The following is a 114,332-nucleotide window of genomic DNA, read 5'->3' as shown; positions in this document are numbered from 1 at the left end:
ATCCGCCAAATGCTGCGTCAGGTGGCAACCGAAGAAGGGGGCCCCCTCGGCCTTTGGCCTCACCCCCGGGATATTTTTGGTCAGATGAACGTGGGAGAGAGATCTAAGCGCCGTTTTCACAGTGGCGAAATCAGGGTCTCGCCGGTTGCCCGGTTCGAATTCACCTTTGGATCGACGCGGTAATATTCCAACACATCCTCGTCCGCGGCCTGCATCAGCCGTGCCGCGCCTTTGCCGTGTTCACCCAGCCACATTGCCCAATCTTCCGGTGGCAGGATCACCGGCATTCGGTGGTGGATTTTCTGCATTGCCACATTTGCGCCGGTTGTGACCACGGCGCAGCTGCGCAGATCCATCCCGTCCTGTGACCAATCCTGCCAGATCCCGGCCATGACCAGCGGCGCACCGTCGGCGCGGAAGATATACCACGGCAGGCGATTGCCGTCGGCATCCTTGGTCCATTCATAAAACCCGGTCGCGGGGATAAGACACCGGCGGGTGCGACAGGCGCTGCGAAAGGCGGGTTTTTCGGCAATCGTTTCCGCGCGGGCATTGATCAGCAAGGGCCCGTCATTGGGGGTCTTGTACCAATGCGGCAAGAACCCCCACCGCATCGGTTGCAACATGCGATGGCCTTCGCCCGCGCGGATCACAGCAATCCGGGTTGTCGGACAGACGTTATAGTTTACCGGGTCAGGCAGGTCATTGGCCTGCGTGGCCTCGAACAGCTGCGCCATGGCATCATGGGGGAGAGTGACCGCGAAACGTCCGCACATGGGATTTAACGTAAAAGACCGGAGTAAAGAAGCAAGCCCCAGCCGGACAGCTTGTCCGCGGCCCTGCCCCAGAGCGGCGCGAAGCGGATCGGGTCCAGCCCGGCCCCTTTGGCAATGTCCCCCAGCGTTTGTCGCCCGTTGACCTGCGCCAGCAATGGCGCGGCATCGCGCGGCAATTCCAGCGCGTTGCGCTCACCGCCCATGGTGACGGGGATTGGGCGACCTTCGGCCACGGCTTTGGCCAGGACACCGGGGGCCACGCCGATCAGATGCGGCACCAGCGTCGGCGCGCGCCCATCCGCGATGCGCCCCGCGCTGGCGTCGGCCGCGACCGCATAGGCGATATGCAACCGCATGGAGCCGCACAATTGTTCCGCCAGCGCCATGCGCGCCACCGGGTCCATGCCCGCAGGCACCGGGGCAAACCGCGTCGGATCATAATAGGATGGCGTGGTGAAGGAGCTGAGCGCCCAGCCCGTGCGCGCCAGCGTGGCCACCAGATCGGGCACGTCATAGGCCCGGTCCTGGCCATGCAGCAACAAATCGTAAAACCCCGCATCCGAGTCGCGGTGATCGCCAAGATGTGGATTGCGCTTGAACGGGTGGCCTTCTGGCAGTTTTGCAAATGCCGCCTTGGCCGCCTTCAGGCGCTTTTTCGGCGGCAGATCAGCGAACATTGCGCCAAATGCAGCCTGTAGCGGATAGACACCCGAACGCCCGAGCGGCGCATAAACCATGAAGCCCATGCCACCACCGGGCGCAAGTGCTGCGCGCAGGGCGCGAAACCCGGCATCCGGATCAGGCAGGTGATGCAGCACGCCGCAGCAATCAATATAGTCGAAGTCCCCGAAATCCGCCGCATCCAGCAGGCTGGCGGTGTGAAACGTGATATTCTCGGTCACCCCGCGCAGTCTGGCGCGTTCCTCGGCCACGGCGCGCGATGCGGTCGACAGGTCGACATAGGTGATCTGATGCGGGCGTTTCGCCAGTTTCAGAAAATGTGCCAGTTGGATCAGCCCGTCACCGGTGCCCCCCCCCACCAGAACCCGCAGCGGTTTTGACCAATCGCGCTGGCCCGCAAACAGATAATGATCAAGCTCAACCGGATGCGAGGGCGAGCCGGTGATCAGGCGCTTGCGCTTATCCTTGGGATTGCGTTCAGGATAGGGATAGGCCTCGTAGTGTTCCTTGACGCTGACCATATGTCCCCCGTTTTGCCGCCTGTGTCATCCTTTGGGCCTCGGTGTGCCCCAGCGGTGATGCGGGGCCAAGTGCGAATTTCGCGCGATGAAGGCGTTTCGCGAAACTTGATGCGTGTGAGGCGGGAATTCCCCGCACGGAAATTGCGGGTTTAATCCGGGAACGTTCCCCTACCGGTAGGCTTTGCGCGCCAGTTCGATACGTGCGTCCATCAACGACATTTCTTTCAGAATATCCTGACGCCGGGTGCGGTCGCCGGTGTCGCGCAATTCCGCGCGCAGGCGTTCCAATTCACGCGACAGGCTGACAAATTCGGGCACGCCGCCGCTTTCCTTGACAAGACGGTTCAGCATCGCGTTTTCCGGGTCGTCACAATGGGGCAAGGGTTTGCCCGCGCCGGGAAGATCGTCAAATGCGCCCTCGGCCTCGGCCTTTTGAATGCGTTGGTTGATAAGATCGATCAGCGGATGGTCCATGATGCAATATCACCGATCTGATGCGGCCCGGCAAGGGATGGGAAACACGCGGCGCCGGACCCCGGCGCCGCGCAAAGGCATATTTATTTCGCCGAAATACGGCCGTCGGTATAGGGCATGAACGGACCTTGCGCCGCCAGATATTCCGCCGTCACATCGGCCAGATCCGGGCCATAGTCATAGGCATTCATGGCATCGACGAACATCTTGTAGCCGTCACCGCCGTTGCGCACATAGTTGTTCGACACCACACCATAGACCGTTTCGGCCTCGATCGGGGAACCGCCAACCATCACGTCGGACACACGTTCGCCTGCGGGCATCGACGCGTCAAAGGCAAAGCTCATCCCCGCGACCTGCGGGAAACGACCGGCGCCCTCTTCGATCTGGCTGACGCCATTTTCCAGCGCCTCCAGCATGGTTGCGCCGGTCACCTGAAAGGTCGACAGCGTGTTCTGGAATGGCAGAACGGTCAGGACCTCGCCCATGGTCACTTCGCCCGCGTCAATCGAGGCACGGATGCCGCCGCTGTTGGCAATGGCGATCTGGATACCCTGATCGGCAACGCGATCCAGCATGGCGTCGGCAATCAGGTTGCCCATCGAACATTCCATCGCGCGACACACCGACCGGTCACCTTCGATCAGTTCCGCGGCTTCGGCCACGACCCGGTTGCGGATCTCTTCCAGCGGTTTGGCGGCTTCGGCAATGCGTGCGGCCACGGCTTCGTCCGCCAGAATCGCCGCGTCGACCAGCACAGGGTTGCCTGATGCTTCGGTCACGTTGCCTTCGTCGTCGAAGGTCACGTTCAATTCACCCAGATATTTGCCATAGGCATAGGCCTGCACGATCTGAACGCCATTGACGACAGTTGGATAAGGACCATCCGCATTGTCATCATTATTGGCCAGATAGGTGTTCGAGTGGCCACCGACAATCACATCAACCCCGGTGGTATTGGCAGCAACATCCTGGTCCACCGCATAGCCGGAATGCGACAGAACGATGATCTTGTTCACGCCCATTTCGCTCAGCTTGTCGACCTCGCCCTGAACCGCATCGGCGGGCGGGGTGAAGATGATGTTTTTGCCCGGGCTCGCCAGCTCGTCGGTGTTTTGTGGCGTCAGGCCGATAAAGCCGATCTTTTCACCGCCCTGCTCGATCACGGTCGATTTCATCAGCTCGCCGGCCAGCAATGGCTCGCCCGAGACATCGGCGTTCGACATCAGAATCGGGAAATCAATTGCATCCATGAAGCCGCGCAGAACCTCTGGGCCGTCATCGAATTCGTGGTTGCCCACGGTCATCGCGGTATAACCCATCTGGTTCATCATTTCGGCGGCCAGTTTGCCCTTGTAATAGGTATAGAACAGCGAGCCCTGGAATTGGTCACCGCCGTCCACAAGAACCCAGTTGTTGGACCGCGCCTTGGCTTCGTTGATTGCGGTCATCAAACGGGCAGAGCTGCCGAAACACTTGCCTTCGGCGTCATCTTCGGCGGAACAGGGGCCATCATATTTGCTGACCGATTCAAACCGCGCATGAAAGTCGTTGGTGTGCAGGACAGTCAGTGAATAGTCGGCACTGGCCACACCCGCCGTCAGGGCAAGGGCAGCAGCGCTGGTCATAAGACGCACAGACATGGGAAACCTCTCAGTTGAATTTATGTCGTGATGCTGCATCGGGATTGGTTGCTTGTCAAAGCAAACCCGGCGCAAACCGGCGCAGCCAGCCACCCCGAAGCAGCCTCTGACATGTGATGGCCAAAATTTGCGACATGCGCATGACCCTGATGCCCTCTTGACCCCGGAACAGCGGCACGGCAAGCAACGCATATGCTGATATACAAGATATTCCGCGCCCCGGAGTGGGCAGAGCTGAAGCAAAACGGGGAAACCACTGGTGCGCCGGTGGATGTCACCGATGGCTATGTGCATTTTTCCACCGCCAAACAGGTGCAGGAAACCGCAGCCAAGCATTTCGCTGGCGAGACCGGTCTCGTGCTGTTGGCCTGTGATACCGATGCCCTGGCCGATGACATAAAATGGGAGCCTTCGCGCGGCGGTGCCCTGTTTCCCCATCTGTACCGCAATCTGCGAATTGCCGATGTGCTGTGGCAGCGGGATCTGCCCTGGGGTGGTGATGGCCATGTCTTTCCCGAGGATCTGCAATGACATTTCTGGAACAACTGGGGCTGAAGGCGCTTTATCGGGTTGATCCCGAAACCGCCCATGGTTTGGCGATCAAGGCGTTGCAATGGGGGCTGGCCCCAGCAGCGGGGGTCGTGACATCACCACGATTGCAGACCGAAGTTGCCGGTTTGTCACTGGCCAATCCCGTCGGGCTTGCGGCCGGGTTCGACAAGAACGCCACCGCCCTGAACGGGCTGTCACGCGCCGGATTCGGCTTTGTCGAAGTGGGCGCCGCCACGCCCCTGCCACAGCCCGGCAACCCGCGCCCGCGATTGTTTCGCCTGACCGAGGATCGCGCCGCGATCAACCGTTTCGGGTTCAACAATGACGGTATGACCGCGATTGCCGCGCGGCTGGCACAACGTCCGAGCGATGCAGTGATCGGCCTGAACCTTGGCGCCAACAAGACCAGCGAAGACCGGTCCGCCGATTTCGCGCGGGTGTTGGCGGCCTGCGGGCCGCATCTTGACTTCGCAACTGTCAATGTCAGCTCGCCCAACACCGAACGCCTGCGTGACCTTCAAGGCCCCGAGGCGCTGCTGGCGCTGCTGGCCGGTGTGATGCAGGTGCGGGACGATCTGGACCGCAAGATCCCGGTGTTTCTGAAAATCGCGCCGGATCTGGATGCCCCGGCCCTGAGCGACATCGCGGGGGTGGCGCAAGAATCCGGGATCGACGGCATCATTGCCACCAATACGACCCTGGATCGTGAGGGGCTGGCATCTGACCATCGACAAGAAGCCGGCGGATTGTCCGGCGCGCCGTTGTTTGAGAAATCCACCCGCGTTCTGGCCCGGCTCTATGTGGAAACCGACGGCAAAATCCCCTTGATCGGGGTCGGCGGGATTTCCAGCGCCGAACAGGCCTATGCCAAGATCAAAGCAGGGGCATCTGCGGTGCAGCTCTATACCGCGTTGGTGTATGGCGGATTGTCCCTGGCGGGTGAGATCGCCCGCGGTTTGGACGAGCTTTTGCAGCGCGATGGGGTTTCATCGGTCAGCGACGCGGTGGGAACCGATCTGAAACGCTGGCTCTGACCGCTACGCGGGGGAAAATCGGGCATTGTGGGTAAATTGGCCAGAATGTCCGGTTTAGACAAGCACCGGCCAATTTATACCGATCTCGGTCAATTTTATGTTCGATATGGATAGCGCCGAGCGCCGATTTTAGGCGCATTTTGTCCTGGATGTGCCCTGCCCGCACCCCGGGTCGGCGATCGCCGAACCATCACCTTCAGGTATTGTGATTACCCTCTGACAGTGAACGATTTTTCCTGTTACTCACAGCCCCGTTCCGTATGGTTTCGCGGGGCTGCGTCATGGTGCCGGTCAGGAGGTCGTTCAGGACGGTCCGATCATGAAACAGGAGATATTGCGCGACTGTAACCGACGACAGGCCAGATCCGCAGTTTCACGCGTCAACCCCATGAAATTGGCGTCAAATCCATTCTTGCGTTTGGCCACTTTGCGCAATGCGCCGTCCAATGTCGACATTTCGGTCAGGGCGGTTTTCAACAACACCTTTTCCGCCGCAAAATGCGACCCGTAGCGCCCGACATTGATGCCCCAATGGCGACCGCCGGATGTGGAAACACGGGTGATGATTTCCTGCACTTGCTCACGCACAATGGGGTCCGGCGCGGCCGGTTTGATCGCCCCGGCGCTGGCCAGAACCACACCATTCGGGCGTGCGGCCGGACGAATGGTCGGGCGGATCTCCGGGGTCGTGGCGCTTGCGGCCGGTGCCACATCCGCCAACGAGGCCTGAGCAATCTTTTCGGCTGTGACCTCGGCCATGGCGTCGGCGATCCCCTCTTGCATCGCGGCAACAACAGCCGCTTCCGGCATTTTGGAGGTGGCGCCAGGACGCATTTTGGGACGTGGGCTTGTCAGCACCGCCAATTTGACCGCAATGGTCTTGCCCGCAGCAGGCTTACCGCCGCCGACCGGCGCGGTCGAGGCAATCGCCGTATCCCCGCCATTCGAAATCAAACCTTTATTGCCATAATAGCGCGGTTTTTTCGGGCGGGCCAAAGCGACATGGGTGGGCGCACGTTTGAACCCAAGGTCCAGCAGTTCAGCGACCCGTGCGTTGCGCGTCGTGGTGGAGCGGCCGCCAAACACCGTGGCAATCACCCGTTCACGCCCGCGTTCCGCCGATGCAACAAGGTTAAAACCGGCTGCACGCGTGTAGCCGGTCTTGATCCCGTCGGCCCCTTTATAGCTGCTCAACATGCGGCTGTTGGTATGGGACACACTGCGCACGCCGGCATCGACCGTTTTGCGCGAGAACAGGTTGTAATACATGGGGTAATCGTAAATCATGTGCCGCCCCAGAACGGTCATGTCCCGCGCGGTGCTCAGGTGACCCTCCTGGGTCAATCCATGCGCGTTCTTGAACGTCGTGCGCGTCATGCCCATGGCCTTTGCGGTGCGGTTCATCCGTTGGGCAAAAGCCGCCTCAGACCCGGAAATCGCTTCGGCGATGGCGGTGGCAAAATCATTTGCGGATTTGACCGCTGCCGCCCGCACCAGATACCGAAGCTTGATGCTTTGCCCGGCCCGCAACCCCAGTTTCGAGGGTGGTTCCGACGCCGCTTTGGACGAAATCTTGACCATCGTGTCCATCGAGATTTCGCCGTTCTGCACCGCTTCAAACGCGATATAGAGCGTCATCATCTTGGTCAGCGACGCAGGATGCAGCCGCGTGTTGGCATTTTCGGAATGTACAACCTTGCCCGATCGGGCATCCATGACCATCGCCGCATAGGGTGCCGCCGCCACACTGAGCGGAAGAACCACACACAGCCACAATAACGCAAGTACGACTACGCCCAAACGGGCCAAATCCACATTTCGGACCTTCACGATAAACTGCCTTCTGCCTCGTGCCGCCAGTATTCTGGTCAGCTTATTTTATTTTTGATTAAGGCTAGCCTACCATATGAGCTTAATTCTTTAAACCCTTAAGTTTACTGGAAATTCCAATAAAGTCCGGACTAAGGAAACCAGATATTGGGCACGACAAGCGCGCCACCGCTAAACCGGCGATTGTGGCAACAATGTGGCCAACCCAACTCACCCAGGGCGCGATCCGCGAAACAGAGATTCCACAGCGAATTGGTGAAATGCATGTCAGCCCCTCTTTTCTATGAGGCCAATCGCGTTATATACATGGCTCCCGACGGATGCGTACCTCAGCTGGAGCCGACCCACCCAAGATGACCAATGCCCCCCTCATCCTGGCAGATCCGATCCTGTCGCAAGGCGACAAGAAAGACGGCACCGATAGTGGCGTCGTGGTCGAAACGCGTCCCAAGACCAAGCGCCCGCCGCTTTACAAGGTCCTGTTGCTGAACGACGACTATACCCCGATGGAATTTGTGGTGCATGTGCTGGAGCGGTTTTTTGGTCTCAACCATGCCCAGGCCTTCGAAATCATGCTGACCGTCCACAAGAAGGGCGTCGCTGTCGTTGGCGTTTTCAGCCATGAGATTGCCGAAACCAAGGTGGCCCAGGTGATGGATTTCGCCCGCCGCCATCAACATCCGCTGCAATGCACGATGGAAAAGGAATAGGCGCCCGCGCCGCCCCCGATGGCCCAGTCCCGTCTGTCCCTTGCGCTGTCTCAGGCTGCGCTGCCCGATGAGGGCACAATTGCGGTTTTCGAACCCACGCCCGACAGCGACCTGTCGGCCCTGCCCGCACATCGTGTCCAGATCATCAGCCGCGATGCGGTGACCCATGGCGCGCGCCCCGGGTTTGACTGCCGGACCACGGCAGACGGCCCAATTGCCGCCGCCGTGATATTCATGCCCCGCGCCAAGGCCGCAGCACAGGCCATGCTGGCCGATGCGGTTGCCGCCTGCCCGGATGGCGTGATCCTGGTGGATGGCCAGAAGACCGACGGGATCGACACAATGTTCAAGGCCTGCCGCGCGCGGGTCGAGGTGACCGGACAGATGACCAAGGCGCATGGCCGTGCGTTCTGGTTCAACGCCGCACCGGCCTTTGCGGATTGGCAAGCCACGGTAAAACTGGTCGATGGCTTTACCACCCGCCCCGGCGTCTTTTCCGCCGATGGGATTGATCCGGCGTCGGATCTGCTGGCCCGCAACTTGCCTCCGAAACCCGGACGCCTTGTTGCCGATCTTGGCGCAGGCTGGGGGTTTCTGGCCGCACAGGCGTTGCAGGACGGCCTGATCGAAGAGCTGCACCTGGTGGAAAGTGACGCCGTCGCGCTGGACTGTGCGCGCATCAACGTTCCCGATCCGCGCGCGCGGTTCCACTGGGCCGATGTGACCCGATGGGCCCCGCCCGTCCAATTTGATACCGTCTTGATGAACCCGCCCTTTCATCAGGGACGCAAGGGCGCGCCGGAATTGGGACAGGCGTTCATCGCCACCGCCCGCCGCATCCTGCGCCCCTCTGGGCAATTGCGCCTTGTCGCCAACCGCCACCTGCCTTATGAGGCCGCGCTTCAGGCCGGATTTGGGCAGGTTGAGGAAATCGCAGGCAACAGCAAGTTCAAAATCCTGTCGGCGCAGCGGCCCTCTCGCCGCAAGGGGTAAGCCGCGCTAGGCTCCCTCTAGAGAATCAAGTCAAATGAATCAGGTCTAGGATTTCACGCCTAGAATATCAGGAGCGACAGATGGGTTTCTCGATCGAAGGCAAAACCGCGATTGTCACCGGGGCGGCCAACGGCATCGGCCTGGCCATTGGGCGGCATTTCATCAGCAAGGGCGCGAATGTCGTTTTTGCCGATATGGATGAAACCCGGCTGGCGGACGAACTGGACGGCACCGCCGAAGATGGGCCGGCACGATATTTCGCTGGTGACCTGCGGGAACGGCTGACACAGGCCAATCTGTTGTCGGCCGCACTCGATGCCTTTGATCGCGTGGACATCCTGATCAATGGCAGCCGCCAGATCCTGCCCTCTGATCCATTGGATATGGAGGACACATCGGTCGAGACCCTGTTGCAACAGAACCTGATGACGGCGCTGCGCCTGTCGCAACTGGTGGCAAAGCGCATGATCAAACAGGGCGAAAATCAGGAAAGCGGTCAGTTGGGCTCGATCATCAACATGTCGTCGATTGCTGCGCGCCGCACCCACCCGGATCTTTTGGCCTATTCGGTCTCTACCGCCGCATTGGATCAGATGACCCGGTCGCTTGCCGTGGCCTTTGCGCCGCACCGCATTCGGGTCAATGCGGTTTCTTTTGGCTCTGTCATGTCGGCCAGCCTGAAAGGCGCGTTGAAGGAACACAAGGAATTTCGCGCCGATATCGAAGGGCACACCCCCCTGGGCCGGATCGCCAGCCCCGGCGAGCTGGCCGAAGCCGCGCAATTCCTTGCCTCGGACGGCGCGGGATTTGTCACCGGCCAGATCATGACGGTGGATGGCGGGCGCACGCTGCTGGATCCCGTGACCTCGCCCGCGCATTAACCACAGACAAAAACGCAGATCAGAAACGCAGGTCAGGAACTCGGGCAAGCCGCCCGGAAAACCGGCGCGCGCAGATGGTTGCGCTTTGCCGCGCAGGCAGGCAAAGAACCCTTGCCGCGATACCCACAAAGGAGACGGGTCATATCCATGGATTTCACAACAGAAAAACAGACGGCCTCCTCCTGGTTCCGCGACCTGCGCGACAACATTGTTGCGGCCTTCGAAGCGCTGGAGGCCAGCCATGACACCGGCCCCTTCGCGGATATGGCCCCCGGTCAATTCGAGGTCAGTGAAACCAAACGCAGCTCTGATGATGGATCGGACGCCGGTGGCGGGTTGATGAGCGTCATGCGGGGCGGTCGGGTGTTCGAAAAGGTCGGGGTCAATATCTCGACCGTCTATGGCCAGCTTGGCGAAGCGGCGCAAAACGCAATGGCCGCGCGCAAGGGGCTGGCGGGCATGAAAGAAGACCCACGCTTCTGGGCTTCGGGCATCTCGTTGGTCGCCCATATGCGCAACCCGCATGTGCCGGCCGTGCACATGAACACCCGCATGTTCTGGACCCCGCATGGCTGGTGGTTCGGCGGCGGATCGGATCTGAACCCCTGTATCGAATATGACGCGGATACCGCGCATTTTCATGCGGTGCAAAAGGCCCATCTCGATCCGCATGGGATCGAAGAATATCCCCGGCTCAAGGCCTGGGCGGATGACTATTTCTATATCCCGCACCGCGGTCGGGCACGCGGGGTTGGCGGCATCTTCATGGATGACCGCAACACCGGCAACTGGGCGGCGGATTTCGCCCTGACCCAGGATATTGGCCGCGCCTTCCTGCCCGCCTTTCTGCCGCTGGTGGAAAAGCGCCGTGTGATGGCGTTCAACGATGGCGACAAGGACACCCAGCTGATCCATCGCGGGCTCTATGCCGAATACAACCTTGTCTATGATCGCGGCACCAAATTCGGCCTGACCACAGGGCATGACGCCAATGCGGTGCTGATGTCTCTGCCGCCCATGGCCAAGTGGGTCTAGGACCACATGCAAACCCTGGCCGTCCTTCAGGACCCGATCCTGCCGGTGTTTGCCATCATGGCGCTTGGCTTTGTCATGGGACGAATGGGCGTGGTCAGCGAAGACGACGCGCGATTGGTCAACCGCATCGCAATGTCGGTCTTTCTGCCGCTGATGCTGTTTGGCGTGATTGCCCGCGCCCCGATCCGCGATTTCGCGCCCGTGCCGACATTGATCTACCTCGCGGCGGAATTCGTGGTCTATGGGTTCGGGTTCTGGTTGGCCTACCGGGTGTTCAAACGCGGCGCACGTGAAATCGGTGCTGCTGGCGTTTTCCGGCATCTTCGCCAACAATGCCCTGTATGTCCTGCCGATTTCCGTGCTGCTCTATGGCCGCGAAAATGTCTTGCCGGTCACCACGCTGATCACGCTGGATGCCATCGTCACCTTTGCCGGGGCGATGATTGCACTGCAATTGATGGAATATGGCCGGGTGTCACCGGGCACGGTGTTTCGCACCGTGGCGCGCACGCCGATGTTGATCGCCATTCTGCTTGGCATTCCCTTTGGCCTCAGCGATTTCGCCATTCCGGGGCCAATAGAAACCTTCCTTGATTTCAATGGTGCGGCAGCCGCCCCCCTGGCCCTGTTTGCGCTTGGGGTGGTCCTGTCCAGCACACCATTCCGCGTTGACCGAACGGTGGCGAGCTTCACCCTGATCAAACTGGCGGTATTTCCAATCGCGGTCGGCGGCGGCCTCTGGCTGATCACCGGCAATGATCCGGCATATGCGCTGTTCCTGTTGGGGGCCGCAGGCCCGGCCGGGGCAATGGCGTTTTCGCTGGCGCTCCTCCATGGGGTGCGCACCGATGCAATTGCCCAGGTCGTGGTCTACACCAGCATTCTGACACTGTTTTCCATGGCCTGGCTCGCCTGACCTTCTTCTGTTTCCAAATATCCTGGGGGGTGCGGGGGGCAACGCCCCCCGCCCTGTCGGCGCGCCGTGGCGCGACGACACCAAAGATCAACCGTCGCGCCATTCCCCGGGGCGCAATCCCCCCAGATGCCATTCCCCGATCTGCGCCCGGATCAACCGCAACGTCGGATACCCCACATGCGCCGTCATGCGCCGCACCTGACGATTGCGACCTTCGGTGATTGTCATCTCCAACCAGCAATCAGGCACCGATTTGCGAAACCGCACCGGCGGGTCGCGCGGAAACAGCGGGCGGGGTTCGTCCATCCGCCGGATCTTGGCCGGTCTTGTGCGGCCATCTTTCAACGTCACGCCCTTGCGCAGCGCGTCCAAAGCAGGCTCATCCGGGATCCCCTCGACCTGCACCCAATAGGTTTTGGGCTGTTTGGCATTGGGATGGGCAATGCGATGCTGCAAACGCCCATCATCGGTCAACAGCAACAACCCCTCGCTGTCGCGATCGAGCCGCCCGGCGGCATAAACCTTGGGCACGTCGATATAGGCCGACAATGTCGGGCGGGTGGACCCTTCGGTGCCTTTGTCGGTGAATTGACTGAGCACCCCAAAGGGTTTGTGAAACAGAATCAATCGCGTCATCGCCGCCCCGCAAAGAATGATTTCAACAGCGCCTCTGCTGTATCCGCGCCGATGCCGTCATAGATCTCCGGCTGGTGATGCGCCTGCGCATGGCTAAACACCCGCGCGCCATGGGCCACACCCCCGGATTTCGGATCAGATGCCCCAAAATAAAGCCGCGCAATCCGCGCCGCCGCGATGGTGCCCGCACAGATCGCACAAGGCTCCAACGTGACATAAAGATCATGCCCGACCAGACGTTCAGACCCCAGTGCCGCACAGGCGGCCCGGATCGCCAGCACCTCGGCATGGGCGGTGGGATCAGACAATTCGCGGGTGCGATTGCCCGCCCGCGCCACGACCGCGCCGGTGGGCGCGACCACCACCGCGCCCACCGGCACTTCGCCGCGTTCCGCCGCTGCGCGTGCCTCGCTCAGGGCGGCCTCCATGTGAGATCGAAAAACCATGGCCTGTCATGCCCGCTTGCACGGCAATCTGCAACGCTCTAAGGCTGGCGGCATGGCTCAGAAAACTCCAGAAGGCGACCGTATCGCCAAAGTCCTTGCCCGCGCCGGTGTTGCCTCGCGGCGCGAAGCGGAACGCATGATCGAAGCCGGGCGCATCAGCGTCAATGGCAAGGTGATCGAACGCGCCGCATTGAATGTCACCGATGCCGACAAGATCGCGGTCGACGGCAAGCCACTGGATGCGCCGGAACCGGAACGGCTTTGGCTGTATCACAAGCCTGCCGGCGGTGACAACCCACAAGGACGAACAGGGCCGTGCGACCATCTTCGACGAACTGCCCGAAGAGATGCCACGCGTGATGAGCGTCGGGCGGCTTGACCTCAACTCCGAAGGTTTGTTGCTGCTGACCAATGACGGCGGCATCAAGCGCCGGATGGAACTGCCCTCGACCGGTTGGTTGCGCCGCTACCGCGTGCGGATCAAAGGCCTGGCCCAGCGACGCCATGCTGGAACCCCTGCGCAAGGGCACCCATGTGGATGGCACCGATTATCTGCCGATGATTGTCACGTTGGACCGCCAACAGGGCGCCAATGCCTGGCTGACCGTGGGGCTGCGTGAAGGCAAGAACCGCGAAATCCGCCGCGCGATGGAAAGCCTGGGCCTCAGCGTGAACCGCCTGATCCGAATCTCTTACGGTCCGTTCCAGTTGGGTCAGCTCAAACCCGGCGAGGTCGAAGAAGTGCGCCGCCGCGTGATGCGGGACCAATTGGGATTGGAAGGCGCGCAGCCAGATCGCCCAAAACCTCAGCGCACCCGCCGCAACCGCAATAGTTGAGGTCGCCACCGGCATTTTCCCCCTGCCTGTCGTTGTTTTTTCATGAACATCTGCGCTATGCAGAGGCAACGTTATTTTTAAGGGGATTTCAGGAACATGGCCGATCTTCTGACCATCGAAAACCTGGGCAATCTGGTAATGCTGTGCTTTTTGCAGGCGGTGCTGGGGTTCGACAACCTGCTCTATATCTCTATCGAGAGCCAACGCGCGCCCGTCGCGCACCAGAAAGCGGTGCGGTATTGGGGCATTATCATTGCGGTCGCCCTACGGGTGGTGCTGTTGTTCGTCATGATCCGGCTGATTGATGCGCTGTCGGAACCCTTCTGGATCGCCAATTGGGAAGGCGTGCTGACCGGCGGGATCAATTTTGCCACGCTGGTGTTCATCATCGGCGGCGTGTTCATCATCTATACCGCGGTCAAGGAAATCGGCCACATGCTGTCGATTGAGGATCTGCATACCGATGTTGAAGGCAAATCCGGCAAATCCGCCGCTCAGGTGATTGCGATGATTGTGTTGATGAACCTGATCTTTTCCTTTGATTCGGTGCTGTCGGCGATTGCGATCACGGATGTCTTTATCGTGCTGGCCACTGCGATCATCCTGTCCGGGCTGGCCATGCTGCTGCTGGCGGATGGGGTCACGCGGTTTCTTGAGAAAAACCGCATGTACGAGGTTCTCGGCCTGTTCATCCTGTTGATCGTCGGTGTTGTCCTGCTGGGCGAGGCCGGTCAGGCCGCCGCCCATGCCATGCATGACGATACGCTGGCGCTGAAGCTGTTTGGCTACGAAGTCATCCCGATGTCCAAGACCACATTCTATTTCTCGGTTGTGGTGCTGTTTGCGGTCGAAATCATTCAATCGGGCTACACCCGCAAATTGAATTCCGAACGCCGCACCACAGCTCGGCACTAGCGATGACAGGGCACATCACCTATCTTGAACGCGTAAGCGAGAGGGGGATCGCATGATCCGGTTTGTCATGCTGTTGGTGCTGGCTGCGGTTGTGGTCACGGTTGGGGCGATTGCGGTGGCGGTCTGGTCCACCGGCGACAACGCCCGTTCGGGCAAGCTGAACGGGGTTCAGAAAGTGGCCTATATCTGCCTGTTTGCGATGATGACCGGCGTGGCAACCGGCTGGCTGGGGGCAGAGTAATGGCGCAGAGATTTGGCGGCACCTTTAGCCCCGCTGGCAAGAATGACCGCGATTACGATGCCCGCCCGCTGAAGGTGACGGTGTCCCCCACCGGCGCGCGGTCGAACCTGTTGTTTGTGCCCGGTGTGATCCTGGCCTTCATGTCCTTCGGGTCCGGGCCGGAATCGCTGGCGCTTGGGCTTGCCGGGGCCGGGACTTGGACCTTGGCGGCCTGGTTGACCCGAGAGGGGTTAAAAGCCGAATCGGCCTATCATTCGCGCAAGGTGGCGCGCCGCCCTGCCCTGCCGCGCAAGATCATCGGATCGCTTCTGATCGGCGGCGGCACTGTTTTGGCGGGTTTGTCACAGGACACCGGCCTTGCGGCGGCGGCGCTTTATGGTGTGATCGGCGCGGCGCTGCATATGACCGCATTTGGCCCCGACCCGCTGCGCAACAAGTCACTGGAAGGTGTGGACGAGTTCCAACAGGATCGTGTGGCCCGCGTCATCGACGAGGCCGAGGCCCACCTGGACGCAATGAAATCCGCCATTCGCCGCGCCCAGGATCCACGGATGGAGGCCCGCGTCGAACGGTTTCAGCAATCGGTGCGCGAAATGTTGCGCACGGTCGAGGAAGATCCGCGTGATCTGACCGCCTCGCGCAAGTTCCTTGGCGTCTATTTGATGGGCGCGCGGGATGCGACAATCAAATTTGCCGACATCTATGCCCGCAACCGGGATAGCGCGGCAAAGTCAGATTACCTGATGCTGCTGACCGATCTGGAAGAGAATTACATCGCCAAGACCCGCAAATTGCTGGAAGACAGCAACAGTGATCTGACGGTGGAAATTGATGTGCTGCGCGATAGGTTGCAGCGCGAAGGTGTACGGCTCGACTGAGCCGGGTATGTCATAACGGGGAAGGATGACCCATGTCGCAGAACGTAAGAGAGAAGGCCCAGGAAGCCCTGGCACTGGTTGAAGAAGTAAGTGCCGTTGTCCTGCCCGAACCGGTAGATGCGACTGCGATCGTGTCCCTGGATCAGGCCGACGCCACTGTCAGCACCGAAATCCGCCAGCGGATGGAAGAGATCGACATGGAGGACACCAATTCCATCGTCGCTTTCGGCTCTGCCGCCCAGGCCGAGCTCCAGGAAATCTCTCAGGCGATGCTGGCTGATGTCCGCAACAAGGATGTCGGCCCGGCCTGCGATTTCCTGCGCAGCATTGTCACCACCATTCGCGGCTTTTCGGTCAACGAACTGGACGTGCGCCGCGAACGCAGCTGGTGGGAAAAGCTTCTGGGCCGCGCCGCGCCCTTTGCCAAATTCACCGCGCGCTTCGAAGAGGTGCAGGGCCAGATCGACCGGGTGACCGACAATCTGCTGGAGCATGAGCACAAACTGCTGAAAGACATCAAATCGCTCGATATGCTCTATGAAAAGACGCTCAACTTCTATGACGAACTGGCGCTTTATATCGCTGCCGGTGAAGAGAAGCTGAAAGAGCTGGATACCGTGGTCATTCCCGCCAAAGAGGCCGAGGTGAAGGCCGCGCCGGAAGACAAACAGGTGATGGAGGCACAGGAATTGCGCGACCTGCGTGCCGCACGCGATGACCTGGAACGCCGTGTTCATGACCTCAAACTCACCCGTCAGGTGACCATGCAATCGCTGCCCTCGATCCGATTGGTGCAGGAAAACGACAAATCGCTGGTGACCAAGATCAATTCGACCTTGGTCAACACCGTGCCGCTGTGGGAAACCCAATTGGCCCAGGCCGTGACGATCCAGCGCAGCGCCGAAGCGGCAGCGGCGGTGCGTGACGCCAATGATCTGACCAATGAATTGCTGACTGCCAATGCCAAGAACCTGCGCGACAGCAACAAGATGATCCGCGAAGAAATGGAACGTGGCGTGTTCGACATCGAGGCGGTGAAACAGGCAAACGCCGATCTGGTTGGCACCATCGAGGAAAGCCTGCAAATCGCGGACGAGGGCAAAGCCCGCCGTGCAGCCGCAGAGGCCGAACTGAAGAAGATGGAAAAGGAACTGCGCGACACGCTGGCCTCGGCCAAGGCACGCAAAACCGGGCTGGGCGACACCGCCGGCACCGCCGTTCCGGCGGCCTGAGCTATGGCGCGGGTGCGGATCATTGCCGGTCTGGTGGCCAGCGCCTTGGCGCTGTCCGCCTGTGTTGCTCCGGTGGATCCGGTGCCCGTGCCGCCCGACCGGCCTGGCGCCCGCACCTGTGGTCAAGCCGACCCCGAAACCACTCGGCCCCTCACCGCAAAGTTTGGCGCTTGCGGCCTATTACACCCAGGTCGAAAGCCAATCTGTGGCCCAGGGGCTGCTGCGCACCGATGGCGGCGGCCCGGACACCCAATTCAGCCGCAGAATGCTGATCGAGAATTTCGAACGCATCGCGTTTTATGATGAATACGCGCGCGGTGCCGGGCTTCAGGCCGCGCGCGGTGGCCAAAGCCGCCTGAAACGCTGGGAACAACCGATCCGCATGCAGGTGGAATTCGGCGACGCCGTGCCAATCGAACAACAGGCCACCGACCGGGGCGAGGTCACGCGCTATGCTGCGCGGCTGAACCGGATCACCGGCCATCCGATCACCATTTCCTCCAATGATCCGAATTACTTCGTGCTGTTCATGTCCGAAGACGACAGCGCCGCCCTGCCCGCGCGGATCAAGGAGATTGTGCCGAATATCAACCAAAACGCCCTCGACATCTTTCGCAGCCTGCCCAAGTCGATCCACTGTCTGGTGATTGCCTTTTCCAGCGAACCAGGCGGGCATGAATATGCCAAGGCGATCGCGCTGATCCGCTCGGAGCACCCCTCTCTGCTGCGGAAATCCTGTGTGCACGAGGAATTGGCGCAGGGACTTGGCCTTGCCAATGACAGCCCACGCGCGCGCCCGTCAATCTTTAACGACGACGACGAATTCGCCCTGCTGACCACACATGACGAGTTGCTGCTCAAGATGCTGTACGACCGCCGCCTGTCGGCTGGCATGTCCTGGCAAGAGGCACAGCCAACCGCCGAAATCATCGCCGACGAATTGCTTGGCGGGCCCAGTTAAGGGCGAAGACAACGAAGGGAGACCGCCCGATGGGTATTTTCGATTTCCTCACCGGTGAATTCATCGACGTCATTCATTGGGTCGACGACACGCGCGACACCATGGTCTGGCGCTTTGAACGCGAAGACCACGAGATCAAATATGGTGCCAAGCTGACGGTGCGCGAAGGTCAGGCTGCGGTGTTTGTCCACGAAGGCCAGCTGGCCGATGTCTTCACCCCCGGTCTCTATATGCTAGAGACCAACAACATGCCGATCATGACGACGTTGCAGCACTGGGATCACGGCTTTAAAAGCCCTTTCAAATCCGAGATCTATTACGTCAACACGACGCGGTTCACCGACCTGAAATGGGGCACCAAGAACCCGATCATGCTGCGCGACCCGGAATTCGGGCCGACCCGCATTCGCGCCTTTGGCACCTATACCGTGCGGGTCAAGGACCCGGCGCTGTTCATGACCGAAATCGTCGGTACGGACGGCGAATTCACCATGGACGAGATCAGCTATCAGGTCCGCAACATCATTGTGCAGGAATTCAGCCGCGTGATTGCCGGCTCTGGCATCCCGGTTCTGGACATGGCCGCCAACACCGCCGATCTGGGCAAGATGATTGCCGCAGAGATCAGCCAGATTGTTGCGGGCTACGGTCTGTCGATCCCCGAATTCTATATTGAAAACATCTCGCTACCGCCTGCGGTGGAAGAGGCGCTGGACAAGCGGACCTCGATGGGATTGGCGGGGGATCTGGGGAAATTCACCCAATATTCCGCCGCCGAAGCAATGACCAAGGCGGCCGCGAACCCCAATGGCGGCGGCGGCATGGGCGCGGGCCTTGGCATGGGGATGGGCATGGCGATGGCCAATCAAATGGCGGGAAACCAGGGCCCCTGGGGCGCACAGCCCACCGCCCAGCACGCCCCCGTCCAGCACGCCCCCGTCCAGCACGTCCCGGTCCAGCACGCCCCTGCCGCCGTACACGCCGCGCCGCCCCCGCCGCCGGTCGAACATGTCTGGCACATTGCCGAGGGTGGCGAAACCAAAGGTCCGTTTTCCAAAGCAAAACTGGGCCGTATGGCAACCAGCGGCGAGATCACCCGCGAAACCTATGTCTGGACCGCCGGTCAGGATGGCTGGCTCAGGGCCGAGGACGTGCAGGAGCTGGCGCAATTGTTCACCATCCTCCCGCCCCCGCCGCCGGGCATGTGACACGCCCCGTTTTTTCGGTCCGCAAACCGACGCAGTCCCGGACTTGATCCGGGACCTCCACCGCCGGTTTGAACAGAGGTCCCGGAGCAAGTCCGGGACCGCGCCTTTGCATTGGCAGATACCTCTGCCTCCGCCGATGTTGCAGTCTGGCGCGCACCCACCCTAAGGTAGATCATAGATTCCCCGGGATACCGTTTTATGGCCGACAACATTTCCCCTCCCCCACCACCCGACGCCCCTGAGGCTGAGCATCGTTTCCCCTGCGACGAATGCGGCGCGGATTTCCGGTTTGATCCCGGCACCGGCGGGCTGAAATGTGACCATTGCGGCAATACGGATGTGGTTCAATCTGGACCCTGGGCCGGTGCCGCCCTCAAGGAACTGGATTTCCAGGCCGCCATACGCCAGCAATTGCCCCAGGAAGACATCGAAGAAACCCGTGTTTCCAAATGCCCCAATTGCGCCGCGCAGGTGGAATTCAATGACGTGGATCACGCCCGCGAATGTCCGTTCTGTGCCACCCCCGTGGTCGTCGACACCGGCACGCACCGCCATATCAAACCCCGTGGCCTGCTGCCCTTTGCGCTAGAGGAACGCGCCGCCCACAAGGCGATGACCGATTGGCTCGGCAAGCTGTGGTTTGCCCCCAACGGGTTGCAGGAATACGCCCGCAAAGGCCGCAAGATGGACGGCATCTATGTCCCCTATTGGACCTTTGATGCCGATACCAAATCCGCCTATCGTGGCGAACGCGGCACCGTCTATTACGAAACCCGCACCGTGACCCGCAATGGCAAGACCGAAACACGCCGGGTCCAAAAGGTGCGCTGGCGCTCGGTTTCTGGCCGGGTGGCGCGGTTTTTTGACGATGTGCTGGTGTTGGCGTCCCGCTCGCTGCCCAAACGCTATACCGACAATCTGGAACCCTGGGATCTGACAGAGCTGGAGCCGTATCGCCCTGAATTCCTTGCTGGTTTTCGCGCCGAGGGCTATGCGGTCGAGCTTGACGAAGGCTTTGCCGAGGCCCGCAACCACATGGACCGGATGATCCAGCGCGACGTAAAATTCGACATTGGCGGCGATCGCCAGCGCATTCATGACATCAACACCGATATCAGCGCCATCACCTTTAAACATATTCTCTTGCCGGTCTGGCTGGCGGCCTACAAATATCGCGGCAAGACCTATCGCTTTGTGGTAAACGGACGCACGGGCCGGGTACAGGGCGAACGCCCTTGGTCGGCCATCAAGATCGCCATTGCCATGGTGATCGGATTGATTGTCGCGGGGGCGATTGGCTATGTCTGGGCCACGACACAACAATGATCACGCGTCATGGCGCGGCGCACCCTGTACATGTCGCCCCGCGACCCGACGCCACATCCGGGCCACATCCGGTCCAATCGCTTGCCACAGACGGCAAATTACGTCATGTTAGCGCAAACAAATGGGCGCAAAAAGTGGCGCACTCACATCTGACCCCGGCCTTCCGGGCCCGAACAGGAATATCCCATGATCCTTTGCTGCGGTGAATCACTGATCGACATGCTGCCCCGCGAAACCACGTTGGGTGAATTGGCCTTCGCCCCTCATACCGGCGGCGCGGTTTACAACACCGCCATCGCGCTGGGCCGACTGGGGGCGCCTGCGGGATATTTCGGCGGGCTCAGCCGCGATCTGTTTGGTCAATTGCTTGAGGCCGACCTGACCGCATCCCATGTCGACAGCAGCCTGGCACCACGCAGCGACAATCCGACGACCCTGGCCTTTGTCACGCTGAAAGACGGTCATGCGACCTATGCCTTTTACGACGAAAACACCGCCTGCCGGATGATGGATCCCGCGGATCTGCCCGCCCTGCCCGAGGCGCTGACAACGCTGTTCTTTGGCGGCATCAGCCTGGTCAGCGAACCCTGCGCCGACACCTATGCAGCCTTGGCCAGCCGGGAGGCCGCCAATCGCCTGATCATGATCGACCCCAATATCCGCCCCGGCTTCATCCGCGATGCCGCGCGCTATCGGGCCCGACTGGACGCGATGATTGCACTGGCTGACATCGTCAAGGTCTCTGACGAGGATCTGGAATGGCTGACCGGCGGCACCGATCCACAGGCCCTGATTGACCAGGGCGTCGGCGTTGTCCTGATGACCCGCGGCGCAGAGGAGTCCTGGCGCTCAGCGCCAAGGGCAGTCTGGACCTGCCAACCGAAAAGGCCAAAGTGGTCGATACCGTGGGCGCGGGCGATACGTTCAACGCCGGCATGTTGGCCGGATTGCACCAATCGGGACTTGCGGACAAAGCCGCCTTTGCCGCCGCAGATCTCGACGCTTTGAAACCTGCCATCGAACTCGGCATGCGCGCAGCCGCCATCACCGTCAGCCGCGCGGGCGCCAATCCGCCCTGGTCACACGAACTGGCATGAGAGCGGTCCTGCAACGGGTGTCAGAGGCCGCTGTCCGGGTCGATGGCCAGCGCATCGGCCAATGCGGCCCCGGCCTGATGATCCTGATCTGTGCCATGCAGGGCGACACCACAGCCGACGCGGAAAAATCGGCCAAAACCGCCCGCCTGCGGATTTTCCCGGATGAGACCGGCAAGATGAACCGTGCGCTGCGCGATATCAACGGGTCCGCCCTGGTGATCAGCCAATTCACCCTCGCTGCGGATTGTCGGCGCGGCAATCGGCCCGGGTTTTCCGCCGCTGCCCCGCCCGACATTGGGGAAACGCTGTACCTCGCCTTCGCCGAGGCGCTGCGCGGCGAAGGCATCACCGTCGAAACCGGCCAATTCGGCGCCAACATGCAGGTCAGCCTGATCAACGACGGCCCGGTGACAATCCCGCTGGATACCGACGGCTAGGGGGATCACCCCTGCCGTTTTACAAATTCGGTCAAGATCACAATGCGCTGGCCGTCGACCCGGCCCTCGATATGCCCGGCATTCTCAGCCACCAGCGAAATCCCCCGCACAGCAGTGCCGCGTTTTGCGGTGAACCCGGCGCCCTTGACCGGCAGATCCTTGATCAACACAACCGTATCACCCGCCGCAAGGACCACACCATTGGTGTCGCGATGCAAGACCTGCGGCACCGCGCCGCCCTCGGCTTCTGCCAGAACCGCTTCGGGCAAGGCCCCCATGGCCAGAACCTCCTGCGCCCAAGGAGCCTCCAGCTTCACCAGGATCCGTGCCGCCGCCAATTGCACCTCTGGCCGCTCGGCCCAAACCGCGCCGTGCAAACATTGCCAATGTGGATCGTCGCTGACATCCCCCGCCAAACCGGCCGCACATGTCGTACAGAGCTGCACCTCGCCAACGGCAACCGCCTCTGGTGCATCACATAATTCACAAACCATCTGGTCCCAATCTTCTTCTCTTGAAAAATACGCATGCCGCCGCCGCCAAAAGCGCGGACAGTCGAACCCCGGGGCTCATGTCGCCACAAACACCAAGATACTGCGCCTCCGCAAGGAGGCACATTGAAATCAATCAGGGTTCGCGCAAAGCCTCGCGGCTCTTGTAGAGCGGTTTCAAGAGATATTGCAGCACGGTCTTTTCGCCGGTGTGCAATTCTACCTGGGCCTGCATGCCGGGGCGGATCTCGATCTGCGCCTGGCGGTCGGTCAGGCTCGACATATCAACGCGCAGGGTCACCTTGTAATGCGGGTCCTGCTCGGCTTCGCGCACGCGATCATCCTTGAAGGTATCCGCAGAAATGAAATCCACCTGCCCCTTCAACGTACCATAGATCGTGTAATCATAGGCGGACAGCTTGACCGTGGCTGCCTGCCCCCGGCGGATATTGGCGATGTCTTCGGGGCGCACCTGGGCCTCGACAAACAATTCCTCGTCCAGCGGAATGATTTGCAGGATTTCTTCGCCGGGGCGGACAACGCCGCCAATCGTGGTGACCGACAGATTGTTGACCATACCATGCATCGGCGAACGCAACGTGGTGCGGTTCAATTGATCCAGGCTGGATTTCAGGGTCTGTTTCAGCGTCGCCAACTCTTTCAGAGTATCGGAATAGCCCTGTGCGCGCTCAAGCTCGGTTTGGGTGATCACCTCGTTATAGCGCACTTTCGCATCCGCATGTGCCTTGCGGGCGCGGGTCACTTCGATCAGGGCAACCACCTCTTTCGCCAGCATGTTCTCCATCAGCTGCAATTCGCTGGCAGCTTGTTCCAACACCAGCTCGGCACCGTCCCGGCGGCTGACATAGTCCCCCTGCCGGGCCGCCAACAGCACGCGTTCCGACGCCACCATTTCGGGCAGCCGGACAATCAGATCGGCTGGCACCTCGAATTCCTTGGCACCGTCCATTTCGGCCTCAAGCCGGATGCGGCGAATTTCCAGTGCTGCGATCTGATCCTGAAGATCATCAACCGAAGATTGGAACTGGGTGGCATGCAGACGGGCGAGCATATCGCCCTGCATCACGACATCGCCCTCTTTCACCATCAGTTCGGCCAGAATCCCGCCTTCGAGGTTCTGAATGATCTGGGGCCGCGACGACGAAATGATCTCGCCATCGGCCCGCACGATCTCGTCAATCCAGGCAAAGGCCGCCCAAAGGACAAACACCAGAACCGTGACCCCGCAAAGCCAGATCGTCAACGAGGGCCCCCGCAGCTGACGACCGGCAAAGCCCGAAATATTGGTCGCAGACGCAGCCATCACGATGCCCCCCGCGTGTTGGTCAGATGTTCCAGAACCTTGTCGCGCGGCCCATCCACAGCCATGCGGCCGTTTTGCAGCACCATGGTGCGCGTGGCCAGCGACAGGATGGGCACCCGGTGGGTGGCAATCAGCGCGGTGCGCCCCTCAAGCCAGGTTTCCAGCCGGGAAATCAACGTCTTTTCCAACGTTTGATCCAGCGCCGCCGTGGGTTCATCCAGAAGACAGACCACCGGATCCTGCAACCACAACCGTGCCCAGCCAATCGACTGGCGCTGCCCGATGGACAGGCCCGATCCGCCGTCGCGGATCTCCAGATCCAGCCCCTTGGGGTGGCTTTTCACGAATTGTCCAAGCCCGGCGAAATCCAAAGCCTCGAACAGCCGCCCGTCGTCCTGTTCCAGCATGTTCAGGTTCAGGTTGTCGCGCAGCGTGCCGGAAAACAGCCGCACATCCTGACCCAGATACCCAACCGAGCGGCGAATGTCGCGCGGCGCGATCTGGCCCATATCCGTGCCATCCAGCAGGATACGGCCACTGGTCGGCGCATAAAGCCCGCTCATCAATTTCAGCAATGTGGATTTGCCGGACCCATTGGCCCCCAACACCGCAATTTTCTGGCCGGGCGTGATGCCAATGCCGGGAATGTCCAACACCGCCGGTGCATCTTCTTCATAGCGATAGGTGACTTCGCGGATTTCAAACCCGCCGTCCAGCCGGTCACGGCGCAGATAGCTGCGGGCGGGATCCTGATCCTGCGGCGCCAGCGCCACCCCGTCCAACCCTTCCAACGCCGCGCGCACATTGCCCCAACGCGCCATGGTCGACGCAAGTTGCGTCAACGGGGCCAGCGTGCGCCCGGTCAGAATGCCGGTGGCAATGATCGAACCCACGGTGAACTGCCCCTGAAACACCAGATATGTGCCGGCAATCACCGCGCAGACATATGTGGCCTGCTGCACGCCCTGGCTCCAGAATGTCAGCGCAGAAGCCAGCCGCCGCTGATCCGAAGACTTCAGCGATTGCAACGTCGTCAGTTCCAGCCAAAGACGGCGAAACCGGTCTTCGCCGCGCTGTGTCTTGATCGTGTCCAGTTCCGACACGGCCTCATGCAACAGCCGCGATGCCTTGGTCGAGGCGCCCTGCATTTCCTGCGTCAGTCGGATCATGCGTTTTTGCAGGAACACCGACGGCAACACCATCAGCACACCGCCAAGGATCAACACCCAGACCACATTGCCCGCGATCGACGCCACAAGCAGCAGGAAGATGAACACAAACGGAATATCCGCCACCGCACCAACGCTGGAGGCGGTAAAGAACTCTCGTACCGAGGAAAATTCGCGCATCGACGCAAAAAGCGACGACGGGGACCGCCCCGGCATATCCGACCGCATCCCCAGAATCCGGTTCATCAACAGGGTCTGCACGTTCAATTCGATCTGCCGCCCGGCGCCGTCAATCAACCGCGCCCGCGCCAGTTTCAACGCCGCCTCCAGCAGCAAGGCAAAGCCGGCCCCCGCCGCCAGCACCCAGAGTGTGGCTTCGCTCTGATGCGGGATCACCCGGTCATAGACCTGAAGCGAAAACAGCGCGACAGCAACGGCCAGAAGGTTCGCCACCAAAGACCCAAGTGCAACCTCGCCAAAATAACGCGAGAATTTGGGAAACTGTCCCCAGAACCAATGGCCCTTGGATTGGCCACTATGGGCGCCGGCGGATTGACCCGGGGTCTGGTTGGGATCACGCGCGGGGCCATCGCCCTGCTCAGCTGTGGTCCGCGCGGGCACCGCAGAGGCCGCATCGGCCCGCACCAGACGTCCGGCAAAATAGGGCGTGAATTCCGCCAGCGGCACCGGCGCGCGGTTGTCGGGAAAGCTTGTGTCGAACAGATGGACCACATCGCCGTCCTGCCCCAGCACCAGCACCCATTGCCCGGAGGTCATCCATGCCAGCGCCAGCCAGATGTCAACGGAAAGTGTCGGCTCGGGGTCCACCTTGGCCGCAACCCCGTTGGCCCCAAGCGCCGCAGCCATCAGGGCGGCATCAATGTCACCCTCTGGCCCAAGCTTTGCCTGCAACGCCTGTTCCAGATCCTGAACCACCACATCACAGCCCAAGAGCCCGGCATAGGTCCGCATCAGCAACGCGCGCGATTTGACCCGCTGTTCCTGTGCCGCCCGATCATGCTTCACCTGTTTTGCCGGTACCGTGTCCGCGGTTTTTGATCTTGTCTCGTTTTTTGGTGCGGTCATCACCGGATCAGACGCCACCGCACGCAAGGGCGTGGGGCTGGCTTTGCGCCCACCCACGGATTTCAACCAGCGGCTCATATCTCGGACCCGTTGGCCAGCAACCCATAGGCCCGCGCCAGTGAAATCTGCACTCGCGCCAGATCATATTTCAGCGTGATCGCCGCCCCGCTTTGCCGCGCCCATGTTTCATAGACACCAACCACATCCATCACCTGTCGCGCCCCGGCCTCATACTGGGCCTGAAAGAGATCAAGGTTATGTTTGGCCTGCCGCGCCAAGGTGTTTGCATCGGTCAATTGCCGGGCCAGCGCCACCTCGCGTTGGCGCAAGGCAGAGATTTTGCGCCGGGCGTCTTCATCGGCTTGGGTGACCTTGCGGCCTGCGGCCTCCTTGGCGGCCTCAATCGCCTTGAGGCTGGCACCGGTGCCCAGACCCAGAAGTTGATCCGCCGCCAGCGAGAGACCAAAATCGGAATTGTCGCCGGACACGGTTCCCCCGGCCTTGAGCCCCGGAAGATGACCGGCACGGGCGATCTTGGCTTCTGCGATGCTGCGATCCCGATCGGCCTTCGCCTTGAGGACCGTCAGCGGCTCTGTGCCTTCTGCTTCGACCCGAAGCGCCGGAACGCCGCGCAGCTCCTCCAACGGATGCCCGGCCATGGCCGCCAGTTCCGCCAGCGCCGCGCGGGAATCGCCCAGCGCGGTATCGCGTTGCGACCGGATTTCGGCCAGCTTCTGGCGAATGATGTTCAGATCGGACCGGTCAGAAACACCGCCCTGCACGCGTTCGTTCATCACCCATTCAAAATGGCCCATATCCTCCAGCGATCTGTCGGCCACGGTGATCTTTTCCCGGCCTTCTTCTGCGGCCAGATACAGCCCCAGCGCGTCATGCACCCGGGTGTTGCTGTCTTGTGACAGGGTCACGGCGGCAAATTCCACGTCATGGGCGGCCAAATCACGTTCGGCCTTTTTGCGGCCGTTGTCATAGATCACCTGTTCGATGAACAGCGATGTGACGAATTCCCCCATCGAATTCAGAGAGATGTTGGGACCAATCGACGGCAGCCAATTCTTGGAGGCCGCCTGCGCCCGCAGGCGCGCTGCGCGCAGCTCTGCTTCTGCGGTGCGCGCAGAAGAGGCCATGACCGCGCCCGCCACCGCGCCATAAGGCGATGCCGGATCAAGGATGCTGCGCCGCTCCTGCAAGGTGGCAATGATCGGTGACGCCACCCCCCGTTTTTCCGCCGCAGCAGCAGTGTCGGCTTCGCCGCCCTGCTCTGCTGACCCGTTCAACATCGGTTTGGATTGCAAAAACCGCGTCACGGAATTACCCGCGCCGTCGCCATCGGACATACAGCCCGCCAATACCAACAGACACGGCAGAAGCCCTGCCGCCCGATTTGCCCTGTAGATGTCCCGCCTCATCCGCGCACTGCCTTTCGCGCTTGTTTTTATGGTCGGTCTTGTCCGAAGCACGGGCCGCGGCATCGCCGCGGCCCTACTAATGTTGGTGTCAGATGACAACGTTGGTGATGTCTTCGTCGATCAATACCGTCGCATCGCCCAATTGATATTCAGCAAAGCTCTGGCCATCGCCATTGGTTACGCGGCCCAGATGGGTCGCCCCGGTCAGGGTCACCTGATCGTCGCCATCGCCATAAACGGTCAGCGTATCGCTGGCACCGGACAGCGCCACAACATCTGCCTCGCTCAGGGTCAAATGCGCCTCTTCGGCAAATTCCAGATCAACCGCTTCGACATTATGCGCGCCCAATCCGGGATTGCCGAGGCTGACCTCGGTGCCGACAACCTCGTCGTCAAGCACCAGATAGTTCGACCGACTGTTGCCCGCATCATCCGTTGTGCTGACAATCAGATCCGACCCATCCGGCACGTTTTGTGCAAAGATGAAGTTGGTCTCGTTGATTGCCGGAATGTCGACGGCGGTCATGTTCACATCACTGACCACCCCGGTTTCAGACACTTGCAGAACATCCTGCGTGTCATCGCTGAGCTGGGTGGAAATGCCACGAATGCCGGTGACACCCTGGGTGATGCTTTCGATGATTGCCCCATCAGGGGCTTCGGTGTCGATTTGCAGCGTTTCGGTGATGGTATCGGTGTTGCCCGCCGCATCGGTGGCCGACACCGCGAAAGAGGCTTCATATTCGCCCAGCGGCACATTTGCTGCCGGGATATCCACCGTCCAGGCACCGCTCGCGGCCACCGTTGCCACATAATCCTGACCGTTGAAGGCGACAGACACCACCGACCCCGGCTCCACCTGCCCTGCAAGTTGCAGCGCATCGCCGGATTGCAGTTCTTCGGTGTTCACCACCCCATCGCTGCCCGCAGAAGAGGACGTCAGCGCCAGCGTGTTGACAAAGGTGTCGATCCGCACAGGTTCGCTGATTTCGGCGACGTTGCCGACAGCATCGGTGCTTGTGACGCTTACGGTCGTGTCATATTCGCCGGCGGTGATCGATCCATCTTCGAACATGGCCGACCAATTGCCATTGGCATCCACAACCCCGGGGCGGCTCTCGCCTTCGATCGTGACCATGACGCTTGCGCCCGGCTCGGTGGTGCCGGTGATGGTCACCCCCTGGCTGGCTTCTGCGGCGTTGATCACATCGTCGGTTCCGGCCGAAACGTCGAGATTGGCAAAATTCACCACCTCGGTGTCGACCTGAACACTGTCGCTGACCTGCAATGTGTTGCCCGCCGCATCGGTGGTTTCAGCCGTGATGTCGGCCTGATAGGTGCCGGGTGCGATCTCGTTCGCGCCATAGGTCGTGGTCCAATTGCCCGCCGCATCGGTCAGCGCGGTATGGGTCACCCCCGCCAATGTCACAGTGACAGTCGCGCCGGGATTGGACGTGCCGTGGATCACCACGCCGTCCGAAGCTTCGACCATATTGATGACATCGTCACCTTCGATCGCCTCAGACGACAACGTCAGCGTCCCCGCATCGGTGTCAAAGCTCGCCATCTGGGTTTCGGTCCGGGTGTTGCCGGCCTGATCCGTCGCAGTCAGATCAAGAGTGACTGATTGCTCGCCAGACGGCAGATCGGACGCCGGGAAGGCCACGCTCCATGTGCCATCCGCCGCCACGGTCGCGGCATGGCTGACACCATCAAGGGTGACAGTCAGGCTGCTGCCGGGTTCAACAACGCCCGTCAGGGTCAGACCCTGAAGCGCCTCTTCGGCATTCACAACCGCATCGCTGCCGCCGGGCAGCGCATCCAGCTGTAATGGCGTGACCAAGCTGTCGACCTGCACGGAACCGCTGGTCGTGGTCACATTGCCGTTGCTGTCGGTGGCAGTCACATTGATCGGTACCGAAACCTCGCCCGTGGGAACATCCGCGGCCGAATAGGACACAGACCATTGGCCATCGGCCCCGGCCAGCGTGGTCAGCGTCGCGGTGCCCATGGTCACCTCGACCGTTGCGCCGGCCTCGGCTGTGCCGGTCACCTGGACCCCATCGGCCCGCTCTTCCGCATTGATGACACCATCGGTTTCGATGCTGGCATCGTTCAGCGTGACCGAAACCTCGGTATCAATCTGTACCGTGCTGGCGGTGCCGCTGGTATTGCCTGCGGCATCGGTCGATGTTGCGGTGATCGGCGCATCATAGACGCCCGCCGCAAAGCTGCCACCCGGCAGGGTAAAGCCCCAATTGCCGGATGCATCCGTGGTCACCGATTGGGTCACACCCGCAACGGTCACATCCACCACAGCGCCCGGCGTCGCCGTGCCGGTGATCGCCAGATCACCCGCCGCTTCGCCAGCATTCACCACGCCGTCGCCACCAATGATTGCGGTGTTGATGGTGATGTCATTGGGCACAGTGTCGATCGTGACCTGCCCCGACACAGAAGACGTATTGCCCGCCGCATCGGTCGAAGTTGCGGTGATGGTGGCATCATATTCACCAGGCTCAAAGCTGCCGCCGGCCAGGGTGAAACCCCAATTGCCGGATGCATCCGTGGTCACCGATTGGGTCACGCCCGCAACGGTCACGTCCACAACGGCGCCCGGCGTCGCTGTGCCGGTGATTGCCAGATCGCCGGTCGCTTCATCGGCGTTCACCACACCGTCGCCACCAATGATCGCGGTGTTGATGGTGATGTCGTTCGGGATGGTATCCACCGCAAAGCTGCCCGATACCGACGATGCGTTTCCGGCGCCATCGGTCGACGTCACGGTGATCGGCGCATCATATTCACCTGCGGCCAGGGTGCCGCTGGGCAATGTCGTGGTCCAATTGCCATCCGCGTCAGCCGTCACAGATTGGGTCAGGCCAGCCACCGCAACCTCAAGCGCTGCGCCGGGTGTTGCCGTGCCGGTGATCACAACCTCGCCGGCGGCCTCATCCGCGTTCACCACGCCTTCGGCGCCGATGACGGCGGTATTGATCGTGATGTCATTCGGGATCGTGTCGACCACAACCGTTTCGGTCAATGTGGTGGTGTTGCCAAAGCTGTCTTCCGACACCACGGTCACGTCGGTGGTATATTCCCCACCGGCAATTTCATCCTGGGTGAAATCGACGGACCAGCCACCGGTTTCGTCCACGGTGGTTTCATGCGTGACGTCGTCGATGGTCACGGTGACCCCGGCGCCAACTTCGCCCGTGCCGGTAACCGTCAGCCCATTGGGATGCGCTTCGAGGTTGATCAGATCGCCCGCCTCTGCGGTGCCCCCGGTGACGGCCGTTGCCGGACCGGTCAGGTCAATCACCACTTCGGGACCGGTCAGCTCGGTCACGTCATCTTCGCCGTCGCCGGAGACTGTTACCTCAACAGGATAGGTGCCGTCGTCGGGGAAATTCTCACCCTCAAAGACAACTTCCCATTCGCCATTGTCATCAACAACGGTATTCACGGTTTCGCCGCCAATGACCACTTCGACTTCGTCGCCAGGCTCGCCCGTGCCGGTGACCGTCACGGTTTCATCGGCGCCATCGCCGCCCACGACAACAGATGTGTCGTCCACGGTCGGCGCAACCGGGCCCGCCCCGTTGCCTCCGCCGCCACTGCTGCCGCCACCAAGGGCCGCAAGACCAAGCGCCGCCGCACCCGCCGCACCAGCCGCCCCCAAGAGCGATCCACCGCCCAAAAGGCCCGCGGCCAGCATCGACACTTCGTTGTCTTCTGCGCCATACACCTCGGCTGTCACCACCTCGGGACGGCCAGAGTGGATCAGCGCGTCGTTCGGCGACCACTTGCCCCATTCGGCGCTTTGACCATATTCGGCGAACAGAACGCCATTGTTGCCTTCGGCAAAGAATACTTCGTGCAGGACACCGTCGCTGCTGATGAACAACCGCGGCTCGTCCGCGACATCGGCAAAATAGCCTTGCAGCGTGATGACCCGGCCATCGGCCAATTCAATATGCAGATTTTCGCCGCTGCGGGTATATCCGCGCATGTCCGACTGCATCAAATTCAGTGAGACTTCCGCCCCAGGCGCCACTGCGATAACCGCGTTTTGGTCACCCGACTGTAATACGTCACGTTGAATTGCGCCCGCAGATGTGCGGACGACATAATCTATCGCATTCATAACTTTCACCGCTCTACCTCGCGTGACCTCTTTACACAGTGGGTCACGTCGTTTCATTACTTCGACATTACCTGATCCCCACGCCCCAAAAAAGACTTTTTTCGTTGTCGGGTCTAATTTTTGCGGGGAATCCAGAGACATCGGCATCACATGTGATGTGGATAAGTTCCGGGGCTTCAATGATTTCGGGGAATTTGTGCCGTTTTTCGGGGGGCTGCCGGGCCGATTTGCAACCGATTTCAACTGCGCCCGCCGTGAAACAGGTCTGTCTGAAAAATCGTCGAACCCTGCCCTGGGGCCTGGATGTTTGTTGCATGACGGCAACGCATTGACCATCCGCGGCCGCCACCGCCAGTCCCGATGCCGAAAAAGCAGGCAATCGCGCAAAGCTTTTATATTGCCGGGCCGTTGAAGGAAGCAGAGCTTTACATTGACTTACCCGAACAGGCATCAACTATGTCGGGGACCAAATGTAGGCGGACAATATGACTATTACGGCAAGCATCAGACATCTGACCCATTACAAATACGACCGCCCGGTCACATTGGGGCCGCAAATCATTCGCCTTCGACCGGCCCCGCATTCGCGAACGCGGGTCATCTCGCACTCGCTGAAGGTGACGCCGGAAGATCACTTTGTGAACCACCAGCAAGACCCCTATGGCAACTGGCAGTCCCGGTTTGTTTTCCACGAACCGGTGCGGGAATTCCGCATCGAGGTCGATCTGGTGGCCGATATGACGGTCTATAACCCGTTTGATTTCTTTGTTGATGAAACCGCAGAGAAGTTCCCGTTCAAATACCCGGATGAATTCGGCGATGATCTGGTGATTTATCGCAAACCGGAAAAAACCGGGCCGCGTCTGGCGAAATATCTGTCGAAGCTGCCAAAGAAGGCAAAAAATACTGTCGATTTTCTGGTTGCGCTGAACGCACAGCTTGAAAAAGACATCGGTTATGTCATCCGCATGGAACCCGGCGTTCAGACACCCGAGGTGACACTGAAAAAGAAAAAGGGCTCCTGCCGGGACACATCCTGGTTGTTGGTGCAGATCCTGCGCAACCTGGGATTTGCGGCGCGCTTTACCTCTGGATATCTGATCCAGTTGAAGCCCGATCTTGTGTCGCTGGACGGCCCCGCCGGCACCGAAGTGGATTTCACCGATCTACATGCCTGGTGCGAGGTGTTTCTGCCCGGCGCTGGCTGGATCGGGCTTGATCCGACCTCTGGCCTCTTGACCGGCGAGAGCCACATTCCCCTGTGTTCGACACCGCATTACCGCAACGCCGCGCCGATCACCGGCGGGTTCACCGCCGACGGCCAGCCCGAGGTCGAATTTGATTTCGACATGACGGTCAATCGCGTCGCCGAACACCCCCGGATCACCAAACCGTTTTCCGAAGACTCCTGGAAGGCGCTGGACAAGCTTGGTCACAAGATCGACGCCGAAATGGAAGAACAGGACATGCGCCTGACCATGGGCGGCGAGCCGACATTCGTGTCGATCGACGATTACGAAAGCCCGGAATGGAACACCGCGGCCGTCGGCCCGCAAAAGCGCGAGCTTGCCGATCAATTGATCCGCCGGTTGCGCGACCGCTTTGCCCCCGGTGGGTTCCTGCATTACGGTCAGGGCAAATGGTATCCCGGCGAAACCCTGCCGCGCTGGACCTTTGGTCTTTACTGGCGCCGCGATGGCAAACCGATCTGGTCCAACCCGGACCTGATTGCCAAGGAAAAACCCGAGAAACCCGCAGGCATCAAAGAGACCGAGGCGTTTCTGACCAAATTCTCGCAGAACCTGGGGCTGGAGCCGGATTATGCCCAACCCACGTTTGAGGACCCGGCGGTCTGGGTGCTGCAAGAGGCGGATTTGCCGGTCAATGTCACGCCCGACGATCCCAAACTGAAAGACCCGGAGGCAAGAGCGCGCATTGCCAAGGTGTTTGCCCGTGGTCTGAACGAGGCCGCCTGCTTTGTCTTGCCGATCCAGCGTTGGCAGGCCAAATCGCAAAGCGGCTGGCGGTCGGAGCGCTGGAAGACCCGGCGCGGCCATCTGTTCCTGATCCCCGGCGATAGCCCGGTGGGGTTCCGCCTGCCATTGGGCGCCCTGCCCCATGTGCCAGAGGTGTCTTACCCATATGTCTATCCGGCCGATACCTCGCTTGATGTCGAAGATCTGCCGAACTTCCACGAAGAGGTCGACGAACGTCGCCGGCTGCTGACCGAAGAGTTGACGCGCATCGCCAAGGAAGAGGCCGCCGCAACGCCGGATGTCTCGAAGGAGCACAAACAACCGGTCACCGCCCCCGTGGATGACGGCGAAGGCGAGCGTCAGACCCGGATGGACCAAATGGCCCGCACCGGGATCGACCCGACCGAAGGCGCCGTGCGCACCGCAATCGCGCTGGAGCCGCGCGACGGCAAGCTGTGCCTGTTCATGCCGCCGGTCGAACGGCTGGAAGACTATCTTGATCTGTTGGCCACAGCAGAGAAAACCGCCGAGGAACTGGGCCTGCCGATCCATGTCGAAGGCTATTCACCGCCCAACGATCCCCGGATCAACAACATCAAGGTCGCACCCGATCCCGGCGTGATCGAGGTCAACGTGCAACCGGCCCACAACTGGGATGACTGCAAGGCGATCACCAACGGCGTTTATGAAGAGGCACGCAATTGCCGTCTTGGCGCAGACAAATTCATGATCGACGGCAAACACACCGGCACCGGCGGCGGCAACCATGTAGTTGTCGGTGGCTTGACGCCCAATGACTCGCCCTTCCTGCGCCGTCCTGACCTGCTGCGGTCGTTGATCCTTTATTGGCAGCGCCACCCCTCGCTCAGCTACTTGTTCTCGGGTCTGTTCATTGGCCCGACATCGCAAGCCCCACGGATCGACGAAGCACGCCACGACACGCTGTACGAGCTGGAAATCGCACTGTCACAGATCCCGGCACCGGGCGAAGGTCCGGCGCCCCAACCTTGGTTGGTTGACCGTCTGTTGCGCAACATCCTGATTGACGTGACCGGCAACACCCACCGCGCCGAGATCTGTATCGACAAGCTGTTTTCGCCTGACGGCCCGACCGGGCGTCTGGGTCTGGTCGAATTCCGTGGCTTCGAGATGCCACCGGATTCCAAGATGTCGCTGGCACAACAGGTGCTGATCCGCGCGCTTCTGGCACGTTTCTGGAAGGCCCCGATCCAGGGCACGCCGGTCCGCTGGGGCACGGTGCTGCACGACCGTTACATGCTGCCGCATTTTGTCTGGCAGGATTTCCTGGGCGTGCTGCGCGATCTGAAGCAACACGGGTTCGAATTCCGCTCTGAATGGTACGAGGCCCAGCGTGAATTCCGTTTCCCCTTTGCCGGCGAGGTCGAGGCCGATGGCGTGCATCTGGAGGTGCGGCAAGCGCTGGAACCCTGGCATGTTCTGGGCGAGCGCGGCGCAATTGGCGGCACGGTGCGCTATACCGACAGTTCGGTGGAACGCATGCAGGTGCAGCTGACCGCGACCGAACCGGACCGCTATATCGTGGCCTGCAACAAGCGCCGGGTGCCGATGCATACGACCGACAGCTCCGGCGTGTCGATCGGTGGCGTGCGGTTCAAGGCCTGGCAACCGGCCGAAGCATTGCACCCGGTCCTGCCGGTCGATGCGCCACTGACCTTTGACATCTTTGACACCTGGACCGGTCACGCATTGGGGGGCTGTACCTATCATGTGGCCCACCCCGGCGGGCGGAACTATGACCACTTCCCGGTCAACACAAACGAAGCGGATGCAAGGCGCCTGGCGCGGTTCGAAAAATTCGGCCACACACCGGGATCTTACTGGCCACCGGCGGAAAACCCGCATCCAGAGTTTCCAATGACGGTAGATTTGCGGCGCGCGCCGGGTGTATAGGGTCCGTTACGGGACCGACCCCACCCAAATAGAAAGACGCCGCATAAATGCCCAAGGCCGAGGCACCCTTTGACCTGATTTCAGGTTACGCGCCGCCCGAAGGCGTGCCGGACGAGCTGTTGCATCGCAATGGCACCATGCGGGATGTCTGGAAGCCATTGATCCGCCATCTGGCGGGGCAAACACCAGAGGGTCTGTCGCGCGCTTTCACGCGCGGCGACCAATATCTTCATGATGCCGGGGTCTATTTCCGGCAATACACCCAGGACGGCTCTACCGAACGCGATTGGCCGCTCAGCCATATCCCGGTGATGATCGACGGCACCGAATGGCAGACCGTGGTCGAAGGGATCACCCAGCGCGCCGACCTGTTGGAACGGGTGATGGCCGACCTTTATGGTCCCGGCGATCTGATCCGCAACGGAATGCTGCCCGCCGAGCTGGTGGCGCAGAACCCGGAATGGCTGCGCCCGATCGTGAATGTCACGCCCCGGTCGGGGAATTTCCTGCATTTTCTGGCGTTTGAAATTGGCCGTGCGCCCGACGGACGCTGGTTTGTTCTGGGCGACCGGACCCAGGCCCCGTCGGGGTCCGGTTTTGCGCTGGAAACCCGGATGGCAACAAGCCATGTGTTCCCGGATCTGTTTTCCGGCATGAATATCGAACGGCTGGCGGGATTTTATCGCCATTTCCGCGATGCGCTGATCGGATTGCGGGAAACCGACATGGATCTGGTGGCGATCCTGACGCCCGGCACCAACACCGACACCTATTTCGAACATGCCTACATCGCCCGCTATCTTGGCTTTCTGCTGCTCGAAAGCGAGGAGTTGAAGGTTGAAAACGGCCGCCTGACGGTCAGCACCATTCATGGCCCGCAACCGATCAGCGTGTTGTGGCGACGGCTGGATTCACGGTTTGCCGATCCGCTGGAACTTGACGAAGGCTCGGCACTTGGCACGCCGGGCATGGTTTCGGCGCTGCGCGGCGGCGCGGTGACCATGGTGAATTGCCTCGGCTCGGGCGTGCTGGAATCCCGTGCCATGCTGGCGTTTTTGCCCCGGATCTGTCAGCGGCTGCTGGGCGCGCCGTTGAAGATGCCCAATATCGCTTCGTGGTGGTGCGGGCAGGCCAAAGAGCGCAATTATGTGCTGGGCAATCTTGACCGCATGTTGATCGGCCCGGCCAATTCCACCCATCTGCCATTTGATTCCAACGCCAGCTATACGCTCGGCGACGAGGTGCGCAGATCCACCCCCGGAACGGTACAGGATTGGGTCACTCAGGAAGGCAAAGCTCTGGTCGGTCAAGAGGCCGTGCGCCTGTCGACCATGCTGGCCATGATCGACGGTGCCTTGGTGCCGCGTCCGATGGTGGTGCGGGTCTTTGCGGCGCGCACCCCGCGCGGCTGGGTGGTGATGCCCGGGGGCTATGCCCGGATTGGCCGCACCGCCGATCCAACCGCCCTGGCGATGCAGGCCGCGGGTCGGTGGCGGATGTCTGGATCGTGTCGGACAAACCGGTGGCCAAGGACACGCTGGCGGAAACCCCCAAAGGTCCGTTTCTGCGCCGGATGCCGGGGCTTCTGCCCTCGCGCGCGGCGGACAATCTTTATTGGTTGGGCCGCTATGTGGAACGCGCCGAAGCGGCGGTGCGGATGCTGCGTGCCTATCATGGGCGGCTGGAAACCTATGGGCCGGACACCCTGCCCCTGACCGAAGCGATGGCGCTCTATCTCGAAGGCTGGGGCATGTCCCCGCATGAGCCCCTGCCGGACGGTCTTTTGGGATTGTTTACTCGAGCCTTGGTTGCGCCTCCAAGGTGCGGGACCGATTTTCCACCGACGGTTGGAACGCGCTGTCGGATCTGGCCTCGACCGCGCGGGAATTCGCCCCCCGGCTGAACCACGGCGATGATGCCGCCCGCGCCATGGGCGTGCTGCTGCGCAAACTGGCGGGGTTTTCCGGGCTGGTGCATGAAAACATGTTCCGCTTCAACGGTTGGCGGTTCCTGTGGATCGGGCGCGCGTTGGAACGCGCCAATCAGACCGCCGCATTGCTGGCGCGGTTTGCCGATCCCGGCATTCCCGATGGTGGTCTGGATGTTGCCGTCGAAATCGGCGAAAGCGTGATGAGCCACCGGCGGCGCTATTCGGTGGAGACCAGCCGCGATACGGTGATCGACCTTTTGGCGCTGGACGACGACAACCCGCGATCCATCGCCTATCAGATCAATGAAATTCGCCGCGCCGAGGCCCATATGGCCGAAGGGTTGCATTTGTCGCGCATGGGCGATGCCAGCCGCCTTGTGCTGCGCATTCATACCCAATTGCGCGTGGCCCAGCCCGGCGACATCACCACCGAAAGCCTGATTGCGATGCGCGGCGAGCTGATCGAAATTTCCGACGCCCTTACAACAACATACCTGAGTTGATCCGCCATGCTCTATGATGTCAGACTACGGATCGCCTATCGCTACTACCAACCTGCCGCCGCCAGCCGCACCGTTTTGCGCATGGCCCCACGTGAAATGGCGGGGCAACAAACGCTGAACAGTCGGATCGACATCACGCCAAACCCGAACTATCGGCTGCCGGGTCAGGATTTCTTTGGCAATCCCACAGTCGAGGTTGCCCACGACATGCGGCTGGATGAGATCGAATTTGTCTTTCAGGGCCGTATCCAGCGCGATACGGTCGACACCTCTCTGGACCTCAGCTGCTCTGTCGCGGACATTGGCGGCGAGCTTGGCGGATTGCGCAGCATATCCCCGGCGTCGCCGCACCATTTCCTTGGCGTTTCTCCGCGAATTGCCGCCGACCCCGATATTGCGGCTTTTGCCCGCGCGACGGCGACCCCACAGATGTCGACCCTTGATGCGGTTCGCGCCATCAGCCGCGCCATCCACGACACATTCGATTTCGATCCCGACGCCACCCATGTGGCCACCACCCCGCTTGAGGCGTTTCAGGCCCGGCGCGGGGTCTGTCAGGATTACAGCCACGTGATGATCTCGGCGCTGCGCGCACTTGGCATACCTGCGGCCTATGTCTCTGGTTTCTTGCGGACCGAACCGCCAGAGGGGCAACCGCGACTGGAAGGGGCGGATGCGATGCACGCCTGGGTCCGGGCATGGTGCGGGATGGAAAACGGCTGGATCGAAATTGACCCCACCAACAATGTTCTGGTCTCTGCCGATCATATCACCGTGGCTTTTGGCCGTGACTACAGCGATGTCGCCCCGGTCAAGGGCAGCCTGCGATCCTCTGGCGATCAGGACACGCTGCATACGGTGGATGTGGTGCCGGTGAGCTAGGCCATCCCGAAGGGCGGTGTGCGCCAACCCGCCCTCCGGCAACCTCGCCAAGCGGTTCCCCCCCCCCCTAAAGCCACCTGCATCGCGCGGCCAGCTCAATAGGTCGCGCGCCCACCAGAGAGGTCGAAAACCGCCCCCGTCGAATAAGAGCATTCCTGCGAACACATCCAGCCGACCATCGCGGAAATCTCTTCCACCGTGCCCATGCGCCCCATCGGGATCTTGGCCAGCATATAGCCGATTTGTTCCTCTGTGACATCGTCCAGCATTTCCGTTTTGATCACGGCCGGGCAAATCGCATTGACGCGGATGTTGCTTGTTGCCAGCTCTTTGCCAAGGCTTTTGGTCAAGCCGATCACACCAGCCTTTGACACGGAATAGGCCGACGCATTGGGATTGCCCTCTTTGCCCGCCATGGACGAGATGTTCACAATCCGCCCGTAATCGCCTGTTTGCATATGGGGCACGATGGCCCGGCAGGTGTGAAAAATCCCGTTCAGGTTCACGTTCATCACCGCGTTCCAGGTGTCGATCGGATAATCGACCAGCGCCGTGTTCACCCCCGCGATCCCCGCCGCGTTGACCAATATGTCGATACCGCCCAGCGCCTCGGCGGCCTGTGTAGCGGCGGTTTCGACATTGGCATAATCCGACACATCGACCCTGTCGGTGATCACCTTGCCCAATGGATCAAGCGCCGTTTTGGCCCGCTCCAGCGCCACCTCGTTGACGTCCCACAGGGCGACAGAGGCCCCGCTTTCCAAAAACCGTTTGGCAAAGGCGAACCCCATACCGCGGGCACCACCTGTGATCACGGCCCGACGGCCCTGAAGATCCAGAGTATTCATATGTGTTCCCTTCTTCGATCCGCGCCTGCCGTTAAAAGGCGACAACCTTCTGTTTTTGTGCACCTAATCCGTCGATCCCAAGGGATACTTCATCGCCGACGTTCAACCAGACGGGCGGTGTCATGCCTGCGCCCACACCCGGTGGTGTGCCGGTGCAAATCAGATCGCCGGCCTCCAGGCGTGTGAATTCAGACATGTAGCTGACGATGGTTGCCACATCGAAAATCATCGTTGCGGTATTGCCGGTTTGCATGCGCGTGCCATTCACATCAAGCCACATGCCCAGGTTTTGCACGTCTTCGATCTCGTCTCTGGTTGCCAGAAACGGCCCGGTCGGACAGAAATTGGGAAAGCTTTTGCCTTTGACCCATTGACCCGACCGCTCCATCTGCCACGCCCGTTCCGACAGGTCGTTCACCACGACAAAACCGGCGATGTGATCCATTGCCTCTGCTTTGGAAATGTTGAGCGCAGGTTTGCCGATGACGATCCCCAGCTCCACCTCCCAGTCCAGTTTTGTCATCTGGGCAGATTTGAGGATATCGTCACCCGCACCACAGTAGGTCACTGTGGATTTGTTGAACAAAATGGGCTCGTCGGGCACCGGTAGACCGGCCTCTTTTGCGTGGTCCGAATAGTTCAGGCCGACGCACCAGATGTTGAAGGGCTGCGCCACGGGCGGCGCCAACCGTTTGCCAGCGATATCCGCGACAGGCAGGCTTTGGGGATCGGTGGCTGCAAGCGTCGCCAACAATTCGGGCGACAGGGTTCGCGGGCCAAAGTCCTGCACAATGGACGAGGCATCGCGCGCCACGCCATCGGCATCAAGGATACAGGGAATTTTGGTGCCATACCGGTCACCATAACGCGCGAGCTTCATGATTTTCGTCCCTTGTTATTCTGTTGGCCCCACCATGTGTTCGCCAAGGGCGCGCCCCCGACAAAGGCCTGTGCGCCAAGCGTGTCCTGAATGCGGAGGCATTCGTTCCATTTCACCATCCGCTCTGATCGGGTGAACGAGCCGACCTTCAGCTGTCCCCCGCCCAATCCGGTCGCCAGATGGCTGATCGAGACGTCTTCGGTTTCGCCAGAGCGCGCCGAAACAATCGCGCCCCAGCCCCCGGCCCGTGCCTTGCGGAAGGTGTCAAAGCTTTCAGTGACGGTGCCAGCTTGATTGACCTTGATCAGCACCGCGTTGCAGGCACCATCTGTCTGGGCCTGTTCCACAAGGGCCGCGTTGGTCACAAGGTAATCGTCGCCGATGATCTGCACCTTGTCGCCAAAGCGGCGCGTAAACTCGCGCGTGCCGTCCTTGTCGGTTTCGGCAAGCGGGTCTTCGATTGAAACAATCGGATAGGCATCAAGCCAGCCGCCCAACATGTCGATCATGGCGCTGCTGTCCATGTCGCGATTTTCAAGCGCCAGCTGGTAACGGCCATCGCTGCAAAACTCAGAAGCCGCAATGTCGAGCGATATGACAACCCGGTCACCGGGTTTCTCGCCCGCTTTTTCGATCGCACCGATCAGCGTTTCCAGCGCCTCTTCGTTGCTGTCAAACATCGGCCACCAGCCGCCCTCGTCGGCCACCCCCGCCAGTTTCCCCCTGGACCGCATGATGTCGCCAGGCCGCGAAATAGACTTCGTTCGTGATCTCCATCACTTCGTCAAAGCTGCTGGCGCCGGGGACCATGATCATGAAATCCTGTATGTCGACGCGGCGTCCCGCATGGGCCCCGCCGCCAAAAATCTGGATTTCGGGCAATGGCAATGACGGTGTGAACCCGGTCTGATCCGCCACATGCCGCCACAAGGCACAGCCCGTATCCGCCGCCGCCGCATGCAGAACCGCGAGGGATGTCGAAACCGTGGCATTGCCGCCCAAGGTGTTTTTCAACGGTGACGGATCAAGCGCAAGAATGGCCGCATCTGCGCCGGATTGATCCTGCACATCCCGCCCTTTGAGCGCGGCCGCAATGGGGCCATTCACGTTTTCCAAGGCACGCCTGACGTTCTTGCCTTGCAGCGCGGCACCACCATCGCGCAGGTCAATCGCCTCACGCGTGCCGCGCGACGCCCCTGCCGGTGCAATGGCACGCCCGATTGTGCCAGTGTCCAGAACGACATCCACTTCGACCGTTGGATGCCCGCGTAGTCCCAGACCCGCCGCCCGATTACGTCTTTGATATGTGACACGTTTATGTTTCCTTCAAATCTGTTGTCAGACGCTCAACCACCGCTGAAAGGGTTGAGGCCGGTTGTTCGATCAGGGAAAGGGCCAAGCCGCGCACCTGCGCGCGCTCGGCCTCATCCAGATATTCTACGGGGGATTTTCCGTCGACCCGCGCCAACATCAATGCCGGCAGCAGCCGGGCAACCCGACCTTCCAGCTGCGCCTGCGGCTCCCATGTTACATGGGGGGCATAGGCCGACCAGAAAGCGCCGATTTCCGCCAGCAACGCGCGACGCGTTTCGGGGATATGCACGGATTTAAGCACCAGATGATTGAGGCAAAATGCCGTGTCGAAACTGGCGTCCCCCATCGTCGCGCATTCGGCGTCCAGAACAATTGCCCCGCCATCGCGAAACAGAATGTTCTTTGGGCTGACGTCGCCATGCACCAGAACGGCGGAACTGTCATAGAGCATGGCCGCCAATGCGTTCAGCTGCCCCGCCACTTCGGGATGGGCGCTGGCCGTGAAGGTCAGATAGGGCTCGATCCTGAGGGCGCGGAAATCGTCGTGATTTTGAAACGGGGTTTTGTTGAATGCCGGGGCGGTCGAGGCCGCATGAATGCGTCCGATCATGTCACCGACGATTGCGGCCTCCCCCTTTGGGGCGGCCGCCGCAAGCATCCGGGCCTTCCACAGATAGACACCCGCACCGGTGACAAACTCCATCGCAAAGCCATGTGCCGTGTCCGACCTGCCAAAAAGCTGCACGGCGTTTTGTGGCAGGATGTCTGCGGCGACCTGTAACCACGCGTATTCTGCGGCGTTGCGGTGAACGGGCGCGCGCCAATCCGCAGCGACCTTGAGCTTGGGCAAGGCAAACTTGACGCAATACTGCGCGTCCCCCACCGCAACACGCGCGATGTCAGAGGCAACCCCCCCCGTCAGCGGTACAATCGACGTAATTTCCGAGATACGGCCAAGCCCCAGATCCACGATCAGGTCTTTGCATCTCTGTTCCAGTGCCTGGGTCATTTGGCGTGGGTCCATACTATGTTCACGTGAACATCTAGGATAAAGCACCTTTTTCTGTCAAGACACATCCCAAACTAAATGCTAGTAAACCGAAGTCTTGAAAGGTATCCGCTTTGACCCGCGTCACCATCAAATCGATTGCCAAGGACCTTGGCATTTCTCACATGACAGTCTCGCGCGCGCTGTCGAACAACCCGAATGTCCTAAAAGAAACGCGAGACGCGGTTCAAAATCGCGCACGTGAGCTTGGCTATGTGAAAAACGCCGCTGCGATGGCAATGCGGGGGGATGGGGCCAAGATTGTCGGCTTGGTTCTGCCCAATATCGTCAACGAATTTTATGCGCGTTTTGCCAATGCAATGGCCCTCGCCTGTGATGCGCATGCCTTGCAGCTTGTCATTCATTTGACCAATGACAATATCGAAACGGAACAACAGGCGCTTGACCGGCTGCGCGAAATTCAGGCCGCTTGTGTGGTGATGGTTCCCGCACCCGGGGATACACCCGCCAAGGTGTCGCCGCCGGATTCCATGCGGTTGATCGAGCTGATCCGCCGACGCGAAAGCCCGACCCCGAACCCGTCAATCCTTGTCGAAGATTCCCCCGCCATCATCGCGGCGGTGGCGCATTTGGCACAGGCCGGGCACAGCCGCATTGCCTATATCGGGGCGGACGAAACCCTGTCGAGCGGCCGAGGCCGCCTTGCGGCGTTTCTGGCCGGTGCGCATGATCTTGGACTGGAAACCCCTGCTGAATTGATCCGAACAGGAACACCCTCTTTCGAAATGGGCCGCAGCAATGCCGCCGAAATCCTGACGTCGCGCCAGGCGACGGCCCTGGTCTGTGGCGGTTTCGAAATCTCGAACGGCGCGCTCAGTGCCTTCATGGACAGCCTGGGCGCAAACGACAGTCAGCCGGCCTTTGTGGGCTATGGCGATCCGTCATTTTATCAATGGATAAATGGCGGCATGACGACAATCAGGGTGCCGGTGGAACCTTTGGTCGAAAGCGCCATTGCCTTGATTTCCGCCACCTCGCCCACAGAACAGGTTCTGAAAACCTCTTTTCCGGCAGAGCTGGTCCTGCGCTAGGACGAGCACCACCACCCTGCCCCCAAAACAAATGCGGCCAACGATCGGGAAACCACCCAAATCATTGGCCGCATCTGGTGCGCTTAAAGGGCGAAGATCACGCCGTCATTTGGCATAGGCCAGTTCGGGCAAGAAGGTCGCGATGACCGGAATGAAGAGGATCATCAGCAAGGTGATCACCTCAACCTGCAGGAACCACCAGATACCGCCGAAAATCTCTTTTAATGAGAAGGACGGTGCGACCCCTTTGAGAACAAAGGCATTCAATCCGACCGGGGGTGTGATCAATCCGATCTCCAGCGTTTTGACCACAACAATCGCCAACCAGATCGGATGCGCGCCCAGTTCGATCAGCGGCGGCACAAAGATCGGCACGGTCAGGAACATCACCGACACCGGATCAACCATACAGCCCAACACCAGCAAGAGCAGGACATAGATACAGACAATGCCCATCATCGACATATCAAGACCGACGATATATTCGGACACCGCCCCCGATGCGCCACTTACCGCCAGGTAGGACGAGAAGATCAAGGCCCCGACGAGAATGATGAAGATCACCGATGTGGTCTGCGCGGTGTCAAGAAAGACCTCTTTCAAAACCGCAAAGGACATCCGTTTGCGCAGCAATGCGATCAGGAAAGATCCGATGGCCCCAATTGCACCGGCTTCTGTCGGGGTGATGATGCCAGCATAGATGCCGCCGATCACGACGCTGCCAAGTACCAGAAAGCTCCAGACGCCTTTCAAAGATTGCAAACGCTCTTCGATCCCGGCTTTGGGCAGGGCCGGCGCCATGTCGGGGTTACGGCTCACACGGATATAGATCATCACAAGGTATGCAAACGCCGTCAGCAACCCCGGAACAATGCCGGCGATCAACAGCTTGGGCACAGATTCCCGCGCGATAATCCCGTATACGATCAAGTTGATGCTAGGCGGGATCATACCGGCAAGCGTGCCCACCGTGGCCACACAGCCAGCGGCCAGTTTGCGGTTCACCTTGAGACGCAGCATTTCCGGGATCGCGACACGCCCGAACACCGCAGTCGACGACGTTGTCGACCCGGAACACGCGGCAAAGGCAACTGCCGCAACCGTCGTGGAAATCACCACACTGCCCTTGAGATGCCCCAACCAGGCGCGCGTCGCCCGATAGATGTCCTGCGTGATGCCAGCCTTGGCCGCGACATGCCCCATAAGAAGGAACAGCGGCACCGCGCTCAGCGCATATCCCGACCCGATGTCGAACAACCGCCCGCCGATGGCGTCAAAGGTGATTGTTGTCCCGCGAATGAACGCAAATCCGGTGGCACCTGAAATCAACAATGAAATGCCCACGGGAACACGCATGACCATAAGGACCGCGACCATCCCAATCACAAACGGTAATTGCAGTGATTCAATCATGGCATTGCCTCATCTTCAGCGGGGTCGTTTTGCGGGACATCATTTTGTCCGGTTTCCTCAAACAGCTCGTCTCTGGTGATCAAATGGATCAACTGCGTCAGAAACCGGAGCGAGAACAGCGCCAGGCCAACCGGAATACCCGCACGGGCCCACCAGGTTTTCACTTCGACAATGCCCAGGACAGTGTCGCCCATGACATAGTTGGTCCATGCGGATTCCGCGCTTGTCCAGGTCAGGATGGCAAAGAACAAAAACGCAGCAAGAAGGTAGACACCCTCGACAGCCTTTCGAAGGCCACGGGGCAAGTGATCGTACAGGATACCCACAGTGATATGGGCGTCATGGCGTTGGGAATATCCCAGGCCCAGATAGATCAGATACACAAACATCAAACTGACGTACTCATAAGCGCCGGGCAAACTTATGGAAAACAGGGCCCGTGCAAAAACTTCGAGTACGGTGATGGTCATCATTATCGCAACGGCCATGGCCGACGCATAACAGGCGATTTCCTCCAGCTTTCTTTGCACCGCCAAGGTGCTGCTGGCCAAATTTGTCATTGAGACGTCCCTCCCTCAAATCACAGGCATTCGAACAGGCGGAACACATCGCGATCCGCATCGGGCCAAGGCCGGCCCCGCACTGCGCAGCGGTGTTTCGAAATCGTCGCGCCGCCCACAGCCTGTTCAGGTATTTTGGGCGGCGCGTTGAATGATCAGACGATATGTCTGGTCCAGTGCAGCTGAATTCAGCCGCCGTGCTCTTTCAGAAGCTTCAGGAAGTCGTCCAGAACCGCTTGACCGGCAAGACCATCTGCTTCGCGGGCCTCGACCCAGCTCTGCCATGCCGCGTCACGCACGCCCTGCATCTTGGCTTGTTCAGCTTCGTCCAGCTTGACGATTTCTGTCTGCTCTTTCAGCGCGGCAACCGCTTCAACTTCGGCTTCCTCAAGAAGGTTGCGGGCCTGGGCGACGGTTTCGTCTCTGACTTCTTCGATCACGGCCTTCACATCGTCCGGAAGGGCATTCCAGGTATCGAGGTTCATGGACACCGGCATCGGGAAGTAGAACCAATCCACATCGTCCCAGTAGCTGAAGATTTCGCCAAACCCAAAGGCATAGGCATCCGCAGGGGCACCGATGATCGCGGCGGTCACAACGCGGCGTTCTGCGGCGGCGGGCAGTTCACCCCATGGGATACCGTAAACAGTGATGTCCAGCTCTTTCAGGATCTCGGCCGCACCACCATGCGCACGGATCTTGGCAGACTTCAGATCGGCAATCGTGCGGATCGGATCATGCGACAGCAGCTGGATCGACCCCCACTGCCCCGGGAACAGGTACTTCTGGTTCATCGCGGTGAATTCAGCTTCGACCGCCGGTGTTTGGAAAAGATCGTGACCGGCCTGAACATGGGCCATCGGATTTTCGGTCATGAACGGCAGCGATGTCACGTTCGCCAGCGGAAACAGACCGGGGTTATAGACCGGAGAGAATTCCCCCATGTCAAATGCGCCGACCTTGATGTTTTCTGGCTGGCCCGAAAGCTTACCCAGTGCGCCGCCGAAAATGCGGGTGAATTTGACCTTGCCGTCCGAGCGCTTTTCAACTTCATCCATGAACCAGCGCGTCGCCAGGTTGGACGGGCCTTTGCCGGTATACGCATGGTATTTGAGGTTGATTTCCTCTGCCATGGATAGTGTCGGCGCGACCAGTGTGGCCGCCGCGACCAAGGCGCTTGCACATAGCGTTTTGACGAGTTTCATTGTTAAACCTCTCCCTTTTGTGTTTTACCGCATTTGCAGATGCAAGGCGGCCTCCCTTAGCAGCGACCCATTTTCCGGGCGGTCTTGTGACCGCAAAAAATGCCGGATTGACGGTGTCGCTTAATCGTTGCTTAACGATCCTTTAAATAATTCGGCACGGGGGATCGCGCCGTGACTTTGCGGAAACCCGCACCAAGACAGGGCACATCCGCAAAATCGTTTTGTGATGCCAAGCCGCCCTTACTTGCGGACCCAGCTTTCCTGAATGTCACAGCCCGCCCGACGCAGCAAAACCGAAACCGGGCATTTCTCGCCCACGATTTTTGCCAGCTTCGCGATCTGTGCATCATCGGCATCGGTGTCGAGAATGACCTTCAGCTCAATCACCGGAAACGGTGTGCCGATCTCTGCCTTGCCGAACACCCCACGGGTGTCAAAATGACCGCATACATCGAATTCCATACCGCGCAGTTCAATTTTGAGAACGCCTGCCACATAGTTCGTGATGACATTCGTGCAGCCCAGAAAAGACGACAACATCGTCTCAAGCGGTGTCGCAAAAAGATCTGTCCCGCCACGCTCTGGCGGCTCGTCGGTGGTGACCACCTTGCCACGCGCAATCATTTCCGCGCGCGCATGGGTCACCGCGTGACCAGAGACGTCGATTTTGAACAGGTCGGGCATCACATGTGCCATGTTTCTTTTCCCTTTAGTGCATTTGTGGGTTGAAAAGACGGGGCCAGAAGACCCCGTTTCGGATTGCCGCGGCAAAAGGCATGCAGTGTCGAGGCCAGATCAGAACAGCGCAAGACCCGGCGTTTTGACCTTGATGCGGTACAGCGATGTCGAGGACGTGAAATAGAGATCCCGCAGATCTTCGCCGCCCCATGCAAAGTTCGCAGTGAACTCTGCCATGCGGATCACACCCAGCGTTTCGCCCATCGGGGTAATCACATGAACCCCACCCGGACCGGTGCAATAAACATTGCCCCTGCTGTCGATCTTCATACCGTCGGGATGGCCTTCGCCCTCGCCTACGGTCACATCGACCCAGACGTCGCCGCCCGTCGCAGAGCCGTCTTCGGCAATGTCGAATTTCCGAATGTGCTTGCGCTCGGTGTCATTCACATAAAGCGCGCTGTGATCGAGTGAAAAGCACAGCCCGTTCGGTTGGGCAAAATCATCCGCAAGCCGGGTGATCGTCTTGCCATCAGGTGTCACGCAATACACCCCCTGCGCGCCCATTTCGAGGTCGCGTTCAACGCCAAAATAATCCAGGCGCCCATAGGTCGGATCGGTAAAGTAGATCAGCCCATCCTTGCGCACCACGATGTCATTTGGGCTGTTCAATTCTTTGCCGTCGAAATGGGTGGCCAGCGTCGTTATTGATCCGTCGGCCTCGGTCCGTGTGACCGCACTGTTCGCGTGCTGACAGGTCAGCAACCGGCCCTGCGCGTCATAGGTGTTGCCGTTGCCCATGTGGCTTGGCTTGCGGAACGATGTCACCTTGTCATCCGAATCCAGCCGGAACATTTCGTTTCCGGGAATGTCGGAAAACGTCAGATGCTTTTCCACCGGATGCCAAATCGGGCCTTCGGTGAACAGGAAACCGCCGGCCACTTTTTCAAGCACCGCTTCGGCGTCGACAATGACATGCATCCCCTTGGTACGGACCTCGATTGTCATGAGCCCGCCCTCAGCTCTTTGACCCGCACGCCGCCGGCGAACCAATCGCCTTCATCAATTTCATCAAACGTCACCCAGACGTTTTCAGCAGGGATTCCAGCGGCTTCTGCCAAAGATGCGGTGACGTCAGCCTGCACCTTGGCCTTAATGCCATCGGGGTCTTTTTCTATAACTTGTTTCACAATGCGGATGTTCACAAACGGCATCGAGCTTCTCCCTTTTGCTACTGCGCTGGATCAAATCCAAAACAGCCAGTTGTTCTGAGAGAAGGAGTAGAAGATATGAAACCCACGGTATGCGTAGGGTCGCGCATCATAAATGCGGGAACCCGCAGAACTTCGGCGCCCGGTGGCTCAGGTCGATGATTGCGCCAACCACGCCTGAAGCTTTTCCTCTTCGCGGCGCAATGTATCGGCGTTCAAAATGCCCTGTGTCAACGCCAGGGAAATCGCGCGCGTGCGCGAATTGAAGCTCGCCCCCCAGGCACCGGAGGGGATGTCGACCTTGTCCAGCCCGAGCTTCTGATAAAGGCTTTGCAATCTGCTTTGTGCACCGCGCAAGGACACGTTGCGCCGGGCTGCCATCGCCTTGTCCGTCAGGCCAAGGCACAGATCCACAAGCGCCTCGAACTCTAGCTCGCTCAAACCCGACAACCGATTGCCCGCCCTTTGCTGGACGCCCCGCACCTCGCGGTCGATGACACATTGTTCCGCGACAAAGACGCCCTGCAAGGCAAGCTTCAGCTGCTTATCCGGCGCGGATTTGAGGATATAGCCATAGACGGCGGCCTCTGGCACGATCTTGGTTATACCGCGAATATAGGCTTCTTCGGTGTAGTTCGACCAAAACAGGATCTTCGTTGCCGCGCTTTGGCCCAGATTGATTTTGCAACATCAACGCCCGTGACCTTGGGCATTTGCAGATCCAGAAGAACACAATCGTATTGCGAAGACTTGAACGCCTCGATCGCGCCCGATCCGTCACTGGTCAGGGTCAGCTCTTCCAATTCGGCAAAGGTATTGCGTGCCAGACTTTCCAGGAAAGTCCGGTGCAGTTTGTCGTCCTCAGCAATCAACAGCCGCATGCAATGCCCCGCTTCAAAAAGTTATGTGATGTCACTTTCGACCTGCCCTGCATTCATCGGAACCACGATCCTGACCCGTGTGCCCACCGGCCCATCGGGGCGTTCGAAAAAGACCTGCGCGGAAATCAGATCCGTGCGGGTTTTGATATTGCTGATGCCACTTTGCGACTGCAAATCAGCGTCCTGAATACCTGTGCCATTGTCGTCGATTGTCACGGTCATATTGGTCCCGGCCTGGGCAATCCGCACGTCAAGCCGGCTGCATTCGCCGTGTTTCAGCGCGTTGTTCACGGCCTCCTGGACAATCCGGTATACTGCGGTGCGCACGGTATTTTGCAGGTCATCCATCTTGCCATCAGAGGCATCATCCACATGCATCTCCATCGGGCGATGCATGTTCTTGAGACAGCGCTGCAAATGCGCATCCACGGCATCCGCAAACCCGAAAAGCTGTAATACACCGGGCTTCATGTCCTCTACGATACCGCGGACCTCGTCCAGACAATGGTCCAATTCACCCTGGATGGCGGCAATTTCGTCCATCGCAGCCTTTGAGCCGCCCTCAATCCGCGACATCCGCCGTCGAATACGCGACAGGTCGGCCAGCGTCTGATCATGAAGATCCATCCCCAGCCGCTGGCGTTCACGCTCCATCCCTTCGGTCAGGCGAAGCGCCCCAATGCGCAAGGTGCGTTCGCGCCCCGTCGCCTCAAGCTCGGTTACGGCGGATTCCTTGGCCTCTTTGCCGCGTTCCAGTGCAAACAGATAGGCCGAAACAAGATCCGCAGCACCTTGCGCCAGCACAAGCAGTTCTTCGCTGTAGAAGTTCTTTTTGTGGCTCGAAATGGCAAGCGAGCCGATCAATTCGCCCTGCACACGCAAGGGCACCACGATGCGGCTGCGCAGGTTGGCTTCGAAAATCGGTTTGCTGTCTGATCCTTCGAAATGAAACACCGGATCGGTCCAGGCATCATCGGTCAGAATATGCGCCACGTCGCCGCGCAACACGTCACGGATCGGGCTTTCCTCGGTTGGTTTTGCCGGGTTTTGTGTGTGGCTCCATGACGTGTGCATGCAAGCCTCGTAACAAATCTGCGTGCCCTTGGGATGCAGAAGCACAATGTCGAGGTGATCATGCGCAATCAACGCGCGCAGACGGTTGGCAAAATTTTCCAGAACCAGTTCATAATCTGTCGGACCGGCAATGGCCTGCGCAATCGACAAATAGCAATCCAAAGCCTCTTCTGCGTTTGGCATAAGAGCACACCCTCCCTCTTTGGATGTCACCAGTTGAACATATTCTGAACTGTTTATCAATTTAACCTCTTAATATCTGGCCGGTTTTTGGGTGTGGGCGGGGTGTGGGGCGCGCAGCACATCCCGCGCGGTGCGGCCATTTCGAACCCAACCGCCGAACGCGAAAGATGCGCTTTTTGCACGGGGCTCTGCGTTCCGCCCGGCAATGGTTCGGGGCCAGTGGTGTCCGGGCCAGTGGTGTCCGAGCCAGTGGTGTCCCGGCCTGTGCTACCTGAATGTGCCGTCAATGTGCGACCGCCAAAGAGAACCGCACCCTTATCCCGCGCAGCGGGGGCCGATCCGCGCCAATTGCTTCGGCTTTTACCGGCTGAACACCTCTTGGGGTCGCGATGATGTTCTGTGCCATGATGGATCTGCCAATGTGTCGGGTCAGGTTTCTCTTGTTGGGGCGATCTGTTCACCTTTCGATCGGCTGCTGACGTGCAACCGGTTGCGGACAAGCCATAAATCGTTTGCCGCGTGGCCGTAGCTGCGATGCACGCAGGAATTTTGCGGGAACCCGCAACGACGCATCGAATGCCCCCCAAAAACAGATGCCTCGCACCGGTAAAAACCGCCGCCTGAAACAGGGCACACCGACCAAGGCGAACACGAAGGGCCGCACCCCAGCCGTCAGCCGGCAGGATGGCGACGTTCACTTACCCCCAGCTACGGCAAAAGAATTTGCCCATAATTCCACATAAATCTCAGCGCCTTACCCAGCGCCTGTGGGAATCCTGGACATTACCAGTTGACAAGATCAGTAAATATACGCTGATATATTAACGTGTATCATGGGGAAATGTCCGCGATCTGGCCGCAAAACGCCCGAGTCAAACGGACAGTTTTACACGTCTGCGGAGGAGCAGACCGCCAATGGCCGCTTCCATTTGGGAACGGCGCACAAAAAGGGGGGAACAGGTGTATCAGTTCAACTTTGCACCAGTATTCAATGCGCTCGACATGCTCTTGGTCGGTGTCTGGTTCACAATCCAGATGTCGGTCGCGGCGATGTCACTTGGGCTGGTGGTGTCGCTTGTCGGTGCCGCAATAAAAACATCAGGACCGCGACCGCTGCGGCTCTGCGTCGATATCTATGTCGAACTGATCCGGAACACGCCGTTTCTGGTGCAGATCTTCTTTATCTTTTTCGGCCTGCCTGCGCTTGGCATTCGGCTGTCGCCCAATACAACCGCGCTTCTGGCCCTGACCATCAACTTTGGCGCCTATGGCACAGAGATCATCCGCGCCGGGATCAAATCCATCAGCAAAGGCCAGATCGAAGCGGCGCAGGCCATTGGCCTGTCATGGCTACAAGTGCTGCAATACGTCGTGATCAAACCGGCGCTTCGGGCAGTTTATCCGGCGCTGACCAGTCAGTTCATCTTCTTGATGCTGGGGTCCAGCGTGGTGTCGGCGATTTCGGCAACCGACCTGACCGCAGCGGCCAATGATCTGAACTCGCTCACATTTGCCAGCTTCGAAGTCTACCTGGTGACAACGGTCATCTATCTGGCGTTGTCGATACTTTTTTCCACCATTTTTGCGGGCATCGGGCGGCTTTGTTTTGCCTATCCCGTCAACCGGTAGGGGGGCGTCATGATACGTGAATTCGGGACCAACGAGGTTATTTATATCGTGCTTGCGCTGCGCTGGACCATTGCGCTGTCGTTGATTGCCTTTGCCGGCGGGGCCGTTGGCGGATTGGCCATCGCATTGATGCGGGTGTCACGTCTGGGCGTTGCGCGGCTGTTTGCGGTGGGTTTCATCCGGGTGTTCCAGGGCACACCCCTGTTGATGCAATTGTTCATCGTCTACTTCGGTCTGAACATCATCGGGCTGCCAACCAATGCCTGGCTGGCCGCTGCCGTGGCCTTGGCGCTGCACGCCGCCGCCTTTCTGGGTGAAATCTGGCGCGGTTCCATCCAGGCGGTGCCGTCCGGCCAGGGCGAGGCCGCGGATGCGCTGGCCTATGGCTATGTCACCCGGATGAAGGACGTGATCCTGCCCCAGGCCGCCCGCATTGCCGCCGCCCCGACAACCGGGTTTCTGGTGCAATTGATCAAGAGCACGTCGCTGGCGTCGATCATCGGTTTCACCGAATTGACCCGCGCGGCCAGATCATCAGCAACGCCACCTTCAAACCCTTTCTGGTGATCAGCCTGGTCGCGGTTTTGTATTTCCTGCTGTGCTGGCCGCTGTCCCTGGCGGCGCGGCGGCTGGAAACCCGATTTGACCGGATCGCGGCACGATAAGCCACGACCATTTTTTAACGGAGGAGAAACTATGAAACGTTCAATGACACGCGGTTTGATCGCCCTGTCCGCGGCCATGGTGCTGGGCCTGTTTGGCACCGCACCGACCCAGGCGCAGGAGATTTCCGAAATCCAGCAAGAGGGCCTGATCAAGGTCGGTATGTTGGTGGATTTCCCGCCAGTGGGCTTCATGAATTCCGACAATGAACCAGACGGCTATGACGCAGACATTGCGGCGCTGCTGGCTGATCGGATTGGCGTTGACCTGACCATCGTGCCGGTCACCGGACCCAATCGCATTCCCTATCTTCTCAGCGGCCAGGTCGATCTTTTGATTTCGTCGCTGGCGATTACCGAAGATCGCGCCAAGAAGGTGGATTTCAGCGAACCTTACGCCGCCGTGCGCATCGGCATTTTCGGCCCAAAGGATCTTGCGATGACCACCGCCGCAGATCTTTCCGGCCATGTGATTGGCGTGACCCGCGCCAGCGGTCAGGACGCGACATTGACAAAGATCGCCCCGGCCGACACCGACATCCGCCGCTTTGACGATGATGTGAGCGCGGTTCAGGCGCTGCTGAGCGGTCAGGTCGAAGCCATCGGCGTTTCCAATATCGGCATGAAGCAGATTCACCAGATCGCGCCGGGCAAATTCGAAGAAAAATTCGAAATGAACCGCTTTATTCTGGCGCTGGGTGTGCACCCGGAAGCCGACGAAATGCTGGCTTACGTCAATACGTTCCTGAGCGATCTGAAGGCCAGCGGCCAATTGGAAGAGGTTTACCAGAAGTGGTTCGAAGAATCCTTGCCTGACTTTTCCGGTGTGGAAACCAAATGAACGCCCTGTCCTCGGCGAACATGCCATCAAAACCCGGGTCTGCACCAAAGGTGCAGGCTCCTCCCGCCGTCCGTCTTGTGGGTATCGAGAAATGGTATGGGGCGTTTCAGGCGCTGAAATCCGTGGATCTTACGGTACACAGCGGCGAACGGATCGTGATTTGCGGCCCCTCGGGGTCGGGCAAATCCACCTTGATCCGATGCATCAATCAGCTTGAATCAATAGAGAGCGGCACAATCGAGGTGAACGGGACAAAGCTGTCTTCTTCGCCGGCGCGGGTGCGTGAAAATCGACGCGAAATCGGGATGGTGTTTCAGCAATTCAACCTGTTCCCGCATATGACGATCCTGCAGAACTGCGTTCTGGGGCCGATCAAGGTGCGTGGGCTGGACCGCACCGAAGCCGAAAAAATCGCGCGTCATTACCTGGACCGGGTGCGCATTCCCGAACAGGCCGACAAATACCCGGCGCAATTGTCCGGCGGCCAGCAACAGCGGGTCGCGATTGCCCGGGCACTTTGCCTGCAACCACAGATCATGTTGTTTGACGAACCGACCTCGGCGCTTGACCCGGAAATGGTCAGCGAGGTGCTCGATACGATGATCGACCTTGCCTCGGACGGGATGACGATGATTTGCGTGACCCATGAAATGGGCTTTGCCCGCAAGGTCGCGGACAGGGTGATCTTTATGGATCACGGCGAGATCATTGAAGAAAACGACCCGGTTGGCTTCTTCGATGCGCCGCGCCACGCCCGCACGCAAAGTTTCCTGGGCCAAATCGCCTGAGATTTCCCTCCCTCCCCCCAACCTGAAAAAGGACTGAAAATGGCTGACACGATTGATCCGATCGTTGAATTGAAACAAGCAGAGGCCGCGCGCTGTGACGCCCTGATGCGTGGCGACGTCGAGGGATTGGGCCAGATCCTGGCCGACAACCTGGCCCATGTTCATCTTCACGGCGGAATTGACGGCAAAGACGGCTATCTGGCCGGCGTGCGCGACCGGTTCCGCTTTTTGTCTGTCAAACGGGACAACCTGAACATTCGGGTTCTCGGCGACACGGCGGTGATGATTGGCGATCTGATCCAACAGACCCGCGCATTGGAAACCGACAGTGTTTTTGACACCAAAGCGGTGACAACCCAGGTCTGGGAACGGCGCGATGGGCAATGGCTGTTGAACACCTGCCACAACGCGCTTCCGGCCTGATCCTGATTGGACGGCCCCCGAAACAATGACCCGGACGCAGGCCACATCGGGCGCGCGTCCGGGACAGTTCAGGTCAGCGGCAACATGACATGGTCGCGGTACGCCGCTCGTTGACAAAGCCGCTTGTACCACGCGTCAAGTCCGGGCAAAGCCGGGCGGTCAATGTCCAGCGCATTCCAGCGATAGGCCGAACACCCCAAGGGTATATCAGCCATCGAGATGTCACCCCCCAACAGATAGGCCCGTTCGCTCAGATGCCGGTCAACCTGGGCCCATAACGCGCAACAGGTGGCAAATGCCCCTGCGATAGCGGCGTCATCGCGATCCGCCTTTGCAGTGCGCACCAATTGCCAGAACAGCGTCGTCATCGGCGGGTGCATCGTCGTAAGATACCAATCCATCCATTGATTGGCGGTGCCAAGATCCTTTGGGTTCCCCGGCTGCCACCCTGCCCCATAGTTGGCGCAAAGATACCGGACAATGGCGTTGGATTCATAAAGTGCAAAATCCCCGTCCGTCAGGACGGGGATTTGCCGGTTCGGGTTCAACTTGGCAAAATCCGCATTGTCAGTGCCGCCAAATGCGCCGCCGATGTCGTGCCGCGTCACGGCAAGATCCAGCTCGGCCGCGCACCACATGACCTTTTGCACGTTGATCGAATTGGCGCGGCCCAGAACCTCCAGCATGTGGGTCATGGCGTCAGCCCGCCGGGATCGCGCCAGCGTCATGCGGCACATGGTATCCGCGAATGACCTGGGGGCGTGCAGCAATGGCCTGATACCAGCGCCGCACATTGGGATAGTTGCCAAGGTCCACCTGGTGCCATTCATGGCGCGAGACCCAGGGCCAGATTGCCATGTCGGCAATCGAATACGCACCAGCCACAAAATCATTTTCCGCCAGCTGCCGGTCCAGAACCCCATAAAGCCGCGCCAGTTCTGTGGAAAGCCGCTCTGCGGCATAGTCCGACGCGCCGGGATTGAATTTGAGATAATGGTGCGCCTGCCCCGCAATCGGGCCCAGCCCGCCCATCTGCCACATCAGCCATTGCAGCACGTCGGAACGGGCCGGGCCATCAGAGGGCAAGAACCGGCCGTGACGTTCGGCCAGATAGATCATGATTGCCGCAAACTCGAATATCCTCTGATCTGTGTCGAGATCATGGATCGCCGGGATCTTGTTGTTCGGGCTGATGGCAAGGAACTCTGGCGCGAATTGCTGGTCCTTGCCGATATCCACGGCAATTGTGTCATATGGCAGACCCAGTTCCTCCAGCAAGATGGAAACCTTGCGGCTGTTCGGGGTTGGCCAGGCGTAAAAGCGGATCATGTGTGTACCCTCGTATGATGTCCGGTGCGTGCGGGTTCAGTCGGCCTGAACTTCGCCGCGCGCCGGATAGTTGGCCGCCATGGCGCCATCGACCGCTGCCAGCAGCTCGTTGAAATGCGGACGCACGAATGGCATCGTCTGGACCGACATATAATACAATGCGCGATCGGGCTGAACGAGGAAAACACCAGGCTCGGAAAACAGGTCCGGCTCAACAATCCCAAGCGAGGATTTCCCGCGCGACGTCGAAATATAAAGCCCCCAGCTGCGGGCGTCTTCGATCGACAAACCGTAGCCCAGCCGCAGGTTGGACATGCCGACCTTTTCCGCCATCGCTTTGGCGCGTTCTTCCACGTCGGTCGAAACGGCCACAGTCCCGATACCGCGTTCGGCAAACTCTGGGGTCAGACGTTCCAGTTCCTTGAGATAATTGGCGCAGATCGGGCAATGCAGCCCGCGATAAAAGCAAATGACAGTGCCGCGTTCATTCGCTTCTTCGGACAATTTGAATGTCTCCCCTGTCACCAGTGGAACGGTCAGATCGGGGGTCTTTTTACGTGGCATCAACATAGGCTGTCCTTTCATTTGACATAAGAATTCTGTCACCGGCCGCAAGGTCCGGTGTTGCCCGCAGGCAAAGGTGGTGAAGTTTCGACTGTTCAGGCTAATTCGAAGGCGATTTGTCCTCGATTGACCATTTCTTCCACGCGCAAGGCGGTGGATTGTGAGGTTTCAAAAGTTTCGTCCAAAGCTTTCAATGCCGCTTCGGTGTCCCCCGCGGCCAAGGCCCGCGCCATGCGGCTGTGGGTATCGACGGCATTGCCCGGCCCGGCATTGGTCTCGCGCGCCAGAAGATAGCCGATCCGCCGCGAAATCGCGTGCAGCGGGAAAACCACACGACAGGCGATGTCATGGCGGGCCGCCTGGGCGACGCGATTGTTCAATTCCCGGTCCAGAGCCATGAAGGCATGGGTGTCCCCGGCAGCGCCCAATTCCTCGATCCGTTCGGCAAGTTGCCCGAAGCGCCAGCGCTCTGTGTCATCGGCATTGCGCACAGCGCGTTCTGTCAGAAACGGCTCAAGCCGACGGCGCACATCCAGCGATTTGATGGCGCGTTGCGCATCAATCGGCTCGATCAGGATGCCACGCCGGGGCATGACCGAAACCAGCATGTCACGTTCCAGCTTCTGCACGGCTTCGCGCACGGGCGTGCGGCCATAGCCACTCAGATCACAGAGGTTCTGTTCCGTCACCAGGCGCCCCGGCGCGATAACAAGCGTGACAATCTTTTCCTCGATGTCGAGGTATACTGCGGATGAACGGCTTTCTGGGCGCTCGATACTCATGTGGCTTGCCTTCGACTTTTGATCAGGACGTACACTAAGGGAGCAATGACCAATGCGATAGTTGTCGCGCCCAAAGTTCCTGCGATGGGACGCGAAAAGAACTCGGTAAAGGCGCCCTGGCTCTTGGCCAGTGATGCCAGAAACGTGGATTCGAGGATTGGGCCAAGCACGATCCCAAGAATGACCGGCGCCAAGGGGAATTCATTTTCCTCAAGGTAATATCCCAACAGCCCCGCCCCAAGCATCACCGCAATCGCGAATGTGGTATTTTCCACAGCGAACGCACCAACGATACAGGCCATGATGACCAGCGCCATCACCACGCCCGGCGGTGCCGAAAGGATGCGGCGAAACATCACGATTGCGCCAAAACCAAAGGGGACAAGCACGATATTGGCAATCAGAAAGGCGATGAAAACCGCATAGAGCAACGTCGGCTGCATCAGAAAGACCGTCGGCCCCGGATTAAGCCCCTTCATGTACAGCACGCCAATGATCACCGCCGTCAGACTGTCGCCGGGGATGCCGAACACGGTCGCCGGGATCAACGCGCCCCCGACGGCGGCATTGTTGGCGGCGGTTGCCGGAACGATGCCGTCCACCGTGCCGGTGCCGAATTTATCCTTGTTCGGCGACAGACGCCGCGCCACCGCATAAGAGATATAGGCTGCGATATCTGCGCCTGCGCCCGGTATCGCGCCAACCACCGAACCAATGATCCCGCCGCGCAGGATTGGCAGTTTCAGCCGGCCAATATGACCAAAGACGCCCTTGAACATGGCCGCGGGTTTCAGCGGCAGCATTTCGGGGCGCGCGACGGGGGATGCGCCAAAGCGAAACGCCTCGGATACGGCGAACAAACCGATCAACACCGGGATAAACGCCAACCCACCAACAAGGTTCACATTGCCAAAGGTAAACCGTTGCTGTCCAAACACCGGGTCCAACCCGACCATGCCAATGGTCAAGCCGATGAAAAGCGATATCGCCCCCTTGGCCGGTGTGGCGTTCGAAGCGGCAATTGCCGCGACAAGCCCCAGACAGGCCAACCAGAAATATTCGAAGCTGGAAAAGCTCAGCGAGATTTCTGCCAGTGCCGGCGCCGCAAAAATCAACAAAAGCGCGCCAAAGATCCCGCCAAGGGCCGAGGCAACAAGACTGGTGCCGAGGGCAGTTTCCGCCTCGCCGCGCCGCGCCATCTGAAAGGATTCATCGGCATAAGCGGCCGAGGCAGGCGTGCCCGGCATCCGCAGCAACGCGCCGGGAATATCGCCGGCAAAAATGGCCATCGCCGCCAATGTGACAATACCGGCCAGCGCGGGCACCGGATCGAGGAAATAGGTCATCGGCACCAGCAGCGCGACGGCCATTGTCGCTGTGAAGCCGGGGATCGCCCCAACGACCAAGCCATAGATCGCACAGCCGATGATCACCAACATGGTCGACGGCTCCAGCAGGAGCATGAGAGAGTTAAAGGCTACCATGTGAGCACCCCGGAATATTTGGTCAAAATTCCCCAGGGCAGCGGCGCTTGCATGATCTGATAGAAAAAGCTGTGCAGCGCCAGCGTGCCAAACACCCCGACCAATGCCGCAAGTTTCCAAAGCCGTTCAAACCAGAAAACGAGACCAAAGATCAGAAACGGTGCCAGCAACAGAAATCCGATGGTCTGCGCCAGAAGGATATAGATCAGGATCGTTCCGACAAAGAGGCCAACACCCATGGCCCCGCGCCGCCCGTTGCATTTGAAGGCGACCAAACCGGAAACACCCCCGGCCCCGGTCAAGACACGGCGCAGGATCAGGGCCAGCCCCGCCAACGCCATTCCTGTTCCCACAATGCCCGGCAGAAAGCCGGACCCATATTCGATTTGCGGCTGCTTCTGCAGGGTCTGCGCATAAAGCGCGATGCAAAGCCCAAGCGCCAGAAACAGAATGCCATTCAGTGTATCATCAAGTTTCATCCACCTTCCTTTCGTCAGGTTTGCCGGATGTCGTCAGGGCCGGTGGGCGGCCCTGACGACACGGCCACATGTCAAAGCCCGAGGGTAGACACGATTTCACGGACACTGATTTCTTCGGATTTCATGAACTCGGAAAAGCCATCGGCATCACGCCACTGAATGCCAAATCCACGTTCGGACATCTGGTTTTGCCAGGTCTCATCCTCGACGATATCGCCAATCGCAGCCTCCAGTTCCGCGGCAACATCCTGATCCAGCCCCATGGGGCCAACCACGCCGCGCCACGCCCCAAGCGAAAGCTCCAGCCCGACCTCTTCTGCGAGTGTCGGAATATCCGGGAAGGCCGCCAGCCGAGCATCACCGAAAACCGCCAGCGATTTGATCCGGCCAGCCTGGATAAGCGGGCCTGCCTCTGGCACCGAGGTCGGCACCACGTCAAAGCCACCTGCGACCATATCCTGCAACGCGCCTGCTGCGCCCTGGCCCGCGATAATCCGCACCTGGGACAGGTCGACACCCCATTGCGACATGAGCGTTGCGGTCGCAATCGGCCAGGACCCGCCACAGCCACCGCCGCAAGCGATGGAATAGGCATCCGGCGCTGCCTTGATGGCGTCCAGCGCCTCGCCGATGGTGTTCCATTCGCTGTCGGCACGCACGTTAAAGCCGGCAGGGTCGAAATTGTATTGGGCGATTGCGGTGAAATCATCCGCGTTGAAATCAGCCTGCCCCATGGGGGCGTAATGCGCGAAATTGTAGATCACGCCGATGGTGTAGCCATCTGGATCTGCTGATTTGATCGTGTTGATGCCGACAACGCCACCGCCCTGCCCCTGATTGACGACGTTGAACGGCACGCCGAATTTTTCTCTCAGGCGTTCGGCCAGCATCCGGGCCGTGGCATCGGTGCCGCCACCGGCGCCGGCCGGGACGACGATGGTCACCGGCCGTTCCGGCCAGTCAGCCAGCGCCATACCGGGGATCAATGCGGTCAGAGCCGCTGCAATAAACTTGAGCTTCATGGGAAAATCTCCTCCTATTCTCCGTTGATATATTACAGTATATTATTGCGGACCTGTCAACAGAGTTGGTGAATATTTGGAAACTCGCAGGGAACGGCAGTCAGAAGTCATTCTTTTGTATGGGAAATTTTTAACAGTCCGAAACTCGACGGCCCAAAGCCCCGGACACACAGATCGCTGTATCGACAACGGATGAACAGATCGCGGCTCACGTTCCACTCTGTGTCGGTAAGCACCCGATCCCCCGAATCTGCCACCGCTTTGACGGTCCTTTCGGTGCCCGCGAACCCCGGCCACTTTTGCGGTTTGGCGGTCGCTGTCGGGGTCACGGCCAATTTGTTGCCCCGCACTGGCGCAACCGGGGCGCTTTCAACTCACTTTTTCCACGAAAACAGCCGTCACCTTGCGAATACAGCTGCGTCCAATAATCTCGCATTATCGGAATCCCAGCCAAAACCGCGATAGGGCCGCACGCACATAGGATAGGTTTTGTCGGCAATGTCTGAATTCACGGGGCCCAAAGTCGCCCCAAACAACCAACCGTGCACATCAGCCCCACCAGCAGCCGAAAATTCAGTGACAGGAATTCATTGCCACTCTTCCAGGCCCGCACCCCCAGAGATGTAAACATCGGCTAGAGGCGCTGTGCGCTATAATATGTCTGTTAGGCAGACACAGCTCAGCCTTGCGCGATAACGCAATGACATCTCATCAAGCTTGAAAATGGCGATCCCTGAAGGACTCGAACCCTCAACATCCTGATTAGAAGTCAGGTGCTCTATCCAGTTGAGCTAAGGGACCGCTGCCCCCTATTTGCCGAAATTCACCACCGGGGGCAAGGGTCAGAAGCGGCGTCACAATTTCCGGGTCATAAAGACGCTGAGCGGGTCGTCGCGATATGTACCGAACGGCGGACAGGGCGCAAATCCATTGCGCAGATACAGCGCACGCGCCGCGGCAAAGAAATCCGCGGTGCCGGTTTCCAGACTGATGCGGTCATGCCCCTTGGCCTGCGCCGCGGCCAGGATGGCGTCCAGCATCCGTTGACCAACCCCCTGCCCGCGCAGGGCTGCGTCGGTGTGCATGGATTTCAGTTCTGCATGGCCCGCGCCCAGCGATTTGAACGCCCCGACCGCGACCACCGTATCACCGCACCGGGCGGCATACACATCTGCGCCATCCCGCATCAATTCCGCGACGGTTTGCACATGGCAGCTTTCTTCCGGGCTGCCCGCGCGCATCGCGGCATGATGGCGCGTCAAAAGCGCCGCAACCTGACGATCATCGGCGGGTGCCGGGGCAATTGTGATGTCACTGTTTTCCATGGCCATGTCGCGGACATGCTACCCGGACGCCGGGCATGGATACAATGGCGCAGCGCGCCGATTGTGCCCTGCCGGGATCAAGATTTGCCCGACAGGACATCACGCGCTGTTATGGAAAACGCCGCGACAGCTTAGGCTGCTGCGGCCTCGGACACGGCCAGTTCGGCCATGCGCACAATCGCCTCGCGGCTGCTGGCCACGGCAATGAACAACCCGTTGTGACAGAACTTGGCACCCGCCACGCCACAGGCCGCCTCCAGCGCGGCATCGGTCAACCCGGCCCAGGCCGCAGGCAGATCGGCGCGGGTGTCAAATGTGTCGTCGCCGGTGCGGATCGTGGTCAGCGCCCAATCGCTGCCGCGCGGATGGATCACAAACAACAGATGGTCGGCACCGGATTTTTCCACCCCGGCACGAAACGGCATCCCCATTGGCAATTCCAGAATGCGGCCCTCTCCGGCGGCTTCGATGGCGGCCATGACCATGGCCTCTGCCCGGTATTTTGCGGCGCGGCGGGCGATTTGCGCCTCGACAAAGGCACGCGCCACGGAAAGCGCCGCCAGAAACGCCCGATCATCGGCCCCCTCTTCGCGGTCATCGAACACCGGCTTCAGGCTCTCCAACAGCACCGGCAGGGTCAGGCCGGCAAACAGCGGCCCCGCCTCTGCGGCATTGACCGCGCCATTGTCCAGCAGATCGACCGGCAGCACAAAGCCACGGTCGAAAGACCCATGAATCGCCTCGACATCCTGCTCTGGCACCGCCATCGCGCGCAGATAGTCCCGGCCATACTGGGCCCAGATCAATCCAAAAGAGCTGAACGGTTGGCCATCTTCGCGCAAGGGATTGGGCCGCTGATGGTGGTCAAAGATTTGCAGCGCGGCATCAAACTGGCCACCAACATCATAGATGATCCGATCCTTGGCCGGGGTGATCCAGGCCTTGTCCCGGCTGCGCTTCAACTCTGCATCGGGAAAGAGACGCGTCAGAATGACAGAGGACAAAAGTTCGTCCGCATGAAATCCGCCGGAATGGGTGACAAGATGGGTGATGGTCATGGCTGCGCCTCAAAAGAATTGGGCGACCAGAGGGCCGCCCGTATATGTCGAACTATATTGCTTGATTGGTGGCGCAGGGTGGGCTGCACCGGCCCGCTGCCGCCGTCGGCCTCAGTGGGTCCAGGGACCACGCCGATCAACGGCAAAATTCTCTGCATAGCCGCGCGCACGAATGTTGGGCTTGCGCTTCTTCGGCTCAGTCACAATCGCGTCGATCCCGTGATCGCGGGCATAGGCCAGCGCCAATTCCTTGCTGTCAAAGCTTCATCCGCACCTGGGTCTGGGTATCCACAGACGAGGTCCAGCCCATCAGCGGATCAACCTCACGCGATGTGGACGGCGCATATTCCAGCATCCAATTTTTGGTCTTCGCAGTGCCCGATTGCATGGCATTGCGGGCGGGTTGGAAAATACGTGCACGCATCTGGGTCCCTCCGGGGTGTTTGCCCGGTTATCGGCAATTTCGCGGCGCTGTTCAAGCGTTTGCAGCACCGGTGACCGGCGAAGCCTGCGGTAATTTGAGGGGGTGCAAACCAGACTTGGCCGACAATCGTGCCGCGGGGAGCGAGGGATGGGATAAAGCGACCCAATGACAGCCAAGTCTGATACTTGCAGAAATGAAAATACATGTGCTGTCAGTGGCTTGGCAATTGATTCAGGCAGAAAATTCTTGCGCCCATTTGGGTGTTTTCCGCGTCAAACCATTAAGATGCTGTAAACACTCACACTTCACCCAATCCGGCGCGATACAAAAATTCAATTCTGCGCGAGGTTTAGCAACTTTCTGAAACCTTTTGTCACAATGCGGCAGCGAATCCGGTGGAATCGGTATTTGCCATATCTTTTCAAATGACCGGCCCCGCACCGCGCCCCGTGGCGCAACCGCCCTTGCAAAAGAACAAAAAGGGGGCAAGTTAAGGGCGCAAGGAGCTGCCCCATGTCCGACACCGATCACCATACCATGCCAATGATGACCGCCCCGACCCCCGCGGTGGCGCGCCGCCCCAAGCTGGAGGGCGGGCATCGCTTTGTCATGAAAACCGATTTTGAACCGGCCGGGGACCAACCGACCGCGATTGCCGACCTGACCTCGGGTCTTCATGCCGGTGACCGTGATCAGGTGCTGCTTGGCGCGACCGGCACCGGCAAGACGTTCACCATGGCCAAGGTGATCGAGGAAACCCAACGCCCGGCCATCATCCTTGCTCCGAACAAGACGCTTGCCGCGCAGCTCTATGGCGAGTTCAAGGGGTTCTTTCCCGACAACTCGGTGGAATATTTCGTCAGCTTCTATGACTACTACCAGCCAGAGGCCTATGTCGCCCGCTCCGACACCTATATTGAGAAGGAAAGCCAGATCAACGAACAGATCGACCGCATGCGCCACTCGGCCACGCGGGCGCTTCTGGAACGCGATGACGTGATCATCATCGCCTCGGTCTCTTGTATCTATGGTATCGGCTCGGTCGAAACCTATAGCGCGATGACCCTCGATCTGAAGGCCGGGCAGGAATACAACCAACGCCAGATCATGGCCGATCTTGTGGCCCAACAATACAAACGCAACGATCAGGCGTTTCAGCGTGGCTCGTTCCGGGTGCGCGGCGATGTGCTGGAAATCTTTCCCGCCCACCTCGACAGTCGCGCGTGGCGCCTGTCGTTCTTTGGCGAGGAGTTGGAGGCGATCACGGAATTCGACCCCCTGACCGGCGAAAAGACCGATACCTTCGACCAGATCCGGGTCTATGCCAATTCCCACTATGTGACGCCGAAACCGACCCTGAAACAGGCGGTCATCTCGATCAAACAGGAGTTGCGGCAACGGCTCGATCAACTGGTGGGTGAGGGCAAGCTGCTGGAGGCGCAGCGGCTGGAACAACGCACCAATTTCGATGTCGAAATGTTGGAGGCCACCGGCCATTGCAACGGCATCGAAAACTATTCCCGCTATCTGACGGGGCGTGCGCCGGGGGAACCGCCCCCCACCCTGTTCGAATTCATTCCCGACAATGCGATTGTCTTTGCCGATGAATCCCATGTTTCCGTGCCGCAGATCGGCGGCATGTACCGGGGCGACTATCGCCGTAAATTCACGCTGGCGGAACATGGCTTCCGCCTGCCTTCCTGTATGGACAACCGCCCGCTGAAGTTTGAGGAATGGGACGCGATGCGCCCGCAGTCGGTGTTTGTATCGGCCACGCCATCGGCCTGGGAGCTGGAGCAATCCGGCGGTGTCTTCACCGAACAGGTGATCCGCCCCACCGGTCTGATCGACCCACAGGTCGAGATCCGACCAGTCGAGATGCAGGTCGACGATCTGTTGGACGAGGTCCGCCGCGTCACCGCCGACGGCTATCGCACGCTCTGCACCACGCTGACCAAACGCATGGCCGAGGATCTGACCGAATATCTGCATGAACAGGGCATCAAGGTGCGCTACATGCATTCCGACATCGACACGCTGGAACGTATTGAAATCCTGCGCGATCTGCGGCTGGGGGCGTTTGACGTGCTGATCGGCATCAACCTGTTGCGCGAAGGTTTGGACATTCCCGAATGCGGGCTGGTGGCCATTCTGGACGCCGACAAGGAGGGCTTCCTGCGCTCGGAAACTTCGCTGATCCAGACCATCGGCCGCGCCGCGCGCAACGCCGAGGGCCGGGTCATCATGTACGCCGACCGCATCACCGGGTCGATGGAACGCGCGCTGGCCGAAACCGACCGCCGCCGCGCCAAACAGGTCGCCTATAACGAAGAGCACGGCATCACCCCGTCCACGATCAAGAAAAACGTCGAGGATGTGCTGTCCGGTCTTTACAAAGGTGACACCGACATGAACCGCGTCACCGCCAGCATCGACAAGGGGCTGGCCGGGTCGAACCTTCAGGCTGTGCTGGACGGGCTGCGCGCCGATATGCGCAAGGCCGCGGAGAACCTGGAATTCGAAGAAGCCGCGAGACTGCGGGACGAGGTGAAGCGCCTGGAGGCGGTGGATCTGGCCGTGGCCGACGACCCGCTGGCGCGGCAATATGCAGTGGAGAAAGCATCAGAAGCGGCGGTCAAGGCCAAGGGGCGGTCGACAGCCGGGCGGCCGGGGCAACGCGGCGGGAATGTGAAACGGCGGGGGCGCTAGCGGTCGCCCCCCTGCCCCGCGCAGGTCATGACACCGTCAATTCGTGACGATTTTCACATCAAGCCCAACCCCAAGCCGCGCGGCGATTTCGTCAAGAAAGCGCTTTTTGTCTTTGGTGCTGCTGTGCGTTTTCACAAAGTATCCGTTGATTTCTATGTCGCGGTATTTGACCGAAGGTGTTTTTGACACCAGATTTTCGTTGTTTCGGGTCAACCCCAATGCGGACACCCGCGCCAACCCCAGCCTTTCAATGGTATCGGCAAATGTCTGGGCCGCCACCGGATTTGCAATAACGTCGCCCTCGGGGAACCGGACCAACAGGGTGGTTTTTGCCGATTTCTGTGCAAACATTATTGTGCGGCGCGCCGCTTCGACCGCGTCTGGCACCACCTCTTCGGGAAATTCCTGGGAAAAATCCTCCTGCCATTCCTCGGCCAGGGTCTGAAGCCGATCCCGGAATGCTTTTAATTTACGCGCCTTGTCGATCAATTCCTGTGCCACGTCATATTCCAAATTCTGGAATGCGTCGGCACCTTTGCTGTTAAGACCTTCTTCTCCATCCAGCTCGACAAACATCAATTCAAAAGCGGTTGAAACACTGTCCACGGCCAGTTTCAAGAGACGCCGATGTAGACCATTGCCAAAAGGCGCCCAAGCCCTGTGGCGAGGTCCGGCGTTACAATCAAATTTGAGGTTTTTCGTGAATTCCCGCCGGATCGCCCTAGGTTCAGGGCCAAGGTCGAAACCTCGACCCCGTCGGCCATGAAAATGCGCCGATACGTTATCTCTGCAAAGACCTTCGGAGGTCGTAAAAATGGAATATGGATTCTTCGGTCTGCTGATCCTGGTTGTGGACATCTTCGCGATTTACCAGGTTCTGTCGTCCACCGCGTCAACAATGGCCAAACTGATCTGGACCTTGGTCATTCTCGCCCTGCCTGTGCTTGGCTTTCTCGCCTGGTTGCTGGCCGGTCCGCGTGGCGGCAACAGTCGCGTCTGACACCGGACCTTGCGGGGCGCTGCGGAGGTTTTCCGCGCGCCTCGCAGGCAGATCCCCGTTGCAATGACGCTCTGCGCTGCTAGGCTCTTGCCATGCTTACAGGTTTTGATCACGTCAACATCCGGACCACCAATCTTGACACGATGATTGCGTGGTACGGTGACATTCTGGGCCTTCATCCCGGCAAACGCCCACCGTTCCGCTTTCCCGGCGCGTGGCTATATCTTGGCGATCGCGCGGTTGTGCATCTGGTGGCGGTGGACGGCACACCACAGGCCGCGGCGACATCACGCTGGAACATTTTGCGTTTCGCGCCAAGGGGATGACCGATTTCATCGCCCTGCTCAACCAAAACGACATCGCCCATAGCGTCGATCCGGTGCCCGGCATTCCGCTGACCCAGATCAATCTGCGTGACCCGGACGGCAACCACATTCATGTTGATTTCGATACGTCAGGCGGTGATGGTTAAAATCATCCACATTTCTGCCAAATTCACTTGTTACATCGTGTCAAACCTTTGCAAGGATTGTAATTATGGCTGTTATTCAAATTGATCCCGACACTCTGGCCGTTGATGCCGCCGCTGCCAAAGCGGCAGGTCAGGCCGCTGCGGAAACCTACCAAAAACGCAAACCATATCCCTATGGCAGTTTTGACGATTTCCTGCCCGATTCTGTTCTGGACAAGGTCATTGCCGAACTGAAGACCCTGCCAGAGGCCGAAGACAGCTTTGACCGCCCCCAAGAGAAGCTGAAAACATCCTATCTGCCAGAGCGTCTGCCGCCATACACTCGTCAGCTGTTTTACGTGCTGAACTCCCGTCCCTTTGTGCGCTATCTCGAAGAGATGACCGGCATCAGCGGTCTGATCCCCGATCCCTATTTCGCCGGTGGCGGCGTGCATGTGGTCGCCAATGGCGGGCATTTGGACATTCATGCGGATTTCAATCACAATCAGAAACTCAATCTTGAGCGGCGATTGAATATTCTGATCTACCTCAATAAGGATTGGAAACCGGAATACGGCGGATCCTTCGAAATCTGGAATGACGGTATGACCGAAAAGGTTGAAAGTTTCACACCGGTTTACAATCGCATGTGCTGCTTTAATACCGGGTCTGACACTTGGCACGGCAATCCAGAGCCGGTCAATCACCCCAATGGTGAACCGCGCATGTCATTGGCGCTGTATTATTACACGGCAACCTGGGATCATACAAAGCGCAGCCACACAACGCTGTTCCGTCCCCGCCCCGGCACCACGGATCAGGTGGATCGCGAGGTAAAGCGGCTGGAAACGCTTCAGGATCTTCTGCCCCCGATTTTGTTCCGTCGGGTGATTGGCCCATTGCGCCGTTTGGGGTTCTGATTTTCTTAGTGAGGTTGAAAATCAAACGCCCTCACCATTCATGATGCGCAGTTGACCAATCGCGATGTGGTATCGGGTGTTTTGCAAAGGCATCCCTGCTTCAATGCGTCTGTTTGACCGCGCAATTTTCCGGCGCCATGCCAAAACGCGATGCACTGCTGATTGGTGGTACAAATCATGATGGATTGCCGCGTCGGCAAAACACCGGGCGCGACGCGGCTTTGGTTGAAACCACGTTGGCACCGCTTGATTTCGAAACCTTTGCACTTCGCGCCATAATCACTGCGGCGCGCAAACGCATGCAGCCCTATACCCGAATTGTCCAAGCCGTTTGGTCAACCAAAACGCTTCTCAGATCCGCCTAACCACGGCCGAACCACTGGGGCCCGGCGTCATTCGCTGACATTGGTCACAATATCAGCGATTTCACGGGCCCATTCGCCAATAATCGGGATGAATTCGATCTGGGCCAATGTCCAGACCAGCACCGACAACAACAATGTCGCGCCGATAACCGTGCCGAGACCCATCATCAGCCCACGCGCCAATGAATGCCAAAGCATGGTCCAGAATTTATCATGGATGCGAAAGAAGCGGTGGTTGTTCAACTTTTCCACTTCTTTTCGCAGGGCTCTGATTTCGGTGCCAAGATCCTGTGTCATACGGCATAGCTAGCGCGGGTTTCCGCCAATCTCCAGCCCCAAACCGGTGCATTTTTGCGGTCTTTGCCAAATCGCTGTGATAGGTCCGGCCACATGCGGATGTTTGCCCTCTCACGTGCGATCTGGATGATCCTTGGATGCCTGGCGGTGGCGCTTGGCGTGTTGGGCATTGTCTTGCCCTTGTTGCCCACCACGGTTTTTCTGTTGATGGCGGCCTATTGTTTCGCCCGATCTTCGCCCGTTTTGCACGACTGGCTGGTAGACCATCCGACGTTGGGACCACCGATCACCAATTGGCGGGACCATCGCGCGATTTCGCGCCGGGCCAAATGGCTGGCGTTGACCTCTATGGTGGTGATTCTGGCCGCCGGGGCGATCTTTGGGCTGGGCGCGACGATCCTGACCATTCAGTCAGTTGTGCTGGGCTGTGCCGCGTTGTTCATTGTCACCCGCCCATCGCCCCCCGCGGCCTGAGGTATTGCTGCAAATGTCGGTGCGCGCGGGGCTGGCACCGACGGACCTGGCGCACCGCCGATGCGTTCAGATCCGCCGGGAACCAATCTCAGCTCAGCCGAAGGTCGCCGCCACGTCGTACATCACCGGCTCAAAACTGCGGCACAATTCGTTGATCTTGCGATTGCGGGCGCGCATTTCGTCGGATCGCAACATCGCCAGAAAATCTTCCCGCCGGGCCCATTGCGAATAATTGGCAATGCGGGTCTGGGCGTCATTCACATGCAGACCGGCCGCAATAAAACCCGGCTGTTTTGAAATGAAACTGTCATAGGCATCCTGCAATGCATCCAGAAGATCCTGGCAGGTGCCGGGGGTCATTTCAAAGGTGGTGATGACGGTTTGGATTTGCGCATCTTTTTTGATTTCGGGCATGGCTGGTCCTCCTGTGGGTATCCTGCCACGGGGGTAGAGGCCGGTCAAAGCCCGAAATGCTTGCGTAAATCTTCCGTCTCAGACGTTGGGTTCGCCCTGAAGCCCCAAAAGCTTGCGCATGCCGGTCCAATATCCCGGCAATTTCGGCGGGCGCTGCAACTCGGGCAGTGCCTCATCCGCCCAGCGCGGCATTTCGCGGTTCACAAAATCGCGCCCCCAGGCAAGGAATGCCTGACCATCGTCGGGTCGCAACCGACAGGCCGATCCCACAAGCCCGACAAGTGTTTCCGGCGCGGAATACCATTCGTCCTGAATGCCGGTCACCCGGCCCTTGAACACCGGCCCCACCGCCCGCATCAGCGCGCTTTCGGAAAAGATCAAAAGCATCTGCCCCATTTCGGCACGGGAATAGTGGATCAGTGGCGGAAAGGTATCAAAGAAGGTCGCCTGCCCCCCGGCCACGGCAAAGTTCCGGATCGACGGATGGAACCCGATGCGGGTGCCAAACTGATCGGCATTGTTCCAGAACCGGGCAATCACCTGTCCCGCCGCCTCCATCAGGTCGATGGCGTCCTCCACCGGGGCCGCTTGCATCTGTGGCCGCATCATGGTGTCGGCGGGCAAGGCCGCCTGAACGATCACCGGGATCTGATGCGCGCCCTCCGGCAGCAAATGGAATTCCGTGTCCGGCACCGGCACACCGGTGGTGCGCAACGCCGAAAGGTAATCGTCATGCGCTGCCGCCAGCCGCGCCATAAGCGCATGATCCGGTGACGCCCGATAGACCTTGATGACTTTGTCGGAAAATGTTCCCGACTTTGGGCGAAACGGCGCACAGAAATAACCAAGTTTCGACACCGGCTGCCCGCGTGCCCCGCTGTCATCGCGGATCAACCGCGCCAATTCGTCAAGATCGCTCATGTTTCACCCTGCCATTTGCAGCGCGCTATATCCTGTTGGCCGCGCTTTTGCCAGCGTCGCCCGAACCGGATCAATTAACCACTTGTTTACCAAGATCCGCCACGCTCGGCAAAGAAAGCCGTCAAAATCGGAAGGTCTGCGTATGCTGCGCTTGGCCGTATTGTTTAGCCTGACTGCCAATATTGCATCTGCCGGGGCCTGGCCACGTGACGAAGGCGCTTGGTTTCTGGCCATCGCAACCGAGCTTGGCGGTTTCAACGATCTCGGCCACGTCAGTGATGTCACGGTTTATAATTCGTTTTACGCCGAATACGGCCTCACCGCGTCGCTGACCCTGGGCCTGCATGGCGGGTATGGCCCGGCGGCGGAGCTCGACACGCGATTGTTTTTTCGCCTGCCGATCTTGCAACATGATGTGCACAAACTGGCGCTGGAACTCAGCGTCGGCCAGGTGGATGACCTGAATTACTCCGGCATCGGGCTGCATTATGGTCGTGGCATCACCCTTGGCGAAACCTCGGGCTGGCTTTCTGTCGAAACAAGGATCGACCATGTCTTTGACAATCAGAAGATGGAGGTGCGCCAAACCAAACTTGATTTGACCGTTGGGCTGACGCACAAAAGTGGCATCCAATCCATGGTCCAGGTTTTCAACACCGAAATCGACGACACGCTTTATTCGACCCTGGCCACGGGGTTGGTGTTTCCGATCAGCGATGATTTCAGTGTCGATACCGGCGTATTGTTTGACCTGCAAACCGACCGATCACCCGGCATTCGCATCGGGTTCTGGCACAATTTTTGAATGTCCGTCGGTAACCCCAGTCATGGCAAAAGACCGCAGCGCATCACTGCGCCACGGCCTGCTTGCACCGCTCCCCTATGGCGTTGGGGCAATGACCGATGATCGCCCCAATCCGGTATCAGACATCCATGCGCATGGTCACATTCACCTTGCCTTTGACGGCTGTTGGCCAAAACAAATCGACCCGTTCATTGTTGGTCCCCTGCCCATGTTTGACATAGGGCATGTTCCATTGCGCCACATTGGAACTGTTGGAAATCTTGTCAGTGGCCACTACCGCATCGACACCACGCGCTTCGCCGCCAAAGGCCAAAATACCCGCCCCCGGAATCTGCCAAGTGGTGGCTTCGGTGGCTTGGGTATGTGACACGACCACCGGGTTTTCGGTGACCTTCAGGACATTGTTGAACGTGTTGTTTGAGAAATACACGTTCTTCATGTTGCCATAGTCCATGTCGTTGTGGCTGGTATCAATCCTTTCGGCCTGCCGGATCACCGTGCCAACGCCGCGGAACAAATTGCCGTTGACGTTCAACCCGTTCAGGCGATGACCGGTGCCATAGGGTTTGACCACAATCCAGGCAAAGCTATCCAACACGTCCCCGCACAGGAACACATTGTTGGTGATCGACAGCCCGGCAAAGCCGAAACCGCCCACATAGTCTGGCTCGACCTCGCGTTCATTGGTCCATTCGATAAAGCAATTGTCGACGTAATTGCCCACCACCGTGGCATTACAGGACCGCAGCGCCAGAACCAACCCGGCCATGCGAACGCCATTTGGCTGGCCGTCGCCCTGAAAGAAGTGGTTGCCCGACACAACAGAGTTGGACCCGCTCAGGATACAGAAATGCCGGAACTGGCTGGCGCGGTTATTGCGCAGCTTGACGTCATTGGCGTTGGCATTGATCGCGATGGACACCCGGTTTTGCGCCGCAATGCCGCCTTCGGATGACAGGAACTGACACCGGTCCACCAACATCCCCTGACAGCCATACCCGATAGAGGTAATGCCGCGATATTTCGGGCGGGTGAAATAACAATCCCGCACCTGAAACACCGTGCCGGTCTTGGCCAGCATGATGGCGCTGGCCTTGTTGTTGCACTGGAATTCGACGTCCGAAAACGACAGGCTGGTCAGTTGCTCAAAGCCGCTGAAATCCAGCATGTATTTGAACCGTGTAAAGGTAAAGGTCTGGCTGCCCGTCGCCGCGCCCAACGGTTGGGACAGGGTGATCTCCTGTGCCGCGATGTTGACCGATCGCACATAGACTTCGCGCCCGACGCCCACGCCGGTGATCAGTGATCCAACCGGGATATTGGCGATATTGCCGACATTGGTCAGCTTGTCATCGTCACTGGCGGAATAGGTCGCAGCACTTGTGCGCACCTCTGGTTCCCAAACCGTATCGCCAGTGGCATAGAACTGTCCATTGGCGATGTGGCGCCGCTGGGCATAGGAATTCTTGTTGTTCACCACGGCCTGCATGTCCATCGGACCGGAAATCGAAATCCGGCGACCACCCATATCCAGGCTCTCGTGATCAGAATTGTTCAAAAGCGATTGGAACGCTTTTTTGAAACCGGTCTCTTCATTGCCAAACGCATCAATATAGGTGCCAAGATCAAAGTTCTGCGTCAGGGACAGGATGGCAAAATCGGCATCGTTACCGTGCCCTCGAAACGAATGCGCGAATTGATCGTCACATCGCTGTTCAGACGATAGGTGCCGTCGGACACCACAATTTCGCGTCCGTCTGCCGCGTCATCGGCGGCCTCGAACGCGGCACTGTCGTTGGTCGTGCCGTCGCCGATTGCGCCGAAATCCCGCACATCGACGGTGGCCAGCATGTCGGCCAGAAAAGCACTGGTGATGTCTTCGATCACCAGATCGTCAATCCGAACGACACCACCGTTCGACCCCGTCAGATCCAATCCCAAATGGGCAAAGACCGGGGTGGTGCCCCAAACCATGTCCACACCGCCGCGGTTGCCCGCCCCCAGGATGGCCGAGACCTCGGTCACGTCGCCATAGGTGTTCAGCGAAACCTGCGGCCCAAAAACGGTCAGCCCGCCAACCTCAGTGCCATTGGCCTGCGCCGGATAGCCGGCAATTCGCACATTGGGCAGATTGCCGGAAATCGCCTTTACCCGTGCACGCACCCGGATGTAACACCCCGGCAAAAGCGGGGTTTCGCCCATATAGCGCAGCTTTTGGGTCGAAGCGGTTTTCTGCAATTCAAGACAGCCACCGAAATCCTGATCCGCAGGCACAAAGGCCGCATTAGCTGCATTTTCATAGGTGTCGTCGCCCGGCCGTCCATTCTGGCTCGACCATTCGTCCAAACCACTGGCGAACGGCGTCGGCATGAAAACCACGCCCTCGGTAATCGCTTTGTTCATGAAGATCCCTTTCCCACATCACGCGTGAACCACGAGAAAGGCGGGCAAAGACCCGCCGATGAGGGCAATGGGTATCAATTGGACCTTAAACTGCGGTGAGGCCACCGTGCGTTGGTCGCGCAACACAATGTGCAATGTTCGCGCAATACAACTACGCAACATACCTGCGCGCTGACCGCGCAACGCGCGCGCCGTGGCTGTGGCCGCTCAGACGGCGATATCGGGCGCAGGCAAAATCTGGACCCCACCGATTTTCCAGCCGGAACCATCGGGGATCATCTCGTAGCCAAGGTAATGACGCCCGCCATTTTCATCCAGGATCTCGACCCGCTGCCACAATCTTCCGTCAATATCGGCAAGCTCCAGGTAACGGGTCGCGCCGGGGCGCCAAACCATCGGGTAGCCACGTTCCACCATCTGGCCGAAATTTTCCGGGGTTCGAAAAATCCGGCGGATATTCGGCGCGGCAAATTCAAATGCGCCGTTCACATCCTCTGCCTTAAAGGCATCAAGCTGCGCGCCGATCACCGTTTCAATCTCTGGATTTCGGGGCTGAGTGTCTTGGGCGGCAGCAAATCCGCCGGACAAAAGGACCGCGCATAACAGCGCCAGAATTCGCAACATTTGAACCACCTCTGCAACAGTTAATGCAGCAGAGGTAGCCCAAGTTAACGAAACGTCAAATTCAACGGTCTCGGCAGCTTAGCCGAGCTTGCCCGCCAGGCCCGCGTCAATGAGTTCGGCACTTTCCGTGACGCCATAAAGCGCGATAAACCCGCCAAAACGCGGCCCCTGCGAGGCCCCCAGAAGCACCTCGTAGATCGCCTTGAACCAATCGCGCAGCGGCTCGAACCCGTGCACTTTGCCAACGGCAAACACCACCGATTGCAGGAATTCCTCATCCGCGAAATCAACCTGCGGCAGCGGCTCGTCCTTGCCGACAATCGCGTTCTTGCGCCCGATCAGGTCCAGTGCGAAATCGCCATCGCGCAGGGCCTTGGCCAGATCTTCCAGCGCAGCGCGCTCTTGATCGGATGGGGCGCGGAACACTTTGGCCGGTTTGACAAAATCCTGGAAATACCGCACCGCATGGCCCGCCGCCGCATCCATGCCGGGATGGGTTTCGGCCGTGGCGTCGGGGGCATATTTGTTGATGAACCCCCAAAGCGTTTCCTTGTCCTCTGCGCTTGACGCGCTGGCAAGGTTAAGCAGCATCGAGAACGGCACAACCATGTCCGAGGCTGGCACGTTGTGGCCATGAATGTGATACACCGGGTTGGCCAGACGCGCCTTGGTGTCCTGTGTCGCATAGGCCCGCAGCTGTTGGTGGTATTCATCCACCGCTTTGGGGATCACATCAAAATACATCCGCTTCGCGGTTTTTGGCTTCTGGAACATGAAATAGCTCAGGCTCTCGGTCGAGGCATAGCTCAGCCATTCATCAATCGAGATGCCGTTGCCGGAAGATTTGGAAATCTTCTGCCCCTGATCATCCAGGAACAATTCATAGGTAAAATGCTCTGGCGGGCGCTGTCCCAGGATCGAACAGATCCGGTCATAGATCGGCGTATTGGTCGAATGGTCTTTGCCGTACATCTCGAAATCGACGCCAAGGGCCGCCCAGCGCGCGCCGAAATCCGGTTTCCACTGCAATTTCACATTGCCGCCGGTGACCGGCAGCGTCCATTCGCGACCGTCATTGTCGTCAAAGGTGATCTCGCCTTTGGCCGCATCAACGTTTTTCATCGGCACATACAACACGCGCCCGGTTTCCGGGTGGATCGGCAGAAAGATCGAATAGGTCTGGCGGCGTTCCTCGCGCAGGGATTTCAACATGACGGCCATCACGTCGTCATATTTCTCCGCCGCACGCAGCAGCACCTCGTCAAATTTGCCGGTGCGATAGAACTCGGTCGCCGAATAGAATTCGTAATCGAACCCGAACGTATCCAGGAACCGGCGCAGCATCGCATTGTTATGATCGCCAAAGCTGTCATGGGTGCCAAACGGATCGGGCACCGATGTCAACGGCTTTTGCAGATGTTCCTGCAACATATCCTGATTGGGCACATTGCCCGGAACCTTGCGCATCCCGTCAAGATCATCCGAGAAACAAATCAGCCGCGTGGGAATATCCGATATCACCTCGAATGCACGACGGATCATCGTTGTGCGCAGCACCTCGCCAAAGGTGCCAAGATGCGGCAGACCCGACGGACCATAGCCGGTTTCGAACAGAACATATCCCTTTTCCGGGGGCGTCTTGGCAAACCGTTTGAGCAAGCGGCGCGCCTCTTCAAAAGGCCAGGCTTTCGAGACAAGAGCGGCATCGCGCAGTTCAGACATTTCAGGACTTCTCCGGTTTGCAGCGCGCCCTATGCACGCAGGCCCGCTCTCCCTATTGCGGGCGGGGCGCGGGGTCAATATTCTGCACCGCAACAGGAGATAGCAAATGACCGAAGAAATCGCCCATTCCCTCAGCCCGCAGGACTGTCTTGTCGGATTGATGATCGCCGTTTCCGCCTCGGACGAAAACATGCGCACCGCCGAGCTGATCAAAATCGAATTTGCCGTAAACAACCTGCCGGTTTTTGCCGACTACGATATCGACCGGATGAACGTCATCGCGCAGACCGTGTTTGACCTGTTCGAACAGGAAGACGGGCTTGACGCCTTGTTCGGGCTGATCCGTGACAACCTGCCGGAACGGTTGTTTGAAACGGCCTATGCGCTGGCCTGCGATGTTGCCGCCGCAGATGGAAAGCTGCGCGAGGCCGAACTGCGCCTGCTGGAAGAAATCCGGTATGAGCTGGATATTGACCGGTTGCATGCGGCCGCCATCGAACGGGGCGCCCGGGCGCGGCATATGTCAGCCTGAGCGATTGTCGGCCTGAGCGATCCGGCGTCAGCTGTTGGCAAATGCCTGTCCCCAACGTTGCAGCAATTGTTGTTGCAACAAGCGGGATTTGCGGTTCCAGGCGAGACCGCCCTCTGGGCGCTCGCGCTCTTCGCGGGGGATCGTGGCGCGGCGGGCATTGTCGGCGGTAAAAATCGCAAAGGCCATCTCGACCCCATCAACGCCGGTGCAATAGCCGCCCAGCGCGGATACGAAATTCAAGGTGCCGGTCTTGGCGCTGACCTGAACCGGATGATCCTTGATCACCTTGTAATCCGCATCCCGTATCGGAATCGGCTTCAGCAGCGACCGCAGCGGCCCGGCCTGCCGCGCCGCCCGCAGCATCAACACCATATCCGCCGCGGTCATCCGCGACGCATCGCCAAGACCAGAATGGTCGACAAACACCACATCCGGGCTCAGCGCGTATTCCTGCCGCAGCCACTCGGTCATCGCCTGGGCCGAGGTCTTGATGTCGCCCGCATCGCCAAGCCGCGCACGGGTTGCCGCCAATCCGACAACTTCGGCCGTCAGGTTGGTGGAAAACTTCAACATATCAAATAAAATCTGGGTCAAGGGCGGGCTGACCACCTGGGCCACGACGCTGCCACCCGGCGCAATGGTCGCAATCTGCGGCACCGACAGCTTGATCCCATGACTGCGGGCAAAGGTCTGGAACACTTCGCCGGCATAAAGTTCTGGCTTGCGCACCGGCAACCACCGCGCGCCCCCATTGCCCAGGGCCGTTTTTGCAACGGTCCATTCATCGCGCCCTGACCGGTCAGTATAGGTATAGATTGGCGTCGAACGATTTTTGACCGCCATCCGGGCGAAAGCGACATCGGGGCGAAACTTTTCGCTGCGACCATCCATCGTGACGCGATAGGTACTGCCCTGTTTCACCCATTGGAAATGCACACGGTTGAAATTGAGGTTCAGCCCCGACACCGCCGGGTTATAGCCGACATGATCCGGCTGGCCGGGATCTATGTCGCGGGAAAACGGCAGGAACCCACCCCAGACATAAAACGCACCGCGCACCTCGCGGATGCCGGCGTCCTTCAGTTTCGCCGCCAGATCCGCCAGAGCATCGGTATCCAGCGTTGGATCGCCCCCCCCTGCGAGGATCAAATCACCGTCGACCACGCCATCGGTCACCGAACCCGTGACATGCAGCGATGTGGCAAAACGGTGCTCTTCGCCCAGGGCATCCAACGCATAAAGCGCCGTGATCGTCTTGGCGACGCTGGCGGGCGGCAGGCCGACATCGGCCTTCCCCTCTTCGCGCATCAATCCGGTTTCAATATCCATCACCGCATAACCGACTTCGCCGGGCAGTTTTGCCTTGGCCACAAGCTCATCAGCAGAGGGGAAAACAACCGGGATCGGGATGGTACTACCGGGGCGAGCCACCGGGCGTGGCGACCGAACCGGCGCATCACCCAAGGCCTGCCCGGCCACAAACCCAATTGCGGAGCCAAGAAACAAACGTCTGGAAATAACTTTGGTCATGGCGCGATTTAACCCAAGCATCGCTGATCAAACAAGTCTGACATTCCTGACCTGACGCGGAATTTAACCGCTGACGCCAAGCCAGGACCGCCTTAACCGATCAGGATTGCACCCATCCACCCCGCGCCCGGATTGCGCTGGAACTCTCGTTGCTCCATCGGGACGTTGATGAAACACCAGGCCGGGGCCTGCGACAGGCCCAGTTTCTGCGAATCGCGGCCCCGAATACGCGCCCCGGCATAGACCCGTGCTGCCTTGGAATTCCGCGCGCGAATACGGTCGCCGGGCCGGGCAAGCACACCAATCGGCACAGAGTTCACGATCTGCTGCCAATCCTGCCATTTCGGCAGCTGAATAAGATTGTCCGCCCCCATCAGCCAAACAAAGTTGGTGCCGCGATATTCCTGAATCAACGCTTTCAGGGTTTCGGCGGTATAGCGCGTGCCGGCCTCGGCTTCGAAATCGCTGATATCCACGCGGGGGTGGCGCATGATTTTGCGCGCCGCCGCCATGCGTTCGTCCAGCGGGGCGGGTCCGTGTTCCTTTAACGGATTGCCGGGGCTGACCAGCCACCACACCCGATCCAACCCGAACCGTGTCAGCGCCTGTCGCGTGATGTTCACATGACCCTGATGCGGCGGGTCGAAAGAGCCGCCAAGCAAACCAATGGTTTGGCCGGGCCGAATGGCGGGGAAATGGGGCACCGGGGCGGCTCCTTGGTCAAAACGCCGGTATCCAAAGCATTTTTCTCGGGCTTGTCAATCAAGCCGCGCCAAACCCATGCGCTTTGCCACCCCCCAAAAGCAGTCGCAAAGCCATATCCGCCTTTGCCAATTGCGAATTCGCCTGCGCACAGCTATCTACGGCCAAAGACAACCGAAGGGGCAAAAGATGGCGGCTTATCAATACGTGTATCACATGGACGGCGTGTCCAAGACCTATCCGGGTGGCAAGAAATGTTTTGAAAACATCCGCTTGTCGTTCCTGCCGGGGGTCAAGATCGGTGTTGTCGGCGTCAACGGCTCGGGTAAATCGACCTTGATGCGCATCATGGCGGGCATCGACAGCGATTTCACCGGCGAGGCCTGGGCCGCAGAAGGTGCCAAAGTCGGCTATCTGCCGCAGGAACCCGAACTTGACGCATCGCTCGATGTGCGCGGTAACGTTATGTTGGGTGTGGCTGCGAAAAAGGCCATTCTCGACAAATACAACGAATTGGCGATGAATTACTCGGACGAGACCGCCGATGAGATGGCCGCCTTGCAGGATCAGATCGACAGCGAGAACCTCTGGGATCTCGACAGCCAGATCGACGTCGCAATGGAGGCGCTGCGCTGCCCGCCGGACGAAGCCGATGTTTCGCAACTCTCAGGGGGTGAAAAACGTCGTGTCGCACTGTGCAAATTGCTGCTCGAAGCGCCTGACATGCTGCTGCTCGACGAACCGACCAACCACCTCGACGCCGAAACCATCGCCTGGTTGCAACAGCACCTGATCGACTACAAGGGCACGATCCTCTGCGTCACCCACGACCGCTATTTCCTCGATGACATCACCGGCTGGATTCTCGAACTCGACCGTGGCCGCGGCATTCCCTACGAAGGCAACTACTCTGCCTGGCTGGAACAAAAGGCCAAGCGTCTGGCGCATGAAGCCAAGGAAGACAAAGCCAAGCAAAAGACGCTGGAACGCGAATTGGAATGGATGCAGCAGGGGGCCAAGGCCCGTCAGGCGAAATCCAAAGCGCGGATTCAGGCCTATGAACAGATGGCAGGCCAGTCTGAGCGCGAAAAAATCACCCATGCCCAGATCGTCATTCCCAATGGCCCGCGCCTTGGCGGCAAGGTGATCGAGGTCGAGGGGCTGAAAAAGGCGCTTGGTGACAAGCTCCTGGTCGAAGACCTCTCTTTCTCGCTGCCCCCCGGCGGGATTGTCGGCGTGATCGGGCCGAACGGTGCGGGTAAAACCACCCTGTTCCGCATGCTGACCGGCCAGGAACAACCCGATGAGGGCACAGTTTCTTATGGCGACACGGTTGATCTGTCTTATGTCGACCAGTCGCGGGATGACCTGAAACCGGATGAAACCGTCTGGGAGGCGATCTCTGGCGGGGCGGAAATCATCGAACTGGGCGATGCCCAGGTCAATTCCCGCGCCTATTGCTCGTCCTTCAACTTCAAGGGCGGCGACCAGCAGAAAAAGGTTGGCCTGTTGTCGGGCGGTGAACGTAACCGTGTGCACATGGCGCGTCTGTTGAAAGAAGGCGGCAACGTGCTGCTGCTCGATGAACCGACCAACGATCTGGACGTCGAAACCCTTCGGGCATTGGAAGACGCGCTCGTCGATTTTGCCGGTTGCGCCGTGGTCATCTCGCACGACCGCTTCTTCCTCGACCGGATCTGCACCCATATGCTGGCGTTCGAGGGCGAGGCCCATGTCGAATGGTTCGAAGGCAACTTCGAGGATTATGAAGAAGACAAGAAACGTCGTCTTGGCGCCGATGCGCTAGAGCCGAAGCGGATCAAACACAAAAAGTTTGTGCGCTAAACGGGCCAAAGGGTGCGCAATGGCTGCGCACCCCTCGACCTGTCGACCCGATCCGTCGAACCGATCCGGCAATGCGCCATGGCGCATTGTCGCCTACCCCGGCACCACACGCGGCTTGCCCACGTCATCGATCGCCACAAAAGTAAACACCGCCTCTGTCACCTTTTCGCGCTCCACAAGCCGTTCGCGGCGCACCCAGCATTCCACTTCAATGGCCATCGACGTCCGGCCCACCCGGACAATCCGGCAGTAGACGCACAGCACATCACCGACCTTTACCGGCCGGATGAACTTCATCGCGTCGACCGCAATGGTCGCCACCCTGCCCTGCGCCTTGTCTCCGGCGATGATTCCCGCCGCCATGTCCATTTGGCTCAGCACCCAGCCGCCAAAAATATCGCCTGACACATTGGTGTCGGCCGGCATTGCCAATGTGCGCAACATCAGCTCGCCTTTTGGTTCCTTGTTCATCAATATAGCCTCCGAATTTGAACTACATAGTAGCCATCACCGCCAGATTGCCAACGCAAGAACACGGTTGCCGCCCCCCCGCTTTCCCCTTGCAAACGACCGCATCACATGGCATATCACGGCCTGCTAACGATCTTCTTTTCGACCTTCTGTTTTCCTTCATCGGCACAGAGTCTTCGATCCAGACGTGACTTCGCCGGGCTGTCGCATACTGCGGACAGTATAGAAAAACTAAGGATACTTCACATGGCCACTGGCACAGTGAAATGGTTCAACACCACCAAAGGCTTCGGCTTCATCGCACCCGACGGCGGCACCAAGGACGTTTTCGTGCACATTTCTGCTGTTGAGCGTTCGGGCCTGACCGGTCTGGCCGACAACCAGAAAGTCACCTTCGACATCGAAGCTGGCCGCGACGGCCGCGAGAGCGCGACCAACATCGCACTGGCGTAAGCCGGGCTGCTGGTTCAAGCCTTCTGGCTTTCGAATTCGAAAGGCGCGCTTCGGCGCGCCTTTTTGCGTTTACGGATATGGTTGCCTGTGGGGTGCGGGCACCTGAGGTAAGGAATACCTCCGTCTGGAATCCCTGACTGTCGCGGAATGTCGCCTTGCTGCAAACTTGTTGGCAGGAGGATGATCAAATGACCCCGAGCCCCAGCACCCCGCAGCCAGCCCCAAGCAAACCGCAACCCGGTCCGCAGATGCCTGCCACATGGCGCTTCACTGATTGGGCCGCGATCTAGCGGCTCAGATTTATTAATTCGTCCGCATTTAGCGGCCGAAGCGCAGGGTGGGCTACCTGTCCCTCCCCCGGAACGCCCACCCTGCCGCAGAATCAATTGATCCGAAACATATTGCTCAGGCCGCCGCCAAAAGCGCCACCACCCACATTCCAAGTCCAAAAAACGTATGCGCCACAAGGCCCAGCGCCCGCCCCTTCCATGGTGTGGGCGTGCGCGACAACGCAACCCCCAGCCCCATGCCCGGTTGCAACAGGAACCAGCCCGCCGAAATTGTGACCAATGCAAACAGCCACACCGGCAGGAACGTCGGCGCCGCCAACCAACCCTGTCCCGCCAAGAAGACAAAGATCACGCCATAAAGAATGCCAACGCCATAATGAACGGCCCAGCCCAACGCCAATTCACCCGGCACCGGGCGCACAGCGGCAATATCATCATGAAACACCTGCCCGCGCGGCACATGCCCAGCCCAACGACCGACATTGGCCCAATTCGGGCGCCCTTGACCGAATCCCGCGCCAGCACCTCGGCCCAGATATCCATCGCAATTGTTCCGCCGAGCCCAATGAAAATCCCGGCCCAGATCAGTTCGTTCATTAAAAAGTCCCCCAAAATCTATCTTGCAGAGGCTGGCAGAACAGCTAACCTGCCACAACCCCGAACCGAACAGGGCACAAAAACGCACAACAGCCGCCCCAATCCTGCCCCACTTTAACGATTTATTAACCATGGACAGGGACAGAAGGACACTCACATGGCACTTGTTACACTCCTGGGCGGCTCGACATTGGGCGCAAGCGGCGGTCTTTTGGCATGGTTGCTCTTCGGGGTCAGCGCGGCAACCGCGTTTGGGTTTTATCTGGCCTGTGGCGTATTGATGCCTGTGACCGTGATTGCCATTTCTTTGCTTGTTTCGCCGGGCTCGCGCGACGATGTCGCCCATGCAGAACCGGCCAAAGCACTGGCTGCTTGATCGCTCTTGATCGCAACCCGTTGCGAAAGCCCCACATTCGCACATGGTAACGGATTCCTGACTCCCGCTTTGACCCCGACTGGCCTATGATTTTCAGGCTCAGTTCTGGAGGGACAAAGTATGTTAACACGCCGCAGTTTTATCGGCACTGCTGCTGCAACCCTGGCAATGCCGGCGGTGGCCAATGCGCAATTCAAACTTGATCCGAAATATGTTCCGCAATACGTGCGCGTCCGCGCCGATCTGGCCCCGGGCCAGATCATCGTGTTGCAAAAGGCCCGTTTCCTGTATCACATAGAGGAACCAGGCAAGGCGCTGCGCTATGGGATCAGCGTCGGCCGTGCCGGGCTGGAATTTTCCGGCACCGCGGTCATTCAGGTCAAGAAGGAATGGCCGACCTGGCGTCCGACAAACGACATGATCGAGCGCGAACCCCACACCTATGCCAAATTCGTCGACAACGACTATGTGCAACCGGGTGGCCCCGGCAACCCGCTTGGCTCGCGCGCGCTGTATCTGTTTCAAAACGGCCGCGACACCTTTGCCCGCATTCATGGCACCGATGCCGTGCAATCCATTGGCCGCGCTGCATCAAACGGGTGTTTCCGCATGGCAAATGATCATGTTGCTGCCCTCTACGAACGTGTGCCAATCGGCACCACCGTCACTGTCATCTGACCCCCCGATCCCGGGCGACCGCATCTGCCGGGGCATGCATCTGCCATGCAAGCCCCGGCTTTGTTTTGCCACTTGACCAAAGGCCGGGATAAAGGGAAACCGCGCGCATGGAATTCGATCTGATTGTCATTGGGGCCGGTCCCGCCGGTGCCGCCGCCGCAATGACCGCTGTGCGCGCCGGACTTCGCTGTGCCTTGGTCGACAAGGCACGTTTTCCGCGTGACAAGCTTTGCGGGGCCGGTTTCACCGGGCGGGCGGCCAAATATTACCGCGAAATCTTTGCCACGGATTTGCCGCCGGAATTTGACCAGAAAACCACGGTCGAGCTTTACGGTTTTGGCGAAAAGCTTGGCGTTATTGCGGATGTGCCAACCGTCTATTTGACCATGCGGCTGTCGCTGGATGCGCATTTATGCGCTCTGGCATTGGCGGCGGGGGCGGAGGATTTCACCGGCCAGAGGATCGCCGAACTCAGCCCCGAAGCGGGCAAGGTCACCCTGTCCGATGGCCGCATATTGACCGCACCAATTGTCATTGGCGCCGATGGGGTGAATTCCGTGACGGCGCGCACCCTGTTTGGCCGTGCGTTTGATCCCGCCCGGATCGGGTTCGCGCTGGAGGTCGAGGCACCGCCAATTTCCCCGACGCGCCGTTGCGCATCGACATGGGGGCGGCGCATTGGGGCTATGGCTGGTCCTTTCCCAAATCCGGCAGCCACACCGTTGGCGTTGGCGGGGTGCATAGCCGAAATCCCAATCTCAAATCCCTGATGCAGGATTATATGTCACTGCTGGATGTGCCATCCGATTTGCGGATCAAGGGGCAATACCTGCCGTTTGGACAGGCACGAAAGCGCCCCGGACGGGCCAATGTCCTTTTGGCGGGGGATGCCGCCTGGTTGGTCGATCCGGTCACCGGCGAAGGCATCGCCTATGCGCTGAAGTCCGGTCAATTGGCGGCGCTGGCAGCACGGGATGCCTTGGCGCGGCATGAACCGGCTGCGGCGCTGATGCTCTACCGGCATCGCCTGCGGCCAATCCTGAACGCAATGCGCCATGCAAATTTGGTGCGCTATTTGCTGTATTGGGGGCCGTTTCAACGCGGCTTTGTTCGCGCGGCGCGTGGATCGGGCCGATTGCGCCACGATTACATGGCGCTACTAGGGGGCAACTTGGAATATGGCGATCTGATGTGGCGCTTGCTGCGGCGGTTCCCTAACTACATTGCGCGGGCAACCGGGATCAAGACCAACACTTGACCTAACGTCACCCTTCGGTTTCTATTGAAACCATGCAGATCACTCGTCGCCTTTTCCTCTTTGCGCCCCTGGCCATTGGTGGTCTGGCTGTATCGGCCTGCGCGGTTGGGCCTTTGGCGCCGCTGCGCCTTGCGCCCGGATCGACCCTGATTCTTGTGCGTCATGCGGATCGCACCGACGAAAACCTGAACGCCGCCGGTCGCGCCCGTGCTGCGGCACTGCCCGCCGCTTTGGACGGCCTTGCATTGGACCTTATCCTCAGCCCCGGCATCCAGCGCAATCTCGACACCGCCAAACCGCTGGCAGAGGCCCGGGGCCTCGTAATCACCCGCCTGCCCCAGGAACGCCCCGCCGCGCGCATTGTCGCGCTTGGGGCCGGAAAATCCGCGATCTGGATTGGCAACAAGGGCAATTTGCAAAGCATCTGGGACGATCTCGCCCCGGGCGGAGAGCCGCCGCTTGAATATGGCGATCTGTTTATCCTGACCGCAGATGCCGAAGGCCGGCTTCTGGTCGACCGCCGCCATTGGGGGGCCTGACCGCGCCGCCAGCCCACAAAAGGCCGCGAAACGCATCCATTAAACCCCACCGTGAAATATCTTGAAACATGCGCGCATTGGTCGCATATTTCGCGCGCGAAGTTAACTATCGACCACTGCACCTATTACGGCTCAGTCCTTCGATCTGCATTGACTAAGCCGGGCTGTCGCAGTTCCGCGGACAGCAAAACACGAGGAGAAGACAGAATGGCCACTGGCACTGTCAAATGGTTCAATACCACCAAAGGCTATGGATTCATCGCGCCCGATGGCGGCAGCAAAGATGTGTTTGTCCATATTTCCGCAGTTGAACGCTCTGGTTTGACCGGACTTGCCGACAATCAAAAAGTCACGTTCGACATTACCCCCGGCCGCGACGGCCGTGAATCCGCCGAAAACATCGCACTGGCCTAAGCCATCCGGCAAAACGGCTTCACAGCGATCCCAGGACCCCGCCCGCAAGCGGGGTCTTTTCTTTGCCAAAACCCCTAGTCTTCGCGATCAACAATTGCGATCAGCTGCTCCACATGCGGGCCAATCCCCTGGACGATCTGCCCCACGCCCACGGCATTCGGGTGAATGCCATCACCTTGAATCAAATGCTGAATTTCTGCCGGGGTCTGCCCGCCTGACAACAGGATGTCAAAAAAGCTGGGTGCCAGCAGCACGTCATATTCTGCAGCCAACGCGGGATAAAGTGCATCGAATTGTAATTTGTAATCTTCACCATAATTCGCCGGGGCCTGCATCGGCACCAGAAGCACCGCAATCCCGTGGTCCCGGGCGACCTGCAAAATTCCGTCCAAATTGGCCCGCGCCACATCCGGCGCGATGCCGCGCAACACGTCATTGCCGCCAAGCGCGACGATCATCGCATCAATCTCGGGCGTCAAACTCCATTCGACCCGCGCCAATCCGCCTGCTGTCGTATCCCCGGACACACCGGCGTTGATCAGGGTCACGTCATGGCCCTGTTCCGCCAGCCAGCCGCGCATTTGCGGCACAAATCCCTGATCTTCGACCAAGCCATAGCCCTGGATCAGACTGTCCCCCAGCGCAAGAATATCCAGCTCTTGCGCGGATACAGGCGCAGACATCGCCAAAACCAGTGCTGCCGCCTTGCTCATCTGGCACCGCACCCCATATGTCAAAAGCTGAAACATTACCCAAAAGGCCCTTTTCATGACGGATCCCGTTCTCTCGCTTAAAGATGTGCATCTGGCGCTGGATGGCAATGCCGGACGGGTCGAGATTCTGCATGGAATCACGCTTGATGTGGCAAAGGGCAGCTCTCTGGGGCTGATTGGGCCATCCGGGTCTGGAAAATCTTCGCTTTTGATGTTGATGGGCGGATTGGAACGCGCGACCGGCGGCAGTGTGACGGCCCTGGGCCAAGAGCTGGGCGCAATGGGCGAAGACGGGCTGGCGCGGTTCCGGCGTGATCACATGGGCGTTGTATTCCAAAGCTTTCATTTGATCCCGACAATGACCGCATTGGAAAACGTGGCGACGCCGCTGGAACTGGCCGGACACCGCGATGCCTTTGACCGGGCCGCAGCAGAGCTTGAGGCCGTTGGCCTTGGCCATCGTGCCGACCATTATCCTGCGCAAATGTCCGGCGGCGAACAACAGCGTGTGGCGCTGGCACGGGCGCTGGCACCACGCCCCGCGATCCTTCTTGCGGATGAGCCGACCGGCAATCTGGACGAGGCAAACGGCGGCGCGATCATGGATCTGCTGTTTGGTCTGCGCGATCGCCATGGCGCGACGCTTGTTCTGGTCACCCATGCGCCCAGCCTGGCTGCGCGCTGTGACAATGTCGTGCGGTTGCGCGATGGTCGGGTCGATGACGTCGCGCGTGAGGCCGCAGAATGAGCCTTGCGACCGACACGGCCTCTGCCGCCCGTTTTGCCCGTCGCGAGCTGCGCGGTGGCCTGCGCGGATTTCGTATTTTTCTGGCGTGCCTGGCACTGGGTGTGGCTGCAATCGCCGGAATCGGCATGGTGCGCGCCTCGATCCAGATGGGACTGGAAGAAAAAGGCGCGGAACTGCTGGGCGGCGACGCCGAGGTGCGGTTCACCTATCGTTTTGCCGAGGCCGAGGAACGCGCCTGGATGGCGGCGCGCGCGACCAAGGTTTCCGAGATCACCGATTTCCGATCCATGGTTGTGGTCGACGGCCCGGAGGGAACCGAACGCGCGCTGACCCAGATCAAATCCGTCGATACCGCCTATCCGCTGTTGGGCGCTGTGACGCTTGCGCCGGACATGCCGCTGGATCAGGCGCTGGCCGATCATGGCGCGGTCATGGCCCCGGTGCTGGCCGATCGGCTTGGCCTGGAACCCGGTGACAATTTTCGCCTTGGAACGCAGGATTTTACCCTCTCCGCACTTCTGATGGTTGAACCGGACAATGCCGGTGGTGGGTTTTCGCTTGGGCCGCGCACCTTGGTGCGCACAGACGCTCTGACAGATTCCGGCCTTCTGCAACCCGGCACCCTGTTTGAAACCCATTACCGTTTGCAATTGCCGGCGGATACCAACCTCGACACATTGGAAACCGAAGCCCGCGCACGGTTTACCGAAACCGGCGGTCGCTGGCGGGATGCCCGTAATGGCGCGCCGGGAATTGGGCGGTTTGTCGATCGGCTCAGCAATTTTCTGATCCTTGTCGGCCTGTCCGGTCTTGCGGTCGGCGGCGTCGGCGTGTCGGCAGCGGTGCGCGCCTATCTGGCCACCAAGACATCCGTGATTGCCACCCTGCGGACCCTGGGCGCGACGCGTCGGGTGATTTTCCTCACCTATTTCCTACAAATCGGCGTCCTCAGCCTGGTCGGGATCACCATTGGCCTCGCTCTGGGGGCCATTGTCCCGCTGGCCCTTGCCCCGCTGCTGCAATCACAACTGCCGGTGCCTGCGGTGTTTGCCCTTCATGCGCAACCGCTGGCCGAGGCTGCACTTTATGGTGCGCTGACCGCGTTGATTTTCACCCTTTGGCCACTTGCCCGAACCGAAGACATCCGCCCCGCCACCCTGTTTCGCGATGCGATGGGCGGCGCGCGGCTGTTGCCGCATTGGCCTTATGTGGCGACAACCCTGTTGCTGACAGCCGCCCTTCTGGGCGCGGCGGCCTTGTTTTCCGATTTCTCTGGCTCACGCTCTGGACCGCGGGCGGGATCATTGCGGCCTTGATCGTGCTGGCACTGACCGCCGTCCTGATCCGATGGATCGCCCGCCGGTCGGGCCGCGCCGTGCGCCACCGCCCTGCCCTGCGCTGGGCCTTGTCGGCAATTTCCGGCAAGACCGAGGGCGCGGCGGCCACCGTGTTGTCGCTGGGTCTGGGGCTTTCGGTGCTGGCCTCTGTTGGCCAGATCGAAGGCAACATGCGCGCCGCCATTCAAACCGACCTGCCCGAGATTGCGCCATCCTATTTCTTTGTCGACATCCAGAAAGATCAGATGCCGGGGTTTCAGGCCCGCCTCGACGATGACCCTGCGGTCAACAAGGTCGACAGCGCCCCGATGCTGCGCGGGATCATCACCCAGATCAACGGACAGCCGGCCCGTGATGTGGCCGGGGACCACTGGGTCATTCGCGGCGATCGTGGCATCACCTATTCCGCCGAAATCCCGGCGGACACGACACTCACATCCGGGGACTGGTGGCCGTCGGATTATTCCGGCCCGCCTCTGGTCAGCTTTGCCGCCGAAGAGGCCGAAGAAATCGGCCTGAAGCTGGGGGACGAATTGACCGTCAACATCCTTGGCCGCGACATCACCGCCACCATCGCATCCTTTCGTGAGGTCGATTTTTCCACCGCCGGGATCGGGTTCGTGATGTCGATGAACGCCGCCGCCCTCTCGGCTGCCCCGCATAGTTTCATCGCCACCGTCTATGCCGAAGAAACCGCCGAGGCGGCAATCCTGCGCGATCTTGCAACCGCCTATCCCAATATCACCGCCATTCGCGTGCGCGACGCGGTGGATCAGGTGGCCGGCATTCTGACCGGCATCGCCTCGGCGACGGCCTGGGGCGCGGCGGCCACCCTCCTGACCGGGTTCCTGGTGCTGATCGGCGCCGCCGCCGCCGGAATACAGGCGCGCACCTACGAGGCAGCGGTGTTGAAAACCCTTGGCGCCGCCCGCGCCCGGATCTTGCAGAGCTTCGCCCTGCGCGCGATCCTTTTGGGAATGGCGGCAGGGTTGGTGGCGCTGGGGGCCGGGATTGCCGGGGGCTGGGCCGTCATGACCTACCTGATGGAGGTAAGCTATTCGGTGCAATGGGCCTCAGCCCTTTTGATCGTGTTCGGCGGTGTCATGGCGACGCTTCTGGCCGGTTTGGCCTTCGCCTGGCAGCCGCTGGCGGCGCGCCCGGCACAGGTACTCAGAGCCAGAGAATGAGGCGCGAATTGCCTGCACCCCCTATCAAGGGCGAGATCAACCAACAATCCTGCCCTTGATCCCTTGCCGCCGCACTGGCACACCCGGCACAACAGTTTTGAAACCCTTGGAATCGGAGCCCCCATGTCAGACAACCTGCCCATGGCCGTGCATGCACCGCTAACCCGCGCCCAGAAAACCGCCCTGCTGAACCTGGTGCGCCGTGCCGCACGGGCCGAAATCCTGCCACGGTTTCGCGCCCTGGACCCATCCGAGATTTCCGAAAAGACCAGCAAGCTGGATCTGGTCACCGCCGCCGATGAGGCCGCCGAAGCCATGATCACCCGTGGCCTGCAAATGGCATTCCCCTCTGCGGTCATTGTCGGCGAAGAAGCCGCCTCGAAGAAGCCCGAGATTCTGGATGCCCTGGACGATGCGCCGCTTGGCTTCCTGATCGACCCCGTCGATGGCACGTGGAATTTCGCCCATGGCCTGTCGGTTTTTGGCACAATGGTTGCGGCCACCCGCTTCGGCAAACCCGTCTATGGCATGATCTACGACCCGCTGAACGACGATGTGGTCGTCGCCGACGAAGACAGCCTGACAACCTGGACCGGGCCGCGCGGACGCCGCCGCACCCTGACCACCGCCGCGCCTAAGCCATTGGATGAAATGGTGGGCTATATCCATCTGAAGCTGATGCCCGAAGCGGTTCAGCCGCAGGTGGCCGCCGTTTATCCCCGCATTGGCCGCCCCGACGCGCTGCGCTGTTCGGCCCATGAATACCGCCTGCTCGCCGAGGGGCATTGCGACTTTGTCCTGTCGTGCAAGATGACCCCCTGGGATCATGCCGCCGGGGTATTGCTCTGCCAAAAGGCAGGCGGCCATGTCGCATTTTTGGATGGCCGCGAATTTTCGGTGTCCGAACGGGAAGGCTATCTGCTCTGCGCCAGCAGCGAAGAGGCCTGGAACACCGTGGCCGCGGCGCTGGATTTTCTGGTAGAGCCGAATTCCGAAACTGCAGAAGCCAGCGACGAAGAAACCCCCGCCGCCAGCTAAGCCACGCCACGGTCCCGGACTTGATCCGGGACCACGCCGCAAGCGCCGCCGACGTCACTCCGCCGCGTCGGCATAATCCTCCATCGGGGGACAGGTGCAGACCAGATGGCGGTCCCCATAGACATTGTCCACGCGGTTGACCGGCGGCCAGTATTTGTCCACCCGGAACGCGCCCGGCGGAAAACAGCCCTGTTCGCGGCTATAGGGCCGGTCCCAATCGCGGACCAGATCCTCCATCGTATGTGGCGCGTTTTTCAGCGGGTTGTTCGCCCGGTCCATCCGCCCCGCTTCGATTTCACGGATCTCTTCGCGGATCGCCAGCATGGCATCGCAGAACCGATCCAGCTCGGCCTTGGTCTCACTTTCTGTTGGCTCGACCATCAAGGTGCCGGCCACCGGCCAGGACATTGTCGGCGCGTGGAACCCGCAATCCGCCAGACGTTTGGCAATATCGTCGACGCTGACATCGGCGCTTTCGGCAAAGGGACGTGTGTCGATGATACATTCATGTGCCACCCGCCCATTGCGACCCCGATAAAGGATGTCAAACGACCCCTCCAACCGCTTGGCAATGTAGTTGGCATTCAGGATCGCCACCCGTGTCGCCTGGGTCAGCCCCTCGCCGCCCATCATCAGGATATAGGCCCATGAAATCGGCAGGATCGAAGGCGAACCAAAAGGCGCAGCGCTGACCGGCCCTTCGGCACCCGACACTTCGGGATGGCCCGGCAGATGCGGCACCAGATGCGATTTCACCCCGATCGGCCCCATGCCGGGGCCACCGCCGCCATGCGGAATACAGAACGTCTTATGCAGGTTCAGGTGGCTGACGTCGCCGCCCAGATCACCCGGACGGCTGAGACCGACCATCGCATTGAGGTTGGCCCCGTCGATATAGACCTGTCCGCCAAAGTCATGAACAATGCTGCACACGTCACGCACGGTTTCTTCGAACACCCCATGGGTCGACGGATAGGTGATCATGCAGGCCGCCAGATTGTCGGCGTGCTGTGTCGCCTTGGCGCGGAAATCATCCAGGTCGATATCGCCATTGGCCGCCGATTTCACCACCACGACCTTCCAGCCGACCATCTGGGCCGAGGCAGGGTTGGTGCCATGTGCCGACATCGGGATCAGACAGACGTTGCGGTGCCCTTGCCCCTGTGCCGCGTGATAGGCCGCGATTGTCAACAGACCGGCGTATTCCCCCTGCGCGCCGGAATTCGGCTGCATCGAAAAATCATCGTATCCGGTGATCTGGCACAGCTTGGACGACAGATCGTCGATCAGATGCTTGTACCCCAGCGCCTGATTTTCCGGGGCAAAGGGGTGCAATTCGGAAAATTCCGGCCAGCTGATCGGCATCATTTCTGCGGCCGAGTTCAACTTCATCGTGCAGGACCCCAGCGGGATCATCGCCCGATCCAACGCCAGATCACGGTCCGCCAACCGGCGCATATAGCGCATCATTTCGGTCTCGGCCCGGTTCATGTGAAAAATCGGATGGCTGAGATAGCCGGACGTGCGCAGCATCGCCTCTGGCATCTTGTAGACGGGTTCGAAATCATCGTCTTTCTGTTCGATGCCAAAGGCCCGCCAAACCGCCTCGATGGTCGAGGGGCGTGTACATTCGTCAAGTGTGATCCCGACACGGGTCTCACCGACACGGCGCAGGTTCACGCCTTCGTCGCGCGCCGATTTCAGCACCGCGGATTGCAAGGTGCGCACATCGACGGTGATCGTGTCAAAGTAGTTCTTTGGATCAACGGTAAAGCCCGCCGCCTCCAATCCGCGTGCCAGCCGAACCGTTTTGCGGTGAATACGCTGGGCAATCGCGCGAAGCCCCTCAGGCCCATGAAACACCGCATACATCCCGGCCATGACCGCCAGCAGCGCCTGTGCCGTACAGACGTTTGATGTCGCTTTTTCGCGGCGGATATGCTGTTCGCGGGTTTGCAACGACAGCCGATAGGCCCGGTTGCCGTGGCTGTCCACCGACACGCCGACAATCCGGCCCGGCATCGCGCGTTTAAAGGCGTCGCGACAGGCCATATAGGCCGCATGCGGCCCGCCGTATCCCATCGGCACGCCAAAACGCTGGGTCGAGCCGACGGCAATATCCGCGCCCATCGCACCCGGTTCCTTCAACAGGGTCAGCGAAAGCGGATCGGCGGCCACGATCCCAACCGCCTTGGCCCCATGCAGGGCCTCCATTTCGGCACTGAAATCACGCAGATGGCCATAGGTGCCGGGATACTGGAAGATCGCGCCAAAAACCGCCTCCGGGTCAAGGTTTTCCGGCTTGTCCACAATCACTTCGATCCCCAGCGGCGCGGCGCGGGTCTGCATCACGGCGATGTTCTGGGGGTGGCAGTCACGGTCGATGAAAAATGCCTTGGCCTTTGATTTGGCCACCCGCTGCGCCATGGTCATCGCCTCGGCACAGGCGGTCGCCTCGTCCAGCAGGGACGCGTTGGCAATTTCCAGCCCGGTCAGGTCGCTGACCATGGTCTGAAAGTTCAACAGCGCCTCAAGCCGACCTTGGGAAATCTCGGGCTGATAAGGGGTATAGGCCGTATACCATGCCGGATTTTCCAGAATGTTGCGCTGGATCGCCGGCGGTGTGACGGTGCCATGATAGCCCTGACCGATCAGCGAGGTCAGAACCTTGTTCTTGCTGGCGACTTCGCGCATGTGATGCAGCAGCTCGCGCTCTGACTTCGGCTTGCCGAAATCCAGCGGCGCATCCTGACGGATTGCCTTGGGCACGGTTTCGTCGATCAGCGCGCCAAGGTCAGAAACCCCAAGAACCGCAAACATATCGGCCATTTCTGCCGGTGACGGGCCGATATGACGCCGGTTGGCAAAATCATAGGGCAGATAGTCTGTTGGTGTGAATGTCATGGCAAAGCCCCTGCTTCATTTCGGATCGGCATATCTCTCGGTCAGCGCCAAGGAACGCCTTTGTTGTAGTCGATTTCGAGCCGCCCAAACCGGATAACGTCGACAGAACCGTCGCGCGCCCATGTCCTGCGCAATGTGCCCGGCATCATTTGACGCCCTCTGGGTCGCCTTCGAAGGGCCCGAAAGCCCGTCCGGCCAACACGAAACAGATGATGCAAGACCGCAAGCGCGCGACCTCTGCCGCTCATCTGCTTCGTGTTCCGCGGTTTTACACGGCGACCCAGATTGTTACCCGATGAAGTCCTTGTATTCCGCTTCATCCATGTAATCGTCCATCTGGCTCAGGTCGGCGGCCTTGATCTTGAAGAACCAGGCCTCGCCCTCGGGGTCGTCGTTCACCTTGCCCGGCTCTGCCACGATCGCCTCGTTGACCTCGACAATTTCGCCGTCAATCGGGGCCAGAATGTCGCTGGCGGCCTTGACCGATTCAATCACCACGATTTCATCGTCTTTGGTGACTTCGGTGTCCACCTCGGGCAATTCCACAAACACCACATCGCCCAATTGTTCGGCGGCATGGGCCGTAATGCCGATGGTCACAACGTCGCCATCGACATCAAGCCATTCATGTTCTTCGGTAAATTTCATCTTTGTCTCCTGTCGAACTATCTTTTGAAGCCTTGTTTCACAAAGGGCAGCTTGGCCACCCGCACCGGAAGCCGTTTGCCGCGCACCTCGCCATATAGCAACGTGCCCTCAGCCGCCAAGGCTGTCGAGACATAGCCCATTGCGACCGGGCCGCCGACCGTCGGGCCAAAGCTGCCAGAGGTGATTTTGCCGATTGCCGCGCTGCCTTCTGCATCCGCAAACAATTCCGTTCCATCCCGCATCGGCGCGCGCCCCTCAGGCAGAAGCCCGACCCGTTTCTGCGCGCAGCCCTCTGCCAGATCGCTGAAAATTTCCGCAGCGCCGGGAAAGCCGCCTTCGCGGTCGCCACCCGCGCGGCGCACCTTTTGCATCGCCCAGGTCAAACCGGCTGCAACCGGTGTGGTTTCGGCGTCGATGTCGTGACCATAAAGACAAAGCCCACCCTCAAGCCGCAGGCTATCGCGGGCGCCAAGACCGATGGGTTCCACATCCTCATGCGCAAGCAAGGCCCGCGCCAGATCCAGGGCCGCCGATGCAGGCACCGAAATCTCAAACCCATCTTCGCCGGTATAGCCCGACCGCGACACCCAGCATTCAGCCCCCGCAATCGGCAGGGTTTCAACATCCATGAATTTCATCTCGGCAATGGCCGGATAATGCTCTGCCAGAACAGCCTCGGCCGCCGGCCCCTGCAACGCAATAAGCGCGCGGTTGGTGATTTCCTTGACCGTCACCTCAGGCTCAAGCGCCGCGCGCATGGCCGCAATATCCGCCACCTTGCAGGCGGCATTGACCACCACGAACAGATGATCGCCACGATTGGCAATCATCAGATCATCTTCGATCCCGCCATGTTCATTGGTGAAAAACCCATAGCGTTGCCAGCCCTCGCCCAGCCCCAGCACATCGACCGGCACCATGCGTTCCAGCGCGGTCTTGGCGACATCGGGGTCACGGGCCCGCAGCACAACCTGCCCCATGTGGCTGACATCAAACAGCCCGGCCTTGGCACGGGTATGAAGATGTTCCTTCATCACCCCCAGCGGATATTGCACCGGCATGTCATATCCGGCGAACGGCACCATACGTGCGCCCAGTTCCACATGAAGATCATACAATGGCGTTTTCTTCAGCGCGGTCTTGTCGGTTTGGTCGTCTGACACTCACATTCTCCCGTTTCGGGCCGGAGTGCCCATTTTTGGGCGAGTCCCGGCATCCCCTGTTCCCCGACCCCAAAAGGTCAGTTCGGCGATGCCCCATCTGTCCTTTTGCCTGAGATCGCTATCCCTTCGGCGGCCCGGTCATACGCCGGACACTCTCCAGATTTTGGTCGACATCAGAGGTCCGTTGGCCTGAGAGTTTCCGGGGCGGTTGCTCCTTCGGCACCGGCGAAACCGGTTCTCCCACTGAGTTGCGAGGAATGTATGACAAGGCCAACAGGCAGGGCAACGGCAAAATCAACGCGCAACGCCCCAGACGGCATTTTGACATGCCCCGGACGGCACAAGATTGCCCGTGGTGCACAATCTTTGCGCCATCAGGGGTTTGACTTCCCCGGACGAGCCGTCACATTTGCCCCCATGATGGATCCCTATTTCTTTGGCTATGGTTCGCTGGTGAACAGCGCGACACATGATTTCACCGACATTCACGCCGCGCGTGCCCGTGGCTGGCGGCGGGCGTGGCGACACACCGACCTGCGGCCTGTGTCCTTCCTTACGGTTGTGCCAGATGCGCAATCCACCATCGACGGGGTGATTGCCGCAGTGCCCGGTGCCGATTGGGCGGCGCTTGATCTGCGCGAAGGCGCCTATGACCGGGTGCCCGCCAGCGATCAGGTGGAGCACAGCCTTGATCCTGCGCTGGATATTGCGATCTATGCGATTCCGGCGAACCGGCACGCGCTGCCCACCACGGCGCATCCGATTTTGATGTCCTATCTGGACTGTGTGTTCCAAGGTTATTTGCACCGCTATGGCTGGGACGGGGTGACCGGCTTCATTGCCACAACGGATGGCTGGCACGCGCCGATTCTGGATGACCGCGACGCCCCGCGGTATCCCCGCCACCAACCGATCGACGCCGAAGACCGCAGCCGCTTCAACGACCTGCTGACAGATGTCGGCGCGCGTATCCTGATGAGTCTGGCTTGATCTCCTGGGTTCTTGTTCTGGCGCGACGGATCTGGACCCGGCTTTGGGTCCGGGTGGTCCTGCTATCGCTCTGTTCCCTGCTGTCGCTGGCATTTGCACCGCTGCTGACGCCGTTCATCCCGGAAGGGATCAAATATCAACTCGGCCGTGATGCGATCCTGCCGGTGCTGACAATCCTGGCCTCCGGCATGTTGGCCGTCACCACATTTTCGCTGAATGTCATGGTGTCGGCCTATCGCGCCGCGTCTTCGATGGCGACGCCAAGGGCCTATCGGCTGTTGCTGGAAGACACGACAACCCAAAGCGTGCTGGCGACCTTTGTTGGCGGATTTGTCTATTCGCTGAGCGCGGTGATCCTGTTTCATGCCCAGGTTTATTCCGACGACGCGGCGGTTGTGGTGTTTGGCTTCACCATCGTGGTTGTGGTCCTGATCGTGCTGGCGATCCTGCGTTGGATCGACCATCTGTCCCATCTGGGCAGCATGGATCACACCCTGCAGATCATCGAGGCGCAAGCGCGGGAAACCCTGCGCAATCGGGCGCGCCGCCCCTGTCTTGGCGCACGCGCCGCCACCGATGACGACATTCTGCCCGTGAGCGCGCGGGCGTTTGTGGCGCGAAAATCCGGCTACATCCGCTTTATCGACATGGCAAAGCTGAACCAGCTGGCCCAGGAGGCGGCCAGCGATATTCACATCGGCTGCGCGCCCGGCGATTTTGTCCTGCGCGACACCCCGCTGGGGATGGCCAACATGGGCGATGACCGCGTGCTGAAAACGGCGGCCCGCTGTTTCGAAATCGGCGATGTGCGCAGCTTTGATCAGGATCCGGCGCTTGGTCTGGTCATTCTGGCCGAAACCGCCCAGCGCGCGCTGTCGCCCGGTGTGAACGATCCGGGCACCGCGGTCGAGGTCATTGGTCGGTTGCAACGCCTGCTGTGGGAAGAGTTGCCAGTGCCGCCAAACGCGGAAAAGGACCACAAGGCAACCTTCCCCCGTGTCTCCATCGCGCCGGTGGCGGTCACGACCCTTTTGTCCGCCGCCTTTGCCGCGATTGCCCGCGATGGCGCAAAGGATCCAGATGTCATGGCACGGCTGCACGGGGCGCTGGCCGCGCTGGCCGACCATCCCAATACCCAGATGGCCGCAGCGGCGCAGGACATGCAAAAGGCACTGAACCAGAGCTAGGGGGCAGCAAGCCGCCGGCCCCTAGAGGTGGCGCAAGCGGTCAGCCCCGCGCCTTGACCACTTGCAGCAATGGCATCACATCCGACATGTCGGGCCCGCGCTCCATACCGGTCAGCGCCTTGCGCAACGGCATGAACAACCCACGGCCCTTGCGCCCGGTGGCGAATTTGACCGCAGCGGTCCAGCTGCCCCAGGTGTCGCCATCAAACGGACCTTCGGGCAACAATGCCAGCGCCTCGGCCACGAAATCCGCATCCTCGGCGTCAATCACCGGCTCCGCCCCGTCGCGGAACATCGCCCACCATCCGGCCAGGTCACCCTTGGTCGAAATGTTTTCCCGTGTCACGGTCCAGAACCGTTCCGCCAAATCCGCAGGCACGCCCAGCGCCGCAATATCATCTGCCACTTGCGACACGGTCAACGTCTGCAAATAACGCCCGGTCAGCGGATACAGATCCTGTTCATCGAACTTGGTCGGCGCAGAGCCGAATTTCGACAGATCAAAACCTTCGATCAATTCCGCCATATCGGTGCGCAGTTCGACCGGCTCCGACGACCCCAGCCGCGCCATCAGGCTCAGCACCGCCATGGGTTCAACCCCATTGGCCCGCAGATCGCGCAAGGACAGCGTGCCAAGACGTTTCGACAAGGCTTCGCCCTGCGGTCCGGTCAACAACGAGTGATGTGCAAACTCTGGTGGCGTGCCGCCCAGCGCGCGAATGATCTGGATCTGGGTTGCGGTGTTGGTCACATGGTCCGACCCGCGCACCACATGGCTCACGCCCATCTCCATATCGTCAACAACCGACGCCAGCGTATAAAGCAACTGGCCATCCTGACGGATCAACACCGGGTCCGACACGCTGGCGGCATCAATCGAAATATCGCCCAGGATACCGTCCGCCCATTCGATCCGTTCCTGATCAAGCTTGAAGCGCCACACGCCCTGCCCCCGCTCGGCCCGGAGCGCGGCAATTTCATCTTCGGACAGGTTCAATGCCGTGCGGTCATAGACCGGCGGCTTGCCCATATTCAGTTGCTTCTTGCGCTTCAGATCCAGCTCGGTCGGGGTTTCGAACGCCTCATAGAACCGGCCAATCTCGCGCAGCTTGTCAGCGGCGGCATTGTATTGCTCCAACCGATCCGATTGACGTTCGACCCGGTCCCAATGCAGGCCCAACCATTCCAGATCCTGTTTGATCGCATCGACATATTCTTCTTTCGACCGCTCCGGGTCGGTGTCGTCAATCCGCAGGATGAACGAGCCGCCAGATTTCCGCGCGATCAGGAAATTGAACAGCGCGGTGCGAAGGTTGCCGATATGGATGTAACCGGTGGGCGATGGGGCGAAACGGGTGGTGGTCATGGGGGGTCTCCTGTTGCCGCAGGCTTTCCCATGAACCACGCGCTTTGTCCAGTACCGCGCCCCGATGCGGCCCGCGATGCGGCCCTGATATGGCTCCTGCGCGACGCGGATAAGACTCTGGCGCGGCCCCGGGCCTGACCCGGGGCCTCATGCCGCGCCACCGGGCCCGTCAGGTCGCCGTGACCGGCCAGTGTTGTGCCAGATCTTCAAGCCCGGCGCGGATCAGCTCTGCCAAGATATCGAGATCAATATCCGCCAGTTTGTTCACATAAAGACAGGATTTTCCGATCTTGTGTTTGCCAAGGCGCGCCAGAATGCCGCCGAAATCGGTATATCCCGGCATGATATAGATCGAGAACCGCGCCGCGCGTGGCGAAAATCCGGTGGCCAGCGTGTCGCCTTCACGCCCGGATGCATAGCGATAGTGATACTGGCCGTAGCCAATAATCGACGGCCCCCACATACGCGGCTGGAACCCGGTCACCGCGCGAAACAGCTGATCCAGCTGCGCGGCTTCGATGGCTTTGCGCTCCGGCTGCACGCTGTCCAGAAAATCCCCGACTGCCACCTCGGTGATCTGCGTCTTGTTTTCACGTTTGTCCATGCCCGCCCTCCAAGCCGTGGTGCCCGTTGTTCACACAGTATCGCAACACGCGACGCGCGCGCAGTGTCACGAAGGCGTGAGCCCACAAGACACAGGAACATGTCAGTATTAGATCAGACCATGATCATAAAAAGACAACTGGGAGAAACCACATGTCTAACTTACTTTCGCGCCGCCAGATTCTTGCCGCAGGTGTTGCCACCGGGGTTGCTGCGCCCTTTCTCGGGCTGGCGGCAACGCCCGCACGCGCCAGCGCCCCGCAACAAGGCATTGCAGCGGTCGATTTCCGCCGGGTGAAGCTCGGCGAATTCGAGGTCACGACGCTTCTGGCCGGCACGCGCAGCGTCCCCGATCCGCAAACCATCTTTGGCATGAACGCCAGCGCCGAAGATTTTGCCGCCGCATCCGAAAAGGCCCATATTCCGATCGACGCCGCGCAATTCTTTTTCACGCCGACGCTGGTCAACACCGGCACCGAGCTTGTGCTGTTCGACACCGGTTTGAATGCCGCAGGGATCACAGCCGCATTGGCAGCGGCGGGTCATACCCCGGATCAGATTGACGTTGTTGTCCTGACCCACATGCACGGCGACCACATCGGCGGGCTGAGTGATGATGGCGGGGCGGCGACCTTTGCCAATGCCCGCTACGTGACCGGCGCGACAGAGTTCGATCATTGGGCCGGTGCTGGCAATGACGGGTTTGAGGCCAAGATGCGTCCGCTGGCCGAACAAACCGACATGCTCAGCGGTGGCGGGATTGTGACCTCGGGCATTGAAGCAATCGAAGCTTTCGGCCACACGCCGGGCCATATGGCCTATCGGATCGAAAGCGCGGGCAAGAACCTGATCGTCGCGGCCGATTTTGCCAACCACTATGTCTGGTCGCTTGCCTACCCCGATTGGGAAGTGCGGTTTGACATGGACAAATCCGCCGCCGCAGCCACCCGCAAATCGCTGCTGTCGATGATGGCCGCCGACAAGCTGCCCTTTATCGGCTATCACATGCCCTTCCCGGCGATTGGCTATGTGGATCAGGGCGATAGCGGATATAGCTATACGCCGATGTCATATCAACTCATGCTGTGACCCCCTGCGCCCGCCGAATTGGCGGGCGCGCCTTACCCAAGCGGCAGAAAACGTGATCGACCCCATCGCAGACCCCTCAGCCAATGATTTTGCCCGCATGGCGGCGGCGGCATTGGACGCATTGCCAATGGAGTTTTCCGGCCCCGCCGCGGCGGTTGTCCTGCAAATCGCCGATTGGCCGGCACCAGAAATGCTTGCCGCCCTGAATATCGAGACCCGCGAAGAGCTGACTGGGTTGTACGAGGGCATTCCGCTGACGGAAAAATCCAGCTTTGACCAACCCATGGGCCCGGATGTCATCTGGCTTTTCCGCGAACCGATCCTGTCGGAATGGCGGGCACGCGGCGATATTGCGCTGGCCGATCTGATCACACATGTGTTGGTTCACGAACTTGCGCATCATTTTGGCTGGTCGGATGATGATATTGCCTTAGTTGACCGCTGGTGGGAGTAACCCCTCGCAACTGAAAGGCCCTGAAATGCTGCGTTTGTTAATGGTATTGGGCCTTGTCAGCCTGGGCCTGACGGCCCTTCCCCGGCTCGCCATCGCAGAGACACGCATATTGGTTCTGGGGATTCGATCCTGACGTGGAACCGGACCGGCGGCAACGCCATCCCACAGCTTCTGGACCGGCAGCCGGGGTTTTCCGCCACCAGCCGCGCCAGTCCGGGGGCGGTGTTTTCCGGCACACCGGGCCTGCGCCGTTTGATCCAGCGCGACATTCCTGCGCAACTGCCCGCAGGCACCTGGGATGTGATTGTGGTCAATGGCGGTGGCAATGATCTTGCCCGCAAATGTGGCTGTGCGCCCTGTGACGCCACGCTGGACACATTGGTCGCTGCCGATGGAAAGACCGGCGAGATCCCGGCATTTCTGGACCTATTGTACCATCGCGGTCGGCATGTGATCTGGCTGGATTATTTCCCGGTGTCCGTGCGCGGCGGCCCTTTCGCGCCGTGCATTGATGCGCTTGCGACGCTTGAAACCCGCATGGAACTTGCCGCGGGCCGCAGATCCTGGGTCAGCTTTGTCGATGCGGGCGATGTTTATGACCGCCGTGACATGTCGCTTTATGCGCGCGATCTCATACATCCGACGCCCAAGGGCAGCGCGCGCATCGCCGGGCACCTGCTGCGGGAAATCCTGACCCGCATGCCCTGACCCAAACGGCCCACCCGAAGCGGGGTCAAGACAGCTTGATGAGCCGCTCTTCAAGCCCTAGCGGGCATTCTTCGCGCAATGCCCCTCAGCCCGGATCGCGCCAACGGTTCACAATCGGATAGCGCCGATCCAGCCAGAAGGCGCGCTTTGTCAGGCGTGTGCCGGGTGCGGATTGGAACCGTTTGTATTCACTGATGTAGAGCAGGTGCTCCACCTTTTTCGCCGTCGCGCGGTCAAAGCCGGCGGCGATGCAATCCTCGATCGACCCATCCAGATCGACCAGAATATTCAGGATCGCATCCAGTTCCGGGTAATCCGGCAGGGAATCGCTGTCTTTCTGGTCATCGCGCAATTCCGCCGAGGGCGGCTTGTCGATGATGGTCACGGGAATGACCTCGCCCTCTGGTCCCATCATCCAATCGCGGTGGTTGGCATTGCGCCAGCGGCATTGTTCGAACACCCGGGTCTTGTAGAGATCCTTGATCGGATTATAGCCACCCGACATATCGCCATAGATCGTGGCATATCCCACCGAAACTTCGGATTTGTTGCCGGTGGTCAGCAGCATCTCGCCGAACTTGTTCGACATCGCCATCAACAGCAGCCCGCGCAGCCGGGATTGAATGTTTTCTTCGGTCAGCCCCGGTTCTGTGCCTTCGAACAGCGGCGCCAACGTGTTGGTGATCGCGGCACGCCCCTCGGCAATCGGCACGAAATCATAGTGGCATCCCAGCCGCTCGGCGCAGTCCTTGGCATCATCCAATGACCCCTGCGAGGTGTATTCCGACGGCAGCATCACACAGCGCACGTTCTCTGGCCCCAGCGCATCAGCGGCAATCGTCGCCACAAGTGCGGAATCAATCCCGCCCGACATGCCCAGCAACACTTTCTTGAACCCGGTTTTGCGCATGTAATCGCGCAAAGCCAGCACCATGCAATGGTAATCCTGCTCCCATTCATCGGGATGATGCACCACCTTGCCCGGTACGATACGCCAGCCCTCTGCCCCGCGCTCCAGATCCACATGGGCAATCTCTTCGGCAAACACAGGCATTTGAAACGCGATTTCGCCATGCGGATTGATGCCGAATGTCCCGCCATCAAACACCTGATCGTCCTGCCCACCGACAAAATTCAGATAGATCAGCGGCAACCCGGTCTCGACCACACGGCTGACCATATGGGTCAGACGCACATCGAACTTGCCCCGGTAATAGGGCGATCCATTGGGCACCAACAGGAACTCTGCCCCGGTCTCTGCCAATGTTTCAGCCACATCCTCGTGCCAGGCATCTTCGCAGATCGGGCTGCCGATCCGGGTGTTACCCACGGAAAACGGCCCGCCCATCGGCCCGGCGTCAAAGATCCGAACCTCGTCAAACACCGTTTCATTTGGCAGGTGATGCTTCAACTGCGCCGAGGCGATCTTGCCGCCCTTGCAGATCAGATAGGCATTGAAAAGCTCCGCCCCCTCAACCCAGGGCGCACCGATCGCCAGCGCCGGGCCATCCGCACATTCCGCCGCCAACGCCCGTACGGCATCAATCGCAGCGGTGTGGAACGCCGGCTTCATCACCAGATCCTGGGCGTTATAGCCGGTGATGAACATCTCTGGCAGCGCCACAAGGTCGGCACCTGCCGCCTTGCCCTGTGCCCAAGCATCGCGCGCCAATGCGGCATTTCCGGTGATGTCGCCCACGGTCGGGTTCAGCTGTGCCAATGTGATGCGGAATGTCTCGGCCATGGTGGCAATGCCCTCTTGCGTCTTTGCCCCTCCCTTACCAGATCAGACACCGAGGAACAGGGGGGAACAGGCCAACATACCCCCCGGATTGTGATGCATCCCGGCAAATCAACGCCAATCAGATGACGAATTCCGTCAGAACAAGCACCTGTGATCAAAAGGCATTGTCTGTGACCGCGCCCTCCTTTACCTTTTGGCAAAACCATTCCGGGGGCACGTCGGCCAAATGAAGCATAACTTTCGCATCGCAGGCGCGACTTTGGCCACAACACTGGCACTGACACTTGGCTGTCCGGCCTTGGCCCAGGACGGCGAGATCCTGACCAAGCAATATGACGATGGCGGCGTCTATCAGGGCGCGTTCCAGGACGGGTTGCAACACGGCGACGGCAGCTACCGGCTCCCGAATGGCTATGAATATTCCGGTCAATGGGACAAGGGCGAGATCAAGGGCATCGGCGTTGCGCGTTTTCCCAATGGATCGGTCTATGAAGGCGAATTTGCCAAGGGCAAACCACATGGCATCGGCAAGATCACCTTTACCGACGGTGGCACCTATGAGGGCACTTGGGACGACGGGGAAATCACCGGCCAGGGCGTGGCGATCTATGCCAATGGCGTGCGCTACGAAGGCGCGTTCCGCAATGCGATGCACCATGGGCGCGGCGCAATGACCAGCCCCGGCGGCTATGTCTATGATGGCGATTGGGTCAATGGCGTCAAAGATGGCCATGCCACAATCACCTATCCGGATGGATCGGTCTATGACGGGCGCGTCGCCGAAGGCACGCGGGATGGCCAGGGCAAACTGGTGATGACCGATGGCCTGATCTACGAAGGCCTGTGGCGCAATGGCCAGATTTCCGGCACCGGCAAATTGATGCAACCCAATGGCGACGTCTACGAAGGCGAATTGGTCGAAGGCCGCCGCGAGGGCCAGGGCCTTGTGACCTATGCCAATGGCGACGTCTACGAAGGCACGTTCCGCAACGACCAACGCAATGGCAAAGGTGTGTTCACCGGCGACGATGGCTATCGCTACGAAGGTGACTGGGAAAACGGCAAGATCCAGGGTGTCGGCACGGTGACCTACCCCGATGGATCCATCTATGTCGGCGAATTCCGCGATGACCTGGCGCATGGCATCGGCAATATCACCTACCCCGACGGCTCGACCTACGAAGGCAATTGGGTCGATGGCGTGATCGACGGCGAAGGCCGCGCGACATATCCTAATGGGTTGGTCTACGAAGGCGGCTTTACCAATGCCCGAAACCATGGCTTTGGCGTGATGACCTATGCCGACGGTTATCGCTATGAAGGCGAATGGGAACGCGGGCGCCGCCACGGCAAAGGCACCGCAACCTATGCAGATGGCACGATCTACACCGGCGCCTTCCGCGACGGCCAGCGCCATGGCGAGGGCGAGATTTCCATGCCGGACGGGTTCAAATACATCGGCGATTGGGCGAATGGCGAAATCAGCGGCCAGGGTGTGGCGACATATGCCAACGGCGATGTCTACGAAGGCACCTTCGTGGCCGGAAAACGCCAGGGCGAAGGCACCATGCGCTATGCTGCCAGGCGAAGAGGCCACCGGCGAATGGAAGAATGGCGCATTGATGCAATCCACCGCAGCGCCCGAAGCCGCCGAAGACGATGGCGAAACGGCATCCGAAGACGCACAACCCGCTGAATAACCCCCCAAATATCCGCACCGCCTCCATCAACTGATCGAACCTGTCGACGAGACCGCGCGGGCTTCATCTGACCAAAAATATCCCGGGGGTGAGGCCAAAGGCCGAGGGGGCTGGCCCCCTTCTGCCTTTCGACTTTTCCTTCCAACTTATCGCTGCAACACACGGTTTGGTCCCAAAGACCGGGCACGCATATTGTCGCGGCGGCGCGGGAAACTTTCCCGGCACAGGTCCAAAAAGGCGCTTTTCATTCGCGGCCATCCCGGTATAGTCGCCGACATGTTGATTTTGGCCCATATTGCGACCCCGATCCGTGCTGCCCGCACGGCGCTGTCGCTTGGCCTGCTGCTTCTCCTAAGTCGCCTCTGAGCGTGCCTTCGGCGCGACCGCTCAGAGGAGGCATGTTCGCGTCTGAACCCCGGAGAACCACTTCAAGAGACTGATACAATGACCCAGACTGACAAAACACCTGCGGATAAAAACCGTGTGTTGATTTTCGACACGACCCTGCGCGATGGCGAACAAAGCCCCGGCGCGACCATGACCCATGACGAAAAGCTCGAAATTGCCGAGTTGTTGGACGACATGGGCGTCGACATTATCGAAGCCGGATTTCCCATCGCATCCGAAGGCGATTTTCGCGCGGTGTCGGAGATCGCCCAGCGATCCCGGAATGCGGTCATTTGTGGCCTTGCCCGCGCGCAAATGCCGGACATTGACCGCTGCTTCGAAGCGGTCAAAAAGGCCGCCCAGCCGCGCATTCACACCTTTATCGGCACCTCGCCGCTGCACCGCGCCATTCCCAACCTCACAATGGATGAAATGGCCGACCGCATTCACGAAACGGTCACCCATGCCCGCAATCTTTGCGACAATGTGCAATGGTCGCCGATGGATGCAACGCGCACAGAATGGGATTACCTCTGCCGGGTGATTGAAATCGCGATCAAGGCCGGGGCCACCACGATCAATATCCCCGACACGGTCGGCTATACCGCGCCCCGCGAATCCTCGGATCTGATCAAACGGTTGATCGAAACCGTGCCAGGGGCGGACGATGTGATTTTTGCCACCCATTGCCACAATGACCTTGGCATGGCGACGGCCAATTCCCTGGCCGCGGTCGAGGCCGGTGCGCGACAAATCGAATGCACGATCAATGGATTGGGCGAACGGCAGGCAACACCGCGCTGGAAGAAGTTGTGATGGCGATGAAGGTCCGCAACGACATCATGCCGTTTTCCACCGGCATCGACACCCGCAAGATCATGCATATCTCGCGGCGGGTCGCGACGGTGTCGGGCTTCAACGTTCAGTTCAACAAGGCGATTGTCGGCAAGAACGCCTTTGCCCATGAAAGCGGCATTCACCAGGACGGCATGTTGAAGAATGCCGAAACCTTTGAAATCATGCGGCCCGAGGATGTTGGCCTCTCTGGCACCTCCTTGCCGCTGGGCAAACACTCCGGCCGTGCGGCCTTGCGCGCCAAGCTGAAGGATCTGGGCGTCGAAGTGGGCGACAACCAGTTGAAGGATGTCTTTGTCCGCTTCAAGGAATTGGCAGACCGCAAGAAAGAGGTGTTCGACGACGACGTTCTTGCCTTGGTTTCGGCCACCACCGACGGTGATTCCGACCGGCTGGAGCTGATCAACCTCAAAGTGGTCTGCGGGACCGGCGGCCCGGCAGAGGCCACGTTGGAAATGGAAATCGACGGCGCCGAAACCTCGGCCACATGTCATGGCGATGGCCCGGTCGACGCCTCGTTCCGGGCGGTGCGCAAATTGCACCCCAACACCGCGAAACTGCAATTGTATCAGGTGCATGCGGTCACCGAAGGCACCGATGCCCAGGCGACGGTCTCTGTGCGTCTGGAAGAGGACGGCATGATTGCCACCGGCCGGTCGGCGGATACCGACACGGTTGTCGCCTCGGTCAAGGCCTATGTCCAGGCGTTGAACCGGCTTCTGGTGCGCCGTGAAAAGGTAGGCCCCGGTGCCGACGCGCGGGAAATCAGTTACAAGGAAATGTAACGGAATGCGCTCTGCATGGCGCATTGCGGGCATGCTCTGAAAATTTTGGCGGGCCGGACATCATGTTCCGGCCCGTGTTCGTTTCCGCATTGGTTTCAACAGATGAAATCAGCGTATAGGCCGTTCAACGCGCCGCTTGTTGCCGCCGGATGCGCCAGACCTCTGCCCGGGGGGTCCAGCGATAGCGCGCGTCGTCCAGCGTCGCGACCCAGGTCAGGCTGCCGCCCTTGCGCCACGGGTCCAGCACGATGCCGGAATACATGTCATCGCCCCGTTGGCTTATGATCACTGTGCTGTGTTCCAGACGGATATTATCCCAATTGGCCACCGCGCGGTGCAAGGCCAGCGTTTGAAACCGCTCTTGTTTCAGACGCCGCTCCAGATCATCCGCCCAATGATAACAAAGCCCACGCGGCTTGATGCCAAGATTGACCTTGCTGTTATGGGTCAACGGCGGATCCTCGATCTCGTAAGCGAGGGCAAGACGATAGGTTTCGGAATAGGCCAGACTGGCGGCAAGATAGGCTTCGGCCGGATTGACGTAGTGCCCAAGCGCCTGAATCACCTGGGTCAACTGCATGACCTCAACCTCTGTTCCGGGGCGTACCTCGCCCGGCACGCCGACGGAACATCCGGCCAGACCACTTGCGGCCACGCCAGACGCGGCCAGTGTCGTCAGAAACCTGCGGCGGGTCGAATGCGCCATATCAAAGCCTCGTAAAAGAACAGTATCACAAGACTTTTAGCCTTTTCGCCCCTGCTGTCGACCCGTCGCCCGGGATTGGGCACCCTGCCCTGCGCGGTCTGTTGCGCATTGGCCAAATTGCCCAAACGCCGTGCTATCGAATGCGCCGCGACCGCGTGCCTTTTTGATTGGTAATCGTGTTCTGATCAACAATCTGGATCGGAAAGGCGCCATTGATGACTTCGACAAAGGGGCCGGTGTCCATGAAATAGGTCGCCTTGCCATCCAGCGTCAGCACAAAGCCGGTTTCGGTCTCGTTCTGGGTGGAATAGGTGCCGGTGACGGTAAAATTCAACGTACTGGCAAAGCCCTGGGACACCATATTGAGCGTTCCGAACCCTTCATAGGTTTTGTCGCGCCGGTATTGCACCGTGCCCTGAATGCGGGCGGTCTGAACACCGGGGATTTCCAGTGCTTCGGGGTCGGATTCCCACGTGCCGCTGAGATAGGCAACCGCGTCAAAACCCGGCGTTTCGGGCGGCGGGGCGGCGGCCAGAATTTCGCGCAGCTCGGGCACATCCCTGGCGCGTTTCCAATCCGCCATGCCTTCGGTCCAGACATAGGTGTCGCCGGTCAAAGCACCGCTTGCAACCTTCTGCGCCAGCTCCTTGGCGTTGAAAGGTCCGGTCGACCCGCCCCCCTCTGCAATGAAATAGGCCAGCACCACCTCTGGCGGCGGCGGCGGCGGTGTCACGTTTTTGGGCGGCTCTGTTTTGGGCGGCGGTGGCGGGGTCACAACCTTGACCGGGGTGTCATCACTGGCTGGATTTTCGTTGGCCGGATTTTCACTGGCCGGATTTTCACTGGCCGGCGTGTCATTGCCGGTGACCGGTGGTTTCGGCGCGATGGAAATCGGCGGCTTTGGCGTCTCGCCCTCGGCGGGTTTTGCGCCTTCGCCCAGCACATTGAACAATCCCGGGGTGACAAACGCCACCTGCGCCGACGCGGACATGCCAGACAGCGGGGCAACCAGCCCAACCCCGACACCGGTGACAACAATTGCGGCCCAAAGGCCCAAATTTCGAAGACTCATCTCGGGAACTCCTTTGATCAGAATGACCAAAGGGTAACAGAGCCTCGCCAAAGCTCCGAAAAAATCGCGGATGGGACCACAATTGTCAGAATTCCGCGCTACTGACGGATTGCCCCGGTCCAACGGGATGCGCCCCGCAATCAGGGACGCAGGTCCGTTCAGAGCATCGAGGGCACGACCTGATCCGGCGGGCGGTGACCATCGGCAAAGGTCTTGATATTCAACAAGACCTTTTCCCCCATTTCGATCCGGCCTTCCAACGTCGCCGAAGCCATATGCGGCAGCAACACGACATTGGCCAAGGCACGCAGATCCGGGTTCACCGCCGCACCATGTTCGTACACATCCAGCCCTGCCCCGGCGATGTCACCGGCTTTCAACATCCGCGCCATCGCATTTTCGTCGATCACCTCGCCACGCGAGGTGTTGACGATCACCGCGTCCGGCTTCATCAGCTTCAGCCGCCGGGCGTTCATCAGATGGAATGTCGACGGGGTATGCGGGCAATTGACCGAAATCACGTCCATGCGCGCGACCATCTGGTCCAGGCTTTCCCAATAGGTGGCGTTCAGCGCCTCCTCGACCTCGGGGCGCAACCGACGGCGGTTGTGATAATGCACCTGCATGCCAAAGGCCAAGGCGCGGCGTGCCACGGCCTGACCGATGCGGCCCATGCCCAGAATCCCAAGACGGCGGCCACCCACCCGGCCACCCAACATTGCCGTCGGCGACCAGCCCTGCCAGCCACCGGTTTGCATCAGCGCCAGCCCCTCGGGAATGCGCCGGGTCACGGCAAGCAGCAGCGACATGGTCATGTCGGCGGTATCTTCGGACGAGACCCCCGGTGTGTTCGACACCAGAACCCCACGTTGCCGTGCGGTTTCAACATCAACGTGATCGACGCCAGCGCCATAATTGGCAATCAGCTTCAACCGCTCGCCCGCCCCGGAAATCAAACCGGAATCGATGGTGTCCGACAGGGTCGGAACCAGCACATCGGCCTCTTGCATCGCCGCGGCAAGTTCCTGTCGGGTCATTGGCGTGTCGTCATCGCGCAGCGAGACGTCGAACAATTCCTTCATCCGGGTCTCTACCACCTCGGGCAAGCGTCGCGTAACGACAACACTCAGACGTTTTGATGGCATATGCTCCCGGCTCCTTCTTTTCATTCGGGTCGAACTGCTGGCACACTGCCGCAGAGCACGCGGAGGCACAAGAACCCCGCGGCGAATAAACCATTGGCAGGCAGAGCAAGGGTAAGACATGGTGTCGCGGATCGGGCGAAAAGGCGCATTAGGTGCCATTTTTTGAGTCTCTGGATGGGAATCGCATCCGCCGCAGAAGAGCGTGGACCCGTCACCAACCTTCCCCTGCCGAGATTCGTGTCGCTGAAGGCCAACGAGGGCAATGTGCGGCGCGGCCCCTCGCTCAGCCATCGGATTGATTGGGTGTTCAAACGCCGCGACATGCCGCTTGAGGTGACCGCCGAATATGGCCACTGGCGCCGGGTGCGCGACCGCGAAGGCGCTGGCGGTTGGGTGCATTATGCGCTGTTGTCGGGGTCACGCACGGTTATCGTCGAAAACGATTATCTGGAATTGCATTCACGTGCCGATGCCGGTGCGCCGGTGGCTGCGCGATTGGAACGCGGCGTGATCGCCCGTCTTGGCGATTGCAACCTCGAATGGTGCAGGCTGACCTCTGGTGGCTACAAGGGCTGGGCGGAAAAGACCGCGCTTTGGGGCGTGTCGCCGGATAAGATCCGCGAATAGATCCACGGCGAACGGCGCAGGCTGATCCAGCTGTATGCCGTAAGTCCCACAGGGGTTTCACAGCGGATGCTCAGCGATTTCAATGCGGCTTTGCCCGCCCGCTTTTGGAACCCCGGTCTAGCGCGTCAGGCTTTCGCGGGCGAGGGCCGCCACCAGATCGGTGCGTGTCACAATGCCGATGATGCGCCCATGATCCAGCACGGGCACCGCATCACAATCACTTGCCGCCATCATCGGCACCACCGCCGCAATTGGCGCATGTTGCGTCACTCTGGGACCGGCCACCCCCATGATGTCACGTGCACGCGCCGGGCGGTCACGATCATTGTCTAACAGCCGCGCCATGGCCGCCGCAAAACCGCGTTCCAGCCGCAGCGCGTCATCCCGCGCGCGGTCAATCAGGTGGCTTTGAAAGATCACCCCCAGAAACCGGTTTTCCGCCTCGACCACCGGCAAAACCGTGAACCGGTGCTGGCGGAACAGATCGGCAATCTCACCCAATCGCGTGTCCGGTGCGACCGTGACCAATTGACGGGACATGATATCCGACACCGTCAACGGCCCGGTCCGATGCCCGGCGGCCCGCACCTCTGCCGCGCCAATCAACCGCGCCAGATCCTCGATCCCCAGATTCAGGGTCTGGCGATATTGTTCCAGGATCTCTGACAGTTCCGCCTCGCTCAGACCAAGCCGCGCAACCGGGTCCGGCTCCGGGGTGCCGTGGTCCTTGGGGCCGTCAAATTGACGCAGCGGATAATGGCGCCCGGTCGCCCTGGCGTAGCCCATGGCAATCACCACCAGAACAACACTGCCAAAGGCCACCGGAACCAGCGCAAAGAAAAACCCCTGTTCGGCCATCATGTCCGGGTTCAGTGCGGCGGTCATCGCCACCGCCCCCGCCGGGGGATGCACGGCGCGACAGAGGCTCATGAAGGTGATGGCAAGGCCAACCGCCACCGCGACCCGCAACACCGGCTCTGTCACCAGCAGACAGACCGCCACCCCGACCACCGCCGCGATGACATTGCCGACGACCGCCTGCCAGGGCTGGGCCAGCGGGCTGTTGGGCACGGCAAACAACAGAACCGAACTGGCCGCGAAAGGCGCAATCAGATAAAAGCCCAGCGTCTGATCGACCCAGGGCGTCAGCGTCAGCAGCCCGACCAAAGCCAGACCAACCAAAGCCCCAAGCCCGGCTCTGATGGCTTCGGCCGGTGGTGCACCGGCGGCGGCGGGCCCAAACGCCCGCAAAAGAACAGGCCATCGGCGAAACGGCTTTGCAGCAGAATCTGTCTTCTTATCGCTCATATTTCAGGCATCTAGCCCAAAATCAAAGCAAGCACCACGGCGGGATTGCGGAAAATCCGATCAGGAGCGCCCTTTCCACGGCACCAGAACCCGTTCGGCCCGGCGCATCAACATGTCGATGCCAAAGCCGATGATGCCAATCAGAATGATCCCCATGATCACAATATCGGTCAGCTGAAACTTGGAGGCGACCATGATCATCATGCCTGCGCCCTTTTCCGCCGCCACCAGTTCGGCGGCGACCACCGTCCCCAGCAGACCCCCATCGCCACCCGCGCACCGGTGAAGATTTCCGGCAGGGAATTGGGCACAATCACATAGCGCATGATCTGAAACTTGCTGGCCCCAAGGGAATAGGCCGCGTGGACCTTGGTGATGTTCACCCCCGACACCCCGGCCCGTGCGGCGATTGCCATGATCCAGAGCGCAGCGAGGAACAACAGGATGATCTTGCCCGCCTCGCCAATCCCGGCCCAGATGATCACCAGAGGGATCAACGCCAATGGCGGCACCGGTCGCATGAATTCGACAATCGGATCGAACCAGCCCCGGAACCAGCCTGACAGCCCCATGGCATAGCCAAGCGGAATGCCCACCAAAGCCCCAAGAGCAAAACCGACAACCACACGAAACAAGGAAAACCCAAGATGCTGCCACAGGGTCGATCCACGATACCCCTCGCTGGCAATGTCTTTCAAACGGGCCATCACCGCCTCTGGCGATGGCAACCAGATCGGCTCCATCTGCCAACCTTTGGTAGGTTCGAAATTCAGCGTGCCTTTGGGCGACATGCC

105 protein-coding genes, 1 tRNA gene, 9 pseudogenes and 1 riboswitch (1 of these 116 running past the window's edge) are annotated in these 114,332 nt (G+C 59.9%); of the genes and pseudogenes, 54 read left to right on the top strand and 61 right to left on the bottom strand.

Translation table 11 applies throughout. From position 1 onward, the window contains the following. Positions 1-116: 116 nt before the first annotated feature. The 4 genes from AC0L4F_RS12835 to AC0L4F_RS12820 form a co-directional block, all read right to left on the bottom strand. The gene (locus AC0L4F_RS12835) at positions 117-776 is read right to left on the bottom strand and encodes an SOS response-associated peptidase (RefSeq protein WP_244688899.1); all 660 of its coding nucleotides are present in this window, start codon (positions 774-776) and stop codon (positions 117-119) included. 5 nt (positions 777-781) lie between these two features. Then, a complete protein-coding gene (locus tag AC0L4F_RS12830) occupies positions 782-1,978 on the bottom strand; it encodes a class I SAM-dependent methyltransferase (protein WP_244688898.1) in 1,197 nt (398 codons plus the stop codon). Between the two features lie 168 nt (positions 1,979-2,146). Next, entirely contained in the window at positions 2,147-2,452 is a 306-nt protein-coding gene (locus AC0L4F_RS12825) for a DnaJ family domain-containing protein (protein ID WP_244688897.1), read from the bottom strand. Between the two features lie 83 nt (positions 2,453-2,535). Then, positions 2,536-4,095, bottom strand: a complete 1,560-nt coding sequence (locus tag AC0L4F_RS12820) for a bifunctional metallophosphatase/5'-nucleotidase (protein WP_244688896.1) — start codon at positions 4,093-4,095, stop codon at positions 2,536-2,538. Between the two features lie 192 nt (positions 4,096-4,287). Here AC0L4F_RS12820 and AC0L4F_RS12815 point away from each other — a divergent pair, with 192 nt between their 5' ends. After that, positions 4,288-4,626 (top strand): DUF952 domain-containing protein, encoded by a 339-nt coding sequence (locus AC0L4F_RS12815; protein ID WP_244688895.1) that lies wholly within the window; start codon positions 4,288-4,290, stop codon positions 4,624-4,626. Then, the gene (locus AC0L4F_RS12810) at positions 4,623-5,681 is read left to right on the top strand and encodes a quinone-dependent dihydroorotate dehydrogenase (RefSeq protein WP_244688894.1); all 1,059 of its coding nucleotides are present in this window, start codon (positions 4,623-4,625) and stop codon (positions 5,679-5,681) included. The genes AC0L4F_RS12815 and AC0L4F_RS12810 overlap by 4 nt, the downstream gene beginning before the upstream one ends. A 303-nt stretch (positions 5,682-5,984) precedes the next feature. Here the strand turns inward: AC0L4F_RS12810 and AC0L4F_RS12805 are convergent, their stop codons facing one another. Continuing rightward, the gene (locus AC0L4F_RS12805; protein WP_473446461.1) at positions 5,985-7,511 is read right to left on the bottom strand and encodes a D-alanyl-D-alanine carboxypeptidase family protein; all 1,527 of its coding nucleotides are present in this window, start codon (positions 7,509-7,511) and stop codon (positions 5,985-5,987) included. A gap of 353 nt (positions 7,512-7,864) precedes the next feature. Here AC0L4F_RS12805 and clpS point away from each other — a divergent pair, with 353 nt between their 5' ends. The 6 genes and pseudogenes from clpS to AC0L4F_RS12775 all read left to right on the top strand — a co-directional run bounded on the left by clpS (position 7,865) and on the right by AC0L4F_RS12775 (position 12,046). Further along, positions 7,865-8,221 carry an ATP-dependent Clp protease adapter ClpS gene (gene clpS, locus AC0L4F_RS12800; protein ID WP_244688893.1) on the top strand — a complete coding sequence of 119 codons (357 nt, stop codon included), beginning with the start codon at positions 7,865-7,867 and terminating at the stop codon, positions 8,219-8,221. Between the two features lie 18 nt (positions 8,222-8,239). Next, complete coding sequence (locus tag AC0L4F_RS12795; RefSeq protein ID WP_244688892.1) at positions 8,240-9,214, top strand: class I SAM-dependent methyltransferase; 975 nt, start codon at positions 8,240-8,242, stop codon at positions 9,212-9,214. Between the two features lie 80 nt (positions 9,215-9,294). Beyond that, the gene (locus AC0L4F_RS12790) at positions 9,295-10,095 is read left to right on the top strand and encodes an SDR family NAD(P)-dependent oxidoreductase (protein ID WP_244688891.1); all 801 of its coding nucleotides are present in this window, start codon (positions 9,295-9,297) and stop codon (positions 10,093-10,095) included. Between the two features lie 147 nt (positions 10,096-10,242). Beyond that, positions 10,243-11,130 (top strand): oxygen-dependent coproporphyrinogen oxidase, encoded by an 888-nt coding sequence (gene hemF, locus AC0L4F_RS12785; protein ID WP_244688890.1) that lies wholly within the window; start codon positions 10,243-10,245, stop codon positions 11,128-11,130. A 6-nt stretch (positions 11,131-11,136) separates the two neighbouring features. Continuing rightward, positions 11,137-11,364 (top strand): annotated as a pseudogene (locus AC0L4F_RS12780) (AEC family transporter); the annotation flags it as partial. A 55-nt stretch (positions 11,365-11,419) separates the two neighbouring features. Beyond that, positions 11,420-12,046: an AEC family transporter gene (locus AC0L4F_RS12775; RefSeq protein ID WP_244688889.1), complete on the top strand. Its 627-nt coding sequence runs from the start codon at positions 11,420-11,422 to the stop codon at positions 12,044-12,046. An 87-nt stretch (positions 12,047-12,133) separates the two neighbouring features. On the opposite strand, the gene AC0L4F_RS12770 is transcribed toward AC0L4F_RS12775, so the two are convergent. Together AC0L4F_RS12770 and AC0L4F_RS12765 are read right to left on the bottom strand one after the other, a co-directional pair. After that, the gene (locus tag AC0L4F_RS12770; RefSeq protein ID WP_244688888.1) at positions 12,134-12,682 is read right to left on the bottom strand and encodes an rRNA large subunit pseudouridine synthase E; all 549 of its coding nucleotides are present in this window, start codon (positions 12,680-12,682) and stop codon (positions 12,134-12,136) included. Beyond that, on the bottom strand, positions 12,679-13,128 hold the full coding sequence (locus AC0L4F_RS12765; RefSeq protein ID WP_244688887.1) for a nucleoside deaminase: 450 nt from the start codon (positions 13,126-13,128) through the stop codon (positions 12,679-12,681). The genes AC0L4F_RS12770 and AC0L4F_RS12765 overlap by 4 nt, the downstream gene beginning before the upstream one ends. A 52-nt stretch (positions 13,129-13,180) precedes the next feature. Between AC0L4F_RS12765 and AC0L4F_RS12760 the strand changes: the two are divergent. The 10 genes and pseudogenes from AC0L4F_RS12760 to dtd all read left to right on the top strand — a co-directional run bounded on the left by AC0L4F_RS12760 (position 13,181) and on the right by dtd (position 22,260). Further along, a pseudogene (locus tag AC0L4F_RS12760) lies at positions 13,181-13,965 on the top strand (pseudouridine synthase). A 96-nt stretch (positions 13,966-14,061) separates the two neighbouring features. Further along, positions 14,062-14,880, top strand: coding sequence for a TerC family protein (locus AC0L4F_RS12755; protein WP_244688886.1), 819 nt, complete (start codon positions 14,062-14,064; stop codon positions 14,878-14,880). Positions 14,881-14,932: 52 nt separating this feature from the next. Further along, positions 14,933-15,121: a hypothetical protein gene (locus AC0L4F_RS12750; RefSeq protein WP_244688885.1), complete on the top strand. Its 189-nt coding sequence runs from the start codon at positions 14,933-14,935 to the stop codon at positions 15,119-15,121. Further along, positions 15,121-15,999, top strand: coding sequence for a 5-bromo-4-chloroindolyl phosphate hydrolysis family protein (locus AC0L4F_RS12745; RefSeq protein ID WP_244688884.1), 879 nt, complete (start codon positions 15,121-15,123; stop codon positions 15,997-15,999). Before AC0L4F_RS12750 ends, AC0L4F_RS12745 begins: the two co-directional genes overlap by 1 nt. A gap of 32 nt (positions 16,000-16,031) precedes the next feature. Beyond that, positions 16,032-17,231 carry a toxic anion resistance protein gene (locus AC0L4F_RS12740; RefSeq protein WP_244688883.1) on the top strand — a complete coding sequence of 400 codons (1,200 nt, stop codon included), beginning with the start codon at positions 16,032-16,034 and terminating at the stop codon, positions 17,229-17,231. Between the two features lie 118 nt (positions 17,232-17,349). Beyond that, positions 17,350-18,192, top strand: a complete 843-nt coding sequence (locus tag AC0L4F_RS12735) for a DUF2927 domain-containing protein (protein WP_244688882.1) — start codon at positions 17,350-17,352, stop codon at positions 18,190-18,192. Positions 18,193-18,221: 29 nt separating this feature from the next. Continuing rightward, complete coding sequence (locus tag AC0L4F_RS12730) at positions 18,222-19,400, top strand: SPFH domain-containing protein (RefSeq protein ID WP_244688881.1); 1,179 nt, start codon at positions 18,222-18,224, stop codon at positions 19,398-19,400. 198 nt (positions 19,401-19,598) lie between these two features. After that, entirely contained in the window at positions 19,599-20,726 is a 1,128-nt protein-coding gene (locus AC0L4F_RS12725) for a TFIIB-type zinc ribbon-containing protein (RefSeq protein ID WP_244688880.1), read from the top strand. Positions 20,727-20,975: 249 nt separating this feature from the next. Further along, a pseudogene (locus tag AC0L4F_RS12720) lies at positions 20,976-21,823 on the top strand (carbohydrate kinase family protein). After that, positions 21,820-22,260, top strand: a complete 441-nt coding sequence (gene dtd, locus AC0L4F_RS12715; protein WP_244688879.1) for a D-aminoacyl-tRNA deacylase — start codon at positions 21,820-21,822, stop codon at positions 22,258-22,260. The pseudogene AC0L4F_RS12720 and the gene dtd overlap by 4 nt, the downstream one beginning before the upstream one ends. Before the next feature lie 5 nt (positions 22,261-22,265). Here the strand turns inward: dtd and AC0L4F_RS12710 are convergent, their stop codons facing one another. The 5 genes from AC0L4F_RS12710 to AC0L4F_RS12690 form a co-directional block, all read right to left on the bottom strand. Next, positions 22,266-22,754 carry an alkylphosphonate utilization protein gene (locus AC0L4F_RS12710; RefSeq protein ID WP_244688878.1) on the bottom strand — a complete coding sequence of 163 codons (489 nt, stop codon included), beginning with the start codon at positions 22,752-22,754 and terminating at the stop codon, positions 22,266-22,268. A 133-nt stretch (positions 22,755-22,887) separates the two neighbouring features. After that, a complete protein-coding gene (locus AC0L4F_RS12705) occupies positions 22,888-24,075 on the bottom strand; it encodes an HlyD family type I secretion periplasmic adaptor subunit (RefSeq protein ID WP_244688877.1) in 1,188 nt (395 codons plus the stop codon). Then, a complete protein-coding gene (locus tag AC0L4F_RS12700) occupies positions 24,075-26,216 on the bottom strand; it encodes an ATP-binding cassette domain-containing protein (RefSeq protein ID WP_473446475.1) in 2,142 nt (713 codons plus the stop codon). Before AC0L4F_RS12700 ends, AC0L4F_RS12705 begins: the two co-directional genes overlap by 1 nt. A gap of 188 nt (positions 26,217-26,404) precedes the next feature. Then, a complete protein-coding gene (locus tag AC0L4F_RS12695) occupies positions 26,405-27,685 on the bottom strand; it encodes a TolC family protein (protein WP_244688875.1) in 1,281 nt (426 codons plus the stop codon). Between the two features lie 160 nt (positions 27,686-27,845). Next, complete coding sequence (locus tag AC0L4F_RS12690; protein WP_244688874.1) at positions 27,846-31,769, bottom strand: beta strand repeat-containing protein; 3,924 nt, start codon at positions 31,767-31,769, stop codon at positions 27,846-27,848. A 620-nt stretch (positions 31,770-32,389) separates the two neighbouring features. Here AC0L4F_RS12690 and AC0L4F_RS12685 point away from each other — a divergent pair. The 3 genes and pseudogenes from AC0L4F_RS12685 to AC0L4F_RS12675 all read left to right on the top strand — a co-directional run bounded on the left by AC0L4F_RS12685 (position 32,390) and on the right by AC0L4F_RS12675 (position 39,127). Beyond that, entirely contained in the window at positions 32,390-35,812 is a 3,423-nt protein-coding gene (locus AC0L4F_RS12685; RefSeq protein WP_244688873.1) for a transglutaminase family protein, read from the top strand. 47 nt (positions 35,813-35,859) lie between these two features. After that, positions 35,860-38,245, top strand: a pseudogene (locus AC0L4F_RS12680) (circularly permuted type 2 ATP-grasp protein). A 6-nt stretch (positions 38,246-38,251) separates the two neighbouring features. Continuing rightward, positions 38,252-39,127 (top strand): transglutaminase family protein, encoded by an 876-nt coding sequence (locus AC0L4F_RS12675; RefSeq protein WP_244688872.1) that lies wholly within the window; start codon positions 38,252-38,254, stop codon positions 39,125-39,127. Positions 39,128-39,222: 95 nt separating this feature from the next. Here AC0L4F_RS12675 and AC0L4F_RS12670 read toward each other — a convergent pair whose 3' ends face one another. The 5 genes from AC0L4F_RS12670 to AC0L4F_RS12650 are packed head-to-tail and all read right to left on the bottom strand — an operon-like array spanning position 39,223 to position 43,178. Next, positions 39,223-39,975 carry an SDR family NAD(P)-dependent oxidoreductase gene (locus AC0L4F_RS12670; RefSeq protein WP_244688871.1) on the bottom strand — a complete coding sequence of 251 codons (753 nt, stop codon included), beginning with the start codon at positions 39,973-39,975 and terminating at the stop codon, positions 39,223-39,225. A 31-nt stretch (positions 39,976-40,006) separates the two neighbouring features. Beyond that, positions 40,007-40,855 (bottom strand): fumarylacetoacetate hydrolase family protein, encoded by an 849-nt coding sequence (locus tag AC0L4F_RS12665; RefSeq protein ID WP_244688870.1) that lies wholly within the window; start codon positions 40,853-40,855, stop codon positions 40,007-40,009. Next, entirely contained in the window at positions 40,852-41,589 is a 738-nt protein-coding gene (locus AC0L4F_RS12660) for a phosphopyruvate hydratase family protein (protein WP_280520557.1), read from the bottom strand. The genes AC0L4F_RS12665 and AC0L4F_RS12660 overlap by 4 nt, the downstream gene beginning before the upstream one ends. Continuing rightward, positions 41,528-42,133 (bottom strand): phosphopyruvate hydratase family protein, encoded by a 606-nt coding sequence (locus AC0L4F_RS12655; protein WP_280520577.1) that lies wholly within the window; start codon positions 42,131-42,133, stop codon positions 41,528-41,530. Before AC0L4F_RS12655 ends, AC0L4F_RS12660 begins: the two co-directional genes overlap by 62 nt. A gap of 37 nt (positions 42,134-42,170) precedes the next feature. After that, positions 42,171-43,178 carry a phosphotransferase family protein gene (locus AC0L4F_RS12650; RefSeq protein WP_244688869.1) on the bottom strand — a complete coding sequence of 336 codons (1,008 nt, stop codon included), beginning with the start codon at positions 43,176-43,178 and terminating at the stop codon, positions 42,171-42,173. Between the two features lie 113 nt (positions 43,179-43,291). On the opposite strand from AC0L4F_RS12650, the gene AC0L4F_RS12645 reads away from it, so the two are divergent. After that, positions 43,292-44,269: a LacI family DNA-binding transcriptional regulator gene (locus AC0L4F_RS12645; protein ID WP_244688868.1), complete on the top strand. Its 978-nt coding sequence runs from the start codon at positions 43,292-43,294 to the stop codon at positions 44,267-44,269. A 105-nt stretch (positions 44,270-44,374) separates the two neighbouring features. Here the strand turns inward: AC0L4F_RS12645 and AC0L4F_RS12640 are convergent, their stop codons facing one another. The 9 genes from AC0L4F_RS12640 to AC0L4F_RS12600 all read right to left on the bottom strand — a co-directional run bounded on the left by AC0L4F_RS12640 (position 44,375) and on the right by AC0L4F_RS12600 (position 51,474). Continuing rightward, a complete protein-coding gene (locus tag AC0L4F_RS12640; protein ID WP_244688867.1) occupies positions 44,375-45,682 on the bottom strand; it encodes a TRAP transporter large permease in 1,308 nt (435 codons plus the stop codon). After that, positions 45,679-46,242, bottom strand: coding sequence for a TRAP transporter small permease (locus AC0L4F_RS12635; RefSeq protein ID WP_244688866.1), 564 nt, complete (start codon positions 46,240-46,242; stop codon positions 45,679-45,681). The genes AC0L4F_RS12640 and AC0L4F_RS12635 overlap by 4 nt, the downstream gene beginning before the upstream one ends. A 188-nt stretch (positions 46,243-46,430) precedes the next feature. Then, positions 46,431-47,447, bottom strand: a complete 1,017-nt coding sequence (dctP, locus tag AC0L4F_RS12630) for a TRAP transporter substrate-binding protein DctP (protein ID WP_244688865.1) — start codon at positions 47,445-47,447, stop codon at positions 46,431-46,433. Positions 47,448-47,687: 240 nt separating this feature from the next. Then, a complete protein-coding gene (locus AC0L4F_RS12625) occupies positions 47,688-48,143 on the bottom strand; it encodes an OsmC family protein (RefSeq protein WP_244688864.1) in 456 nt (151 codons plus the stop codon). A 99-nt stretch (positions 48,144-48,242) separates the two neighbouring features. Then, positions 48,243-49,133: an SMP-30/gluconolactonase/LRE family protein gene (locus AC0L4F_RS12620; protein WP_244688863.1), complete on the bottom strand. Its 891-nt coding sequence runs from the start codon at positions 49,131-49,133 to the stop codon at positions 48,243-48,245. Continuing rightward, positions 49,130-49,339, bottom strand: coding sequence for a tautomerase family protein (locus AC0L4F_RS12615; RefSeq protein WP_244688862.1), 210 nt, complete (start codon positions 49,337-49,339; stop codon positions 49,130-49,132). Before AC0L4F_RS12615 ends, AC0L4F_RS12620 begins: the two co-directional genes overlap by 4 nt. A 147-nt stretch (positions 49,340-49,486) precedes the next feature. Further along, positions 49,487-49,930 (bottom strand): helix-turn-helix domain-containing protein, encoded by a 444-nt coding sequence (locus tag AC0L4F_RS12610; RefSeq protein WP_244688861.1) that lies wholly within the window; start codon positions 49,928-49,930, stop codon positions 49,487-49,489. An 8-nt stretch (positions 49,931-49,938) separates the two neighbouring features. Then, complete coding sequence (locus AC0L4F_RS12605; protein WP_244688860.1) at positions 49,939-50,217, bottom strand: response regulator; 279 nt, start codon at positions 50,215-50,217, stop codon at positions 49,939-49,941. 21 nt (positions 50,218-50,238) lie between these two features. Further along, positions 50,239-51,474, bottom strand: a complete 1,236-nt coding sequence (locus AC0L4F_RS12600; protein ID WP_244688859.1) for a GAF domain-containing sensor histidine kinase — start codon at positions 51,472-51,474, stop codon at positions 50,239-50,241. A 960-nt stretch (positions 51,475-52,434) separates the two neighbouring features. Here AC0L4F_RS12600 and AC0L4F_RS12595 point away from each other — a divergent pair. The 5 genes from AC0L4F_RS12595 to AC0L4F_RS12575 all read left to right on the top strand — a co-directional run bounded on the left by AC0L4F_RS12595 (position 52,435) and on the right by AC0L4F_RS12575 (position 55,817). After that, positions 52,435-53,103, top strand: a complete 669-nt coding sequence (locus AC0L4F_RS12595; protein WP_244688858.1) for an amino acid ABC transporter permease — start codon at positions 52,435-52,437, stop codon at positions 53,101-53,103. 9 nt (positions 53,104-53,112) lie between these two features. After that, the gene (locus tag AC0L4F_RS12590) at positions 53,113-53,670 is read left to right on the top strand and encodes an amino acid ABC transporter permease (protein WP_244688857.1); all 558 of its coding nucleotides are present in this window, start codon (positions 53,113-53,115) and stop codon (positions 53,668-53,670) included. Between the two features lie 129 nt (positions 53,671-53,799). Then, complete coding sequence (locus tag AC0L4F_RS12585) at positions 53,800-54,606, top strand: transporter substrate-binding domain-containing protein (protein WP_244688856.1); 807 nt, start codon at positions 53,800-53,802, stop codon at positions 54,604-54,606. A 20-nt stretch (positions 54,607-54,626) separates the two neighbouring features. After that, positions 54,627-55,394: an amino acid ABC transporter ATP-binding protein gene (locus tag AC0L4F_RS12580; protein ID WP_244688942.1), complete on the top strand. Its 768-nt coding sequence runs from the start codon at positions 54,627-54,629 to the stop codon at positions 55,392-55,394. 39 nt (positions 55,395-55,433) lie between these two features. Then, the gene (locus tag AC0L4F_RS12575; protein WP_244688855.1) at positions 55,434-55,817 is read left to right on the top strand and encodes a nuclear transport factor 2 family protein; all 384 of its coding nucleotides are present in this window, start codon (positions 55,434-55,436) and stop codon (positions 55,815-55,817) included. A gap of 68 nt (positions 55,818-55,885) precedes the next feature. On the opposite strand, the gene AC0L4F_RS12570 is transcribed toward AC0L4F_RS12575, so the two are convergent. The 11 genes and pseudogenes from AC0L4F_RS12570 to AC0L4F_RS12520 all read right to left on the bottom strand — a co-directional run bounded on the left by AC0L4F_RS12570 (position 55,886) and on the right by AC0L4F_RS12520 (position 64,284). Then, complete coding sequence (locus AC0L4F_RS12570; RefSeq protein ID WP_244688854.1) at positions 55,886-56,512, bottom strand: glutathione S-transferase family protein; 627 nt, start codon at positions 56,510-56,512, stop codon at positions 55,886-55,888. Positions 56,513-56,516: 4 nt separating this feature from the next. Next, complete coding sequence (locus tag AC0L4F_RS12565; protein WP_244688853.1) at positions 56,517-57,146, bottom strand: glutathione S-transferase family protein; 630 nt, start codon at positions 57,144-57,146, stop codon at positions 56,517-56,519. Positions 57,147-57,182: 36 nt separating this feature from the next. Then, positions 57,183-57,716, bottom strand: a complete 534-nt coding sequence (locus tag AC0L4F_RS12560; RefSeq protein ID WP_244688852.1) for a peroxiredoxin-like family protein — start codon at positions 57,714-57,716, stop codon at positions 57,183-57,185. Between the two features lie 89 nt (positions 57,717-57,805). Further along, complete coding sequence (locus AC0L4F_RS12555; protein ID WP_244688851.1) at positions 57,806-58,492, bottom strand: GntR family transcriptional regulator; 687 nt, start codon at positions 58,490-58,492, stop codon at positions 57,806-57,808. Next, a complete protein-coding gene (locus AC0L4F_RS12550) occupies positions 58,489-59,976 on the bottom strand; it encodes a tripartite tricarboxylate transporter permease (RefSeq protein WP_244688850.1) in 1,488 nt (495 codons plus the stop codon). Before AC0L4F_RS12550 ends, AC0L4F_RS12555 begins: the two co-directional genes overlap by 4 nt. Next, positions 59,970-60,455: a tripartite tricarboxylate transporter TctB family protein gene (locus AC0L4F_RS12545; protein WP_244688849.1), complete on the bottom strand. Its 486-nt coding sequence runs from the start codon at positions 60,453-60,455 to the stop codon at positions 59,970-59,972. Before AC0L4F_RS12545 ends, AC0L4F_RS12550 begins: the two co-directional genes overlap by 7 nt. Before the next feature lie 71 nt (positions 60,456-60,526). After that, positions 60,527-61,477 carry a Bug family tripartite tricarboxylate transporter substrate binding protein gene (locus tag AC0L4F_RS12540; protein WP_244688848.1) on the bottom strand — a complete coding sequence of 317 codons (951 nt, stop codon included), beginning with the start codon at positions 61,475-61,477 and terminating at the stop codon, positions 60,527-60,529. Positions 61,478-62,201: 724 nt separating this feature from the next. Next, positions 62,202-62,278 (bottom strand) — tRNA-Arg (locus tag AC0L4F_RS12535). Between the two features lie 53 nt (positions 62,279-62,331). After that, complete coding sequence (locus AC0L4F_RS12530) at positions 62,332-62,802, bottom strand: GNAT family N-acetyltransferase (protein ID WP_244688847.1); 471 nt, start codon at positions 62,800-62,802, stop codon at positions 62,332-62,334. 131 nt (positions 62,803-62,933) lie between these two features. After that, positions 62,934-63,860, bottom strand: coding sequence for an MYG1 family protein (locus AC0L4F_RS12525; RefSeq protein WP_244688846.1), 927 nt, complete (start codon positions 63,858-63,860; stop codon positions 62,934-62,936). 111 nt (positions 63,861-63,971) lie between these two features. Further along, positions 63,972-64,284, bottom strand: a pseudogene (locus AC0L4F_RS12520) (ETC complex I subunit). Between the two features lie 513 nt (positions 64,285-64,797). On the opposite strand from AC0L4F_RS12520, the gene uvrB reads away from it, so the two are divergent. Continuing rightward, positions 64,798-66,993: an excinuclease ABC subunit UvrB gene (gene uvrB, locus AC0L4F_RS12515; protein ID WP_442920401.1), complete on the top strand. Its 2,196-nt coding sequence runs from the start codon at positions 64,798-64,800 to the stop codon at positions 66,991-66,993. 36 nt (positions 66,994-67,029) lie between these two features. Here the strand turns inward: uvrB and AC0L4F_RS12510 are convergent, their stop codons facing one another. Further along, positions 67,030-67,599, bottom strand: coding sequence for a hypothetical protein (locus AC0L4F_RS12510; protein ID WP_244688845.1), 570 nt, complete (start codon positions 67,597-67,599; stop codon positions 67,030-67,032). A gap of 208 nt (positions 67,600-67,807) precedes the next feature. On the opposite strand from AC0L4F_RS12510, the gene AC0L4F_RS12505 reads away from it, so the two are divergent. The 4 genes from AC0L4F_RS12505 to AC0L4F_RS12490 all read left to right on the top strand — a co-directional run bounded on the left by AC0L4F_RS12505 (position 67,808) and on the right by AC0L4F_RS12490 (position 69,364). Next, positions 67,808-67,993 carry a PLD nuclease N-terminal domain-containing protein gene (locus AC0L4F_RS12505; RefSeq protein ID WP_244688844.1) on the top strand — a complete coding sequence of 62 codons (186 nt, stop codon included), beginning with the start codon at positions 67,808-67,810 and terminating at the stop codon, positions 67,991-67,993. A gap of 92 nt (positions 67,994-68,085) precedes the next feature. Beyond that, complete coding sequence (locus tag AC0L4F_RS12500; protein ID WP_244688843.1) at positions 68,086-68,319, top strand: VOC family protein; 234 nt, start codon at positions 68,086-68,088, stop codon at positions 68,317-68,319. After that, positions 68,316-68,465: a hypothetical protein gene (locus AC0L4F_RS12495; protein ID WP_244688842.1), complete on the top strand. Its 150-nt coding sequence runs from the start codon at positions 68,316-68,318 to the stop codon at positions 68,463-68,465. The genes AC0L4F_RS12500 and AC0L4F_RS12495 overlap by 4 nt, the downstream gene beginning before the upstream one ends. 65 nt (positions 68,466-68,530) lie before the next feature. Next, positions 68,531-69,364, top strand: a complete 834-nt coding sequence (locus AC0L4F_RS12490; RefSeq protein WP_244688841.1) for a 2OG-Fe(II) oxygenase — start codon at positions 68,531-68,533, stop codon at positions 69,362-69,364. Positions 69,365-69,756: 392 nt separating this feature from the next. Here AC0L4F_RS12490 and AC0L4F_RS12485 read toward each other — a convergent pair whose 3' ends face one another. Next, complete coding sequence (locus tag AC0L4F_RS12485; RefSeq protein ID WP_244688840.1) at positions 69,757-70,026, bottom strand: DUF5665 domain-containing protein; 270 nt, start codon at positions 70,024-70,026, stop codon at positions 69,757-69,759. A gap of 93 nt (positions 70,027-70,119) precedes the next feature. On the opposite strand from AC0L4F_RS12485, the gene AC0L4F_RS12480 reads away from it, so the two are divergent. Then, the gene (locus AC0L4F_RS12480; RefSeq protein WP_244688839.1) at positions 70,120-70,500 is read left to right on the top strand and encodes a YbaN family protein; all 381 of its coding nucleotides are present in this window, start codon (positions 70,120-70,122) and stop codon (positions 70,498-70,500) included. 93 nt (positions 70,501-70,593) lie between these two features. Here the strand turns inward: AC0L4F_RS12480 and AC0L4F_RS12475 are convergent, their stop codons facing one another. Together AC0L4F_RS12475 and AC0L4F_RS12470 are read right to left on the bottom strand one after the other, a co-directional pair. Further along, a complete protein-coding gene (locus tag AC0L4F_RS12475; protein ID WP_244688838.1) occupies positions 70,594-70,914 on the bottom strand; it encodes an antibiotic biosynthesis monooxygenase family protein in 321 nt (106 codons plus the stop codon). Positions 70,915-70,992: 78 nt separating this feature from the next. After that, positions 70,993-71,835: a DUF6206 family protein gene (locus AC0L4F_RS12470; protein ID WP_244688837.1), complete on the bottom strand. Its 843-nt coding sequence runs from the start codon at positions 71,833-71,835 to the stop codon at positions 70,993-70,995. Positions 71,836-71,977: 142 nt separating this feature from the next. Here AC0L4F_RS12470 and AC0L4F_RS12465 point away from each other — a divergent pair, with 142 nt between their 5' ends. Next, positions 71,978-72,640, top strand: a complete 663-nt coding sequence (locus AC0L4F_RS12465; RefSeq protein WP_244688836.1) for a hypothetical protein — start codon at positions 71,978-71,980, stop codon at positions 72,638-72,640. Between the two features lie 118 nt (positions 72,641-72,758). On the opposite strand, the gene AC0L4F_RS12460 is transcribed toward AC0L4F_RS12465, so the two are convergent. The 4 genes from AC0L4F_RS12460 to AC0L4F_RS12445 all read right to left on the bottom strand — a co-directional run bounded on the left by AC0L4F_RS12460 (position 72,759) and on the right by AC0L4F_RS12445 (position 77,389). Beyond that, on the bottom strand, positions 72,759-74,198 hold the full coding sequence (locus AC0L4F_RS12460) for a right-handed parallel beta-helix repeat-containing protein (RefSeq protein ID WP_348524098.1): 1,440 nt from the start codon (positions 74,196-74,198) through the stop codon (positions 72,759-72,761). Between the two features lie 80 nt (positions 74,199-74,278). Then, on the bottom strand, positions 74,279-75,043 hold the full coding sequence (locus AC0L4F_RS12455) for a glycosyl hydrolase family 28-related protein (RefSeq protein WP_348524097.1): 765 nt from the start codon (positions 75,041-75,043) through the stop codon (positions 74,279-74,281). Positions 75,044-75,250: 207 nt separating this feature from the next. Continuing rightward, a complete protein-coding gene (locus tag AC0L4F_RS12450; RefSeq protein WP_244688835.1) occupies positions 75,251-75,667 on the bottom strand; it encodes a DUF4864 domain-containing protein in 417 nt (138 codons plus the stop codon). 78 nt (positions 75,668-75,745) lie between these two features. Further along, positions 75,746-77,389, bottom strand: a complete 1,644-nt coding sequence (locus AC0L4F_RS12445) for a lysine--tRNA ligase (RefSeq protein ID WP_244688834.1) — start codon at positions 77,387-77,389, stop codon at positions 75,746-75,748. A gap of 106 nt (positions 77,390-77,495) precedes the next feature. Here AC0L4F_RS12445 and AC0L4F_RS12440 point away from each other — a divergent pair, with 106 nt between their 5' ends. Continuing rightward, complete coding sequence (locus AC0L4F_RS12440) at positions 77,496-77,921, top strand: tellurite resistance TerB family protein (RefSeq protein WP_244688833.1); 426 nt, start codon at positions 77,496-77,498, stop codon at positions 77,919-77,921. Between the two features lie 27 nt (positions 77,922-77,948). On the opposite strand, the gene dacB is transcribed toward AC0L4F_RS12440, so the two are convergent. Both dacB and AC0L4F_RS12430 read right to left on the bottom strand, forming a co-directional pair. Further along, complete coding sequence (dacB, locus tag AC0L4F_RS12435; RefSeq protein ID WP_244688832.1) at positions 77,949-79,451, bottom strand: D-alanyl-D-alanine carboxypeptidase/D-alanyl-D-alanine endopeptidase; 1,503 nt, start codon at positions 79,449-79,451, stop codon at positions 77,949-77,951. A gap of 92 nt (positions 79,452-79,543) precedes the next feature. Next, positions 79,544-80,155, bottom strand: coding sequence for a nicotinate-nucleotide adenylyltransferase (locus AC0L4F_RS12430; RefSeq protein WP_348524096.1), 612 nt, complete (start codon positions 80,153-80,155; stop codon positions 79,544-79,546). 187 nt (positions 80,156-80,342) lie between these two features. Between AC0L4F_RS12430 and ettA the strand changes: the two genes are divergently transcribed. Next, positions 80,343-81,998 (top strand): energy-dependent translational throttle protein EttA, encoded by a 1,656-nt coding sequence (gene ettA / locus AC0L4F_RS12425; RefSeq protein ID WP_244688831.1) that lies wholly within the window; start codon positions 80,343-80,345, stop codon positions 81,996-81,998. Positions 81,999-82,091: 93 nt separating this feature from the next. On the opposite strand, the gene AC0L4F_RS12420 is transcribed toward ettA, so the two are convergent. Continuing rightward, positions 82,092-82,469, bottom strand: a complete 378-nt coding sequence (locus tag AC0L4F_RS12420; RefSeq protein ID WP_244688830.1) for an acyl-CoA thioesterase — start codon at positions 82,467-82,469, stop codon at positions 82,092-82,094. A gap of 246 nt (positions 82,470-82,715) precedes the next feature. On the opposite strand from AC0L4F_RS12420, the gene AC0L4F_RS12415 reads away from it, so the two are divergent. After that, entirely contained in the window at positions 82,716-82,922 is a 207-nt protein-coding gene (locus AC0L4F_RS12415) for a cold-shock protein (protein ID WP_244688829.1), read from the top strand. Positions 82,923-83,327: 405 nt separating this feature from the next. Here the strand turns inward: AC0L4F_RS12415 and AC0L4F_RS12410 are convergent, their stop codons facing one another. Beyond that, positions 83,328-83,672, bottom strand: coding sequence for a DUF2938 family protein (locus AC0L4F_RS12410; RefSeq protein ID WP_244688828.1), 345 nt, complete (start codon positions 83,670-83,672; stop codon positions 83,328-83,330). Between the two features lie 294 nt (positions 83,673-83,966). Between AC0L4F_RS12410 and AC0L4F_RS12405 the strand changes: the two genes are divergently transcribed. From AC0L4F_RS12405 to AC0L4F_RS12380, 6 genes are all read left to right on the top strand, one after another. Beyond that, entirely contained in the window at positions 83,967-84,185 is a 219-nt protein-coding gene (locus AC0L4F_RS12405; RefSeq protein WP_244688827.1) for a hypothetical protein, read from the top strand. Positions 84,186-84,305: 120 nt separating this feature from the next. Further along, positions 84,306-84,863: a L,D-transpeptidase gene (locus tag AC0L4F_RS12400; protein ID WP_244688826.1), complete on the top strand. Its 558-nt coding sequence runs from the start codon at positions 84,306-84,308 to the stop codon at positions 84,861-84,863. A 107-nt stretch (positions 84,864-84,970) separates the two neighbouring features. Then, positions 84,971-85,633, top strand: coding sequence for an FAD-binding protein (locus tag AC0L4F_RS12395; protein ID WP_244688825.1), 663 nt, complete (start codon positions 84,971-84,973; stop codon positions 85,631-85,633). Further along, complete coding sequence (locus AC0L4F_RS12390) at positions 85,516-86,121, top strand: geranylgeranyl reductase family protein (protein ID WP_244688944.1); 606 nt, start codon at positions 85,516-85,518, stop codon at positions 86,119-86,121. The genes AC0L4F_RS12395 and AC0L4F_RS12390 overlap by 118 nt, the downstream gene beginning before the upstream one ends. 32 nt (positions 86,122-86,153) lie before the next feature. After that, a complete protein-coding gene (locus tag AC0L4F_RS12385) occupies positions 86,154-86,660 on the top strand; it encodes a histidine phosphatase family protein (RefSeq protein ID WP_244688824.1) in 507 nt (168 codons plus the stop codon). A 207-nt stretch (positions 86,661-86,867) separates the two neighbouring features. Continuing rightward, positions 86,868-87,074, top strand: coding sequence for a cold-shock protein (locus AC0L4F_RS12380; RefSeq protein ID WP_244688822.1), 207 nt, complete (start codon positions 86,868-86,870; stop codon positions 87,072-87,074). Positions 87,075-87,148: 74 nt separating this feature from the next. Here the strand turns inward: AC0L4F_RS12380 and AC0L4F_RS12375 are convergent, their stop codons facing one another. Continuing rightward, a complete protein-coding gene (locus tag AC0L4F_RS12375; protein WP_244688820.1) occupies positions 87,149-87,787 on the bottom strand; it encodes an arylesterase in 639 nt (212 codons plus the stop codon). Between the two features lie 55 nt (positions 87,788-87,842). On the opposite strand from AC0L4F_RS12375, the gene AC0L4F_RS12370 reads away from it, so the two are divergent. From AC0L4F_RS12370 to AC0L4F_RS12360, 3 genes and pseudogenes are all read left to right on the top strand, one after another. Further along, a complete protein-coding gene (locus AC0L4F_RS12370) occupies positions 87,843-88,535 on the top strand; it encodes an ABC transporter ATP-binding protein (RefSeq protein WP_244688818.1) in 693 nt (230 codons plus the stop codon). Then, a pseudogene (locus AC0L4F_RS12365) lies at positions 88,532-91,059 on the top strand (ABC transporter permease). Before AC0L4F_RS12370 ends, AC0L4F_RS12365 begins: the two are co-directional and overlap by 4 nt. Positions 91,060-91,182: 123 nt before the next feature. Further along, on the top strand, positions 91,183-92,097 hold the full coding sequence (locus tag AC0L4F_RS12360) for an inositol monophosphatase family protein (protein WP_244688816.1): 915 nt from the start codon (positions 91,183-91,185) through the stop codon (positions 92,095-92,097). 54 nt (positions 92,098-92,151) lie between these two features. Here AC0L4F_RS12360 and gcvP read toward each other — a convergent pair whose 3' ends face one another. The 3 genes from gcvP to gcvT all read right to left on the bottom strand — a co-directional run bounded on the left by gcvP (position 92,152) and on the right by gcvT (position 96,812). Then, positions 92,152-95,001, bottom strand: a complete 2,850-nt coding sequence (gcvP, locus tag AC0L4F_RS12355) for an aminomethyl-transferring glycine dehydrogenase (protein ID WP_244688813.1) — start codon at positions 94,999-95,001, stop codon at positions 92,152-92,154. 288 nt (positions 95,002-95,289) lie between these two features. After that, entirely contained in the window at positions 95,290-95,649 is a 360-nt protein-coding gene (gcvH, locus tag AC0L4F_RS12350; protein WP_244688811.1) for a glycine cleavage system protein GcvH, read from the bottom strand. 17 nt (positions 95,650-95,666) lie between these two features. Then, positions 95,667-96,812 (bottom strand): glycine cleavage system aminomethyltransferase GcvT, encoded by a 1,146-nt coding sequence (gene gcvT, locus AC0L4F_RS12345; RefSeq protein WP_244688809.1) that lies wholly within the window; start codon positions 96,810-96,812, stop codon positions 95,667-95,669. 167 nt (positions 96,813-96,979) lie between these two features. Beyond that, positions 96,980-97,065, bottom strand: a riboswitch (glycine riboswitch). 164 nt (positions 97,066-97,229) lie between these two features. Between gcvT and AC0L4F_RS12340 the strand changes: the two genes are divergently transcribed. Both AC0L4F_RS12340 and AC0L4F_RS12335 read left to right on the top strand, forming a co-directional pair. Beyond that, complete coding sequence (locus AC0L4F_RS12340) at positions 97,230-97,802, top strand: gamma-glutamylcyclotransferase family protein (RefSeq protein WP_244688807.1); 573 nt, start codon at positions 97,230-97,232, stop codon at positions 97,800-97,802. Further along, positions 97,799-98,989 carry a DUF2254 domain-containing protein gene (locus AC0L4F_RS12335; RefSeq protein ID WP_244688805.1) on the top strand — a complete coding sequence of 397 codons (1,191 nt, stop codon included), beginning with the start codon at positions 97,799-97,801 and terminating at the stop codon, positions 98,987-98,989. The genes AC0L4F_RS12340 and AC0L4F_RS12335 overlap by 4 nt, the downstream gene beginning before the upstream one ends. Positions 98,990-99,029: 40 nt before the next feature. Here the strand turns inward: AC0L4F_RS12335 and gltX are convergent, their stop codons facing one another. Both gltX and AC0L4F_RS12325 read right to left on the bottom strand, forming a co-directional pair. Next, positions 99,030-100,355: a glutamate--tRNA ligase gene (gltX, locus tag AC0L4F_RS12330; protein WP_244688803.1), complete on the bottom strand. Its 1,326-nt coding sequence runs from the start codon at positions 100,353-100,355 to the stop codon at positions 99,030-99,032. A gap of 169 nt (positions 100,356-100,524) precedes the next feature. Beyond that, positions 100,525-100,959, bottom strand: a complete 435-nt coding sequence (locus tag AC0L4F_RS12325; RefSeq protein WP_244688801.1) for a DUF1801 domain-containing protein — start codon at positions 100,957-100,959, stop codon at positions 100,525-100,527. 152 nt (positions 100,960-101,111) lie between these two features. Between AC0L4F_RS12325 and AC0L4F_RS12320 the strand changes: the two genes are divergently transcribed. The 3 genes from AC0L4F_RS12320 (at position 101,112) to AC0L4F_RS12310 (ending at position 103,209) form a co-directional block, all read left to right on the top strand. Further along, a complete protein-coding gene (locus tag AC0L4F_RS12320; RefSeq protein WP_244688799.1) occupies positions 101,112-102,047 on the top strand; it encodes an MBL fold metallo-hydrolase in 936 nt (311 codons plus the stop codon). 97 nt (positions 102,048-102,144) lie between these two features. Next, on the top strand, positions 102,145-102,501 hold the full coding sequence (locus AC0L4F_RS12315) for a metallopeptidase family protein (protein WP_244688940.1): 357 nt from the start codon (positions 102,145-102,147) through the stop codon (positions 102,499-102,501). A gap of 45 nt (positions 102,502-102,546) precedes the next feature. Then, on the top strand, positions 102,547-103,209 hold the full coding sequence (locus AC0L4F_RS12310) for an SGNH/GDSL hydrolase family protein (RefSeq protein WP_348524104.1): 663 nt from the start codon (positions 102,547-102,549) through the stop codon (positions 103,207-103,209). 85 nt (positions 103,210-103,294) lie between these two features. Here the strand turns inward: AC0L4F_RS12310 and AC0L4F_RS12305 are convergent, their stop codons facing one another. Continuing rightward, positions 103,295-104,953: an NAD+ synthase gene (locus AC0L4F_RS12305; protein WP_244688797.1), complete on the bottom strand. Its 1,659-nt coding sequence runs from the start codon at positions 104,951-104,953 to the stop codon at positions 103,295-103,297. Positions 104,954-105,179: 226 nt separating this feature from the next. Between AC0L4F_RS12305 and AC0L4F_RS12300 the strand changes: the two are divergent. Then, positions 105,180-106,653: pseudogene (locus AC0L4F_RS12300) on the top strand (MORN repeat-containing protein). 444 nt (positions 106,654-107,097) lie between these two features. Continuing rightward, a pseudogene (locus AC0L4F_RS12295) lies at positions 107,098-108,680 on the top strand (2-isopropylmalate synthase). A gap of 124 nt (positions 108,681-108,804) precedes the next feature. Here the strand turns inward: AC0L4F_RS12295 and AC0L4F_RS12290 are convergent. The 3 genes from AC0L4F_RS12290 to AC0L4F_RS12280 form a co-directional block, all read right to left on the bottom strand. Next, positions 108,805-109,386 carry a hypothetical protein gene (locus AC0L4F_RS12290; RefSeq protein WP_244688795.1) on the bottom strand — a complete coding sequence of 194 codons (582 nt, stop codon included), beginning with the start codon at positions 109,384-109,386 and terminating at the stop codon, positions 108,805-108,807. Positions 109,387-109,519: 133 nt separating this feature from the next. Beyond that, positions 109,520-110,458 (bottom strand): DUF4339 domain-containing protein, encoded by a 939-nt coding sequence (locus AC0L4F_RS12285; RefSeq protein WP_244688793.1) that lies wholly within the window; start codon positions 110,456-110,458, stop codon positions 109,520-109,522. Between the two features lie 158 nt (positions 110,459-110,616). Further along, positions 110,617-111,603 carry a 2-hydroxyacid dehydrogenase gene (locus AC0L4F_RS12280; protein ID WP_244688791.1) on the bottom strand — a complete coding sequence of 329 codons (987 nt, stop codon included), beginning with the start codon at positions 111,601-111,603 and terminating at the stop codon, positions 110,617-110,619. Between the two features lie 174 nt (positions 111,604-111,777). Between AC0L4F_RS12280 and AC0L4F_RS12275 the strand changes: the two genes are divergently transcribed. Next, positions 111,778-112,230 carry an SH3 domain-containing protein gene (locus tag AC0L4F_RS12275; protein WP_244688788.1) on the top strand — a complete coding sequence of 151 codons (453 nt, stop codon included), beginning with the start codon at positions 111,778-111,780 and terminating at the stop codon, positions 112,228-112,230. Positions 112,231-112,347: 117 nt separating this feature from the next. Here the strand turns inward: AC0L4F_RS12275 and AC0L4F_RS12270 are convergent, their stop codons facing one another. Both AC0L4F_RS12270 and AC0L4F_RS12265 read right to left on the bottom strand, forming a co-directional pair. Beyond that, positions 112,348-113,538 carry an HPP family protein gene (locus AC0L4F_RS12270; protein ID WP_244688786.1) on the bottom strand — a complete coding sequence of 397 codons (1,191 nt, stop codon included), beginning with the start codon at positions 113,536-113,538 and terminating at the stop codon, positions 112,348-112,350. A gap of 60 nt (positions 113,539-113,598) precedes the next feature. Beyond that, positions 113,599-114,332, bottom strand: a pseudogene (locus tag AC0L4F_RS12265) (ABC transporter permease) (it continues 530 nt past the right edge of the window).

Source organism: Marinovum sp. J2-8, assembly GCF_055808435.1.
Note: the sequence above shows the minus strand (reverse complement) of the source record. Positions and strands in the feature narration are given on the sequence as shown.

Bases quoted from the DNA above. Each gene is read 5' to 3' on its own strand.
- AC0L4F_RS12270 (WP_244688786.1), bottom strand. From the start codon at position 113,538: ATGAGCGATAAGAAGACAGATTCTGCTGCAAAGCCGTTTCGCCGATGG.
- AC0L4F_RS12545 (WP_244688849.1), bottom strand. From the start codon at position 60,455: ATGAAACTTGATGATACACTGAATGGCATTCTGTTTCTGGCGCTTGGG.
- AC0L4F_RS12305 (WP_244688797.1), bottom strand. From the start codon at position 104,953: ATGGCCGAGACATTCCGCATCACATTGGCACAGCTGAACCCGACCGTG.
- ettA (WP_244688831.1), top strand. From the start codon at position 80,343: ATGGCGGCTTATCAATACGTGTATCACATGGACGGCGTGTCCAAGACC.
- AC0L4F_RS12585 (WP_244688856.1), top strand. From the start codon at position 53,800: ATGAAACGTTCAATGACACGCGGTTTGATCGCCCTGTCCGCGGCCATG.
- AC0L4F_RS12815 (WP_244688895.1), top strand. From the start codon at position 4,288: ATGCTGATATACAAGATATTCCGCGCCCCGGAGTGGGCAGAGCTGAAG.
- AC0L4F_RS12380 (WP_244688822.1), top strand. From the start codon at position 86,868: ATGGCCACTGGCACTGTCAAATGGTTCAATACCACCAAAGGCTATGGA.
- AC0L4F_RS12750 (WP_244688885.1), top strand. From the start codon at position 14,933: ATGATCCGGTTTGTCATGCTGTTGGTGCTGGCTGCGGTTGTGGTCACG.
- AC0L4F_RS12675 (WP_244688872.1), top strand. From the start codon at position 38,252: ATGCTCTATGATGTCAGACTACGGATCGCCTATCGCTACTACCAACCT.
- AC0L4F_RS12605 (WP_244688860.1), bottom strand. From the start codon at position 50,217: ATGCGGCTGTTGATTGCTGAGGACGACAAACTGCACCGGACTTTCCTG.
- AC0L4F_RS12415 (WP_244688829.1), top strand. From the start codon at position 82,716: ATGGCCACTGGCACAGTGAAATGGTTCAACACCACCAAAGGCTTCGGC.
- AC0L4F_RS12700 (WP_473446475.1), bottom strand. From the start codon at position 26,216: ATGCGGACCTATGCCGGGCTCTTGGGCTGTGATGTGGTGGTTCAGGAT.
- AC0L4F_RS12650 (WP_244688869.1), bottom strand. From the start codon at position 43,178: ATGACCCAGGCACTGGAACAGAGATGCAAAGACCTGATCGTGGATCTG.
- AC0L4F_RS12640 (WP_244688867.1), bottom strand. From the start codon at position 45,682: ATGATTGAATCACTGCAATTACCGTTTGTGATTGGGATGGTCGCGGTC.
- AC0L4F_RS12440 (WP_244688833.1), top strand. From the start codon at position 77,496: ATGACCGAAGAAATCGCCCATTCCCTCAGCCCGCAGGACTGTCTTGTC.
- gcvP (WP_244688813.1), bottom strand. From the start codon at position 95,001: ATGACATTCACACCAACAGACTATCTGCCCTATGATTTTGCCAACCGG.
- AC0L4F_RS12825 (WP_244688897.1), bottom strand. From the start codon at position 2,452: ATGGACCATCCGCTGATCGATCTTATCAACCAACGCATTCAAAAGGCC.
- AC0L4F_RS12660 (WP_280520557.1), bottom strand. From the start codon at position 41,589: ATGCGGTCCAGGGGGAAACTGGCGGGGGTGGCCGACGAGGGCGGCTGG.
- AC0L4F_RS12400 (WP_244688826.1), top strand. From the start codon at position 84,306: ATGTTAACACGCCGCAGTTTTATCGGCACTGCTGCTGCAACCCTGGCA.
- AC0L4F_RS12725 (WP_244688880.1), top strand. From the start codon at position 19,599: ATGGCCGACAACATTTCCCCTCCCCCACCACCCGACGCCCCTGAGGCT.
- uvrB (WP_442920401.1), top strand. From the start codon at position 64,798: ATGTCCGACACCGATCACCATACCATGCCAATGATGACCGCCCCGACC.
- AC0L4F_RS12740 (WP_244688883.1), top strand. From the start codon at position 16,032: ATGTCGCAGAACGTAAGAGAGAAGGCCCAGGAAGCCCTGGCACTGGTT.
- AC0L4F_RS12370 (WP_244688818.1), top strand. From the start codon at position 87,843: ATGACGGATCCCGTTCTCTCGCTTAAAGATGTGCATCTGGCGCTGGAT.
- AC0L4F_RS12405 (WP_244688827.1), top strand. From the start codon at position 83,967: ATGGCACTTGTTACACTCCTGGGCGGCTCGACATTGGGCGCAAGCGGC.
- AC0L4F_RS12325 (WP_244688801.1), bottom strand. From the start codon at position 100,959: ATGGACAAACGTGAAAACAAGACGCAGATCACCGAGGTGGCAGTCGGG.
- AC0L4F_RS12495 (WP_244688842.1), top strand. From the start codon at position 68,316: ATGACCGATTTCATCGCCCTGCTCAACCAAAACGACATCGCCCATAGC.
- AC0L4F_RS12765 (WP_244688887.1), bottom strand. From the start codon at position 13,128: ATGGTTTTTCGATCTCACATGGAGGCCGCCCTGAGCGAGGCACGCGCA.
- gltX (WP_244688803.1), bottom strand. From the start codon at position 100,355: ATGACCACCACCCGTTTCGCCCCATCGCCCACCGGTTACATCCATATC.
- AC0L4F_RS12470 (WP_244688837.1), bottom strand. From the start codon at position 71,835: ATGAGCGATCTTGACGAATTGGCGCGGTTGATCCGCGATGACAGCGGG.
- dacB (WP_244688832.1), bottom strand. From the start codon at position 79,451: ATGACCAAAGTTATTTCCAGACGTTTGTTTCTTGGCTCCGCAATTGGG.
- AC0L4F_RS12835 (WP_244688899.1), bottom strand. From the start codon at position 776: ATGTGCGGACGTTTCGCGGTCACTCTCCCCCATGATGCCATGGCGCAG.
- dctP (WP_244688865.1), bottom strand. From the start codon at position 47,447: ATGAAACTCGTCAAAACGCTATGTGCAAGCGCCTTGGTCGCGGCGGCC.
- AC0L4F_RS12730 (WP_244688881.1), top strand. From the start codon at position 18,222: ATGGGTATTTTCGATTTCCTCACCGGTGAATTCATCGACGTCATTCAT.
- AC0L4F_RS12615 (WP_244688862.1), bottom strand. From the start codon at position 49,339: ATGCCGTTTGTGAACATCCGCATTGTGAAACAAGTTATAGAAAAAGAC.
- gcvH (WP_244688811.1), bottom strand. From the start codon at position 95,649: ATGAAATTTACCGAAGAACATGAATGGCTTGATGTCGATGGCGACGTT.
- AC0L4F_RS12505 (WP_244688844.1), top strand. From the start codon at position 67,808: ATGGAATATGGATTCTTCGGTCTGCTGATCCTGGTTGTGGACATCTTC.
- AC0L4F_RS12770 (WP_244688888.1), bottom strand. From the start codon at position 12,682: ATGACGCGATTGATTCTGTTTCACAAACCCTTTGGGGTGCTCAGTCAA.
- AC0L4F_RS12445 (WP_244688834.1), bottom strand. From the start codon at position 77,389: ATGTCTGAACTGCGCGATGCCGCTCTTGTCTCGAAAGCCTGGCCTTTT.
- AC0L4F_RS12450 (WP_244688835.1), bottom strand. From the start codon at position 75,667: ATGTTGCGAATTCTGGCGCTGTTATGCGCGGTCCTTTTGTCCGGCGGA.
- AC0L4F_RS12580 (WP_244688942.1), top strand. From the start codon at position 54,627: ATGCCATCAAAACCCGGGTCTGCACCAAAGGTGCAGGCTCCTCCCGCC.
- AC0L4F_RS12560 (WP_244688852.1), bottom strand. From the start codon at position 57,716: ATGTTGATGCCACGTAAAAAGACCCCCGATCTGACCGTTCCACTGGTG.
- AC0L4F_RS12590 (WP_244688857.1), top strand. From the start codon at position 53,113: ATGATACGTGAATTCGGGACCAACGAGGTTATTTATATCGTGCTTGCG.
- AC0L4F_RS12620 (WP_244688863.1), bottom strand. From the start codon at position 49,133: ATGACAATCGAGGTCCGTACCAAGGGGATGCATGTCATTGTCGACGCC.
- AC0L4F_RS12315 (WP_244688940.1), top strand. From the start codon at position 102,145: ATGGCGGCGGCGGCATTGGACGCATTGCCAATGGAGTTTTCCGGCCCC.
- AC0L4F_RS12320 (WP_244688799.1), top strand. From the start codon at position 101,112: ATGTCTAACTTACTTTCGCGCCGCCAGATTCTTGCCGCAGGTGTTGCC.
- AC0L4F_RS12570 (WP_244688854.1), bottom strand. From the start codon at position 56,512: ATGACCCACATGCTGGAGGTTCTGGGCCGCGCCAATTCGATCAACGTG.
- AC0L4F_RS12525 (WP_244688846.1), bottom strand. From the start codon at position 63,860: ATGACCATCACCCATCTTGTCACCCATTCCGGCGGATTTCATGCGGAC.
- AC0L4F_RS12830 (WP_244688898.1), bottom strand. From the start codon at position 1,978: ATGGTCAGCGTCAAGGAACACTACGAGGCCTATCCCTATCCTGAACGC.
- AC0L4F_RS12475 (WP_244688838.1), bottom strand. From the start codon at position 70,914: ATGCCCGAAATCAAAAAAGATGCGCAAATCCAAACCGTCATCACCACC.
- AC0L4F_RS12795 (WP_244688892.1), top strand. From the start codon at position 8,240: ATGGCCCAGTCCCGTCTGTCCCTTGCGCTGTCTCAGGCTGCGCTGCCC.
- AC0L4F_RS12290 (WP_244688795.1), bottom strand. From the start codon at position 109,386: ATGGCGCATTCGACCCGCCGCAGGTTTCTGACGACACTGGCCGCGTCT.
- AC0L4F_RS12745 (WP_244688884.1), top strand. From the start codon at position 15,121: ATGGCGCAGAGATTTGGCGGCACCTTTAGCCCCGCTGGCAAGAATGAC.
- AC0L4F_RS12500 (WP_244688843.1), top strand. From the start codon at position 68,086: ATGCTTACAGGTTTTGATCACGTCAACATCCGGACCACCAATCTTGAC.
- AC0L4F_RS12455 (WP_348524097.1), bottom strand. From the start codon at position 75,043: ATGAACAAAGCGATTACCGAGGGCGTGGTTTTCATGCCGACGCCGTTC.
- AC0L4F_RS12280 (WP_244688791.1), bottom strand. From the start codon at position 111,603: ATGCCATCAAAACGTCTGAGTGTTGTCGTTACGCGACGCTTGCCCGAG.
- AC0L4F_RS12705 (WP_244688877.1), bottom strand. From the start codon at position 24,075: ATGGCTGCGTCTGCGACCAATATTTCGGGCTTTGCCGGTCGTCAGCTG.
- AC0L4F_RS12565 (WP_244688853.1), bottom strand. From the start codon at position 57,146: ATGATCCGCTTTTACGCCTGGCCAACCCCGAACAGCCGCAAGGTTTCC.
- clpS (WP_244688893.1), top strand. From the start codon at position 7,865: ATGACCAATGCCCCCCTCATCCTGGCAGATCCGATCCTGTCGCAAGGC.
- AC0L4F_RS12385 (WP_244688824.1), top strand. From the start codon at position 86,154: ATGCAGATCACTCGTCGCCTTTTCCTCTTTGCGCCCCTGGCCATTGGT.
- AC0L4F_RS12540 (WP_244688848.1), bottom strand. From the start codon at position 61,477: ATGAAGCTCAAGTTTATTGCAGCGGCTCTGACCGCATTGATCCCCGGT.
- AC0L4F_RS12360 (WP_244688816.1), top strand. From the start codon at position 91,183: ATGTCAGACAACCTGCCCATGGCCGTGCATGCACCGCTAACCCGCGCC.
- AC0L4F_RS12670 (WP_244688871.1), bottom strand. From the start codon at position 39,975: ATGAATACTCTGGATCTTCAGGGCCGTCGGGCCGTGATCACAGGTGGT.
- AC0L4F_RS12685 (WP_244688873.1), top strand. From the start codon at position 32,390: ATGACTATTACGGCAAGCATCAGACATCTGACCCATTACAAATACGAC.
- AC0L4F_RS12465 (WP_244688836.1), top strand. From the start codon at position 71,978: ATGCTGCGCTTGGCCGTATTGTTTAGCCTGACTGCCAATATTGCATCT.
- AC0L4F_RS12635 (WP_244688866.1), bottom strand. From the start codon at position 46,242: ATGACAAATTTGGCCAGCAGCACCTTGGCGGTGCAAAGAAAGCTGGAG.
- AC0L4F_RS12480 (WP_244688839.1), top strand. From the start codon at position 70,120: ATGCGGATGTTTGCCCTCTCACGTGCGATCTGGATGATCCTTGGATGC.
- AC0L4F_RS12600 (WP_244688859.1), bottom strand. From the start codon at position 51,474: ATGCCAAACGCAGAAGAGGCTTTGGATTGCTATTTGTCGATTGCGCAG.
- AC0L4F_RS12485 (WP_244688840.1), bottom strand. From the start codon at position 70,026: ATGACACAGGATCTTGGCACCGAAATCAGAGCCCTGCGAAAAGAAGTG.
- AC0L4F_RS12575 (WP_244688855.1), top strand. From the start codon at position 55,434: ATGGCTGACACGATTGATCCGATCGTTGAATTGAAACAAGCAGAGGCC.
- AC0L4F_RS12420 (WP_244688830.1), bottom strand. From the start codon at position 82,469: ATGAACAAGGAACCAAAAGGCGAGCTGATGTTGCGCACATTGGCAATG.
- dtd (WP_244688879.1), top strand. From the start codon at position 21,820: ATGAGAGCGGTCCTGCAACGGGTGTCAGAGGCCGCTGTCCGGGTCGAT.
- AC0L4F_RS12790 (WP_244688891.1), top strand. From the start codon at position 9,295: ATGGGTTTCTCGATCGAAGGCAAAACCGCGATTGTCACCGGGGCGGCC.
- AC0L4F_RS12820 (WP_244688896.1), bottom strand. From the start codon at position 4,095: ATGTCTGTGCGTCTTATGACCAGCGCTGCTGCCCTTGCCCTGACGGCG.
- AC0L4F_RS12755 (WP_244688886.1), top strand. From the start codon at position 14,062: ATGGCCGATCTTCTGACCATCGAAAACCTGGGCAATCTGGTAATGCTG.
- AC0L4F_RS12810 (WP_244688894.1), top strand. From the start codon at position 4,623: ATGACATTTCTGGAACAACTGGGGCTGAAGGCGCTTTATCGGGTTGAT.
- AC0L4F_RS12340 (WP_244688807.1), top strand. From the start codon at position 97,230: ATGATGGATCCCTATTTCTTTGGCTATGGTTCGCTGGTGAACAGCGCG.
- AC0L4F_RS12550 (WP_244688850.1), bottom strand. From the start codon at position 59,976: ATGGTAGCCTTTAACTCTCTCATGCTCCTGCTGGAGCCGTCGACCATG.
- AC0L4F_RS12695 (WP_244688875.1), bottom strand. From the start codon at position 27,685: ATGTCCGATGGCGACGGCGCGGGTAATTCCGTGACGCGGTTTTTGCAA.
- AC0L4F_RS12375 (WP_244688820.1), bottom strand. From the start codon at position 87,787: ATGAGCAAGGCGGCAGCACTGGTTTTGGCGATGTCTGCGCCTGTATCC.
- hemF (WP_244688890.1), top strand. From the start codon at position 10,243: ATGGATTTCACAACAGAAAAACAGACGGCCTCCTCCTGGTTCCGCGAC.
- AC0L4F_RS12625 (WP_244688864.1), bottom strand. From the start codon at position 48,143: ATGGCACATGTGATGCCCGACCTGTTCAAAATCGACGTCTCTGGTCAC.
- AC0L4F_RS12530 (WP_244688847.1), bottom strand. From the start codon at position 62,802: ATGGAAAACAGTGACATCACAATTGCCCCGGCACCCGCCGATGATCGT.
- AC0L4F_RS12285 (WP_244688793.1), bottom strand. From the start codon at position 110,458: ATGAGTCTTCGAAATTTGGGCCTTTGGGCCGCAATTGTTGTCACCGGT.
- AC0L4F_RS12490 (WP_244688841.1), top strand. From the start codon at position 68,531: ATGGCTGTTATTCAAATTGATCCCGACACTCTGGCCGTTGATGCCGCC.
- AC0L4F_RS12690 (WP_244688874.1), bottom strand. From the start codon at position 31,769: ATGCGCGGATATACCCGCAGCGGCGAAAATCTGCATATTGAATTGGCC.
- AC0L4F_RS12555 (WP_244688851.1), bottom strand. From the start codon at position 58,492: ATGAGTATCGAGCGCCCAGAAAGCCGTTCATCCGCAGTATACCTCGAC.
- AC0L4F_RS12665 (WP_244688870.1), bottom strand. From the start codon at position 40,855: ATGAAGCTCGCGCGTTATGGTGACCGGTATGGCACCAAAATTCCCTGT.
- AC0L4F_RS12710 (WP_244688878.1), bottom strand. From the start codon at position 22,754: ATGGTTTGTGAATTATGTGATGCACCAGAGGCGGTTGCCGTTGGCGAG.
- AC0L4F_RS12395 (WP_244688825.1), top strand. From the start codon at position 84,971: ATGGAATTCGATCTGATTGTCATTGGGGCCGGTCCCGCCGGTGCCGCC.
- AC0L4F_RS12275 (WP_244688788.1), top strand. From the start codon at position 111,778: ATGGGAATCGCATCCGCCGCAGAAGAGCGTGGACCCGTCACCAACCTT.